This window comes from Companilactobacillus bobalius, from assembly GCF_009764355.1.
In genome coordinates, this window is sequence record NZ_LNUA01000032.1 from 57,672 (window position 1) to 173,014 (window position 115,343).

Genomic DNA, 115,343 nt, shown 5'->3' on the forward strand with positions numbered 1-115,343 from the left:
CAAAAGGCCGCTTTTTATCAAAGTGCTATGCCTAGTGAATATTCGATTGCTTCAGCCAAACAATTACATGGTAAGGAACTTTCCTTCAATAATATTAAGGATGCTGATGCTGCTTTAAGAATTGTCGCTGATTTTGACAAACCTTGTGTAGCTGCATTGAAACACATGAATCCTTGTGGTGTTGGTGTGGATGATGAATCAATTTATCAAGCATGGCGTAAGGCTTATACAGCCGATACAATGTCAATCTTTGGTGGAATTGTTGCAGTTAATCGTGAGGTAACTAAAGAAATCGCCGAAGAAATGCATAAGATTTTCTTGGAAATTGTTATTGCTCCAAGTTTTACACCTGAAGCTTTGGAAATCCTAGAATCTAAGAAAAATATTCGTTTAATGACTTTGGACTTTACTAAGTCTCAAGCTGCTGATAAATATGAATATGTTTCTGTTATGGGTGGTCTTCTAGTTCAAGAAAGAGATACCACAGTTGATAACTTAGATGAATTCCAAGTTGTAACTAAAAAAGCCCCAACTCCTGAAGAGATGAAGGCCTTACTATTTGGTCAACAAGTTGTTAAGCATGTTAAGAGTAATGCGATTGTTATTTCAACAACTGATAAGACTCTTGGTATTGGTGCTGGACAAATGAATCGTATTGGTTCAGTGAAGATTTCGATTGAACAAGAAGAACAAGCTGAGGAACACAAACCATTAATTATGGCTTCTGATGCCTTTTTCCCAATGGATGACTGTGTAAATTATGCTGCTGAACACGGCATTACAGCTATTATCCAACCAGGTGGTTCAATTAAAGATCAGGATTCAATCGATATGGCTGATAAATATGGTATTGCCATGGTCTTCACTGGTAGAAGACACTTCAAACACTAGAGAGGTTTATTAATGAAAATACTTGTTATCGGTTCTGGAGCAAGAGAAGATGCTATTTGCAAATCTTTATTAAAGAACACTCAGAATGTTGTTTTTTGTGCCCCTGGTAACGACGGAATGAAGTTATCTGGAATCAAAACCATTTCAATAGAAGAAAATGATTTTGAAAGAATGGCAAATTTCGCTCAAACCAATTTCATTGACTTTACAGTTGTAGGTCCGGAGGAACCATTAGTCAACGGAATCGTGGATTTCTTTAAACGTCAAAATCTGAAAATTTTTGGACCAAATCAGCAAGCAGCTCAAGTGGAGGGGTCTAAGACTTTCACCAAGAAATTGATGGCAGACGCCGGTATTCCAACTGCTCAATATCAGGAATTTACAAAATTAGAAGATGCTCTAAAGTATTTGAAGTCAATTCCTGACTTTCCAATTGTTATTAAGGCAGATGGATTAGCTGCTGGGAAAGGTGTCTTTATCGCTGATGATTTGATTTCAGCTACTGAAACAGTAACGGATTTATTAGCCGAACATAAATTTGATACCAAGAAAGTTGTGATTGAAGAATTTCTTGAAGGCGAAGAGTTTTCATTGATGGCTTTTGTTGATCATAAACGTTTCTATCCGATGCCATTGGCACAAGATTACAAGAAAATTCTTGACGGTGACTTGGGACCTAATACTGGTGGTATGGGAGCCGTTTGTCCAGTTCTTAATATCTCTAAAGATATTGAGAAAGAAGCCATAGAAACTGTTTTGAAACCATTTGTGACAGAACTCTATGATCAAGGTATCAAGTATACTGGAATCCTTTATGCTGGCTTGATTTTGACAAAGAAGGGTATCAAAATTATCGAGTTTAATGCTCGCTTTGGTGATCCCGAAACAGAAGTAGTTTTGCCACGCCTAGAGTCGGATTTATCTGAAATGATTTTTTCCATCTTAAATCATAAAAAGATTGAATCAATAAAATGGCAACAAAAAGGTCTAAACTTAGGTGTTTTTGCTGTCAGCAAGGGTTACCCTACAAAACCTGTATTTGGTTCATTGGGAGATAGAGACAATTTTAAGAATTGTTCATTAACAATCAATTATGCAGCTGTGAAGCGAGAGCAAAAGCAATTGTTTAGTCACGGTGGCCGTTTATATTTGATGCAGGCACAGGCTGAATCAGTTGAAGATGCTCAGAAAAAAGTTTATCAAGAACTAGAAAAAATGGATCAAACAAATATTTTTTACCGACGTGATATTGGTAAGAACTCCATTTAATAAATGAAGAGGTAGAAGTAGAATTTCATTTGAAATTTTACTTCTATCTTTTTTATTTGAACCGATATTTTAGAATTGTAGTTTTTGTGATAAATCAATGAGCAAATGGATTTAGAATGTTTTTATTGGTTATTGAAATATGGAAAAAGAGTTGCTTAGAATAGAAAGGAAAGTTATGCTTTAAGAAATTGAGAACCTTATTTTCAAGTTGATAAAAATAAGTGATTCTCTAATTTTAGAATGTTGATATAGCGGCTTTTTCTTAGTGTGCTCCCTATGTATATAGGGATGATTCTATCATGTCGATGTAAACGACCAGCACGTTGTAGTGATCCCTATAGATATAGGGAATGATTTAATGGAATTTCTATCTGTATCAAAAATAAGAGCAGTGTTTCCACGGAAATAAAAATATGGACATGAATCCACTTATATATATTTAGCTGCAGTAGTTTAAATATATAGGTGAATAATTCATGTCCATTTTTATACAATAAAACCCTGGAGTACCAGGGCTATTTTAATATATTCAATTTTTAGTATATTATATAATTACTTGTTTTTTTTCTTAGGTGGGATATATTCAAAAGATGGATCAATTTCGTCATCAATTCTATCCCAAGCTTTTTCCATATCGTCGTTGACCTGTTTAGTTTGTTTTTCGTCAAGTTTGGCTTTGAAATCAAAGTCAATTTCGGGTCCTACACCAATAGTAATTTGTTTATGTTTCATTAAACCACCAAAAGATAAAGGTCCTTGATAAACAAAGGGAACTAATGGGGCTTTTGAAAGTTTAGCAATCAGTGAGGCTCCGCCTTTTAGTTGTTCAGAGTAACGAGTTCCTGATGGAAACATGATTAAAACTTTATCTTCTTTTTTTAAGGCTTTAACTGGCGTTTTTATTACTGAGGGACCTGGATGAGCACGGTCAACAGGAAAAGCGTGTGCGTGCACAAGAATGAATCTTAAAATAGGATTCTTAAAAAGTTCTTTCTTAGCCATAAAAGTAGCTTCACGTGGAGAAATCACCAATGCAAAGAAAATTGGTTCCCACCAAGTACGATGTGGAGCTACTAAGATGAAGGGCTTGTCGGGTAGATTTTCTTTACCCACGACTTTATAACGGCCATTTAAAATGAAAACAATGCCTCTCGCTATTACACGGATAAATTTATAAAACATAGAATTATCATTCTCCCTAAAATAATCTTAACTTATTTAAAATACCATAAAGTAGGTGCAACATGTCGATTTATTCTCAAGATATTATTTCGGATAGCGGAATAATTATTAATCAAGATAAAAAACTTTATTCATTTAATCTCGATACTATTTTACTTTATAATTTTGCTAAAACTGTTAAAAAAGGAAAAATAGTCGATTTATGTTCAGGCAATGGAGCCATTGGGTTGTCATTGGCCTCTAAAACTAAAGCTCAAATATATTTGGTTGAAATCCAAAAAGAACTGGCCAATCTATCTCAAAAAAGTATTGAAGATAATAGTCTGGAAAAACAAGTACATCTTGTTAATGATGATTTGAAGAATGTTCAAAAATATATTGATCATGATACGGTCGACATGATTGTTTGCAATCCACCATATTTTAAAGTCTCAGATCAAACAGCGTTGAAAGAAAATCCAGTGTTGGCGATTGCTCGTCATGAATTGAAGGCTAATTTGGAAGATGTTTTATATGCAATTAAGGTTTTACTAAAAGAGAATTCTCATGCATATTTAGTTTATCGACCAGAGCGTTTGAGTGAACTACTTTCTTTAATGTTGCAGCAGCGATTGCAGCCAAAGCGCATACGTTTTGTCAGAACTAGTTCGCAAAAAGATGCTAATTTGGTTTTATTAGATGTTATTAAAACAGTCAAAGAAGCGTCATTAAAAGTTGAACCAGATTTAACAATTTATGATGAAAATCATCAGTTAACTAAAGAGGCTAATCAGATAATTAATGGAAACAAGTAAGTATTATGTCTATATATTGCTATGCAGTGATAAAACTTTTTACACCGGTACAAGTAATAATGTAAAAAAGAGAGTTGCAACACACAATGCTGGAAAAGGTGCTAAGTATACTAAAATTAGACGACCCGTTAAATTAATGTACACTGAAGAATTAGAAAATAAATCGCAGGCCTTAAAGCGGGAGATTGCTATCAAAAAGCTATCACGCTCCCAAAAAGAGGCATTATTAAAAAGTAATGGAATAAATTGGAACGACTACTTGATTTCGTAATAATATTCCCTTATAATATTTAGCTGTATTGAATACACACACTTAACGATTTAGTTGTTGGTGCACAGACGTGTTTCAACTAGACATGACTTAGGTGGAGGTAAAAACCAGGAGGAACTTTTTATGTCAGTTATTTCTATGAAACAACTTCTTGAAGCCGGTGTACATTTCGGTCACCAAACAAGAAGATGGAACCCTAAGATGAAGCCATTTATCTTTACACAAAGAAATGGTATTTACATCATTGATTTACAAAAAACAGTACGCATGATCGACGATGCTTACAACTATATGAAGGCCGTTGCCGGTGATGATGGTATTTTCCTATTCGTTGGTACAAAGAAACAAGCACAAGATGCTATTGCTGAAGAAGCAACACGTGCTGGCCAATACTATGTTAACCATCGTTGGTTAGGTGGTACTTTGACTAACTGGAACACAATCCAAAAACGTATCAAGAGATTAAAGGACATCAAGGCAATGTCACAAGATGGTACTTTTGATCGTCTACCTAAGAAAGAAGTTGCTTTACTTACAAAGCAACAAGCTAAGTTAGAGAAATTCCTTGGTGGTATCGAAGATATGCCAAGAATCCCTGATGTTATGTTCATTGTTGACCCTCATAAGGAAAACATTGCTGTTAACGAAGCTAAGAAACTTAACATTCCTATCGTAGCTATGGTTGATACAAATACAGATCCAGATCCTATCGATGTTATCATTCCTTCAAACGATGATGCTATCCGTGCCGTTAGATTAATTACATCTAAGATGGCAGATGCTATTGTTGAAGGTAAGCAAGGTGAAGAAGCTGTTACAGATGCAGACTTCGCTAAAGACGACAACAAAGATGAAAATTCAAATGCTGCCGATGCAAAATCTATTGAAGATTTAGCAGAAGCTAAGAACAATAACGAAGATAACAAATAATAATAAGCGTAAAATAGAGTCATCTGAGTAAGATGGCTTTATTTATACGACTGGAGGATTACTAATGGCTAAAATTACTGCTGCTCAAGTTAAAGAATTACGTGATAAGACAAGCGTTGGTATGATGGATGCTAAGAAGGCATTGGTTGCTGCTGACGGTAATATGCAAGAGGCTATCGACAAACTTCGTGAAAAGGGTGTAGCTAAAGCTGCTAAGAAGAGTGGAAACATTGCTGCTGAAGGTTTAACACATATTGAAGTTTCAGGTAACAAAGCTTCTATCATCGAAGTTAATTCAGAAACTGACTTTGTTTCATCAAACGACAAATTTATCAATCTTGTAAACGAAATTGGTAAGGCTATTGTTGCTAACGAACCAAAGACAATGGACGAAGCTTTGGCACTTAAGATTGGTGACCAAACAATTAACGACGCCATCACAGGCTTAACAGCTGTTATTGGTGAAAAGATTTCCTTGAGACGTTTCAAGGTTCTTGATAAGACAGACTCACAAGTATTCGGCTCATACCTACATAATGGTGGTTTGATCGGTGCTATCGTTACTCTTGAAGGTAGCGATGAAGATGCTGCTAAGGATGTTGCTATGCACGTTGCTGCTATCAACCCTGAATTCATGGATCGTGATCAAGTTCCTGCAGATCGTTTGGAACACGAAAAGGCTATCTTTACTGAAGAAACAAAGGCTGAAGGTAAACCTGAAAAGATTATCCCAAGAATCGTTGAAGGCCGTGTAAACAAGTTCTTGTCAGAAATTAGTTTGGCTGACCAAGAATTCGTTAAGGATTCAGACATGACTGTTCAACAATTCGTTGAATCAAAGAATTCTAAACTTGTTTCATTTGTTCGTTACGAAGTCGGTGAAGGAATCGAAAAGAAACAAGAAGACTTTGCTGAAGAAGTAAAGAACCAAATGAAGTAATTTAAAAACATTTTTTGGAAAGGTCGCTTAATTCATTTTGAATTAAACGGCTTTTTCTTTATATTTAGGGTTGTATCCACACAAAATTTATTTAAAAATAGTGTTTGGATAAATTTAGTGTAGCGAATATGTTAAAATATTTAGTAGCAAAATTAAAGGAGAGAACTTATGCCTGATATCAAGTATAAAAGAGTGATTTTAAAAGTTTCTGGAGAAGCCTTAGCCGGTGAGAAAGGCTTTGGTATTAATCCACCAGTTATCAAAACAATAGCTGAACAAATTAAGAGTGTTCATGATCTAGGAGTTCAAGTTGCCATCGTCTGTGGTGGTGGGAACATTTGGCGTGGTGAAACAGGTGCTGAAATGGGAATGGACCGTGCCCAAGCAGATTATATGGGTATGATGGCCACTGTTATGAATGGACTTGCTTTACAAGATGGTTTGGAACATATTGGTGTCCCAACACGTGTACAAACATCAATCGAAATGCGCCAGGTTGCTGAACCTTACATCAGAAGAAAGGCAATCAGACATCTAGAAAAAGGTCGTGTTGTTATCTTTGCTGGTGGTACTGGTAATCCTTACTTCTCAACAGATACTACTTCTGTACTTCGTGCCGCTGAAATTGAAGCCGACGTTATCTTAATGGCTAAGAACAACGTTGATGGTGTTTATTCAGCTGATCCTAAGAAGGATCCTAATGCTAAGAAGTATGCAGAATTAACACAACTTGATATTATTAATAAGAATCTTGGAGTTATGGATACAACTGCTTCATCATTGTCAATGGATAATGATATTCCATTGATCGTATTCAACTTGAACAAAGCTGAAAACATTAAGAAGGTTGTTCAAGGAGAAAATATCGGAACAATAATAAAGGGTGGTAATGATGACTAACAAAGCTGTTACAAAAGCACAAGAAAATATGTCAAAATCAATTGACGTTCTTAGAAAAGAATTAGCTAATATCCGTGCGGGTAAAGCTAATGCTTCTATCTTGAGTAACGTTAAGGTTTCATATTACGGTACTGATGTACCATTGAATCAAGTTGCTTCAATTAATATTCCTGAAGCACGTGTTTTGATGATCACACCTTATGACCAATCATCATTGGATGATATCGAACATGCTATCAATTCATCTGATTTAGGATTGAACCCTGCTAATGATGGTAAGGTTATCCGTTTGGTTATCCCACAGCTTACTGGTGAACGCAGACAAGAGATTGCTAAGCAAGTAGGTAAAGAGGCCGAAGAAAGCCGTATTGCTGTTAGAAACGTTCGTCGTGAAGCTATGGACGATCTTAAGAAGCAATTAAAGGCTAACGATGTAACTGAAGATGAATTCCATGATGTTGAAGATCAAGTTCAAAAGGTTACTGACAAAGCTATCGCACAAGTTGACGAATTAGCAGCAGCCAAAGAAAAAGAAATTACTGAAGGATAATAGTCTTTATGACAGAGAGTAAGAGACAGTTAGATTCAGACATATCAGTTCCTAAGCATATTGCTATCATTATGGACGGTAACGGACGTTGGGCTAAGAAAAAAGGCCAACCTCGTATTGCCGGTCATAAAGAAGGTATGAACAATGTCAAGACGATTGCTACAGCAGCTAGTCATCTTGGAGTTAAAGTTTTGAGCTTGTATGCTTTTTCTACTGAAAACTGGAGTCGACCTAGCAAAGAAGTTAACTTCTTGATGAAGTTACCGGTAGACTTCTTTGGAACTTTTATGCCAGATCTAATCAAAGAAAATATTCGAGTGTTCGTAACCGGATTTACTGATCACTTACCTGACAAAACCAGAAAAGTAGTTTTAAAAGCAGTTGAGGATACTAAGGGTAATACTGGAATGATCCTCAATTTTGCTTTTAATTATGGTGGTCGTGCTGAAATTGTTAATGCTGCTAAAAATTTGGCAATCGAAGCGGCTAGTGGTTCAATAGATCCAAGCGATATTGACGATGCTATGTTTGCAGATCATTTGCTGACTAATCATTTAAAAGAGTTAGCCGATCCTGATTTGCTAATCAGAACTAGTGGAGAAGAACGAATCTCTAACTTCATGCTCTGGCAATTAGCTTATACAGAAATGATCTTTGACGACAGTTACTGGCCCGATTTTACGGTTGATGATTTAGTCGAGGATATTAAAGAATTTGACAGAAGAGATCGTCGTTACGGATCTGTTTAGTTTGGGGGAAAATTATGAAACAACGTGTCATTACTGCCGTTATTGCACTAGCAATCTTTATTCCCATATTGCTTGCAGGTGGAGTTTGGCTAGAAGTTGCAGCCGCAGCTTTAGCCGCAGTCGGTGTTTTTGAAGTTTATATCATGCGTAAACGTATCATCGTTTCGTTTGACTTCTTAGTAACTATCTTGGGAACACTAGCTCTAGTAGTTCCTAACGGCTTTTATCGAGGATGGTTTCCAAAAAGTTTTTCAAGATTAGATTTATTCTATGTTTTTGCGGTAATTTTATTAATTATTACAGTATTAACAAAGAACAAATTTAACTTTGAGGATGCAGGTGTTTCAGTGGTTTCAATGTTGTACATTGGTACAGGATTCCACTATCTAGCAGCTGTAAGAAATTCAGATCCAGGTTTAGGATTATTGATGTATGCCTTGATTGTTGTATGGTCAACTGATATTTTTGCTTATACTTTTGGTAGAAAAATTGGTAAGCATAAATTGTGGCCTGCAATCAGTCCTAATAAGACTTGGGAAGGAACAATTGCTGGTATCATCATGGCCTTAGTTCTTTCTGGTGTTTACATGTACTTTGTACCTCAAGAGTATTCAATGACAACAATGTTGATGATTGCCTTTGTCCTATCAATCATGGGTCAAATGGGTGATTTGATTGAATCAGCTTATAAGAGATATTATAAAGTTAAAGATTCAGGAAATATTTTGCCAGGACATGGTGGAATTCTAGATAGATTCGATAGTATGTTAATCGTATTACCTTTGTTACACATATTCGGTTTAGTCTAAGCATCTCGTGGAGGTTAAAATGACCGCGATAATTACATTTATAATCGTTTTTGGAATATTAGTTATTGTTCATGAATTTGGACATTATTATGCTGCAAAAAAATCAGGAATTTTGGTTCGTGAGTTTTCTGTAGGGATGGGTCCAAAAATCGTCGCTTATCGCAAGAATCATACGACATATACCTTGAGATTATTACCTTTGGGTGGTTATGTTCGTATGGCCGGCGCTCAAGAAGATGATTCTGATATTCAACCAGGAACGATGGCATCTTTAGTATTAAATGATCAAGATAAAGTAATAAAAATAATAACTTCCAGTAAGGTTTATGATGCAAATGCGGTCCCCGTTCAAATATCTAAATCAGATTTAGTTGATGATTTGGTAATTGAAGGGTACGAAAATGGCGATGAAACTGTCGTGAAGAAATATTCAGTTGATCATGATGCAACAATTGTTGAGGAAGACGGTACTGAGGTTCAAATCGCTCCACGCGATGTTCAACTTCAGTCCGTTTCTGTTTGGAAGCGAATGATTACCAATTTCGCAGGTCCGTTCAATAATTTCGTTTTAGCAGTTTTAGCAGCTATTTTAGCTGCTTTCATGATGAATGGTGTTGCTACTAATCAATTAGGTCATATCGAAAAAAATTCAATTGCTCAAGAAGCAGGTTTGAAAGTTAACGATACGATTGTGAGTGTTAATGGCAAGAAAACTGGTTCATGGACTGCTTTATCAACTAACATTCAAAATAACCCTGGTAAGAAAGTTACTTTAAAAGTTGAATCAAATAAAAAACTTAGAACAGTTAAATTAACTCCTAAGTCCGTTAAGTCGCAAGGTCAAAGTTATGGCTTTATTGGTATTATGCCAAAGACCGATTCTAGCATTTTGGCTAAAATCAAATATGGCTTTTCATATAGTTGGGGAACGACTGTAATGGTCTTCCATGCATTAGGCAAGATGGTATCTGGTGGTTTTAATATTAATCAATTATCTGGTCCGGTGGGGATCTACTCGATGACTTCAAAAGTGGCATCACAAGGTATTATTAATATTATTCTCTTTACATCGATGCTATCGATGAACCTAGGTATTGTTAATTTAATTCCAATTCCAGCCTTAGATGGTGGGAAGATTTTATTGAATATCGTTGAAGCAATTAGAAGAAAACCTATTCCAGAACAGTATGAGACTGTTATTACACTGATTGGTGTCGGAATTTTAGTCTTGCTGATGATTGCTGTTACATGGAATGATATTCAGCGCTTCTTTATAAAATAGGGGGATAAGAACTTGAAACAATCAAAATTATATATTCCAACACTGAAGCAAACTCCTTCAGATGCTGAGGCAATAAGTCATCAGTTGATGTTGCGAGCTGGCTATATCAGACAAGTTTCTGCAGGGGTATATGCTTACTTACCATTAGCTTGGTCAGTTATCCAAAGAATTGAAAATATTGTTCGTAAAGAAATGGAAAAAATTGATGTCGTAGAAATGCGTATGCCAGCAATTTTGCCAGCAGATCTTTGGAAAGAAAGTGGTCGTTATGAAACTTATGGCGATAACTTATTCAAATTTAAGGATCGTCACGAACGTGATTTCATCTTGGGACCAACTCATGAAGAAACATTTACTAGTGTTGTAAAGGAAAGTTTGAATAGTTACAAGAAATTACCTCTTGTTTTATATCAAATGCAAATGAAGTATCGTGATGAAGATCGTCCTCGTAACGGTTTACTTCGTGGCCGTGAATTTATTATGAAAGATGCTTATTCTTTCACAGCTAACAAAGAACAACTTGATGTTATCTTCAATCAAATGGAACAAGCTTACCGTAATATCTTTGATATTTGTGGTTTAAATTATCGTGCTATTATCGGTGATGCCGGTGCCATGGGTGGTACTGATTCTAAAGAATTCTCCGCTATTGCTTCAATTGGTGAAGATACAATTGCCTATTCAGACGATAGTGATTACTCAGCTAACCTTGAAATGGCTGCAAGTAAGATGGAAGAGAACTTAGTTGAAGACAAGAAAGAAGCAGAAGTTGTTGATACACCTGATGTGCATACAATTGATGCTTTGGCAGAATTATTGAAGGTTGAATCATCAAGAATTATGAAGGCTGTTGCCTACATGGCTGATGATGAACCAGTTATGGTTATGATTCGTGGAGATTACGATGTTAATGATGTTAAGTTAAAGAACTATCTTGGTGCTGACTTCTTACGTGAAGCAACCCCTGACGAAGTTAAGGACGTCTTCGGTAGTGTACCTGGATTCATTGGACCTAAAGGTATCAATGATAAGGTTAAAGTACTTTATGATAGTTCATTAGTTGGTTTGATGAACTTCGTTGTCGGCTTTAATAAGGCTGATGTTCATATGTTCAATGCTAACTTTGAAGATATTGTTGACGAAACACCAGAATTTAGAGATTTCCGTGTTATCAAGGAAGGTGAAGTTTCACCTGATGGTCATGGTCATATCAAATTTACACGTGGTATCGAAATTGGTCATATCTTCAAATTAGGTACTAAATTCTCTAAGGCACTTGGTGCTAATTTCTTAGATGAAAATGGTAAATCTAATCCATTGATCATGGGAAGTTATGGTATTGGTATTTCTCGTCTATTGACAGCCATTATCGAACAACACAGTGATGAAAATGGTATTATTTGGCCAGTTAGTTTGGCTCCATACCAAGTACATGTTGTTCCTATCAAGTACAACAACGATGTTCAAGGTAAATTAAGTGACGAAATCGTTGAATTGCTACAAAATGAAGGATATGACGTCTTACTTGATGATCGTAAAGAACGTCCTGGCGTTAAGTTTGCTGACTCAGATCTAATTGGTATTCCTATTAGAATCACGGTTGGTAAAAAAGCTGGCGATGGAATTGTTGAACTAAAGATTAGAAGTACTGGCGAGACAATTGAAGTAAGTAAAGATGAATTAGTAAATTCAGTAAAAATATTGCTTAAGAATCAGTAATGAGGCTTAGGCCTTTTTTTATTTTTTGAAGGAAAGAATATGTCATATGTCAGATACAAAACAACTTTTTGAAATTTTAGTTAAACAAATCAAGCTAGATAGTTTATTACCATCTAATGATGCGTTTATCGATGGAAAATTAAATAAACTTGAAGTACATAAGAACAGTAAACGCTGGACATTCTTTTTTGAATTTAAACGCGTGTTACCATTCAATGATTTCATGACATTTGTTAAAGCACTAAAGGCTAGTTTTGATGGTATTGCACAGATTGATTTTGAAATCAAAACAACTGATTCAGAATTGTCTGAAAGTGATATCAAGGACTATTGGAATTATGTTTTGAATGATTGCAATGTCCAATCTCCAATGGTTTTAGATAAAATTAGTCAAACACCGCCACATGTTGAAAACGGTCAAGTCTTTTTAGATGTTTCCAATAGTTTTATGGCTGATTTTGTCGATGGCAAAGTTATTGATGGATTACAGTCTGAGTACAGTAGCCTTGGTTTTCCTGATTTTAGAATTAGAACAAATGTCGATAAGGCCAAGTATCAAGAGAAGACCGAGGCTATGAAAGCTGCTAATGCCGAGAAGACAAAGCAATTTCAAGCTAAGGCTAAAGAGGTTAGTGCTAAAAAGGCGGCGAAACCAGCAGGTAATGTTTCTAAAGTTGGTCGTAAGATTCCTGATGATCAAGAAATCACTCAAATGGTTGATATTATTGAGGAAGATCGTAATAAAGTCGTTGAGGGATATGTTTTTGACATTGATGTTCGTAAGTTGAAATCTGGTCGATCACTTTTGATTATGAAAGTTACTGACTACACATCATCCTTCAGTATCAAGAAATTTTCTAATGGTGAGGATGATGAGAATTTCTTTGCCAGTTTGGATGAAGGTTCTTGGATCAGGGTTCGTGGTAACGTTCAAGAGGATAATTTCTCTCGTGAATTAGTAATTATGGCTAATGATATCAATGTAATCAAACATGAGTTGCGTAAAGATACAGCTGAAGATGAAAATAAGCGAATTGAATTGCACGCTCACACTAACATGAGTCAAATGGATGCTATTCCTAGTGCAACTGATTTGATCAAGCGTGCTAGTGATTGGGGACAAACAGGAATTGCCATCACTGACCATCGTGCTTTGCAAGCTTTCCCAGAAGCGTATAATGCTGGTAAAAAATTTGGCGTTAAAATTGCTTACGGTGTGGAAGTTGATTTAGTCGATGAAGGTAATCCGATTGCTTACAATTTGCGAGATCAAGCATTAAATGGTTCAGAATATGTTATCTTCGATACCGAAACAACCGGTTTGTCTGCTGTCTATGATTCAATTATTGAAATTGGTGCTACTAAGATGAAAGATGGTGAAGTAATTGCCCGCTTTGATAAATTTATTAATCCGGGTCATCCTTTGTCAGAAGTAACAACTAATTTGACTAGTATCACGAATGATATGGTTAAGGATGCGCCAGATGAAACAGTAATTGTTGGAGAATTCATGGATTTCATTGGCGATGATATTTTAGTAGGTCATAATGTTACCTTTGATATGGGCTTCATGAATGCGGCCCTAACAAGAATGGGTCGTCCACGTCTAGCAATGCCTGTTATTGATACTTTGGAAATGTCGAGAACTTTGCATTCAGAGTATCGTAATCATAAGTTGGATTCTTTGGCTAAACGTTATCATATTGTTTTGGAACATCACCATAGAGCTGACTCCGATGCTGAAACAACCGGTTACTTAATGTATAAGTTGTTCGATGAATTGGAAGATAAGTTTGGAACTAGAAATGTTAACCAGTTAAACGACCACGTTGGTGGAGAAGAAGCTTATAAACAGGCTCGTCCTAGTCATGCTATTCTTTTAGCCAAGACTCAAGCTGGTTTGAAGAATATGTTTAAGATTGTTTCTTATTCAATGACACGTTACTTCTACCGAACAGCTCGTGTGCCTAGAAGACTGTTAAATAAGTATCGCGAAGGTATCATTGTTGGATCAGCCTGTGAAAACGGTGAAGTCTTTACTAGTATGATGCAAAAGGGTTATGACGATACTCGTGAATTAGCACAGTATTACGATTACTTGGAAGTTATGCCACAGACTCTGTATCAACATCTAATTGATATTAAAATTATTAAAGATGAAGATGCTTTGCAAGAAATTATCAAAAATATTGTTAAATTAGGTAAAGAATTGGACAAACCAGTTGTAGCAACAGGGGATGTTCATTATCTTGATCCACATGATAAAGTTTATCGAGATATTGTTATTAAAGCCGTGAAGAGTAATGCTTTAGCTCGTAGACCGGAATTGCCTGATGTTCAATTTAGAACTACTAATGAAATGTTTGATGAATTCGATTATATGGATCAACAAACAGAACAAGAGATCATTGTTGATAATCCAAAGAAGATTATGGACTCGATTGATGAAATTTCTCCGGTTAAGGATAAACTGTATACTCCTAAGATGGATGGAGCCGAAGATGAAATTCGTAGTTTAACGATGAACAAAGCGCATGAACTTTATGGTGATCCCTTGCCAGAGTTAGTTCAAAAGCGAATGGATCGTGAATTAAAGAGTATCATCGGAAATGGTTTCTCAGTTATTTATTTAATTGCTCAACGTTTAGTTTATAAATCTAATAAAGATGGATATTTAGTTGGTTCCCGTGGTTCCGTTGGATCTAGTTTTGTTGCCACTATGACCGGTATTACTGAAGTTAATCCTTTGCCACCGCATTATCGTTGTCCTAACTGTAAGTATTCTGAATTCTTTACTAAAGGTGAAGTTGGTTCAGGATATGACTTGCCAGACAAGGCTTGTCCAAAATGTGGTACAGATATGAAAAAAGATGGCCAGGATATTCCGTTTGAAACTTTCCTTGGTTTCAAGGGTGATAAGGTTCCTGATATTGATTTGAACTTCTCTGGTGACTACCAACCGGTAGCACATAACTATACCAAGGTATTGTTTGGGGAAGATCACGTATTTAGAGCTGGTACTATTGGTACAATTGCTGATCGTACGGCTTTTGGATATGTTAAAAATTATGAAGAGTTAACTGGTCAGAATTTCCGTAATGCTGAGGAAGAACGTCTGGCTATGGGTTCAACTGGTGTCAAGCGTACTACTGGTCAACATCCGGCTGGTATCATTGTTGTGCCAGATTATATGGATATTTTTGACTTCACGCCAATTCAGTATCCAGCGGATGATCAAACTGCTTTGTGGAAAACAACTCATTTTGATTTCCATTCTATTCATGATAATATTTTGAAACTTGATATTTTGGGACATGATGATCCCACAATGATTCGTATGCTTCAAGATTTGTCAGGAATTGATCCTAAGACCTTGCCAGTCAAAGATCCTGGGGTTATGGAGTTATTCAGAGGAACTGATTCACTAGATGTAACACCTGAACAGATTTTCTCAAAGACTGGAACTTTGGGTGTACCTGAATTCGGTACACGTTTTGTTCGTGGGATGTTGGAAAAAACGCATCCAACTACTTTTGCCGAATTACTACAAATTTCTGGATTATCACATGGTACTGATGTGTGGTTAGGTAATGCGGAAGAGTTGATTGATAAAGGTGTTGTGACTTTGAAGGAAGTTATCGGTTGTCGTGATAATATCATGATGGATTTGATTCACTATGGTATGGATTCACAGATGGCCTTCCAAATTATGGAGCATGTTCGTAAGGGACGTGGTATTCCTGATGACTGGAAACAAGCCATGAAAGATGCTGATGTGCCTGATTGGTATATTGATTCTTGTTTGAAAATTAAATATATGTTCCCTAGAGCCCATGCGACAGCTTATATTATTATGGCGTTAAGAATTGCATACTTTAAGGTTCATCATCCACTTTATTATTACTGTGCTTATTTCTCAGTTCGTGCCGATGATTTTGATTTGGTTGCGATGACAACGGGTAAAGATGCCGTTAAGGCCTCAATGAAAGCTATCAATGATAAAGGGATGGATGCTTCTACTAAAGAGAAGAATCTTTTGACAGTTTTGGAATTAGCTAATGAATGTTTGGAACGTGGTTTTACAATCAAGATGGTTGATTTGGATAAATCGGATGCCTTTGATTTTAAAATTATTGATGATAAAACTTTATTGGCTCCATTCAATGCTATTCCTGGATTGGGTGATAACGTTGCTAAACAGATTGTGGCTGCACGTGAAGAACAACCATTCCTATCTAAACAGGATTTAGGAACTCGTGGTAAAGTTTCAAAGACAGTTATTGAATATATGACAGAAAATCATGTTTTAGATGGCATGCCAGACGAAAATCAGTTATCATTGTTCTAGGTATGGTTGTTATAAGTTGCTTTAATATTAAATATATGTTAAATTAACTACTAGTTAATTACTGATTAATGAGTGAGCAGAAATGCTCACTCTTTTTATTGCCGATTACTTTGGAGGAATGTCCTTGGATACAAAAGTTGAAGAATTAAAAGCCATTTTAAAACCAATCTTGGATCAACATGATTTCTTTCTTGTTGATTTGGAGTTCGTTCATGAACGTGGAGATTGGTATTTGAGAGTTTATGCAGATAAGAAGGGCGGTATCAGCATCGATGATTGCGCGCTTATTAGTGAAGAGTACGGTGAGAAGTTGGATGAATTGAATCCAATTGAACCTGCTTACTACTTAGAGGTTTCATCTCCAGGTGCAGAGCGCCCCTTAAAGAATGATGAAAGTCTTACTGATTATGTTGACGACTATGTGCATGCTTCTCTTTATCAAAAACAAGATGGTCAAAAAGCTTTTGAGGGAACTTTATTAGAGGTAACGGATACTAAGATAACTTTGAACGTTAAAGTTAAGAATTTAAGGAAACAAGTAGAAATTAGTCGAGACAACATTGCTAAGATCAGACTTGCAATCGAATTCTAAGGAGAAAATCATGAGTAAAGAAATGGTTGAAGCACTTGATGCGCTTGAAAGCGAAAAGGGCATCAAAAAAGAATATGTTATTGAATCACTAGAAGCTGCTCTAGTAGCTGCTTATAAGAGAAATTATAATCAAGCTCAAAACGTTAATGTTGAATTTGACACTAAAAAGGGTAATATACATGTTTATGCGGTTAAAGAAGTCGTTGAAGATGTTGTAGATGATCGTTTGGAAGTTAGTCTCGAAGATGCTCAAAAGAAGAGTAGAGGTTATGAAGTTGGTGACCACGTTCAAGAAGAAGTAACACCAAAAGATTTTGGACGTATTGCGGCTCAAACTGCTAAACAAGTTATCATGCAACGTGTTCGTGAAGCTGAACGTGATATCATTTATAATGAATACAGCCAATATGAACATGAAATCATCCAAGGAACAGTTGAACGTAGTGATAATAGATACGTTTATATCAACTTTGGTAAGATTGAAGCTGTTATGTCTAAGAATGATCAAATGCCTGGCGAAACTTACAATTCACGTGATAGAATTCGTGTTTATGTAACTAAGGTTGAGAATGCTACAAAGGGACCTCAAGTCTTTGTATCAAGAACCGATCCAGGTTTGGTTAAACGACTATTTGAACAACAAGTTCCAGAAATATATGATGGAACTGTAGAAATTGTTTCAATTGCTCGTGAAGCTGGAGATAGAACTAAGATTGCTGTAAAATCTGACAATCCTGATGTTGATCCTGTTGGTACATGTGTTGGTCCTAAGGGTGCCCGTGTACAAGCAGTTGTTGATGAATTAAATGGTGAAAACATTGATGTTGTGCCATATGTTGATGATCCTGTCGACTTTATTGCTAATGCATTGAACCCTGCTGAAGTTATTGCCGTTCAATTTGATGAAAATGATAAGAAACAATGTATTGTAATTGTACCTGATTATCATTTATCATTAGCTATTGGGAAGAAAGGTCAAAATGCACGTTTAGCTGCTAAATTGACTGGTTACAAGATTGATATCAAGCCTGAATCACAAGTTGAATTTGTTGACGATAACGATCAAGATGTTGACATCAATGATGTTGAAAGTGGCAAGATCGATATTGAAAAGACTCGTGAAAATGCTGCTAATGCTGATGATGCACAGAATCCTGCTGCAAATGATTCAGAAGATGTAGATGACGAAGACGATTCAACAGACTCAGAAGAATAAGAGAGGTGATAGATTTGCCAACTCGTAAGATACCTATGCGTAAAGATATTTTAACGAATAAGATGTATCCAAAAAGAGAAATGGTAAGGATTGTTAAGGATAAGGATGGTAACATCTCTATTGATCCAACTGGAAAGAAAGCCGGCCGTGGCGCTTATGTTGGATTAGATCCTGAAGCCATTAAAAATGCAAAATCTAAAAAATCACTAGAAAAAGTATTCTCACATGCAGTACCAGAGAATTTTTATGATGAATTATTTGATTTTGTCGATCATCAAAAGGCTAGAATGGATCTTTTTGGTGATTTAGGAAAGAAACATTAATGAACTCATTTTATAATTTTTTAGGGTTAGCTGTTAGAGCTGGTAAATTTATCAGTGGAACAGAACTAACAATAAACGGCATTCGTGATGGCAAGGTAAAGCTAGTTATTATGGCTAGTGACTGTAGTCCGCGAACAATGAAAGATTTACATAATAAAGCGACTTACTATAAAGTACCAGTAATCGATACGGTAGATAGTGCTTCGTTAAAAACTGCTATTGGAAAAGACAGAAAAGTTATGGGAATAACAGATTTTGGATTTGCTAAAAGGTTAAAAGATATTATGGACAATTAACAATTAAGGAGAGTGATAGGATGGTCAAAAAGAGAATTTATACTATTGCAAAAGAAAATGGTGTTGAGAATCAAGTAATTCTTGATGCTGCCACAAAATTGGGTATGGATGTGAAGAACCATATGTCATCAGTAGATGAAAATGACGAAAAGAAAATTGTAAGTAACTTAAAGAGTGGTAAAAAACCAAGCAACACAAGTAATAATGGTAGTAGACCTGCCCCTGTTCAACACAATAATCATGCACAAAATCATGTGCAAAAATCTACAGGTGAGAAACATGAAAGTGGTAACCAAAATTCAGGTGATCACAAAACTAAGATTAAGATTACTGCTGTAAGAAGAGATGCTAATAAGGGTAAGGGTCATTTTGACCATCGCAATAATAATCACAACTCCAATGGTAATCGTCCAAACAGCAATAACCATCGCCCAAATAGTAATAATGCTAACAACAATAGTAATAACAATAATAGTACTAACAGTAACAACCGTAACGAACGCAATAATCACAACAATAATGAGAATAGAAGAAATGATAACCGTAATTCTCAATCACGTGATAATCGCAATCGTAACAACAATAACAGACGTGATCGTTCTACTACACAAGGACAAGCTCCACGTCCAAGACAAAGTGCTGGTAACAAGTATCTAGAACAATTTAAGACAAATATTCAAGATGCTAGTCGTATTCCTAGTCATCCAACTAGAAATAACAGTCACAATAACAATAATCACAACAGTAGTAGTGATAATAATCATAAGAACAATCACCGTCCTAATACTGAAAACCGTTATAGAAACAACAATAACAACCATAATAACAACAGTACTAATAGCAATAACAATAATCGCAACAGTAACAATTCCCAAAACAGAAGACCTAACAACAATAACAATGTAGCTGCTAAAGCTAAAGAAGCTCCAAAGGCAAATGTAGCAAATACTAATGTTCCAAAGCCAGAATACAAGAAGGCAAAACCAACTAATAATAATCGTGACTTTGGACACAAGCAAAATCTTGCTAACCCATTTGGTAGTCGTAGAAAGAAAAAGGAACGTAAACGTCAACAACGTCAACGTACCGAGCCTAAGAAGCCAATGCCACAAAGAAAGGAACGTCCATTACCAGAAACACTTGTTTACTCTGTTGGTATGAACGCTCAAGATATTGGTAAGTTAATCCATAGAGAACCAGCTGAAATTGTTAAGAAGTTATTCATGCTTGGTATTATGATTAACCAAAACAAGTCCTTGGATAAGGATACTATTGAATTGTTGGCCGCTGATTATGGTATTAAGGCTGAAGAAAAAGTACAAGAAGATGTTGCTGATATTGACAAGTACTTTGATGCAGAAGTTAATACAAGTGAAAATCTAGTAACACGTCCACCAGTTGTAACTATCATGGGTCACGTTGATCATGGTAAGACAACCTTGCTTGATCATTTGAGACATACACATGTTACAGCTTCCGAAGCTGGTGGTATCACACAACATATTGGTGCTTATCAAGTACGTCTTCAAGACAGATTGATCACATTCTTGGATACTCCAGGACATGCTGCCTTTACTAATATGCGTGCTCGTGGTGCTGATATTACTGATATCGTTGTTCTAGTTGTTGCAGCTGATGATGGTGTTATGCCACAGACAATTGAAGCTATTAACCATGCTAAGGCCGCAAATGACCCTATCATCGTAGCTATCAATAAGATCGATAAGCCGGGTGCTAACCCACAACATGTTACTGAAGAATTAATGAAGTATGATCTTGTTCCTGAAGATTATGGTGGGAATACTATCTTTGTTGATATTTCAGCTAAAATGGGTACAAACATTGACGAATTGCTAGAAATGATTCTACTTGAAGCTGATGTTTTGGAACTTAAGGCAAATCCTAAGCAAAAAGCCATTGGTACAGTTATTGAAGCTAAATTGGATAAAGGCCGTGGACCAGTTGCATCACTATTGGTACAACAAGGTACATTGCATGTTGGTGATCCAATTGTTGTTGGTAATACCTTTGGTCGTGTCAGAACAATGACAAACTACAATGGTAAAGAAATCGATGCTGCTAAACCTTCAGAACCAGTGGAAGTTACTGGCTTGAATGATGTTCCTGAATCAGCTGATAAGTTTGTTGTCTTCGATGATGAAAAGACAGCTCGTGCAGCCGGTGAAGAACGTGCTAGTCGTGCTCTTCAAAAGGAACGTCAAAACACTAACCCTGTTACACTTGATAACTTATTTGAGACAATGAAAGAAGGAGAACTTAAACAAGTCGACGTTATTATTAAAGCCGATGTTCAAGGTTCTGCTGAAGCCATTGCCGGAAGTTTGAAGAAGATCGAAGTTAAGGGTGTTCGTGTCAACATTATCCATTCAGCCGTAGGTGCTATTACTGAAAGTGATGTTAACCTTGCTGCTGCAAGTAATGCCATCATTATTGGATTTAATGTTCGTCCAACAGCTCAAGCTAAGGTTCAAGCTAAGGATGAAAAGGTTGATATTCGTCTACATAGAGTTATTTATAAAGCTATCGATGAAATCGAAGCTGCCATGAAGGGTATGCTAGAACCAGTTTATGAAGAAAAAGTTATTGGTAACTTAACAGTCCGCGAAACATACAATGTTTCTAAGATTGGTACAATTGCTGGTTGTTACGTAAACAGTGGTAAGATTCAACGTGATAGTGGTGTAAGACTTGTCAGAGATGGTATTGTTGTCACAGAAGGTAAACTTGCTTCACTTAAGAGATTCAAGGATGACGTTAAGGAAGTTGGTTCTGGATTCGAATGTGGTATCACAATCGAGAATTATAACGACATCAAGATTGGTGACGAAGTTGAAGCCTATGTAATGGAAGAAGTTCCAGTTAAATAGGAGATGAGAATATGGTAAAACATCGAATTGGTCGAGTTGAACAAGAGATTCAAAAAGAAGTTAACGATATTCTTTTAAAACGTGTTCGTGATCCTAGAGTTCAAGGGGTTACAGTAACTGGTGTTGAAATGACTGGTGATTTGCAACAAGCAACCATTTATTTTAGTATCTTATCTGAAAAAGCTAGTGATGTTGAAAAAACTCAAGCCGGCTTAGATAAAGCTACTGGACTAATTAGAAGAGAATTGGGTCAAAACTTAACGTTGTATAAAGTACCTGAATTGGAATTTAAGCAAGATCAATCAGTTCGCTATGGTGAAAAGATTGATAAATTGATTGCTAAATTGCATCAGGATGAAGCAAACCGTTAATACAATTTGATATAAAAAAGATAGGCAAATCCCGAAATGGATTTCCTATCTTTTTTTGTGACTTTCTTTTCATTATATAAAAATACTAGTAAAATCATTGTTAATGACAATTTAGATACGGAGATTATTATGGACGGAGTAATTCCATTAAATAAGGAAATCGGACAAACAAGTTCCGATTATGTTTATAAATTAAGAAAAGTATTGCATACTAAGAAAATTGGCCATACGGGGACCCTGGACCCATTGGTAGACGGAGTTTTGCCTATTTGTGTAGGGCAAGCTACTAAGTTAGTAAATACTCTGACAGGCTCTCCTAAGGAATATGAGGGAGAGATAACTTTAGGTAGATCAACCACAACTGAAGATCGTGAAGGCGACACGGTTGAAGAGAAGAAATTAACTGAGCCAATTTCGAGTGAAAATCTACAGAAAGTTTTCCAACAAATGACAGGGAATCTAACACAAATTCCACCAATGTTTTCGGCAGTCAAAGTTAATGGCAAAAAACTCTATGAATATGCTCGTGCTGGGCTTGAAGTCGAACGTCCGAAGAGACAGATTCATATTTATGATTTCCATATTATGGGAGATTCAATTTACGATGAAACAACAGGATATCAAACATTGAGGTTTCATGTTAAGTGTTCTAAGGGCACATATGTAAGAACATTAGCAGTTGAATTCGGTCGCATCTTAGGATATCCCGCTTTTATGTCCCAACTTACACGAGTAAAGAGTGCTGGCTTTTCAATTGGGGAGACCTTCACTTTGAGACAAATTGAAGAGATGCTTGAGAACAATGATACAAGCTTTTTAAAATCAATTGATGAGGTCCTGAGCTATGTCCCTAAGCATGAATTAACAGATGAAGAGTGGGAAGTACGTGTATCGCATGGCGGCTTCTTAGAACCGGAAATCGATTCAGATATAGAAGATCGTTTGCGAGTTCAAAGAGCAGGAGTAACCAAAGCACTTTACAAGTATGATAAAGTAAGAAATATGTGGATTCCAGATTTAATGTTATTAAATAATAAATAAAAGAGATTGAAAATGCAGATTATTAAAGTTAAACATCCGCTTCTCAAGCAGCAACGTCCAACTGAGGACACAGTTTTGATCATGGGTTTTTTTGATGGGGTACATCTTGGTCATCAAAAGGTTATCAAAACAGGGGTAGAGCTTGCTCAGAAGCATGGATTAAAATCAGTGTTATTGACCTTTGATCGTTCGCCCAGAACGGTGTATCAATACGAAAACGATTATAAATATCTTTCGACAATGGACCGAAAAGCTGAGTTAGTAGAAAAGCTTGGAGTTGATCAGCTCTATTTTGTTGAATTTGGTCAGACGTTTGCACAATTGAAACCTCAAGAGTTTGTTGATCAATATATGATTGATTTAAACGCTAAATTTGTCGTAGCTGGCTTTGATTATACGTATGGGAAGAAAGATGTTGCCAATATGCAGACCTTGCCACAGTACTCACACAATAAATTTGAAATTGTAACTGTACCAAAACAAGTTTTAGATGATCAAAAGATTGGCTCTAGTGCGATTAAGAAATTTATTTCCGAGAATAAAGTAGAAGAAGCCAATAAATTTTTAGGCTACACTTATCAGAATCAGGGAACGGTGGTTCATGGATTACAACGAGGTCGAACTTTAGGTTATCCAACAGCTAATTTGGCAACCGAGGGTAATCAGTTAATTCCTTCAATTGGGGTTTATGCCACAAGAATTAAGGTCGGCGATACTTGGTACAATTCGATGACATCTGTGGGCTATAATGTAACCTTCAAAGAGAATACTGGAGTTACAATTGAAACTAATATTTTCGATTTTGACGCTGATATTTATGGTGAGCATGTGGCACTAGAATGGGTTAAATATTTACGTGGTGAAGTTAAGTTTGATGGAGCAAAAGGTTTAGTCAAACAATTGGAATTAGATAAGATTAATTCGCTTAAAGTTTTACCAAAAAAAAAGAGAACTTGAGTAAATGACAATAGAGATGTCATCAAGAGTTCTCTTTTTTGATTTCTGAAACTTTTTAGCAAATAATTCCAAAAATTGGGCGTGCATACTTGACACTATAGGGATAGATTGTTATATTTTACATTGTTAGCACTCAGGTATGAATAGTGCTAAAAAGGAGGACGGTATAATGCTATCACAACGTCAAGATGCAATCTTGAGAGAAGTCGTGCGCATATTCACAGATACCGGCCAGCCGGTTGGTTCGAAGACATTGATGAATGAATTACCTTTTCATGTAAGTTCTGCGACAATCAGAAATGAAATGGCAGTGCTTGAAGAAGTGGGTTACCTCGAGAAAACTCATCTTTCATCAGGCAGAATTCCTTCAGCGATGGGATATCGTTATTATCTGGATCATCTGGTACAACCAACTAGTGTACCGCAAGATATAGCACAGAGAATTGACGATGACTTTGGTAAAACATATCATCAAATTGATGATATTATCGAACAATCTGCCAAGATTTTATCTCATCTAACTAGTTATACAGCAATCACATTAGGACCGGAGAGCAGTTCAGTTCTTTTAACAGGTTTTAGAATCGTTCCCTTGAATCCACATCAACTTATGGCAATCATTGTCACAAGTGATAATAATGTTGAGAATAATATTTATACAATCGATGATGATTTTGATACTTCATTAATTGAAAAGATTGTTAACATTGTAAACGATAAGTTAGTTGGACAGCCTTTGCCTAAAGTTGTTCAGATGCTTCATACCGATGTTCCAGCAATTCTTTCCGAATATATGTATTCAACTGATGGTTTGTTGGATATGATGGATCAGCTCTTTAAGAAGGCTGGTGCTGAGAAGTATTACGTTGATGGACAATTGAATTTGTTAAATTATGCTAATAATGATGATCTATCGCAAGTTCAATCGTTGTTCTCAATCATCAATCAAAGTACTGATTTAAGAAAATTGATTGATCCAAGTATTTCTGACGATGCCATTAAGGTTCGTTTAGGAAGTGAACTTGGGAGTGATGCATTGAAGAATTACAGTATTATTACTGCTAATTATGATGTTGGTCATCATGGTAAAGGTGTTATTGCTTTATTAGGGCCAACGACAATGCATTATTCACAGTTGATAGGTTTACTTGGTGAGTTCAGAGTTGAATTAGCCAAAAGATTAATTGATTATTATTCAAGGTATGATGATTCTTGAAATTTAGGAGGAAGTAATGGCAGATAAAGAAAAAGATCAAGATTTGAAGACTGCTAAAGAAGCAGCTCCCAAGACTGATAAGAAAGCTGATAAAAAATCAGCTAAAAAGGATGCTTTGGTTGATCCTAAAGATAAAGAAATCAAAGATCTTAAGGCTAAGAATGATGAGTTGTCAGACAATCTCTTAAGAACACAAGCTGAACTTCAAAATATGAACAAGCGTCATAGTAAAGAAGTTGCTAATATTCTTAAGTATGATGGTCAAAAATTGGCAACTGAGATTCTTCCCGTTATTGATAATCTTGAACGTGCCTTGGCAGTTGATGCTGACGATGATGCCAGTAAGCAACTTAAAAAAGGTATTGAAATGGTTCAACAACATATGGCTAAGGCATTGGAAGATAACCATGTGATTGTTATTGACAATGCTGGTGAGAAATTCGATCCAGCAGATAGTCAAGCTGTTCAAACTGTTCCTGCTGATGATAAGCATAAGAAGGATACAGTCGTTCAAGTTTTACAAAAGGGTTATAAATTAGAAGATCGTGTACTTCGTCCAGCAATGGTCGTTGTTGCTCAATAGTAAATAATTAAATAAGAAAATTAAAAGAGGTTAAGGTTTATGTCAAAAGTTATTGGTATTGATTTAGGTACTACAAACTCTGCTGTAGCCGTTCTTGAAGGCGGTTCTCCAAAGATTATTACAAACCCAGAAGGTGCAAGAACTACTCCTTCAGTTGTTGCTTTTAAAGACGGTGAAATCCAAGTTGGTGAAGTTGCAAAGCGTCAAGCAATCACTAACCCAGATACAGTTTCATCAATCAAGCGTCATATGGGTGAAGCAGGTTACAAGGTTACTGTAGCCGGCAAATCATATACACCACAAGAAATTTCAGCATTCATTCTACAACACATCAAGAAGTTCTCAGAAGACTACTTAGGTGAAAAAGTTACAGATGCTGTTATCACTGTTCCTGCATACTTCAATGATTCACAAAGACAAGCTACTAAAGATGCCGGTAAGATTGCTGGTTTGAACGTTCAACGTATCGTTAACGAACCAACAGCTTCAGCACTTGCTTATGGCCTAGATAATGACAAGGGTGACGAAAAAGTTCTTGTTTATGATCTTGGTGGTGGTACATTTGATGTTTCCGTTCTTCAATTAGGTGACGGTGTCTTCGAAGTACTTTCAACAAATGGTGACACACATCTTGGTGGTGATGACTTTGATCAAAAGATCATCGACTGGTTAGTTGAACAATTCAAGGCTAAGAATGGCGTTGATTTGGGACAAGACAAGATGGCTCTTCAAAGATTAAAGGATGCTGCTGAAAAAGCTAAGAAGGACTTATCAGGTGTTGCTCAAACATCAATCAGTCTTCCATTTATTTCATCAGGTGCTAATGGTCCACTTCACTTGGAAGAAACATTGACACGTGCTAAGTTTGATGAATTGACATCAGATCTTGTTGAAAGAACAAAGATTCCTGTTGACAATGCTTTGAAAGATGCAAATCTTACAAATTCAGATATTGACAAGGTTATCTTAAATGGTGGTTCAACACGTATTCCTGCTGTTCAAGATGCTGTTGCTAAATGGACTGGCAAAGCTCCAGACCACTCAATCAACCCTGATGAAGCTGTTGCTCTTGGTGCTGCTATCCAAGGTGGTGTTATCTCTGGTGATGTTAAGGATGTTGTTTTACTTGATGTTACACCTCTATCACTTGGTATCGAAACAATGGGTGGTGTCTTCACTAAGTTGATCGATAGAAATACAACTATCCCAACAAGCAAGTCACAAGTATTCTCAACTGCTGCCGATAATCAAAGTGCTGTTGATATTCACGTCCTACAAGGTGAACGTCCAATGGCTGCTGACAATAAGACTTTAGGTCGTTTCCAATTAACAGATATTCCTGCTGCACCTCGTGGTGTACCTCAAATCCAAGTTACATTCGATATTGATAAGAATGGTATCGTAAATGTTTCTGCTAAGGATATGGGAACAAACAAGGAACAAAAGATCACTATCAAGAGTTCATCAGGTTTGAGTGATGAAGAAATTGATAAGATGATGAAAGAAGCTAAGGAACACGAAGAGGAAGATAACAAACGTAAGGAAGAAGTCGATGTTAAGAATGACGTTGAACAAACATTATTTGCAACAGACAAGACTCTAAAAGACGTTAAAGGCAAAGTTTCTGACGATGAAATCAAGAAAGCCCAAGATGCTCGTGATGCTTTGAAGAAAGCTCAAGACTCAGGTGATCTTGAAGATATGAAGAAGAAACGTGACGATTTGAACAAGATTGTTCAAGATCTTTCTGTAAAACTTTATCAACAAGCTCAACAAGCACAACAACAAGCTGGTGGCGATAAAGGTGCTGCTGGTACAGGTTCAGCTGATGATAAGAAGTCAGGCGATGACAATACAGTTGATGGCGACTTCTCAGAAGTAGATCCTGATAAAGATAAGAAATAATAATTGTGATAAAGAGCAGTCGTTTAATTACTAAAACCAATTATGGTATAGTAAGAACATAACTGCTCTTTTGAGCGTTAAAAAGGAATAGGACTCAAATGTCCTGTCATGCAAAGGTGATTTAATGGCAGATAAAAATCCATATGACGTACTAGGCGTTGATAAAAACGCTTCTGATGACGATATAAGAAAAGCATTTCGTAAACTTTCAAAAAAGTATCATCCTGATTTGAATAAAGCGCCTGATGCTGAAGCAAAGTTTAAGGAAGTTAATGCCGCTTATGAAATTTTAAAGGATCCACAAAAGCGTGCTCAATATGATCAATATGGTTCTGCCGGTATGAATGGTGGCCAAGGTGGATTTGGCGGCTTCGGTGGTGCCGGTGCTGGTGATCAGTTCGGTGGCTTTGAAGATATCTTTAGCCAATTCTTTGGTGGCGGCGGTGCTGCTCGTCAAAATCCTAATGCCCCAAGACAAGGTTCCGACTTACAATATCGCATGGATTTGACTTTTGAAGAGGGTGTCTTTGGTAAAAAGACTAACATTTCCTATAATCGTGAAGAGGAATGTTCAACTTGTGGTGGTTCAGGTGCTAAACCTGGTACACATCCAGAAACATGTTCTAAATGTCATGGCTCAGGTTATGTTGAAGTAGATCGTCAAACTCCACTTGGCCGTATGCGTACAAGAGTTGTTTGTGATGTCTGCAATGGTACTGGTAAAGAAATCAAAGAAAAGTGCAACATTTGCCATGGTTCAGGTAAGGTAAATGAAAAGCATGAACTTAAGGTTACAGTTCCAGCTGGTGTTGAAGATGGACAACAAATGCGCTTAGATGGTCAAGGTGAAGCCGGAACAAACGGTGGACCTTATGGTGATTTGTATATTGTCTTTCACGTTGCTCCAAGTAAGGAGTTCAGACGTGATGGTTCGACAATTTATGCATCAGTAAATATCAGTTTCCCACAAGCTACATTAGGCGATAAGATCAAAGTTAATACAGTTCATGGTCCTGTAGAATTGAATATCCCAAGTGGTACTCAAACAGGAACAACATTCAGATTACGTGGTAAGGGTGCTCCAGTTCTAAACAGTAAGAGTATCGGTGATGAAAAGGTAACAGTTAATATCGTTACACCTCGTAAGTTGTCTAGTGAACAACGTAGTGCTTTGAAACAATTTGCTGAAGCTGGTGGCGACAAAGTTAAAGAAAAAGATAGTAACTTTTTCAACAAAGTAAGAGATGCTTTTAAAGGCGAATAAAAATAAAAAAGAAGAGGCCGTTGGTCTCTTCTTTTTTACATATAGAACATAGTAGTACAATAGTGTAAAATAGAAAGAATGATAAATTTCTGATAGAAGGGAATAATTTATGGATTTAGATCTCGATAAGTTAAAAGAAAGACAAAAAAGAATTCGTAATTTTTCTATCGTAGCGCATATCGATCATGGTAAATCAACGATTGCTGATCGAATTTTGGAAAGAACTAAGACTGTTTCAAAACGTGAGATGAAAGCCCAAATCCTAGATGATATGGATTTGGAGCGTGAACGTGGAATTACTATTAAGTTAAACGCGGTAGAACTTGAATACGAAGCAAAAGATGGTAAGACCTATATCTTCCATCTAATTGATACTCCAGGACATGTGGACTTCTCCTATGAAGTTTCACGTTCTCTAGCTGCTTGTGAGGGAGCTTTGTTGGTGGTTGATGCTGCTCAAGGTGTTGAAGCTCAAACTTTGGCTAATGCTTATTTAGCGATTGATAATGACTTGGAAATTGTACCAGTTATCAATAAGATTGACTTACCTTCAGCTGAACCTGATAAAGTTAAAGAAGAAATTGAAGAGATGATCGGTATAGACGCCGAATCGTCAATTTTGATGAGTGCTAAGACTGGTATTGGTGTCGACGAATTGCTTGAAAGAATTGTTTCTGATGTACCAGCTCCTGAAGGTGATTTGGATAAACCACTCAAAGCATTGATCTTTGATTCTGTTTATGACAGTTATCGTGGCGTTGTGTTGGATGTACGTGTTCGAGAAGGCGTTGTAAAGGTCGGAGACACGATTCAATTGATGAGTAATAAGAAGACCTTCGAAGTTACAGAAGTTGGTGTGATGTCTCCTAAAGCCGTTAAACGTGATTATTTGATGGCTGGGGATGTAGGTTATATTACTGCAAGTATTAAGACCGTTAAGGATACTCAAGTTGGTGATACAGTTACACTTGCCAATAATCCAACTGATTCACCTTTGACCGGATATCGTAAGAGTACACCAATGGTGTATGCTGGACTTTATCCTGTAGACAATGCTAAATATGAAGATTTAAAAGAAGCTTTAGATAAATTACAATTAAATGATGCTGCTTTGGAATATGAACCAGAAACATCCCAAGCTTTAGGATTTGGTTTCCGTGTTGGATTCCTAGGACTATTGCATATGGATGTTGTTCAAGAACGTTTGGAACGTGACTTTGATCTTGATTTGATTACCACATCACCATCAGTTGATTATCATGTAACAACGACTGACGGTGAGGAAATCGTAGTCGATAATCCAGCTGAGTTACCTGATGTTTCTGAGATCAAAGAAGTTCGTGAACCATTTGTTCGAGCTGAAATTATGGTTCCCGAAGACTTCGTTGGTCCCGTTATGGAACTCTGTCAACATAAGCGTGGCGAGTTCGTCACAATGGATTATTTGGATAAGTATCGGGTAAACGTAGTTTATAAGTTGCCATTGCTAGAAATTATTTTTGATTTCTTCGATGATTTGAAGTCAAATACTAAAGGTTATGCTTCACTAGATTATGATGTCGATGATTACGAACCAAGTGAATTGGTTAAAATGGATATTTTGCTTAATGGTGAACCCGTCGATGCTTTGAGCTTTATTGTTCATAAGGACTTTGCTCAAAAGCGTGGTCGTGACATCGTTGCTAAATTGAAGGAAGTTATTCCTCGTCAAATGTTTGAAATTCCTATTCAAGCTGCTATTGGTAATAAGGTAGTCGCTCGTTCCAATGTTAAGGCTTATCGTAAGGATGTTACTGCTAAACTTTATGGTGGTGATAGAACCCGTCGTGATAAGCTATTGAATAAGCAAAAGGCCGGTAAGAAGCGTATGAAGGAAGTCGGAAAAGTTTCTATTCCTCAAGAAGCCTTCATGGCTGTTTTGAACCTTAACCGAGGCAAAGAAGACGGCAAAAATTAGATAAGTGCTTATAATGTAATTAGTGTTTACATTATAAGTGCTTTTTTATTTGGAGGGATTCATATGGAAAAATTTGATACGATCATCATTGGTGCTGGCCCAGGTGGTTTAGCGGCGGCTTATGATTTGAGTGAAGCTGGTCAAAATGTAGCTTTGATTGAAAATAATCTATGGGGTGGAACTTGTCCTAACCGTGGCTGTGATCCCAAGAAAGTTCTTTTAAGTGCCGTTGAGGCCAGAGATAGAATGACTCAATTGAAGGGAAGGGGATTTGGTGATGTTCCTTATGTCAATTGGGAAGAGTTAGAGAAGTTTAAAGCAGGTTTTACTGATCCAGTGTCTGCTGGAAGTAAAAAAGGAGCCATCAATGCTGGTATTACAGCTATCGATGGCTCACCTAAATTTGTCTCAGAAAAAGAATTAAGTGTTAATGAGTCTACCTATCAGGCCGATCACTTTATTATCGCGACAGGACAACGTCCTAGTTATTTAGATATTCCTGGTAAAGAGTATCTTTTATCTAGTACCGACTTCTTGTCACTCAAACAGATGCCTAAGACAATTACAATTATCGGTGCGGGCTATATTGCTTTCGAATTGGCTACAATTGCTAATGCAACCGGAGCGGAGGTTCATGTAGTTCACCATAATGATCATCCTTTGAAAGCATTCAATGAGAAATATGCTCAAGAGTTAGTTCATCAATTGGAAGCTAAGGGCGTTAAATTCCACTTCAATGTTGATACGAAAGAAGTTGTAAAATCAGCTGGACAACTAACATTGAAGGCAGATGATTTCAGTTTGACTAGTGATTTGATTATTGGCGCCACAGGAAGAATTCCTAATATAGATATTCTCGATTTGGAAAAGGCTAATGTCAAAACAGACCGCCATGGTGTAGTTGTGAATGGAAAGTTGCAATCAAGCAATGATAAAATTTTTGCCATTGGGGATGTTGTTTCAACAAAAACTCCTAAATTGACACCAGTTGCCGGTTTTGAAGCTGGCTATGTTAGTGATGTTATTTCAGGAAAGACTACAGATGATATCAAGATTCCATTGATACCAACGGTTGTTTATGGAACGCCTAAACTAGCTCAAGTTGGTGAACAGAATGGTACTAAGGTGGTTGATCAGGATGTAACTAGCTGGTTCACATACAGCCATACCAATGAACCTAAGGCTATGATCAGAATTGTGCTGAATGATCAATCTCAAATTATTGGTGCAACGGTTCTAAGCAATGAAGCCGACAGTATGATCAATCTCTTAACAAAAGCAATTGAACAGAAGATGACTCATGCTGATGTTAAGAAAGAAATCTTAGCTTATCCAACTGCTGGTAGTGATTTGGAATATTTATTTTAAACATATGTATTGGTAAAATAATAAAATAAAAAAAGTGCAAAATATCGGAGTTCAAATTAAACCGGATTCCAATATTTTGTGCTTTTTTATGTTGTTATTAACTGATTATGTCAGATAGTTGAGAAAATAATAGTTCTATTTTCTTAGGGGAAAGGATATCTATCATGATTAATAGAATGTAGCAAGCCAATTATGAAAAGTTCGTATGAATAAACTTTTCTGTTGTGATTAAATCTAGTGTACATGAAGAATGTAAGAGTCATCAGTATAATGGTTAAGATTTCCTCGTGTGTAGAGATGGTTATAGATACGAATATAGCAATAACGGCAAATATTAAACTGACAGAAATAGAATTTGATGTGTGAAAAGGGTTGCTTAGGTAGTTAACACAGTCTACATACAGCTGATCTAATGTATCGTTATCCATGGACTTAAGATTCTTAACCATTATTTTTCTTTTTAAAGGCGTTAGTGATGAATATGTTCTTGAATATTTATTTAAGTCCAGAATTGATTTCTTAAATATCATTGTACAGAAATCACTTTTATCATAATATTGAAATTTCTTATCCGATAGCATAGATATCAGTTTTCCTCTTTGCATATATTGGTTTCTATTGAGAAAGGGTTCGATTTTCCAAAAAAATACTATTATTATTAACAGTATAATAACGAATATTATTGGTATTGGATGATGTGTGACAAAAGCAATAATATTTTTAATGATTGTATACCTCCTTTCCTATATTAATTAATAATTTTAACTACAACATTCTATAAAGGCACACATAAAGTTGTTTATCAAATCAACTGGATGGTAGATTGAGTTTAAGAACCGCCATTGGCAGTACATACTTTAAGTGGATCAGACCCGTTATTAACTGTTCTCAAAAAGTAATTAAAGTGTTCAGAATTAATTTTTATTGGTCACTTAAAAATGTCGGAATTCAAATTAGAATTCCGACATTTTTTATTAATTATTTTTCTTCATAACCATTTAGATGTTTTGACTTAAAGTTCCAAGCATCACTGATAACTTTTTCAACGTCATCATACTTAGGTTGCCACTTCAAAACTGTTCTGGCTTTTGTTGAATCAGCAATCAAAGTACTTGGATCACCGGGACGTCTTGGACCAATTTTAGCAGGGATTTCCTTACCAGTAGCTTTACGAGCTGCTTCAAGGATTTCCTTGTTTGAGAATCCGGTAGATGAGCCGAGGTTAAAGACATTGCTGTCATTACCACTACGGAGATATTCCATAGCTAGACGGTGAGCTTCGGCTAAATCTTCAACGTGGACGTAATCACGGACGTTAGTACCATCTTTAGTATCATAGTCATCACCGAAGATTGTCAATTCATCACGTTGTCCAGCAGCAACTTGCAAGACAACAGGAATCAAGTGAGTTTCAGGATTGTGATCTTCACCGATTGTACCATCAGGTTTTGCGCCACCAACATTGAAGTATCTCAAGGCAACGAATTTAATACCATAAGCTACGTCACACCAGTGCATGATTTTTTCCATGGCTAATTTACTTTCACCATATGGATTAGTAGGTACGGTAGGGTCAGTTTCCTTAATAGGAATTTGTTTAGGTTCGCCATAAGTTGCGGCAGTTGATGAGAAGACAATATGTTTAACGCCAAAATTATGCATTACTTGAAGTAATGAAATCATACCACTTGTATTGTTGTCGAAATACTTAAGAGGGTCCTTCATTGATTCAGGAACAACTGAAAAGGCCGCAAAGTGAATGACATCAGTAATATCTTCATTTTGGAATAGTTTGATCAAAAATTCTTTATCACGGACATCACCTTGATAGAATTTAGCTTTTGGATTGATAGCTTGTTGATGACCAGTCGATAAGTTATCTGCTACAATGACGTCGTAACCAAGCTCGCACAAATGGTCTACTGTATGTGAGCCAATGTATCCGGCACCACCTAAAACAAGAATGCTCATAAAATTACCTCCAGATTCATTTATAACTACATTATAGCTTATTTATAAGCTTTTAAATGTTGATATTATTGAAGTTTTTAGAAAAAGATTAAGGACTTAACTTTTTTGGACAGATGCTTTAATATTAAAACTGTATTGCATATTGTAAATTTATTGGAACGGAATGAAAAAGATGAAGAAATTCTTTTCAATTTTTGGAACTATCCTTGTTCTTTTGATAGCTCTAGCGTTGATTTTTAATCAACCAATTAAGGAATATGCTGTTAAGCAGATTTCTAATCATAACTTAAGCAGTTTGACAGCTGATAAGGTTAAAGCAAATCAAAAGAAAAAAGGACAATTTGATTTTAACAAGGTGAAGCCTATTTCCGCTGGTCAGGTAGCTAAGGCTGCTGTTAATAATGATGCCGCAGTAATCGGAAAAATGTCAGTTCCGTCAGTTAATCTTCGTTTACCAATCGTTGTTGGTTTGAGTGATAATGCTCTATCAACCGGTGGTGGTACGATGAAAGAAGACGAGAAAATGGGCAAGAACAATTATGCCTTGGCAGGTCATTATATGACTAACAAAGGTGCACTTTTCTCACCACTGGAAAATGCTCAAATAGGTGATTTAGCTTATATTACAGATATGAAACGAGTTTATACTTACAAAATTTACTATAAGAAAATTGTTCCACCAACAGCGGTTTATTTATTAGATGATGTGAAGGGGCAAAATATTTTAACTTTGATCACATGTGCTGATGGAGGCACCAATCGTTGGGCTCTACAAGGATCACTTGTTAGAAATGAACCAGCGAATAAAGCTACTTTAGCCGTCTTTTCTTAATAGTAACTTAAAAGCTTGTGAAAACAGAATTTACAAAATTAAATTGTAATGATGTTTTCAAGGCTTTTTTTTTACGTTCGAAAATTGCTATAATTAATTGACAGTAGGTGATGGATTGACATTAATAAATTGGGGAAAGCGTAAAAATCCCTCAAAACAAGAAATAGAAAAATTTGCGACAGATAAAAGGGTCGACAATATCGTAGCTCAGTTATTGATAGAAAGAGGTATAACTGACAATTTAGAGATTGAATCCTTTTTGAATAGCAATGTAGATGAACTACAGGATCCATTTGGTTTGCATGATATGGACAAGGCCCTGGAAATAATCGATGATGCTGTGCAATCACAGAAGAAAATTGCCATCTATGGTGATTATGATGCTGATGGTGTTACAAGTACTTCGATTATGAAGTTAACTTTACAAAAATTGGGGGCTAAACCTATCTTTTACATTCCAGATCGTTTTAAAGATGGTTACGGTCCTAATTTGGATCGTTACAAGGAGTTAGCTGATAAGGGAATTGATTTATTGATTACGGTCGATAATGGTGTCAGTGGTAAAGATCAGATCAAATATTTAAAAGATCAGGGAATTCAAGTTGTTGTGACTGATCACCATGATTTACCTAAAGAGTTACCGGAAGCTGATGCAATCGTTCATCCAACAATTCCCGGTGCAGAATATGTCTGCCCATACTTATCTGGTGCAGGAGTGGCTTTTAAGATAGCTGATGCCCTTTTAGGTGACGAAGCTTTGGAATTAATAGACTTAGCAGCAATTGGTACTGTGGCCGACTCAGTGGCTCTTAAAGGCGAGAATCGTGTCATTGTTTCTGAAGGCCTTAGACAGATGCGTCAGAATCATCATGTGGGCTTAAGTGCACTAATTAAAAAATGTAAAATTAAAGTTAACGATATTTCAGAAGAGGATATCGGTTTTAAAATTGCACCCCGCATCAATGCTTTAGGACGCCTGGACAATGCTTCGTCTGGTGTTGAATTGTTGACAACGGGTGATGAAAATTTTGCTAAAGAAATTGTTGACGAAACTGAAGATATCAACTCTCATCGACAAGAACTAGTTGACTCCGCTTTCAATGATGCTCAAGATCAGATTGCGGCTCAAAAAGATAATGGTGTACTGGTCTTAAAGGGTAATGGTTGGCATCAAGGTGTCTTAGGAATTGTGGCTAGTCGTGCCATGGATCAAGAAAATAAGCCAGTTTTGGCAACGCAGTTTGATGAGAATAGTGGTGTAATGAAAGGCTCTGGTCGTAGTCCTGAGGGGTTCAATTTGTTTACAGCATTGGATCAATATCGTGATTTATTCACGGCTTTTGGTGGGCATGCACAAGCCTGTGGTTTTTCAATTGAGGAAAGCCAACTGGATAAACTGACTGAATTGATACAGGCTGAACCCGCTAAACAGGACTTTGATCCACATGCACCCGTAGTTAAAAAGTATGATCTTGATTTGAAGATTGCTGATTTGAACTTTGACTTGATCAAAAAGATCAATCGTTTGGCACCATTTGGAATGGGTAACCCTAAACCAGTAATTAAGTTGACCAATGCTGAGTTAACTCAGATTCGTTCAATTGGTAAAGATGGTACGCATTTGAAGACTCAAGTGGCTGATCAGAGTCATCAAGTTGATGCAATTGGTTTTGGGATGTATCAGAAATCTCAAGAAGAGGAAACTGATGTCTGCGACGTTTATGGTGAACTAGGTATTAATGAGTGGGCTGGACGCAAGAATCTCCAATTGATGTTGGATGATTTTCAAGTCTCACCAGCTGCTCAAAAAGTGCAAGAGTTGAAAAAGGTTTATCTCGATTATCGAAATAAACGTATATCAACTGAAATAATCAACCATTTCGATGATGTGGTTTTCTTCAATGAAGCTTATTATGAAGCCGCTAAACGTTCTAAGCTACAAGTGAATATGGTTCGTTATGATGAAGATGTTTCTGGCGATAACATTTTGATTTATGATCGCCCACATAATATGGATCTGTTTAAGGAATTCATTAAGAAGAATAAGTCACAACATACAGCTTTGTTCTTCCATACGAATTTGGCTAGTGGTTATTTGAAACCTGATATGTTGAGAATGAAAGAATTATTGAAATATATTTATTCTCACCAAAATATTCAGGTAAATCAGATGGATTTAGTCGCAAAATACTTAAATTTTGAAAAAAATGACGTTGATTTTTATTTAAAAGTGTTTTTTGAGCTAAATTTTGTTAAAATGGTAAATGGCTTTGTTGAAAAAGCTGATGCTTCACAACAACGCGAATTGATTGAATCTCCGACATACTTGAAGAGATTACAACGCAATGAAGTTGAAAAAATATTAATTGAATCCAACTTTGACGATCTCTTATCTTGGATGAGTGATTATGATTGCCATTGTTAGGTTGAATGGGGAATTTTAAAAATGGATATTGATTTTAAGAAATATGTTGCTAATGTTCAAGATTTTCCAGAACCTGGTGTACTATTTCGAGATATTTCACCATTAATGGCTGATGGCAAGGCATATGCTGCAGCAACCGATAAGATTGTTGAGTATGCTAAAAGTCGTGGTGCAGAAATGATTGCAGGACCAGAAGCACGTGGCTTTATCGTGGGATGTCCGGTAGCATATAACATGGGTATTGGCTTTGCTCCTGCTCGTAAGAAGGGTAAATTGCCTCGTGAGACTGTTTCGGTCACATATGACCTAGAATACGGTCAAGGCTCATTGTACATGCAAAAGGATGCTATTAAACCCGGTCAAAAAGTTTTAGTTGTTGACGATTTAATGGCAACTGGTGGCACATTAGCTGCTACAATTAAGTTAATCGAAAAATTAGGTGGTATCGTAGTTGGAACAGCCTTCTTAATTGAGTTAACTGATTTGCACGGACGTGATAAAATAAAAGGGTATGATATGTTTACTCTTATGCAATACTAGTAAAAGGGGCCTAAAGGCCTTTATTATGGAGAGTTGGCAGAGTGGTAATGCATCGGACTCGAAATCCGACGAACCTGTTTTATAGCAGGCGCGCAGGTTCAAATCCTGTACTCTCCTTTTTTAGAATAAAAGAGAACAAAAGTTCTCAAAAATAGTTAGAGGAACACCGAATTAACGGTGTTCCTCTTTTTTTGCTTTATAAAAAATGTAAGAGAATTTAAATGTTATTTGCGCAGAATTTTGCGCAGCAGAAGATTAATTGTCCCATTTTGCGCAGGAAAAAATCAGCAAAAAAGGTGTGCGCAAAATATTGCATTAATACTAATCATTATTATTAGTTTCTTCAATGCCGTTAAATAATTTTCTAAGATCACTACTTTGCTCAAGCGATGTTGAATCGAACATATGAGTGTAATATTTTAATGTAGTAGCAGTTGTTTTATGACCGACACGTCTTGATACATATTTAAGATTAAAGCCTTGATCAAGTAGATAGGATATGTGAGTATGTCTAATTCCATGGAAATTAATTATTTTGCTTGCACCGATTTCATTTAGCAATTTTTTTAACTGCTGATTGACTGATTGAGAAGTAGGAGTTTCTTTACGTCTGCTTCTAAAAACATAATTGTAAGGATCAGTGTAATTAATTCTATTAAAGTATTCTTCCTGACCAATTTTGAGCTTTTTAAGTACATTAATGCAGTCACTACTAACATCAACATACCTAACACCAGCAGGTGTTTTAGTGGCCTTTTGATTGCGGGTATCATTTTCGATGGCTTTATTGACACGAATTACTTTTTTATTAAAATTGATATCATTCCAAGTAAGCCCCGCGCATTCCTCGTATCTCATTCCTGTTTGTGTTACTAAATATACTTCAGCTGATGATATATCATTAATAGAAGTACGCATTTTAGCAACTTCAATCAGTTTTATGTAATCATCAGGTTCAAGAAATTTTTCATCGGGGCTTTTTGATTCCTTACCGGCAACAATGGTTGTATTTCTAGTGAAGTCTGTATAGATTAATTGTTCAGCTATTGCATCTTCACACATAGATCTAAAGAAGCTATTATATTTGCTAATGGTTACTTTTGTGCGAGTTTTGCCAAACTCATTTAAAAAATGCTGATAGTCTGCTTTAGTAACATCAACTAGTCTCATGTTTGGAAAGTATTTTTTGATTACATCTATCGCAAAATAGTATCTATTAACCGTAGAATGTGATTTGCCCTTAATGCGATATAATTCTACCCATTCTTTAAAGTAGTCAGAGAAGAGCATATCTTGCTTTGCTAAGTTAGCATGATTTGATTTTTGCAATTCAATTTTCCTAGCGGCTTCCTCACATTCTGTTTTCCTGACGAAACCGCCCTTTGTTTTATTTCTATATTTGCCAGTAGTAGGATCTTTATAGGAAACACGATATTCCCATTTTCCATTGCGTTTATGAATTGTTGCCATGTTTACAAGCGCCTTTCTTATGTAAATTTATTTAATGATTTAGCCATATTTAAGCTTTTTTTGCGTTCTAAGTTGACATTTAAGGGATTACTGTAAATTTAGGGGCACATACGTTCTTTTGACGCTAAAAATAAAAAGCCAAGAAAGGCTTAATATTTTTCAAATATCTTGATTTAATGAAATAAGGTAAGTATTATTTACTTAGATTAAATATCGTTAGGAGATGAATAAAGTGAAAAAGTTGATACACGAAGTAATTAATAATTATCACAATTTATCTCGTGAAGAAGAAAAGTTTAATAAAAAAGTAAATTCTGAATTAAAAGAAATGAATAAAAACCATCAAAAATTGAAGAAGGAGAATGATAAGTGGTTTTCTAAGTTATAAGTATGCGGCGATGGGCTTAATTAGCTTATCGCCGTTATTTAATATACCTATACTTTGTAGCATAGTATCAGCAAAACTCGGCATTATACCACCGATTTTGCTTAAGTCACCACTAGCAAATTTATCCATACCACGATCATTAGTTAGTGCAGTATTTTCAACTATACCTATAATTGTGATTTTTCTATTTGATCCAGATAACATTTGTATTTGGCCTTGATTCATTCTGAAATTATTTCTTTCTAGCATAGATAAAGAGCCATCTGTTTTTATCAGGTATGTATTAGGCATTATGCTTGAAAAAATTTCACCAAGTGTTTGAATGTTTTTAAAAGCAATCTTTGTATCTTTTATGGACTCAGAGGATTGATGCGTTAATTTCATGAATATTACATAAAGCTGTGGATTTAATCCAGCAAGAATATTGAAGTCAAAGAAATCAAAGTCAGAATTTATTTTAACAAATTCACCAGCACCAGCTTTTTCTACGCTGGCAATCATCTTCTTTTCAATTAAATCATCAATTAACATATCAAGTTGATAATCGTTAAAAACGACGTTAACGAATTTTTGTTCTGATTCAGTTCTTGATTCTGAAGATGACCGACTTGCAGATAATTCAGCTTTTAGTACTGCACTAGCACCCAAATCACCATTTTTACTTTTTGAACTTTCATCAGTATTTGATGATGAATTTCCTCTTTGAATTGATTCCATTAAGCCATGATCTAATTGTGCTAATGTGGATGACATTTCTACATTGTCTAAATAGATAATCTCTTTATGTTCACTATTATCGCTCATAATATAATCCCCCTTATGAAATTTATTGTCCGTATCCATTGGAACCAGTGCTATTGCCATTCTCATCAATATACCCTTGCTCCATACCTGTCTGTAACTGTTGTTCGCCAAATGTTTTCATATTCTCTGGTGTACTTTGCAATGCTTGTAAAGTAGACATGCCGTGGTCAACTTTATAAGCAGCAGGGGACTCACCATATTTATTAACGAATCCTGTCAAAGTATTTTCATCATAAGAAATACCACTAGATTGTTGCTGTGTATTTTGATCGTTTTGAGATGTTTGCTGTTGGTTATTGGTACTTGTACCTGAAGCTTGTTGAGATTGATTAGAGGTCTGATTTTGAGCTTGTTGATTGGTGTTATTTTGTTGCGTATTAGTCTGATTATTTGCTTGTTGATTAGTTTCATCGGCATTCTTTTGATCAGTTTTTTTAGAGGACTTTTTCTTAGGGGACTTCTTCTTAGTTGAAGAAGTCTTTTTCTTTTTGTCAGTTTTCTTCTTAGAAACTAGGGTAGTCTTATCCTTTTTTTCAGCAGAAGAACTGGCTGACTTGTTATTTGAACATGCTACTAGTGAAAGAGTAGTAGCAATTAGCAGAGCAGATGTTATTATTTTTTTCAATTTATATCCCCCTATACCTTGATTAACTTTATATACCCAAAATTTGTTTCTTTTTGGCATCAAATTCACTTACATGTTCATAAGAATCTGTGTATTGTTATTTTCACCATTATCATTATTAGGACCATCTTTTTTAACTTGATCAAGATTAAATCCTTTAGAATGCTGTTGAAAAAGTGGGTCAACATAATAGCTTGTTGCTGATTTTAACAGAGAATTAGGGTATTTCTTAAATTTTTTATTACTGATTTTTAAGGAATGAGCTTTATCGATTTTATATGTGGCCATAAACTGTTTATCTTCAGTCATCTGAGCAAATCCGATACCTGGAACAGAATAATTCTTAGTAGCTTTAATAATTTTGTACTCATTTTTCATAAATGTGTTATATTCTTTGGCAGTTTTGAAATTATATCCCTTTAATCCAATGATTTTGTAGCCGTTATCAGTAGTTACTAATTTAGTAATATGCTTTGATCCAAGAATTTTCTTATTCATCGCAAGATATGTATTATCATTACTATTGGATTTAAAGTTAGAAGTATTACTTGCTGAAACAGTAGATGAACCAGTACTGATTAATACAATTCCGATTGCAGTTGCTAATAATAATTGTTTAATTTTCATAATTTCTCCTATAGCTTTTTTAAAGAGTCAATTAGTTGGGACCAAACAGATTTTTTATGTTTAGGAGGATTGGTTTTCTTTTTCCTACCGACAGACGAAGCATCACTATTTATCTTCTCGTTAAAAAGATCATCAATTTTATTCTTTTCTGTGATTAAGACCTTCTTAGTAAAGTCATCATTAGTGATTGTATGAACGTTCCTTGTCGAAATAGTCTTTTTCTTTAGACTATTAAATGTCCTTACATAAATTGAGTTGATTTTTTCAGTAGAATTTCCTTGTAAGCTAAAAAGTAATAATTTCTCAATTTCATTATTTGAAAATATATTTTCCATATTGTTAAAAATAGGTTCTATCTTTTTTAATCTTTGAATTATTTCTTGATCAGTGATACCAGTTCCTGATTGGATTTTTTGAATAGAATCAATATAGAACTCAGGAATTTCACAATAATAGCTTTTAAGATCATCTAATGAATCAACGTATTGAAATCTTTCCTGTAGATGACTATCGTCAAAGTTAGAAGTCTGACCAGAAATGCATAAGTATATTATTTGAAGATATATATTTAATTTTTCATCAGAATTATCAAGGTGTCGTCCAGTTTGTTCTTTGGAAAGTAAAACACGATATAGTTTGTGCCATTTATTTTTAGTTAGATAAATATGATAAAAATAATCGGTAAGATTATGTAATATTTCTTTTGGATCGTCTTCAGTTTCTTTTATACCTGCTATTTCGGCATTTTTAAAAGTGATTATATCGTTATCGTAATATTTTGCGATAATTGGGACTGCTGAATGTTGTTTGAGTAGATTGAAACCTGTGTCTGTAAGTCTGAACGTCTTAAAATGAATATATTCATCTATTTCTGTAGCGTCTAAATTATCTAAAATGCGAGTCACTAACTCTTTTTTTCTACCAGAAACTTTCAAATCTTTATTTTTCAAAATTGATTTCAAGTCAGGGACGAGTAATTGAGGAAGTGCAATTTGAGGATCACTTACCAATTCTACAAATCCATTCCCAATTAATTTGTCTATGATTCCATTTGGAGACATATTGAAAATTGATTGCCAAGTAAATTCGTTCAATTCATAATCATCTTTCTTACCGTTGAGTTGGTAAAGAGCGTAGATATCTGCTTTACTGATTAGTGTCATAATTTCATCTCCCATATTTGTAAAGCTAATTTTCTAAATTTGGTAGTCCATAATTCCGTCTCAAATCTGAATAAGTATCAGGTAAATGACCATTCTCTTCTATATAAAGGTTAGTAACCACAGCCATAGCAAAGGTATCTGCTTCACGCTCAGTTTTACGTTCATGAACCTTATTTGATACGTAGTAGGCTGCTAGGCCATTATGCTCAAGAACATGTCCAATTTCGTGAGCCAAAACAAAATAACGTTGATTTGAATATTTGATATTATTTGACATCATTATTACTGGTACATCAAAGAAATAGACCGTTTTTGCCAATGGTTTTGGTAATAGTTCTTTCCATTGAATATCTAAATTTAGCTTGTCCGCCCAAGTGAAAGGATCAAAGGTGCCATACCTTTGGCCGATGGTGAAGACAAGCTTATTTAAATCACTTGTTTTCCCCATTTTTCTTTGATTCCTTTGCCTTAATCTTTTTAAGTTTTTCCCAAAAAATTTGAGTCATGGCAATTTCAACTTTTTCTTTTTCCTCTTTAGTTAAGTCCTCACCATCAAAAGTCATTCCACCCTGGGAATTTTCATCAATGAAGTTTCTAAGCTCAAGAGTATCTTTTTTTGTTGCCCATTCGGGGGTCTGATTACGACCTAATAAATAATCAGTAGAGACATTAAATATATCAGCTAGTTTGTCAACTGTGGATAGAGATGGCTCTCTTGTGCCACGTTCCCAAGCACCAATTGTTTTAGAGGACACCCCAATTTTATCTGAAAGTGTCTCTTGGGTATATCCATTTTGAACACGAAGTTCTCTTAGTTTTTGACCGAACATATTGTCACCTCTTAGTATTAATGATACTACAATATGTAGTATAAAAAGAACCTACAAAAAGTAGTGTTTTCATGTTGACATACTACAAAACGTAGTTTATTATAATAACTGTAATAACTACAAAACGTAGTTAGGAGGTGATTCAATGAATAATACGAATAAGCTAAAAGAGATCCGAGAAAATAAAGATATGAAACAAATTGATCTTGCTTTAATGCTTAATGTATCACAAAGAACCATAAGTGCATGGGAAACAGGGAGACGTACGCCGTCTCCAAAATTCATGCAACAAATTGAAGATATTTTCAACGTTCCAAAAGAAGATATTTTTTTTACAGCTTTTAGCTACAAAATGTAGTGAATAATATTTACACATTAAGAGTACAAAAAAACCGATTAACACATCCATGTCTAATCGTTAACTCAAGTTTACTAATAAGCTGTTTCAGTTGTAGACAGGGTACGGAGACAAATAAACGAGAAGGGAGTGAGATTGATGAAAAAAGACACTTTCTGGGAAGTAGTGGTTCCCATAGTCGTGTCAGTTATTACTACGTTGATATTCAACTTATTATTTGAATAAAAAGGAAAAAATTTTTATAAGAATGTTGGTAATTATTGTTACAGCAATTGGTAAAGCCACACTGTTAATTAATATTTTTTTGAACTTTTCAGAGGTCCATTCAAAATAATGCTTTCCTTCAATTGTTGGGGCAATGCCAATGGAACGATGATCAAGAAGATCACTATCAGGATAGTCAACAGTTTTTACTAGTTTTCTATGGCGTAGATAATTTAAATAATAATCTTGACGTTCGACATTTAATTCCTCATAAGTCATATATTTAACGTTTGGATTTTTAAATTTCTTATTAAGAGTTTTTAGGATTCTTCTTTCTTCAGGGAGAATAAGTTCTTTGCTCAATGGATTTATCAAGAGTAATCACCACCTTTCTTATTCAAATTATAGACGTTATGTCTCAATACGAAAGGTGTTTAAAGGAGGTGATAGGGATGAAGACAATAAAAAAAAGCCACCTAATTAAAGGTGGCAAGATTGTTACTTATAAAACAGATCAATACGAATTAACTCAATTATCGCTGGGACGATATGGAGAAATTCAAATTAATTCTGTTCAGGGAATAGCGGTTCATACATACTCTCGTTGTCTGATATGTTCTGCAATTTTAGATTGGTATAAACGTAGGTTGATTTTAAAGCGCCTGAATCTTCGTGCTCCATTTCGGTATAAATAATAAAGCCATTTTGATATATGAGTATGCTCTTATCCCAACCAGCATGAAAGTCTTCTGCTTTTTGAATAACTATTTCCGTGGCAGTACTAGCATTAGGACCACCGTTTATGATCATATTACTATGAGAAAAATCATATCTATACTTCAGATTTAATTTTTTAAGATTATTTATTGGTTGTATATAAGCCATAAATTTCACCACCTTTCTTATTCAAATTATAGACGTTATGTCTGAATACGAAAGGTCCTTAAAGGAGGTGATAAGTAGTGGGAGATATAAATATAGTACGAGAAGTTTTAGAAATGCAAAATCGTCAAAACTTTAGTGATACCGATTTGGCCGCAATAGCAGGAACGTCAAAAACGACTGTTGGTAAATGGTTTAAGGGTACCCCAATCAAAGATGAATATTTGGTTAATTTATCAAATGAAATCGATGATACAAGGTTCTCGTTAGCAGTTAACTGTTATCTATTCAACTTGCCACCGGTTCTACTAAATATTTCTAATAATTATAACCAAGAAACATCATCATTGCTGATAGGCACGAAGATTGAAGATTTGAATAGTGATCGTGCAATCGAAAATGCACTCAAGGAAATAAGCAAAAGCAATCCTGATGAGAATGTAATAAAGTTTGGAATATTCAAAATGCTCAGAACAAGCTCGATTATGCAAGCATGTGCGACAGCAATGTCACATAGGTACCACATATCACTTAAACAAGTTGCATTAGGCGAAAGAGGGTGAAATAAATGCAAGAACCAGAGACTTTACCATTTGGTATTCCGGAAAAAGATGGATACGTACTGGCTTGGGTACGAAAAGATAAACTGAAGGATTTGATCAGCAAGCCTGCTGACGAGGGTATCGAATTGCTTCCTTGGGCATGTAAAATTGCTAGTTGTTCAGCCCCAACTTTAGTAAAAAAACTAGAAAGATACCGTGATGTCCTAGATATGGATAAGGGTGGGTGCGTTAGATATTCTACTGGTTCTGGTAGCCCTTGGAAGTTTTCAGCACCCGAATTCAGAAAGTTTGTATTGGAACATAAAAAGGAATTTGCAAAATCGGAGGAAATTTAAATGTTTGATCCAGAAGAATACAAGAAACAAAGAAAACTAGCTAGAACATCTTTTAAGGTTGAGCAAGTTCCAGAAAAGACATTACTACTAATTAAGCAAGGATTTTCAACGATGGAAGAATCATTTGAAACGGAAATTCCTGAAGAAATTTTGTGGGAGTGGTCGGAAGCAGGATTAAAAGCAGAGCTTAAGCGCGCCGAGCTGGGAAGATATACATACCATTTCACATTTTAAGGAGGTGTAAATAATGGGATTATTGATCGTTACTTTAGGAACCGGCTATGTTTTCGGTTATGCAGCATCTAAGGAACATGGCTTTATGAACCTATTCGACTTCGATGAAAATACGATTCAAAGCGTACAAAAGTTTTGGAAGAAATTAGATGATTGGTTCTTTGGCCCAGACGTTCCAAACAAGGTTGAGACGTACACAGACAGAACGCCTGAGGTCATAAAAAAAGACTCTCTATCTACTAAATAGAGAGTCCAAGGTTTAAATAAATATTTTATATGAAAATTATAGCACGAAAAGGGGCTTTAAACATGCATGATTCAAATTATGACACTCAATTAGCCGACGAAGACTCTGTTAATGCTGAAAAGTCACTATATGAAAGTAAGCAAGAAGAATGGTCAATTAAAGAAGATATGGCGGAGGAATACTAATGCAAGAAATGACAGCTCCAAAAGAAGAAAAAGTAATTAGCTATGAAGTCAATGGCGAAGAAATAAAACTAACTGCTAATATGGTTCAAAACTTTATAACTAAAGGAAATTCAAAGATTACACCACAAGAAACCATGATGTTTATGTCTCTATGCAGATATCAACATTTAAATCCTTTTTTAAATGAAGCATACATTATTAAATTCGGATCAGCACCAGCACAAATTATCGTTTCTAAGGAAGCTTTCATGAAACGTGCTGAATCAAATGTTAATTATGACGGCATAAAAGCTGGCTGTATTGTCCTAAGAAATAATGAGGTGAACTATACGAAAGGCGCATTTGTACTACCCACAGATCAATTGGTAGGTGGCTGGGCTGAAGTATATCGCAAGGATAGACTAACACCTACAAGAATTGAAATATCATTACATGAATTTGAGAAAACAAAAAATGGTCAACCATCTTCTACATGGGCTTCAATGCCATCAACAATGATTCGTAAAACTGCAATGGTCAACGCTTTACGTGAGGCATTTCCTCAAGACTTAGGGGCTATGTATACAGAAGATGATAAGCGTAACGAAGATATTAGTAGCCCTAAACAAGTTAATGGCACTGAATCAAACCTAGAGCCTAAAAAGAACGTTAATGAACTATTAGGATTGAAACCTAAAACCACAAAAACAAATACAGACAACAGTGTAGAGGCGATTGATGATGATGGAAACGAAAAGATTCAAAACAGTGAAACTGAGACACAAGGCCAAGACTTTAAACAAGAAAACTTACTATAATATTTCAACCGACAGATACTATCAGTCACCTACTTTTTTTAAAAAGTTTCTGTCATGTGAAGCTGAAGCATTCGCGGAACTTCAATTGAACTATAAGCCCGATTCTGATTCTACTCCATTGATCGTAGGAAATTACTTACATTCATATTTTGAGAGTAGCAAGGCTCACCAAGCTTTCATTGATCAACACAAAAGCGATATTGTAACACGTTCAGGGACGCTAAGAGCCCCCTATCAACAGGCTGAAACAATGATAGACACATTATCATCAGACAAAATGTTCAAAAAGTTATACAAGGGACGCAAAGAAGTAATTGTTAGAGGAAAGATTAATGACATTGATTGGAAAGGCAAAATTGATTGCTTAAATCTTGAACGCGGTTACTTCATTGATCTGAAAACAACGAGAGATATCAATAAAAAGTATTGGAACAACGATGAGCATTCTTGGGAATCCTTTGTAGCGGCATACAACTATCAACTTCAAATGTACGTTTATCAGCAACTAATTTATCAGCAATATGGAGTTATGTGTGTACCTTATATTGTGGCTGTCACGAAGGAAAAAGTGCCAGCTAAAGCAATTATATCTATTTCGGATGAAAGGCTACAAGAAGCGGAATATCAGATTGATGGAGTACAAGAACATATTGAAGATGTTAGAAATGGCATTGTTAAGCCCACAAGATGTGAACATTGTGATTATTGCAAGTCCACAGCAATACTAAATGACATCGTGGATATGGATGACTTAATAGAATAGGAGGAGGTGTTATATATGGCAGCTCCTTCAAAACAAGGACTAGACTATTTTCCCTTCCCGGTTGATTTTTTTGACAATGAAATTATAGGTGGAATTTCTGGAATGTTTGGAATTAAAGGCGAGATTGTAGTGGTCAAGCTGCTATGTACGGTATACCGAAAAGGATACTTTGCTGTGTGGAGTGATTTATTACAATCGAAGATTGCTAACGATGCTAGTGTAAGCAAAGATTTAGCAAATCAAGTTGTAGACCGCTTGGTTGCGTGGGGTTTCTTTAATGAAGACCTGTACAGCTCGGCTAAGGTTCTAACAAGCGTCAATATTCAACAGACATATTTAGAAGCCACAAAAAGAAGAAAAAATCGTGGGAAAATGCCTTATTTAATAAATGAAGACAATAATAATGGTTCAAATGAAGTAAATGTAAACATTAACCCTAGTTCAAAGGGGGTTAATGACGACATTAACTCACAAAGTAAAGTAAATAAAAGTAAAGTAAATAAAACTAAATCAAATAATAATCATGATGACGACAATACATTCGTTCCACTTTTCCAAATGTACCAACAGGAATTCGGAATTATGTCACCGACAGCAAAGCAGCAGCTATTTGATTCAGTCAACGACTTTACTAAAGGTGGGGCAACTGATCAACAGGCTTCTGAAATTATCCAGTATGCCATTAGCATTGCTGTTAGTTATAACAAGCGGTATTGGAATTATACAGCCAAGATACTTGATGACTGGGTTAATCATAGTTTATTTGATTTGGACAATATCAAGTCATATCAAAATAAGTCACGCAAGCCGAAAGGAAGCTACAAGAATTTCAGCCATAAGCCTAAAGAACAGGCAACTGATTGGGACAAATTGAAAGCTAAAGAACCTTCGGATGACTCGAGCAATTTACAAGATAGATTAAAGAAGTTGAGGGATGAAGAAAATGTTACAAGTTAAGCCAAAAAGTGTGATATATAGGCGTTCACAGACACCCATTTCAGATGAAAGACAGACAGTTATAGACGAAATATCCAAAGAGAGTGTGTACTTGGAAAGAGCAATTGATAATTTACAGCACCAATTTGAACACATGGATCAACTTAGAAAAAATTATTCTGATTTATTTTCAAGTCCATTTCTAATGCTGAAACTTGAGGGCTCGCTTCTTAATGCCTACAGCTTGCGGAAATGTTACGATGCTGAGCTTAGAAAGTTGGTGGCTGAAAGTGATTAGATTTGATTTGAGAGGTTTGTTAATACCAAGAAATTTAACGCTAAGGGATTTATCTGAAATGTCAGGAATCAATTATTGGACCATAGCTCATATGTCACAGAGAACGTACAAGTCAATCAAGATTACTGATATTGAGAAAATCTGTAAAGCTTTGGACGTCACGCCAAATCAATTATTCGGATATGAAAGTAAGAGGCAATTATCATGAGAGCAGCTATCGGAATAGTAATTTTATTCTTTATTTTTTCAAGATTTTTTAAAAATGGCAACAACTAAATAACAGGGAGCTAAACATTATGAAATTAGAAATTAGTACGGAAGATATGAACTTGAAACTTGATTCAACAAACGATTTAGAGTTTCAAGACTTCTTTAAGGTCTACAACTTGGTAACTCATAGCAACGATGATTTATCGGTTACTGAGGAAGACGATGAAGAACCTCAAACTGATCATGCTGATGTGATGGACACGAAAAAATCAGAAGGACCAGTTAACAAATTTGATTCGAATGTAAAAGCATCTATACGCTGTCGTAAATGTGGATTCGTTGGAGTTCACGAAGTACGAATGGGATTGAGATACACGTACTGTCCCAGTTGTCACGTTAAATTATTCCTTAGACCAGCCAATGTTGAATGGGGCGCTAAGGATGCCAGAGGTATGACATACAGGGCTGAAGATGTGTACATAGAAAAGGACCACAATTTTAGCAATAGCAACAATGATTCTACTGACAGTATTGTCTATTCAACCAAGGAAGAAAATGTTCCCGATGAATTTAGCACTATCAATGAAATTAAGGAATATCTTGATAAACATCATGTTGATCATTCCGGAATTCATATGAAAGCATTGCTACTAGATAAGCTAAAGGACGTGAAATACAGTGATAAATAGAGTTGTATTGGTTGGTCGTTTAACACGTGATCCTGAATTAAGATACACAGCTAATGGTGCAGCAGTAGCAAGTTTTACACTGGCCGTAAATAGACAATTCACTAATTCTCAAGGTGAGCGTGAAGCCGATTTTATTGATTGTGTTATTTGGAGAAAGGCAGCTGAAAACTTTGCTAATTTCACCCACAAAGGTTCACTTGTTGGAATTGATGGACGACTTCAAACACGTAACTATGAGAACCAGCAAGGACAGCGTGTCTATGTGACTGAAACTGTTGTTGATAATTTCTCATTACTTGAATCTAGAAGTGACAGAAAACCAACAGATAGCCAGCAGAATAAACCAAGTAATGGCAACGGTTTTAGCGGTAAAGGTGCAGATGGCCAACAGAAACAAAACGCAAATCAAACGTATTCGAACGCAAATCAAACGAATAGTGATCCGTTTGCTGACAACAGCAAGCCAATAGACATTTCAGATGACGATTTGCCATTCTAAACTCGATATTTGCATATTTTGCAACGGTCGGAATAAGGGGATAACTAATGAAAAATAAGTTTGTTTTCGGGTCAAAAGTAAATATACATGCACATTTGAATAAGAAGCCCATTGAATATCCTAATAGCGATAGGCAGTCGTTGGATGAGTATGTACACGGTCTTGATGAAGAGTTATTCATAGAAAAGTACAAACGTATAGAAGCCGAAGAACAAGGTATTTTAATTGGGGTCAGAAATTTAAAAGTATGGATGGTTCTAGAGTATGGGCTTGATTCATATAATCCAGAAAAAATTATTCAATCTGATTATGAATATAAGACAGTGTATTTAGTTGCAATTAGTAACCGTTGTATCAGAAAAGTTTATCCGGAGGATGTTGCAATCATTGATACTGATTAGTTCGGAAATAGCTTTAGATTAACGATGGCCATATTTTTAACGTTAGTGATTTTGGACACTTGATGGCTACCGGCAACGACTATTATTCGGATTTGAGGAGGAGAATTAATTGAGTATTAGGCCAGAAATAACAGAGAAACTAAGCAAGCTAGTTGAAAAGCGATTGAACTCTAACCATATGTATTGGAGTTCAGAAGTTAGTTTTGATAAAGGGATGCAAAATGAACGAAGAATTGATTTTGTTGGTTTTAAGCCGTACACGCCTGACATGGTTACTGATTTCAATAGTGTTGAATTAGGCAGATTTGAATGCTACGAGGTCAAGTCGTGTATGGCAGATTTTAAATCTGGCAATGGATTAACATTTTATGGAGATAAAAATTATTTAGTAACCACAAAGGAGTTTGGCCAAGAGCTGTATGAAAAAATGATAATACCTTGGCAAGTTGATCAGGTCTTAGTTCCAGATAAAAATTGGTCAAAACTTTATACACAGCGTGAAGGTACAGGAACACACAGACAGCGTGTATCTAGTGAATTCCTTTGGGAAATTGCCAAAGCACATGAATAGGAGACTTAACTATGAATTACGAAGAAATATACAGACACGAGTGTCAAATAGTATATAGACGATTCAATGGCAGCCTTGAAAGTGTTGGAAATTATTTGGGACGTCATTATATATCCACCGATTTTCATAACGCGAAACGTGAGTTACCAAACCAAGTTAAAAATAAAATTCTTAGAGATATTTCATTGGAGATCAGCAGATGATTACAGATTTAAATTGCGCCGTGTACGAAATGCGTTGTAACAAGTATCCGACTATTGAGATTGCTGATGCTCTACACATTAGTGATGAGGACGTTGAACTTGTTGATAAGGCTAATCAAGAATACGTGGCCAAGCTGGAAATGATTAGATTAGGACGATTAAGTCTTAGTGACTTTAGTTAGAGGTAGATTATGAACAAAACAACGATGAGATCTCAAATTGATTTCTTAGGTTCAATTGCTGTCAGAAGTGCTAAAACTCCAAAAGAGTGGCACGAAGCAATACAGCTATCAATACAATTGGCCGAAGAACTTGATGTGATGGATAAGAAACCCAAAATGCCACAGTTCTTCAAATTGTGGACTGACAAAAATTATGGAGACATTTGTGCACAATTGTATTTATTGGCAAAAGTCGCTTTTAGTGGTGCATTATCAGATGACAATGAGGCCACATTAAGGGAATGGATCAATCGGGACCCTTGGAGATACCAGATTTGTGTTGATGCAATAGTTAATGGATTCGAGGTAGAAAGTAATGAATGAGAAAAGAACTTTAAAGGCTTGGACTAAAGAGGAACGTGAACAATTAGAAAAATGTAAAAAATCAGGTCATTATAATGTAATTAATTTATGTTTTTTAATTAATGATGATTATGTTCGTACATGTGGGACGGGCAATATGCGATGTGAATCTCCCTTAGGAGAGAAGTATAAGAAATTGATGGATAACAAATATGATGATTCAGCTATTAACCATTTAGTCCAAGATGTGATCGATTACTTTGCCGGCACCGCCAAATTTCCAGGGCTCAAAAAGTATTATGTATTCCTTGCTAAATCTAAATATCCATTTTTAATTGAAGAAGAAAACGGAACATTTGATTGGAGCGATTATCCAGAAGAAAGATATAAATATGAGTTTACTGAAGATGAAATCAAAGCTATTGATCCACGCTACATGGCATTTGCTTTGGAGGTTTAGTCATGAAACTATATTTAGCAGCATTCGACGGCTATGAGGTGGAAAAATGAAATTAGTAAAAGAATTTATTCCTGATCAAGCAATTTGGGCTGAGACTAATGTTTTGAATAAAGGGAAATGGCAGCTTCCATATTAAAATCCTCCTTTCGGGTATAATTTGGCTGGTTAATCCCAGTCTTATGTTTCGGTAGCTCAACGGTAGAGCGTTTGGTTGTAACCAAAAGACTGTAGGTTCAAACCCTACTCGAAGCTTTGATTGTCGGAAAGCAATCATAAAATTTAAAAGAAAGAGCTTTTAATTCTTTTTTTTAATTTGTAAAACAACAACGGTAGTCAGTGGTGCAAAGGGTAACGCTGTAAAAACGGTGGTGTGTGGTTCGATTCCATGCCTGACTATAAGGTGTGACATGGTGAAACGTATACTAGTTAATGCGCTTGTGGGTTCGATTCCCACTCCCACTCACACTATATTAAGATGAAGGATTGGATTGATCGTGGATTTGGAAATATGAAAGTTGGCAATCTTGTGAGACTACATATTTCTAGTAAGGAACGGCTAGAGTTCTCTTTAGTTCACGGCTGTACAGATAATCTTTATATCAATGATCATTTGCATTATTAGGACAAAATAAAAAAGCCACCCACACAAGAAGTGAGCAGCTGATTGAACTTAGCAAATCAATTATATCACAACGTGGGGGCTGTATTAATGGGATTATTTCCAGAACTAGATGAAGATCAAACAATTAAGAACGTTAAATACTATTTTGAGCATGAGTTTCCCAGATTGAAGGCCCGTTCACATATGAATATCGCGTCGATACAGTCACCCAGTTTTGATACTGTTGGAACGTCAGGAACGACCAGAAACACGCAAGAGGACAAGATTATGGGGCAACTGTGGGCAATAGATTTGGTCAAAGCCACTTATAAAGTAGTTGATCGTATGCCTGATGGACCAGATAACCATTACTTTAAGACGATTATGAAATACTGTTTTTTGTATGGTGAAGGTAATACTTCGGCTTTGGAACAATCGAAATACGAATCATCGAGATATTTTGAATGCAAACGAATGGCTATGCTATATTTTGCTGATGCATTTAGTGACTACTACGACATGGAAGTAAATGTTATGAAGACCGAAAATAGTGGAGTTTGAGTGGATAAACTCCGTAGGACATTCGGAGTACTTCTGAGTAATATTGGTATCGTAGAAAGAATCAGATATGCGGTTACTCTACCGCTTCAAAAGGAGCAAATATAGGAAGGGCCACCTATTTAAATGGCCCACACATTTGGTTTAACTCTCAATGATCAGTGATGATAAAGCTGATCATGCTACGTGGATGTATGGCTACTGTTAAGCAAAATTTCTCCCCTGATCTTCGTTTATCACACAGCAATTGTAGACATTCCTTTAATTTATTTCGAATACTAACTTACTTTTAAGACTTAGCAATCCGGTTCGATTCCGGATATCCACGTTTTTACTAGTTTGATAGCTCAATTGGTTAGAGCAGGCTCCTTATAAGGGCAAGATATAGGTTCAAATCCTAATCAAACTATTAATTTTAGACCAGTCAATTATGGCTGGCCTTTTTATTTTGGAGGAAAAAATATGACATTTAGTGAAGCATTAGGACAATTAAAACAAGGTAAGAGAGTGGCACGTAAAAATTGGAATGGCAAAGATCAATTTGTGTTTCTAGTAAAAGGCGAAGATGTTTATGGAGCATACGCTGCTAGATTTGATGACTATGAGCATGTTGATGGATTTGAAAATAGCATAATCACTCAATTAACTTGTATCAATGCAGATACGGCAAAGATCACTGATTTATTAGCAATTAAAACAACATCTAATCAAATTCAACTAGGCTGGTTAGCCAGTCAAACAGACATGTTATCTGACGATTGGGAGGTGATCGAAAATGAGCAATGTAATTAAATTGCTTATTAATGAAGATACCGTTCAGCAAGCCATTAATCTAATTCGCGGTAGTGATGTTTGTGGAAATAACTATCTCAAAGTAGTTTTAGGGCTTAATGATGATGCTAATGACCAATTGATCAGCGTGCTAGTACATAGAAATATACTTGGCGAGATTGATGAGGACGGCAATAGAAAGGTGTTTAGCCATGAAGATGATTAAGACATCATGCGGATATATGACTCCTGTTGAGGCTAAAATAATCGGCCATATTGATAAAGAAGAACGAAAAAAGAAAAAGCATATTAATAAAAAGAAAATAATTAGAAAGTAGGTGATTACATTGGCTAAGTCAGAAATTGACAAGTGGACAACTCCAGAAGGATTAATTCAATTGGAAGGTTGGGCAAGGGACGGCTTAACTGATGAACAAATTGCCCACAATATTGGTATCTCTACTTCTACTCTTTACAATTGGAAAAACAAGAAGTTGGAGATTGTGGAGTCCCTAAAAAAGGGAAAAACCGTTGTTGATCGTGAAATTGAGAACGCCTTATTCAAGCGTGCCAAGGGTTTTACTGCCACTGAGACTCAATATAAAGTAGTCCCACTTGACGATGAGTTAATTGATGTTAGAAGACGTGACTACGAAAACAAGTGGAAGCTGAAGCATCCTGAAGCATCTAAACAAGAAATTAAAGATGCTGCTATCAAAGGTGTGAAAACTACCAGACGTATCAAACTTGGTTTAGTTGAAAAAGAGATTCCACCTGATACGACTGCTGCTATTTTTTGGTTAAAGAATCGTAAACCTGATGAATGGCGTGATAAACATGAAACTGAGTTATCTGGTGGCTTAAATGTTCATAATCCGTATGCAAATCTTACTGATGCCGAGTTGAAAAAGATTGCTCATGAACAGAAGTGAGCTAATCAGACGTGGTGCAAAGATTGAGTTAGCACGGCGCCATTTCTTTGATTTTTGTCAGTTGAGGATGCCAGGGTTCTACAAATCTAATCGAAAATACCTGATCGATTTGTGTAATGACTTGGAGGATTTTCTAACCAATGATACTCAAATATTAGTAGTCAATGAACCTCCAAGACACGGCAAGTCATTAACGGCTACTAATTTCGTTGAATGGATTCTAGGACGAGATAGTACAGAACGGATCATGACAGGCTCATATAATGAAACGCTATCAACTGTATTTTCTAAGTCTGTACGTAATACTATTCAAGAAGTCAAAGCCGATGAAGATATTCTAGTTTATAACGATATATTTCCAAACACTCATATTAAATATGGGGATGCTGCAATGAATATGTGGAGTCTTGAAGGCAATCCAGTTAATAATTATCTTGCTACATCTCCAAGTGGTACTGCTACCGGATTCGGTGCTGATCTGATTATCATTGATGATGTTATCAAGTCAGCACAAGAAGCTAATAACGCTAATCGATTGAGCGATATCTATCGTTGGTATGTCGATACAATGCTGTCACGTCTTGAAAAGGGTGGCAAAGTATTGATCATCATGACTAGATGGGCTAGTGGTGATCTTGCTGGACGTGTGTTGACTGAGATGCCTAAGGCTGGCTATAAGGTCAAGCATATCAATATGAAGGCTAAGCAGGACGATGGCTCAATGTTATGTGATGATGTTTTGTCACTAGATGAGTATAAACAGAAGATTGCTGTTATGTCTCCTGAGATTGCAGCAGCTAACTATCAGCAAGAACCAATTGACTTAAAAGGTGCTTTATATCAGAAGTTCAATACTTACACGAAACAACCTGAATTTAGTGGCATTTATGCTTATTGTGATACGGCTGATGAGGGTAGTGATTATCTTGTATCAATCGTTTATGGGATGTACAAGCAGGAACCCTATATCTTGGATGTAGTTATGACACAAGAGCCTATGGAAGTTACTGAATCCTTAGTAACTGAAAGTTATTATCGGAACAAAGTTAATCTTGCTAGAATTGAATCTAACAATGGTGGTAAAGGATTTGCCAGACAAGTTGATACCAAGTTAAAGAATGAGTATAAGACTAACCGTACTGTTATCAATTGGTTCCATAATGGTCAAAATAAAGATGCACGTATCCTATCTAACTCAAGTTGGGTAGAAGAACACGTGCATTATCCCGAGGACTGGAAGCTACGTTTCCCAGTCTTTTTTGATGCAATCAAGAAGTATCAACGTGCTGGTAAGAATCTACATGATGATGCATCCGATGCTTTGACTGGTGTTGCTGAATCAGTCATGTCAATGGAAACAGAAACATCTGCACCATCAATCAATGATCAGGCTAGTTATTTAGATAGCTTGGGGCTTTAGAGAAAGGAGAGTGATCCAATGGCAATTGAAGATAATCAAATGGCGTATTATTCAAGCTTGCCTTATCCGAATCAAAGAACAGTTCATATGCTCAGCGGGCGACGTTTCTCACTTGATTCAAACAAGCAATATAAAATGCCAGCCGAGTTGTTTGACGTTATCAAGGACGACCCTGTTAAGTTAGGCGAATTAGCAACTAAATTTATTGAGAAACATCAAGCACTACAAGTACCAAGATTACTGACTCTGTATCGCTATTACATTGGAGACAATGATATCCATTACTGGGATAGTGAGAAAGCAGATAACCGTGCTGATAATCGTATCGCAAGTGGATTTGCTCACTTCATTACGGAAATAAAAACTGGTTATAGATTTGGCAATGATATTAAATTTCAATATAACGATCAAGCTGAAACATCTGAAACTGACGAAGATAATCTCAAAGATTTAATCAATGAGTTCAATTCCAAGAATGATGAATCGTATCACGAAAAAATAATGGGTAAGAACCTGTCTATCATGGGACGTGCTTACGAGTTGGTATATGTCCGTGAAAATACCAACGAAGTTGCATTACGCCCTATTGACCCTGCAAATGCCTTTGTAGTTTATGATTCGTCAATAGAACAGCATTCTTTATTTGGAGTTTATTATTACAATGTAAATTTCAATGAACAAGATTATTGGTACACGGTTATTTATACGGATACTAATATTTTTATTTATAAGCCCACATCAAATTTTGATGGTCAATTAATATTATCTGATAATCAAGAACATAGCTTTGACGCAGTTCCATTAACCGAATATATCAATAACGATGAGCGTATGGGTGACTGGGAATATAAGCTTGATACTATTGATTCAATCGACAAGAGCAAGTCTGAAATGGCAAACTCGCAAGAAGATTTCAGCAATGCTATGTTGATGATCACAGGTGATATAGATGTTCCTAAAACTCCGTGGGTCGGCGCTGATGGGCAACCATTGACCGATAAAGACGGCAATATTATCTACAGGAAGACACCTGAAATCAATACGCGTCAAAGTAAGATTTGGTTGAAACCAGCATTGGTTAAGAATGGTATCAATGATAACAGTCAAATTGTTCAACCAACTGCCTCATATCTAACTAAAGAATTAAACTCAGACGGCTGGAAGCTTTATATCGACGCTCTTAGCATGGAGATCCACAAAGACACAAATACACCCGACACAAGCGACGCTAACTTTGCGTCAAATGCATCGGGTGTTGCTATGTCTTACAAATTATGGGGCAACGATCAGGAACGTTCTAATCAAGAGTCACTATATACACGTGGCCTGATGAGACGTTTACGATTGCTTGGAAATTATTGGCAAGCATTGGGAAGCATTAAGAATGCTGGAATGATTGAGAATATCAATCCTATCTATACTCCTAACATGCCTAAAAATAATACAGAGATTATGCAGACGGTTACTGCTTTGGTTAATACTGGTAAGGTATCAGATCAGACTATTCGTGAGCAAATTGAACCGATTACTGGCGTAAGTAATGATGCCGAACAACAGCGTATTGACGAACAAGATGAAAATGATAATAATAACAATCCGTTTAATAATGTATTTCCTAGAAAGCCTGATGAACCTCAAGATGATAATGGTGATGACACCGACAATTCTAACCATGATGAGGTAACTGATAATGAAACTGACGAAAAGCCAAGCGATTAGTATTGCTCAAAAGATTTACGGGAAACAAGATGAACGTGTTAAAGAAATCGAATCAATGTATCGTGATACTCAATCAAAAGTTATTAGTGATGTTAATGCGTTTATTGGAGCTAATAAATCATGGTCAGCTAAAGCTAATCCTGATGAAATTGCTGACTTCCTTAATAATTTGAAAGATACATTTTATAATGCTAGTTCTGATGATCAGAATCTTATCAAGATGGCATTTGGCGATAATAAATTGAAGTCTAATGGTGACATGTTGATGGCAAAAGTTACTCAAGATATTGTCAGACAGTCGATGGCACAGAAGATTCATTTAGGTGTTGCCACCGAGAATATTCCTAATGTTGTCAATGCACCAACATATGCACAGGCGAAGAACGTGATCAAGAATCATCAGCATATTGCCGAGCAAAGTAAAAACGTTGATGCAATTCTTTATAAGTCTACTAAAAATGCTGTATTAGATAGTCATGTGGATTCTGGAATGTTTTCTTCAGTTAATAAGCAAACTATGCAGACATTAAGAAAGGTTCGTGAAGTGGCTGAAAAGGCTGCTAAGAGTCCTAAGGATTCTCTAAATTGGACTAAAGACATTAAGGACATTTTGACTGGCGGAGATAATTCCTCTAATGGTCAAATGGGACGTGCAGCAGGCATGATCAGAACTGCCACTGCTCAAGCTATGAATAGAACCAGATTACAAGATTTTATATCAACAAATGTTAAAAAATATAAATATATTTCTCTTGAATCACCAACAACATGTGCTGACTGTTCTGATTTGGATGGCAACATTTACAACGTCGATGACGCTGAAGAAGGTGTTAATTTCCCTTTGATGCACCCAAATTGTCAATGCACAGTTATCGAAGTTAATGATGACGATGATTGGGATACAAGTGATCATGATGTTGCGGATGAATTAAATGATTTATAGACGACTTTAATAGTCATCTTTTTATTGCCTTCAAACGTGTGTCAGGCATTAAAGAGCCATGGATATAGTCGACGGACTCTAAATGGAAAAATAGCCGACGGGCTTAAAACGGGAGGATAACTCAATGACTGAAATTATTAATGATCCAAGCAAACAACAAGACCCAAAAAAACCCGCTGATGTAGAAGTGAAGTTTGATGATAAGCAACAAGAAAAGGTCGATCAACTTATCAGCCAAGGTAAGGCAAAGGAAAAGGCGAAAGCCGATGAAATTATCAAGGATTTGCAAGGCCAAGTAGCCAATATTCCTGACATGATTAAAGAAGCTATTTCAAAGCACGATGCTGAAGCCAAGATGACTGATAAAGAAAGAGCCGATGCTGAAACTGCTGACTTGAAGAAGAAACTTGAAGAATTACAAGCAGAAAACGAACATCGTACTTTGATTGAGTCAGCCTATAAGATTGCTGCTGATAAGGAACTACCACAATCATTTGCAAAGTTGTTTGTTGGGTCAAACGATGAAGAAACTCAACAAAACCTTGATAATGTGAAAACAATATTTGATAACGCTGTGCAAGAAGGTGTTGAGAAACGTCTCAAGGGCAAAAGTACACCTCAAACTGCCACGGGTAAAGCGACAGTGACACTTGATAAGGATTTAAAAGATATGAGCCTTGAAGAGCTTACAAAGGTTTATATGGACAATCCTGATCTAATTAAAAAAGAATATTTAAACGAATAGAAAGAAGGAAATTTAAATGCCACAATTTACTGGCTCAACATTTTTAGGACAATTGGTTATTCCTGAATTATGGGCACAATACATTACTAACGACTCTACTAAAACTAATCGTCTTTTAACATCTGGTGCGGTTACCGCCGATGATGTGATGGGCGCACATCTACAAGATCCCGGTCGATTGATGAATATTCCGGTTTTGAACGATTTAAGTGGTGAACCTCAAGACTGGAATGATACTGACGATATTACTGTTGAAGGTATCACTAGTGACGAACATAATGCCGTCAAATTTTACCAAGCCAAAGCATTTGGTGAAACAGACTTTTCTCAACAAGTATCAGGTGCAAATGTCGAAGGACGTGTCACATCTAAATTCTCAAATTACTGGCAACGACAAGATCAACGATTACTTCTTGCAATGCTCAAAAACATGTATCTATTAGATGATTTAAAAGAAAGTAAGTCATTTGGCTTTGATACCGTTCAAGACTTATCAGCCGGCAACTACTTAGCTGCTCTATCTAGAATGGGTGATGTTGCTACTCCAACACTAACAAGATTGGTAGTCAATTCAGCTACTGTATATGCAATGCGTGAACAAAACTTAATTGCCGATATTCAACCATCACAAGGTGGAACCCCATTGACAACCTACAATGGTATTCCGATCGTTGAAGATGACGATATTCCACTAGATGCAGATGGCACAACAATTATGTATGCAATGACGGACGGTGCATTGCGCTATTCAACTGCACCAGCTAGTCAAAATGCGGTTGAAGTAACACGTGACGCACTTGGAAAAGGTGGTCAATCAGCATTGATTAATCGTCGTATTGTTTCAATGCATCCGAATGGTTTAGGATATGATATTACTCAATCATATGTTGGACTAACAGTTACTACATTAGAAAATGCCACCGTGCCTTATTACAAGATAGTGACTGACCCACGTAATATCGGTGTTGTTGCGTACCAGTTCAAGATTGATCCAAAGTATGTCGTAACTAACATCAATACCAAAGCTAAGAAGGCCGCCGCAAGTTCTTCATCAAGTTCCTCATCAAGCAAGTAATGGGGTGATTTCATGAGCGAAACTCAAGATAATACTGTCATCGATGCAGTATTATCTAATATCGAAGTTATCAATGACATACAAACTGATGATCCACGTATACCAAGAATTAAAATCTATATTGAGAATGCAATTGATGAAATTAAGTTGTATCTGGATATTGATGATATTGATTCTAAGCTAACTGTCATAGTTCAAAAGGTTACTCAAAATGCAGTAACTAAAGAGAATTATGAGGGTACTAAGTCAATTACAGAAGAAGGAATGTCATTGACATTCTCTGATACTGATTTGTCACCTTACTTTGATTTACTGAACCAATACAAAGATGGGCTTGAAGAAAATGACCATCGTGGGAGTGTGATGACGTTTGATTAGACCTACTATTTATTTAATTAGAAAAATTGGTAAATCTAATAATGATATACTCAATCACACTAAACTTTTGGTAGCGACTAAATTTTATGGTGCGAGAGTTACAGAATTGAATGGAACACAGGAGCAAATTAATGTCCTTGGTAAGCAATACGATAAGTCATGGGTAATCAGATTGAATTGCCCTGAAACGGCTGACTATGTCGCTTTTGAGGGTGAATACGACGAAAAGCAACAATCTCCTAAGTATATTGTTAAACAAGTTAGACACCATAAGAGCAGAACGACATTATATGTTGTTGGAACGGAAGCGAAGCTATGAGTTGGAATAACGAGCACGTACCGATAGTCAGAATTCAAGCTAAGGATAACTTTAGTGATCCACTAATCGCTATGGCTAGATCACTAAAACAGTCTGGCAACTCCGATTTGGCAGAGCTAATACTTCAAGATAAAGCACGGCTCAAAGTCAATGTGCCTAAAGCCGTTGATAAGATTGCTAATGATGAAGTTGATGGTGCTCAAAAGCTTATCAGAGAACGTGAATATCATTCTAAGAGTGGTTATGTTGGTCACGGTAATCTATGGAAGTCAGTTGCTAAGCACACATCTAAGGATAAGACGTCATCTGATATCTACGCTAATGCTGAATCCAAAGAAGGATATGAATACATCCAAGCGTTTGAAAATGGCCTAAAGGATAGAAATTATCCGGCTCAGCATGTTATGCATGATTCTGGTATGGATCTTGATGTAGACACGTATTCTGATGAGATTATCAAAAATTCAATAAAGTAGGTGATGAGATTGATTTCACCACAAAGAGATATGGTTACATCAGCTATTAAAACTATCAACATCATAGTAGACAACATACCGATTTTTGATTCTAGAGAGAGTGATAGCAACAGTTATCCTCAAATTATTGTTTCAACTGGATCAACAGAAGATAGTCAACGTGCTAAAAATGAACAACGATCGAGTTATACATTGTATGTTGATTATTTTGATGATGTTGACAATGATCATGGCTTGATGATGGATACATGTTACATGATCAGAAATTATTTAATGTATCTAAGATTATCGAATTATAATTGCAAATCGGTTGCACATAACGAAATTGAAGTTATTGATAATTCAACTTCACAATCATTGAGGCATGTAACAATCACAATAGATTACAACATAACAGAAAAATCATTTATTTAGACATTCATTTCAAAAGTAAATGTCTATTTTTTTACCCAAAAATTGGAAAGAAGGAAATAAAATGGCTGACGATACAAAACCAGAAAACAAATTCAAAAAGGCCTTTAAAGGCCGCGATGCAGATAAAATCATCTATCTGTATAAGCGCTTTATGCATGAGCCAGTAGCTAATAAGGCACATATTTTAGGTCAACAAGGTGCTACATCAGGTACTAACACACGAGCGGTGGTAAAGAACGCCACTAAGCGTGGAACGGCTAAGGGTGTTGGCGCTATTAATCAGCAAAGAACAGTAGATGTTATTTTTGATGATCCTGCCAACAATGGAAAAGATCTCTATTGGGATCTATATGCAGCATGGGAAAAAGGTGAATTAATCGGCTTATGGCGTGTTGATTTAAATACGCTTCATGGAACAAAACCAAATCGCAAAGTTCAAGCACAATTTTCTCAATCTTATGTTCCTAACTTGCCAAATACTGAAGCACTTGGTGGAATCGTTACATCCAATCTTCAATTTGAAGTAAATGGTGTTGAACGAGCAATTAATTCTGATGAGAACGCTTTTGAATTGGACGAATCTGACTTTGAAGATGGTGTACTTGATGACTTAGATAAGTATTACAACTGGGCACATCCAAGTGACATTGGTACAGAAAATGGGAAAACAGTTGATAATACTGTCGATGATGAAACCATTACAGTTCAAGATACAACAACTGGTGAAGATGTCATGGGCCCTGGAGCTTCTAAACTGGTTAATACATCTAATTCAGGAAGTTCAAATACAAGTTCAGGTACAGGATCATCAGTATCTTCGGATACTAAGCCGACCGTTTAGTATCTAATAAAGTGCATACTCACATGCTTGAGCGGTGGTGGTCGGAATTAAATTATTAGGAGAAATTAAAATGCTAACTTTAGAGACAAAAAAAGGAATAGTCACACCTACTTTTAATTACCTTTTATACAAAAATATTGCTGGTGAAGACAAGGATAAACGTACTGACAAGTTCAATTCATTTTTAGATGGTTTATTTTCTGACAATGTAGATTCAGTGATTACTTTCTTTAAGGCTGTTGCTGGGAATTTGCTTAAAGAAGATGAGTTGGTTGATCAATTAAGTGAAGATGGTCGATTTGACGATATCCACGAAGTTACTAGCGAAATCATTAAGGGACTAATTGACGCAGGTTTTTTAAAAGCGAAAATAAGCGAGTGGATGAGATACGGAGATCGTTTGATCAAAGGTATGAAGAAGAGTTTGGAATTGAAATCGGTAAAAACCGAAGAAAAAGAAATGACTCAAATTCAAATCGATCAACTCGAAGAAAACATGAAGGAAGCAAACAAGAGAATCAAGGAAGCAAGCAAGTAAATCAATTTGATTTGGATGAGCAGATAAGTAGAGCTAGAAGAATTATCGGTATTACAAATATTGATGATTTTTGGAAGTTAACTCCCTTTGAATTTAATGATTTGTGTCGTGGAGCGTTGCTTGCTCAATATGACGATCTTGAGAATGAACGTCTTAAATCCTCAATGGTAAGACCAGTAGGTCTGATTGAAGATATTGAAACACAAAATCGATCAATTGAATCTTCACTTTTCGAGGTTAAAGATTTTGCTAACAATTTCGGCAAGGAGTCGGACGACATTCAAAGAAAACAAATCAGTGCAAAAGCGTTTCATGATCTGGTCATGGAAAGGGGGCGAGAATAGATGTCAGATATCGTAGTAAACAAAGTTATTAATTTTCTTGGTAAAGATCAGTTAACTCCGACTGCTCAGAGAGTTAAACAAGCAATGGACAACATCAAGGATAAGAACGTAAAACTCGATGTTACTGCCGATGAGCAGAAAATCGTTACCTTTGATCAGAAAATTCAAGGATTACCTAAGGATATTCAAACTCAGCTAAAAGCCATTGCCGATCACAGTGGCTTTTCTAGTTTTGAAGGCTATTTGAATACTTTACCTAAAAATATTCAAACAGAGTTAAAAACAAAGTTTGATAAACAAGCACTTGAAGCCGCTAAACGAGATTACGATTCTTTACCTAAAGAGAAGAAAACCAAGCTTGATTTCATAGCAGATCAACGGCACTATAACAGCTTCATGGACATGTTTCATAAGGTGCCAAAAGAAGCACGCACTCAATTAGACTTTGTCGCCAATCAAGGCGACTTTTCAAAAATCAAAAGTGCGATTGATGAAATGTCTAAGCCTGTTACAAAAGATATCAATGTTAATACTTCATCAGTTGATACTGCTACAAAGAAATTTAGTCATCTTAAAGAAATAATAGCTGGTACCTTTGCTGGTCAATTGATTTCTAATGGACTAATGCAGCTAACAAGTGGCTTGAAATCAGCAACTGCAGCCGGTATGGAGTACAACAAGGAACAAGATACGATGAAGACCGTTTGGACTTCACTGACAACGGAAGCACCCAGAGATGGGAAAGTTTTAGTTGATTATATTAATTCTTTGTCACAGCACTCTATTTATGCAGCTGATACGATCAACAAAATGTCTCAGTCGTTCTACCACGTTCATTCAAATGTTGCTGAAACTAAGGACTGGACTAATTCATTTATCGCCTTGGGTTCAACTCTACATATGTCAAATGATGCACTAGCTGAATCAGGTGAGCAATTTGCTAAGATTGTTGCCGGCGGTAAAGCCAGTTCAGAAGATATGGCCGTCATGATTAACCGATTCCCTATGTTTGGTGAAGCCTTGCAAAAAGCTACTGGTAAGTCCATGAAACAGCTATATGCTATGTCAGCGGCTGGTAAACTTAGTGCTACACAATTCACTGAAACTCTTGAATATCTAGGCAAGAAATATTCTGGCGGTACTCAAGAGGCTATGACATCATACATGGGGATGGGAATGTATATCCATTCAAGGTTTAGCAAATTAATGGGTGATGTTATGTCACAAACCTTCAATACTACTAAATCGGCAAGTGGTGCTATTCGTGATCTTTTATCAGATGATGCGATGCAAAAGTATTCAAAAGCTATTGGGTCAGCCACAGCCACTGTTTTAAATGGTATTGGTGACATTATTAAATATGTTGATGGTCATAAAGATACCATTATGAAAATTGGTAAAGATGTCGGTGAGATAGCTTCAATCTTTGGTAAAGCTGTTTGGAATGATATGAAGTCTATCATGACAACCATTGCTAATATGTTTGGGTTAACTGATAAAAATGCCAAGGATTCAGCCGATCCTCTGAAGACATTTGAAAGCCTATTAAGTGCTGCTGCTAAACACAAGAAGTCAATTCAAGCTATTGCTGGAGCACTAGTTGCAATTAAGGGCTTTAAAATGGCTAAGGGTGTCTTTGATCCATTATTAAAGATTGCTGGTATCGGCATTAAAGATGGTGGATTGTTGTCCAAGCTATTTGGAAATGGTAAAGCCGGAAAATCATTTGATGTAAGTAAGTTTATTGGCATTAATGATTTAAAAAAAGCTAATGGATTCGGAGAGAAGTTTAAAGCCTTAGGAAATAGTGCTGGTATGAAATTTGCCGGTGGTATTACTGCTGTAGTTGGAGCAGTTGATTTATATAAAGGAATTAAATCTAAAAATCAAGATCAAAAGTTTAGTGGAATTGGTTCTGGTATTGGTACCGCCATTGGAGGTGGAATCGGAGCGTATTTTGGGCAACCAGCTTTAGGTGCCATGATAGGACAGGCGTTGGGTAAATTAGGTGGTCTAGGAGCTAGTAACTTCTTAACAGGTTATAATGACTATTCATCTAAACATAAGCCTAAAAACATAGTACAAAAAGTTGGCTATAATTTTGCTCAAGCAAAAGAACAATGGTCTAAAAATATGACCAGTTTAAAAAAATACCATCCTGTTTTACATTTTTTAATTAAAATTCCAATTAGTGCCTTCAAAAATAAATTAGGAATAATAGCATCTGTTGGTAGAGCAGCAATAAACGGATTAGCGGATTTATGGGATATTGGGAAAGATTCTTTTATGGGACGTTTTGACAAAATAATTCCAGACGTTAAGAAAAACTTTAGTAATATGATTAAAGGAATCCAAACGGATTGGAAAAATATATGGAATCCTAAAAATATCAAAAAACCTCAAGCTACACATAAGTCGTCAAAAAGTCAAACACATAAAACCAGCATAACCTCAACTGAAATTAAAAAAGTAGCTTCTCAAAAATCAATCAGTAAAAAAGATATTGAAAATGTGAAAATGATGGCTGGTGCTGTAAAGAAATATCAAGCGGCACTAAATTCATTAAAGAGTTCTCTTAAAAGCTCTGGAATAGCCAAGGATTTAGACAAGCTAGAAACCAGTTTTAGTGGTACATACAAATCTTTAAATAAGATGACCAAGCCTTTTGGCAAAGTAGCGAAAAGTTTCAATAGTCTCTCAAAATTCAAAATTGGTAAAAATGATCCGTTCAAAACTATAAAAAATGATTTAAATAATTTTGAAAAGTACCTTAAGAAGAGTAAATTATCTAAATATATAAATGATTTAGATAAGAATATTAAGAAGTCGAAGTTATCTAAAGATTTTGACAAACTAACAAAATCCCTTTCTAAAGATACTAAAAAGTGGGACAGATTCTCTAAGCCTATTCAAAAAGTGTCCAAATCCTTTAGTTCTCTAAATTCATTTGGAAAAATGATGAAAAAAGATCCGTTTAAAGATTTTAGCAAAGATTTAAAGAACCTAAATTCTGTTTTAAAGAACAGTAAAATCGATAAATATTTAGAAAATCTCAAAAAAGAATTATCTAAGGGAAAACTTGCTGACTTATTTAGTAAGCTTGATAAATCTATTCAGGCGAATGTTAAATCATGGACTAAGTTCACTTCACCTATCAAACAAGTAACCAAGGCATTTAGCGAATTAAACAAATTTATTAAATCCTATGATAAAAGCGATCCCTTTGAACGTTTGGGTAAAAGCTTCGATAATTTGTCGAAAACATTATCTAAAAATAATCTAGGAGTTTTGTTACAGAATCAGATTAAACAAGCTAATAAAGCTACTAGTTCAATAACATTTGATAAATCATTTAAAAATGCGGTTGATAACATAATGTCCGTATTATCAACTTTCGATACTTCTTTCAAGGAAGGATGGAAAAATGCTTGGAAGGATGCTAAGTCTGATCAAAGTGATGCCCTAAAGGGAATTCAGAAAAATTTTCAATCGAAGACATCTTCAATTATTAAAGATGAAAATAGTTTCTCATCCGAATTTTTAAAAGATTGGAAGTCATGGCTTTCATCTGTTAAAAGCAAATTTAAGACTTCATTTAATTCTTTACCGGGACTAGCTAGTACCGCATTAGGAAAAGTTATAACTAACGTTAACAAAGGTATTGGTGGAATCAATTCAGTTATCACTGAATTTGGTGGCAAGTCACTTAGTTTAGCTAAGTATGCTACAGGTACTTCTGGTACTCCAAAAGGAAATTTGGCAGTGGTTGGTGAGCAAGGATACGAACTGGCTTATGACAAGAAAAATGGTATTTATCCCGTCGGATTAAAGGGTGAAGAAGTTCGCTACTTGGGTTCTGATACAGCAGTTCTTCCACATAATTTATCAGAGCAATTTATGGGAATGGTTGCTAGTCTACCGCACCATGCTTCAGGTAAGGGCGATGTAAATAAAGCCTCTGAAGATATGACAGATTATTTGTTTGAGCATTTGGACGAATTAAAAAAAGACCCAGTTCCATTTTTAAAGAAGCCTTACTTTGAAAAGGCTAGCTTTAGTGGAAATGAGTTTATTAGTCGTTTTGGAAATGCTATTTCAAATGGTTTCTTAAAGGCTATTGCAAAGCCATTTAAAAAGACTTTAGCAGATTTAGACTTTAGTGGTGCTGGTGGTGCTAGACCCGCTTCTGCATACGGTCCAATGATTAAGGCTGCCGCCGCTTACATGCACCAGAAGATAACTGATTTTAATGTAGATATGATTGAACGTATTATCGGCAATGAATCTGGCGGTAATCCACACGCTATTAATTTGACTGATAATAATGCTAAAGCCGGTACACCATCAAAAGGAATTTTGCAGTATATTGACCCAACATTTAATAATTACGCTATGCCTGGACACAAGAATATTTGGAATCCGTTAGATCAACTAATTGCACTGTTTAATGATGCTACATGGCGTTCTGATATGGGTATGGGCTATAACGGTAAGTATGGCGAATGGCGCGGTCAAGCTAGTGGTCCTTCTGGTCCAAGATTAATGGCTAACGGTGGACATGTCTTTGGCGCTACTAATGCCATTATCGGTGAAGCTGGTGACGAATTTGCAATTAATCCTGCTAAGCCATCAGCTATCCCATTAATAGGAGATTTAATGGGGAGAATGGCAGATTATCACCCAGAATTTAGAGCCTCAAATTTAACAAGCAATATCAGCGCTGACCTTGGTCAAAAACTGGATATTGTCATTAATCTACTAGGTTCTATTGAAGGTAAGAACTTTGCTCCTGAAATTAACATCGCTAGAACAAGTAGCAATATGAACAGACAAAACGCCAGAGAAACGGCTGTATATAGTTATCAACAAGGAGGTAGACAATAGTTGACTAATAAAGTATTTAAAGATGAGACACTTCAAAATCCCAAGCCTCATGCTTATGGTTTTTCAAACGGCCATGACAATCCTTCAAGATTGCCGCTTGATCCTTTTGAGTTGGCCATTAGTAATGATGGAATTGATTGGACATCTTACTACGATGATGAGGATTTATTTGGTGCTCACTTATATGACTGGGACCCAGCAATAGCTAATCCTGTTGAAAATTGGCAAAAGATGAACACTAGAGACGGTCAGCGTCTCACATCATCTAGCTTTGATAGTCGAGATATTTCAACTACTTGGGAAGTTAAGGGGGATAGTAGAGCTGAGTTTTCTATGATACTTGCTGAATTACAAAATTTCTTTTTGTCTCGTGGCGAGTTTTGGATTGTATTTGGTAATGAACCCACATTTAAATATCGAGTAAAGTTGAAGCCAATGGCGCCAACGTATTTCAATGAGAGACAGGGTACATTTGTTCTAACTTTTAACAATTACACGGGAGTACGGGAGTCAGTGGCAACTTCTTTAGAAGTATTTGATAAAAATAAAAACTTCTTTTCTTACGGCATGGGAATACCCAATAGGGATATATCCTTTGAGTCCAAAGAAAAGAAGTTTTCTATTTATAATCCAAGCTCAATGGCTATTGATCCATTGGGGCAAAGCCATTATCTAAAAATTCATATTAGGGGAAGTGGTTCGCCAACCCTGACCAATAAAAGTACCGGCGAAACATTCACTTATAACCGTGTTTTAGGTTTAAGCGATGAATTGATTTTAGACGGTGTTGACCCGTATCTAAACGGTCAACCGGACGGAATCAATAGTAATCATGGAACAATTTCACTAGTAAAAGGTGATAACGAGTTTGAAATTTCTGGCCTGTCAAACTCAGATGTCGCCTTTGAATTCTACTTCATCTATTTCTAATGCTAGCCTTTAACGGACATAAAATTTACATTCGATCATTCAACGGCCAGAAAGAAGAATGGTTGACAAGTCTTAACGAGGATACATTTCAAATAGATTATCAGATTAGTTCAACGTTTCAGTTATCTTTTACAGCGTTTTTAACTAAAGATAATGGCGTTTCATTCGACCTGCTGAAGAACGATGCTTATATCATTTTTGACGGTCAAAAGTATCAAATCAAGCAGTGTGTGTCTAAATACGTTGATGATTTTGTTACTAAAGATGTCACGGCAACACATGAAATATTTGGTATTCAAAATTTTAGGCAGTTCAAAGTTAACAAGGGAAGCCAAAGCTATTCCATTGATTCAATGATGAAATTTATCTTTGATAGTCAGTACAATTCAGGCTATTCATACCAAATTAATGGAAGCTTTCCCACTATTGATATTACGGATTGGGGTAACTGTTCTGGTTTGGACGCAATTCAAAAAGCCGTTGATTCATATGGAGCACGTTGGCTTCCAAATGGAAAAACGGTTTTAATCTATGATCAAAATTCGTATAAGATTGCTACCAACCGACAATTCATCTGGTCTCATAACACCAACGATATTGAGTTATCGGTAGATTCAACTTCAATAGTCAATGGAGCTATGCTGTATGGTGCCACAGTTGATGATTCCCACAGTTCAACAGCTGATGGAACCTCAACAAGCGATTCTATTGGCTCATCTAGCACATCGGCAGCAACTTCTACTGGCAATGCTCGGGGAACTATTTCAACTATGGAAGATGGTGGAGCACCCGTTTATAGCTCACCGGTAGGAAATAACTTTACCGGTCAAAAACTACCAAATGGTAGTAAATGGGCTATTGATAAGCAAGTATCAATTAACGGTGTTGTCTGGTATCGTGTTGCCACAAACGAATGGGTAAGTGAGAAATATTTCTCATTTGATAAATCTGGAGATGTCAAGCCAGAACAACAAGTTATCGAGCAAGTCTGGGGTCAAGGTACTATTAAGGCTGCTGACATAACCACTGGTACTGGTGACAAGGAAACTACTATCACGCCAGCTTTTGCTAAAATTTATGATTCTCCATATTCTGGTCAACATGAAATTTCTGGTCGCACACTACCTAACGGCAGTCAATGGAAGATCGATGGAACCGTATCAGATGGTTATGGCGGAAAAACTTGGTATCGTGTAGCAACTAACGAATGGGTTTGTGCTGATGATATCAACTTTGACGGTGATACAGATGTTGAGCCTAAATCAACCGAAGCAGCTACCGATGATACAGCAAAGGCAGATACGGACGAAGTAAAATACTATTTTAATCCGTTCTTTTACTACAGCTTAGCTTCACGTTCTAAGCACGGTTTAATCATCGGCGAAGATATTACTAATGACCAAATTAAAGATCCAGAACAGATGAAGAAGTATGCTGATTCAGTAATGCAAACCGAACCAGTAGTTGAATTGACTGTTAACTTGTCAGCTCAAGATGACAGTTTGAATATTGGCGATACGCTGTTTTTGAATGCTGAACCTCTCGGAATTAAAACAATGATCACACTAAATGGAATCAGTGGTAATCCGTTGACAAACAACAGCCCTATGACCGTCACACTTGATAATTCAAAACTATCCAAACGTGATATTAATTATGAAATGTCTGATAAGATTCGTCTTGCAAATCGAAACAATGTCCTACTTAATAAAGCTTTTAAAAAGCAAGAAGCCAAACTTAGTGAAGCAACTAAGTCTATAAAGAGTATGAATGACAAAATAAATAAAATTAAATTAAATAAGGAGGGAAGCTAATGGAACCAATGCAAATTGTAAATTACAGTCGATTGAATCGAATGCACATCAACAAAACGGCCGACACGGGCACAAAGATTTTCGACGATTCTGGTGGCTATGTTTTAAAAATTCTTGGAAAAGATGATGATGGTAATGTCATCGCTCAAAAATATAAGCTGCTAGATATTACTAAAGATACGCAACTATCCATTCCAGAAATTGCTTCATTGGAAGGAATTGATGGAAACGAGCTACATTTGGATAGGCTAACTCAAGAACAAATCGGCCCTTCGATGTTCCACTCAACTACTTATAATATCGAAGAAGTCGAAAATGCAATCAATACTGTATTGAAGAACCAAGCAGTTGAGGATTCAAATATCCAGCTGCTGGTTAATTTTTTCCAACAATTTACTCCGGATAAACTAAGCCAAATAAGCAATGAATTGTCTGAATCAATTTCCGAATCTTATGCCAAAAAATCGGAAGTCGATCAAAAACTCGGGGAATTAGAAACGAGAATGAAAAATATCGAAGGAAGATTTCCTAGTAATCCAAATCCAAATGGATATCGTCCACCAAATTACACTGGTGATTATGGTATTAGCGATGCTTACAGCTGGAAGAGTAAGTTACACCAAATGGATGATGAAATGGAGGATAAATAATGGAAGATAACATTTTCCCTGGATCATATGAAAATTATGATTATGATTCTGTTGATAGTGCTTTACCGACGACTCAAGCACTATTTTTTTGTACCAATTTAGCTGAGGCCTCATATCTGCCAACACAATACACTACTGATGAAAGTAACCATATTACGCCTGAAGGTTGGTCTCAACTACTATTTTTGGGACACAAATTTCAACCTGCTTACATGGTGCAAGGATTGGCAGGAAACTACCAATTTGAACTTAATTTCCTAACTCCTAATGCAGATATAGAAGATTTAAGCGGATATGTTGGTGATGGTAATGCGCTAAGAGATAAGCTAATCACTTTTGAAGGAACAGATGCAAGTGGTGCCTATATTCGTTCTGATGTTGGTTTTGAAACTTCTCAAGCTTCAGAAGGAATTATCACTTGGCAACCTGAATCAATTATTGCTCAAGCAAAAGGACACTTTAAGTCAGCTCATTTCATTATTGAAAGTGTGGATCGTGATAGAGCGATTACTACGTTAGATTTTGACTTGCAAATAATTGGAAATCAAAATGCTATGCCACACCGTTTTTCCGTCTATATTTCAGAATTTCAACGTGCTTTGCTGATGATTCATGATTTGATTGAGACTGGTAGAAAACAGCTTGCTTATTACGTCGCTTTATATGTAGCTATTGTAAAAAAGAAAATTGACGATATACAAAGCCAAATGGCCGATTTAAAGGCTCAAAATCAAACTAATGTTCAAGCCCTATCTGATTTGCAAAATCAAATCAAAGCCAGCAATCTTGTGACTGCAAGCAATGCTCAAAATTTAATTTCGCAAATGATTACAAGTGGCCAAGTTGATGTTAGCCAAACTATGAATACGTCAATCAGAAGCAAACTACAAAATATGAATAGTGAAATGGGGTCTTAATAATGGAAAACCAAGATATAGATTTGCTCGGTCAAACGGTTGGAAATATGCCTTATAAAATCGGAATCGTTGATCAAAACGGTAATTTAAAAAATCAATTTGTGGCAAATGCTTCTACCAATCGGATTGATATTCCAGAAATATTTCTAAGCGGCGGCGGTTCAACAGGTGGAAGTACAGGCGGTAACGCTGGTGGAACTACTACTGGAGGAACTACTGGTGGTGGAACTTCTTCAAGCCAAGTATCACAATTGCCATCCACTTTAAATCTGTTTAGTGGTTCAGCTGTTGGAAGTATTTTTATGATAATCAATACGATTGAAGATGCTGCAAGTGCTATATCAATAGTAGTGGCAATCGGCACTGCTCTAGTATGGGTGTTTAATCGATTGGTTATTAAACCTTTATCTGATTCTATGGATCGATTGTCTAGTGAAATTAAGGATTTTAAAAATGATTCAAAATTTGAACATGATGAATTTAGGAGACATTTTGAAGAACTAGACGATAATGTACATAAACATGATGAAGATATTGTTTCAATAAAAGAGCAAATTCATACTCTATTTAAGAGAGGTAATTCACATGAAAAATAAATTAACTATTAAAAATCAAAATAAAAATCAATTAATATCTATGGTTTCCTTACGCTTAGTATTAATCTTACTGCACATATATTTGGTGATTACACGGATGGTGATTTCAAAATTCCAGTAATTCAAGTGAATTGTAATAAATTTGCGGGTTATAGCTGGATCACTTGGATTAATTTATGATACTTCAGGAAAGGATGGTGGGCGTAAACAATACAAGCAATATCGCTGCTGAAATGCAGGCAACTGAAAAGGGCTGGACACTAATCCAAAATAGTGATCTAGCCTTTTCTATTGAAAATATGTATGAATGGACGGTCAGAGAATCTGATAATAAATTAGTTCACAAATCAACAGGCAAAACGCCTGTTGAAGCCAAAAAGCCCGATGGGACAATTGTTTCTAATGATCAATTAAATGGCAAAGGAAAGGATAAGAGTTATCAGGAAGGTAAGACGGCCATGGATAATCAAGCTGTCCAAGAGGACGCCTCCTTCATGATCAATAATCAAATCACTACATGTGGCTTTGATATCTCAATAATCCCTAGCGTACAGCTTGATGATACTTCAGTTAACTACATTTCGGGTCTTGAAAACATCAATAAGTTTTTGAAATCCGCCGAAACTATCACAGCTAAGTAGTCGATAAAAGCATGCTCCCTTGCTGGTAGTGGTGGCGGTCGGGATAATTTAAAAGGAGTAATTAAAAATGACAGAAGCATTAAAAATTGAATTCGGATGGGGAACAATGAAAGAAAGCGACATCTTTGGTTATGTTCCTATGATTATCTCTAAAGATGATTATAAATACATTACTGGAAAAGAATATCAAGCAACTAAAGAGGGCTAGCCATTCGGCTAGTCTTTTTTAGTACAAAAATCAGAAAGAAGGCGAACTAGACAACCACATTTTATGATAATCAATACGATTGAAGATGCCACAAGGGCTATATCAATAGAAGTGGCAATCGGCACTGCTCTAGTATGGGTGTTTAATCGATTGGTTATTAAACCTTTATCTGATTCTATGGATCGATTGTCTAGTGAAATTAAGGATTTTAAAAATGATTCAAAATTTGAACATGATGAATTTAGGAGACATTTTGAAGAACTAGACGATAATGTACATAAACATGATGAAATCAGGATATTAATAAAAGAAATAACAGTATCACGAATTAAGAGAGGTAATTCACATGAAAAATAAATTAACTATTAAAAATCAAAATAAAACTTGGTGGTTATCTATGGCTTCCTTAGTTTTAGTATTAATCCAACAAGTTGGCCATTTATTTGGCTGGGAAATTACTAATGATGAAATTAATCAGATTATGGCTATTGTAAATACTTTGCTGGTTATAGCTGGATCACTTGGATTAATTTATGATACTATATTACGATTGTGTTGATACGCCAGTTGCATTATATATGCGTGGAACTCGTGGGACTCCTTTAGTTTGGAGTTCGTGGATTAAACTAACAACACTAGATTCTTTGAACGGTAAAACAATTACAGGAAAAGATTCGGCTGGTAAAGATATTTCAATAAAAATTACAGGAATTAGCTAAAACTGGTTCCTTTTTTAGTACAAAAAAATTAGGAGATGAAATATATATGTATGCACCAACACCAGCACCGCACATCGGGTTTATGGAATGGTGGGTTGCTGCTGAAAAGTTGACTGAGAATCCTTGGTTCACAACATTCATTATTATTATTTTAGTTGATCTAGCTACTGGATTTTTAAAAGGATTCTTTAAGAGCTCTAATGAGCGAGTAAACTCAACTACGGGGAGACAAGGGCTTATTAAACATACTGTTATAGCCGGTATAGCAGTTATTTTTTATCCTTTAGTAGATTGTTGGGGATTAGCCAACTATGCAAACCTGTTCTTAATGTTTTTTATCGGTCAATATGGTATTTCAATTGTAGAAAATTTAGGAATTATGGGTATTCCACTTCCAAATTGGATTACAGATAATTTGGAGAAACTAAGAAATAGGAGTGATAAAAATTGAAAAATAAATTAACTTTAGATACACATTCAGCAGTTTGGTGGGTTTCCACATTGTCACTTGTAGGAGTATTGGTACAACAAGTTGGGCATCTATTTGGCTGGGAGATTACAGGAGAAGAATTAAATCAAGCTATGGGAATTGTCAATACGGTGTTAACTATAGCGGGTTCACTCGGACTAGTATATGACACGTCGAAAGATAAAACTAACGATCTTAATACCGTTCAATCTGATTTGACCGAAGTTAAAACACCAACATATTCAAAATCTACTAATCTAAGGAGAAACTAATATGACTAAATATTTTGCAGATGTGTCTAGCTTTCAACCTGATAATTTAGGCTTCTTTCAGGGGTTAGTTAATGCTGGCGTATCTGGTATTATGATCAAGACTACCCAAGGTAGTCCTGATGGAGATAACTATTTAAATCCTAAATCTACCAATCAAGCACGGAATGCTTTAGCAGCTGGAATGAATGTTGGTTTCTATCATTATTTTCTAGCTTCAAGTGTTGCCGATTCGATCAATGAAGCTAAATTCTTTGAACAATCGGTTGTTAATTTAGGCTTTGGAAAATATATTACGATTGTGTTGATACGCCAGTTGCATTATATATGCGTGGAACTCGTGGGGATCCTTTAGCTTGGAGTTCGTGGATTAAACTAACAACACTAGATTCTTTGAACGGTAAAACAATTACAGGAAAAGATTCGGCTGGTAAAGATATTTCAATAAAAATCACAGGAATTAGCTAAAAAGCTAGTTCCTTTTTTAGTACAAAAAATTAGGAGATGAAATATATATGTACGGAACACCAGTACCACTACCACACGCAGGATTCACTGATTGGCAGTTTGCTATCGAACACGTGGGAAGTAACGCTTTACTAAATACACTATTTATTTTGATTATTGCAGATGTGATTACAGGAATTGCAAAATCAATCATTACTCATTGTGTGGATAGTTCGATTGGCAAGAAAGGGTTGGCAATACACTTCACGATTATTTTACTAGTTGCGTTGCTTTATCCATGGTCAATCGCGATTAACTACCAATGGTTAGGGGATTCAGTTCTAAGTCTGTGGATATTTATGTACGCAACTTCGATTGTAGAAAATATAGGTCAAATGGGGTTGCCGCTACCACGGTTTATTAAAGACCGGCTAAATAAATTCGGTCAGGATATGGAAAACCAGGAACCAAAACAGGAAAACGATAACGAAAGAGGAGATAAATAAATGAATTTTAATATCGATAATACATACGAATTAGGAGCTAATGAAGGCTCATCTCAAGCAACAAACAGTAAATACATTGTCCTACACGAAACAACTAACATTGGTGCTAAAGCCAATGCTTCTTACTTCAAAAATAACTGGGCAAGAACTCAAACTTATGTTCAAATTGTTATGGGAGATGGAGGTAAGATTTACCGTGTAGGTGCTGATGGATACCAAGCTTGGGGAGCTGGTAGCTATGCTAATGCCAATTCACCAGTACAAATTGAATTGGCTAGAACTACTGATAAGGCAACGTTCAAGAAAGACTATGCAACTTTCGTTAACTTCGCTCGTGCTAAAGCTAAGCAATACGATATTCCGTGCGTACTAGACGCTTCAGGCAATGGAATCAAAACACACAAATGGATTTCAGAAAATATCTGGGGTTCACATACTGATCCAGTTGAAAGCTATCTAGAACCATTCTGGGGTATTACACACGAACAACTTGCTCATGATATCGCCTATGGAATTGCGGATGTGGTAGAACCTAAGAAGACGTTTACTAACATCAATAATGTTGTAACCACTCTCAAGGGCAATGTGAAGGCTTATGCTACTTACAAGCTCGATGGTTCAGCTAACGAAACCACTGACATCGCACCGGGTACAGGTTGGGTATCAGCAGGTATTGAGATGATTAATGGAGAACCACAATATTGCATTGGTGGAAATATTTACATTCCACAATCAATCACAACGTTTAAAGGTAAAGTATTGATTAATTCCGACATCCCTGTGCATGCTGTAAACCTTAAGGGTGAGGTTGTAGGTACTAGCTTAGATGGTGGTTCAGCTTGGAAGTATGCAGCAGTCGTAAATGTACCTAAAGTGGGATATTGCTACAAGATTGCCACGGATATGTATCTACCTTTGAAGTATGCTCAAGGTTCTGGATTTAAAGGATAATTTTGTTGCACAGAAATAGAAAAGTGTTCGATTTTCGAACAGTTTTTAAAAACTGTATAAAGACATATCCACGGATTGTTGATATATTATAAGCGTGCTGAGGAAAGTAAGACATTAACTTTTTTTCAATAATGGTTAACAATAAAGAAAGATTCTTATGGTTCTTCGACTTAGCTCTCACTCAATTATTGGGTGAGGGCTTTTTTTTATTTTGTAGGTATTAGAAGGTCATTTACTAAAAAGACTCTCACTCTATTTAGTCAGTTAGGGTGGGAGGCTTTTTTTATTTGAGTTCATTTATTTTTTTATCCAATAATTTTTTCATGTCTAATAGATCGTTTAAATATTCATTAGGTTTAGTGGCACCGTCTTTGGGACTTTTGGTTATAAAACTTTTTGCTCTAGCTTTATGCCTGAGATAGCCAGTTCTAATTTTATTTTTTTCGTCCCATTTACGATTTGCTTTACTACGAGCCTCTGTTAATTTTTCAGTCATATTATTTCACCACCAAATAAATTATTCCTACAATAAATAATGCTATTACTAACCATTGATACCACTTAGTAGGTTTATTAATCTCAAAAGTCATTATTGTATTTTTACCTTGATATGTTTTTTTCATGATGTTAATCTCCTTAAATGTTATAATTTAAGTACACAAAGGGTAACCCCCTTAGGGGCTTTCCTTTGTAAACTTGATGGAGAACTTTATCAATCCGAAGATGTTGACCGACAGCTCGATTGTTAGGGTTCTTTTTTGTTTCCATAATTCCATTCTTGTCATCTTTATCACCTCCCTTACAAGTACTATAATACACTGTTAACAGTGTAAAGTCAATGATATACAAAATTTAATTCAATTATTTTTATACAAAAAAATCGCTAGTCAATTAAGACTGGCGATTAAACTCTGCTCTCACTATATATTTTTGTGGCACAAATTGTGGCACAACTTTTAATTACGCATAGTTATCTATCGTAATCGTATTTGCTAGGAAGGCCTATTTTACAGGCTTTTAGGGACGTATCAAAGATTATCAAAACACTAAGTAGGTTCCCAATATGCCCAATAAAATTGAATAAAAAAGACCATTATATTGAGCTTTTTAACTATTGAGACTGTAAAGGTACCCGGTTTGGTGCCCGATACTAAAAATTCACGTAAGATGAATACTTAGTTGCAGTCTCTTTTTTTTGATTTGAAATAGCCTTCTTATATATATTGTGAATTCATAGTTTTTTTATGTTCTGTTCAGATTAGATGAGGCTAATGAAAAAACAATTATTTATAGTTAGCCTTGAAGTCTTATTTAGAAAAGAGAAAAAATATATGAATGATAAGGATTTAATTCAGCATCTTTTAGATACAATTAGTCAGCAACATAATGATTTGATGGTTGTTGTTGGGACTTTTATTGCAATTATTTCACTAGGATTGGTTATACTTGGGTATTTACAGATTAGATTCTCGAATAAACAAATAGAAAAAATGAAATCTGAATTTAAAGATGATTTTAAAATAGATGATATTAATAAGGCTAATAGTGAGGTTAAAGAAAATATATCTCAATTAAAGGAGTCTTTAAAAGAAAACAAAAAGATTGAACTCTCGTTGAAAAATCAAATTTCAATTTCTATGAATACTAATTTAGGGATGGCAGGTAAATTGTTAGTTAATATCAATAAGGATACAGATCCTGTACTTATTGGAAATAATGTTTCATCGATAAAAATAATTTTTGAAGAGTTGTCAGATAATGGGAATATAACAAGTCACTCGTTTAGAATTTTAGTCCTTGACATGAGTAAATTTTTGTTTGAATTAAATGAATATAATATTGTTTTGGATGGAGGAATAGTATTTCTTTTAGATTTTTTAATTAAGGAAATGAAGCAAGAAATGAACAATACTGATATGGGTGAATCTAATAAAAGTTCACTAGAGTATTATCTAAATTTGATTGCTAAAGGATTTGAAGACATGAATAAGAGAACTTACAAAGCTTAAATGAGCAAGTTTTAGAACAATATGGAAATGTGATGTTCTAATCATAAGTAATTAAATTTACTCTCAATAATTACTTAAGGATTCTTTAAGAAATGACCATTACAATTTAAGTATTATAAAATAGAACCGTAAGAACGAAAGCGGGTGTAACAAATGACAAGAATTGATAAATTACGCAAAAGAAGAAGATCAGAAAGAATTGATCGTAATGTGGTTATTTTAAAGTTGTGTATTGTTATAGCTGTGACTTATTTTATCTGTCAAGCAGTTGCAACAATTCATTAATTGATCAATTTTTTGGCGTGAGAGCTTCTAATTTGCTGAATCAACCAGTAACTTGCTAAACTTTAATCATATTAAAGATATGAGAGGAGTTTTATTATGAGTGTTGATAGTAAAAAAGATGCAATTAAAGGTAAAACAAATCAAGCCGTAGGCAAAGCTTCTGGTAACGACAAACAGGAATTAAAGGGTAAAGTTCAAGAAGCAGTTGGTAAAGCCAAGGATAAAGTAGATGAAGCGGTTGATAAAGTTGCTCATAAAGTAAATAAGAAGACTGATAAATAAAAGAACTACTCGTTCTATGCATAGAATTCTATACATAGAAAACGGGTAGTTTTTTTAATTACCTAAATGTTGAATGGCATAATCTGCTTCTTCAGGTGTGAAACTTTCTCCGGCAGAAGAGGTTAGTTGATCTTTAATTGCATCAGGTGACATACTCATGTCATCTTGATATGATTTAGCTTTCTTCAAGGCGTTTCTATTGTAATCTGTTTTTAAATTATCGACAGCATATTGTGCTTCTTCAGCTGTAAATTTTTCACCAGCATCGGCTGACAATTGATCATAAATTGCTTGTTTGGATAAATATTGTGTATCAGAATAATCTTTGGCCTTTTTAAGAGCGTTCTGATTAAAATCGGCTTTCAAATTATTCATTGCATATTGAGCAGCTTCTTCACTAAATCCTTCTCCAGAAGAAGAGGTTAATTGATCGTAAATTCCTGCTTTAGACATATTCATCGTTGATGAATAACTTTGTGCTTTTATTAGAGCATTTTTGTATTCTGTAGGAACAGATGGTTCATCGTTGCTCTTTTCTTCCTTACTGGTAGAAGTTTTTTCGCTAGCTAAGGAAGTGGATTTGCTTTTATTTGAAGTCTTTGTTGGTTTTAAAACTTTTTCTTCCTTTTGTCCCTTGTCAGAATTTGAGCTGGCTTTTTCCTTAGAAGATCCACCTTTGGGTATGATAATTGCTATAAAAATTACTACTATGATCCAAAACCAACCCTTTTTATAGAATGGTTTTCTATGCATCTGTCTTCTTGTACGCAAAATAATCCCCCCTAAGTAATATTTTCAATTAAAGTATATCATAATATAAGGCTTTAAATGTTAACGCTAACATTTAATGAGAGAGCTATTATTAACTTTTAATCTCCTTAAAATAGGTGTAATTAATTTCTAAATAACCACTCATAATTCCTTTTGAATGTGTTACATTATTTAATGGAGTGAAATAAATATTTTTGTGAGGTGAATCAATGGATAAGAACGAGATATTGGTAACTACAACTGAGCATATTCCAGGACATGAATACGAAATTATTGGTGAAGTTTTCGGATTGACTACTCAATCAAAGAACGTCGTTAAGAATATCGGTGCTGGATTCAAAAACGTCGTTGGTGGCGAAATTAAAGCTTACACTGAACTACTAACAGAAGCTCGTGATATTGCAATTAGTCGTTTGCGACAAAATGCAGTTGATATGGGTGCTGATGCTGTAGTCATGATGCGTTTTGATTCCGATTCTATCAGGGCTGATATGGAAACAGTTGCAGCATATGGTACCGCAGTAAAATTTAAGTAAGGTGATTTGATGGCATTAGAGTATAACAAGAGTTCTTTATCTGCATGTACCAGTATTTTGATTGGTAAGGGTGCAACTGTCGATGGTTCTACTATTATTGGTAGAAACGAGGATGCAAAAGCATCTTGGCCTAAACATTTTGTGATTCATGAACATAAAGAATTTACTGAGCAACAAAAATTTGTTTCTCAAGCCAATGATTTTCAAATGGACTTACCTAAGATTCGCAGTAAATATTCCGCTACTCCTGAATGGACCTCAAAAGAGGGACTATTCGAAGAGGATGGCTTTAATGAATACGGAGTTGGAATGAGTGCTACCGAAAGTGCTTATTCTAACCAACGTGTTTTAGGTGCAGATCCTCTTGAAATAAATGGTATTGGTGAGGAAGCTATGATTACAGTAGTTTTACCTTACATCAAGACGGCTAAAGAAGGTGTCTTGCGTTTAGGTGAAATTATTGAAAAATACGGAACTTGTGAAACTAACGGAGTCCTTTTCTCTGACAAAGATGAGGTTTGGTATTTCGAAAGTGGATCAGGTCACTATTGGGTAGCACAGCGCATTCCCGACGATAGCTACGCTGTGGTAGCCAACCAATTAGCAATTCAAGAGATTGACTTTGACGATGAAAAGAATTTCTTATATCACAAGGATATTCAAAAATTTGTTTCTGACAATCACTTGAATGCTAAACCAGATACGTTCAATTTTAGAGAAATTTTTGGAACGCATACTTTATCCGATGAGATTTATAGTACGCCACGGGTTTGGTGGGGCCAACAAGAGTTTTCTGGTAAGACGGATGAAAGTCCTGAAAGTGAAAACTTGTCTTTTATCAAAAAGGCTAATCGTTTATTGAGTGTCGATGATGCTCAAGATTACTTGGCTTCACATTTCCAAAAGACGCCTTATGATCCATTGAATGAGTCAAAGGATAACAAACGTTTCCGTCCAATTAGTTTGGCTAAAACACAAGAGTCACATGTCTTACAAGTAAGACCTAATATGGCTCCTGAAATTGCTTGTGTGCACTGGTTAGCCATGGGTGTAGCTTCACAAAGTATCTATGTTCCTTTCTATATGGGAATGACAGATACTCCTGAAGAATACAAACTTGGAGAACTACCATACGACAGTAAGTCAGCTTATTGGACCTACAAATTGGCTGGAGTTTTACTAGACAGTCATTACAAAGAACTTGGAAAAATGTTCCAAGACAAGCAAGAGGCTATCAATATCACGTTACGTAAAAAGTTGCATGATTTTGATGAGCAAGCTTCAAGCAAAGATGATGAGGAATTACCTAATTATTTAACAAAAGCTTCATTTGAAATGGCAAAACTTTCAATTGATGGTTATAAAGAGCTAATCGCTCAATTAATTACGGACTCGACTGATTTTTCACCTCTTAACTTCAAGACAGATATGAATTTGTAAAAATTTGTACATTGAAAATTAAATGAGGGGTTTTATAAAATGAATGATGGCAATTCGCCGAAAAAAACAATCACATTATTTGGATTAATAATGATGATTTTCACGGCAATCTTTGGATTCGCTAATACTACTGTTGCTTACGAGCAAATGGGATTGGCAAGTATTATTTGGTACATTTTCGCTGCACTTCTATTCTTCCTACCTGTAGGATTCATGGTAGCTGAATATGGTGCCGCCTTTAATGAAGCAAAGGGTGGAATTTATTCCTGGATCGAAGGAGCCGTTGGTGCAAAATGGGCATTCATCGGTACCTTTATGTGGTTAGCTTCATGGGAAGTTTGGCTAGTGTCAACTTCTTCAAAAGTTTGGATTCCACTTTCAACAATGTTTGCAGGACATGATGCCACACAAACATGGGGATTATTTGGATTAAGTGCTACACAAGTTATTGGTATTCTAGCTGTTCTTTGGATCGTATTTGTTACATACACAGCTTCACAAGGTATTGATAAAATTTCCAAGATTTCTAATTTTGGTGGAATTATGACAATTGCCTTACAAGTTATTTTCTTTGTTCTAAGTTTGGCAGTTTTGTTTATGTCAGGATTCCACACAGCTGAACCTATCAATGGTTTAGACACATTTATCCATTCTGCTAATCCTGCATTTGCTTCACCACTAGGGATGGTTTCCTTTATCGTTTATGCAATCTTTGCATACGGTGGTTTGGAATCCGTTGGTGGTGTTACTGATAGTATGAAGAATCCTAAGAAGGATTTCCCACGTGGTGTTTTAATTGCGGCCGTTATTATGGCTTTAGTTTACTCATTAACTATTTTCTGTTGGTCAATGAGTACTAACTGGAACGCCGTTATTGCTAAAGGTAATGTTAACTTAGGTAATATTACTTACGTTATGATGAGTAATCTTGGTTACCAATTTGGTAGTCATATTGGTTTAGGTAGTGCCGCTGCCATCGCCTTAGGTGAATGGTTAGCTAGGTTTACCGGTTTCGATATGTTTGTTCTTTACATGGGTGCTTTCTTTGTTTTGATTTATTCACCATTGAAGTCATTCATCTTGGGTACACCAAAGGATTTGTGGCCTTCAAAAGTTACAAAGCTAAATAAACATGGTATGCCTGCTTATGCAATGTGGATTCAAGCCGCTGTTGTTATCGTCCTTATCTTAATCGTTGATATGGGTGGTAAGAATGCTAAAGCACTTTATAATGTTTTGACATTGATGGCTAATGTTTCTACAACCGTTCCATACTTATTCTTAGTTGGTGCATATCCATTCTTTAATATGAATAAGAATATTGAAAAACCATATTTCTTCTATAAGAATAAAAAAGCTATGTGGACTGTGACAACAGTTGTCTTCTTAGTTTTGGCTTTTGCCATTATCTTTACATTGCTCCAACCAATTATGGAAGGCGCATATACAGATGCTCTTTGGACAATTATTGGACCAGTTGTCTTCGGTCTAGTTGGATTTACGCTTTACTATAGATATGAACATAAGTCTAAAGGTAAAGTCACTGATACAGCTGACGCAACCGATTAAAAAGTAATAGATCTTATCAATTTTGATAAGGTCTATTTTTTTTGCGTAAATTTTATAAAAAAATAAATGAAGCACTGTAATTGTTATGTTATGTCATAGGCATTTGTTAGTACAAAATGGACTTTGTTTCATTGTACTATTCCAAATAGTCTATAAATCTTGAATCATATATTAATCTTTTTGTCATTTTAAATCTCTTCAATTTTAATATATACCTATAAAAAAGTAATCAGACCAACCTGAAGAATAAAAATATCAAATACAAAGTAAAGTGACAAAATTTGTCGTAGTTACTTTGTATAATTAGTATTAGAAGATTGATATATATATATAAGGAGTTGCTAGGAGAATGGCAAAAGAATTAGATTTATTCGTTCTACTTTTGGATTCGACAAAGCCACTAACAAATTCAGAAATAATGATTGAGTTACAGAAAAGCAAAAAAACTACTGATAATAAAAAGAAAATCAAACCTGATTCGTTGATGCAAAAGATACGTAGACAAGAAATTCAATTGCAAAAAGTCATTGAAGAGTATGATTTCTTGGACGAAAGATTTGTTTTCTTAAAAGATATTAGAAAAGTAGGAGGCAAAGAACAATTAACATATAAAATCAATTATAGAGGCGATATTGAGAGTGATTTAAACGGTAATCTTTTTAATATTTCACCAGAGAATCTTCCCAATCAAAAAGAAATACTAGTTCTTACAAAATTATTAGTCGCCAACAGAGCTTTAAATAATACTGAAACTGTTGATTTATCTAATCATTTACTTAATCTTTTAGCTAATAGAGCTAAAAAGAATGTTAAAAATACCGTCTTGGAAGCTAAACTGAAAAAAAGTTTCATCAGTGAGAAAGATGGGAGGATAGATTTTATTTGGGAGTTAGAAAACAATATTTCAAATTACACCGAAATTGAATTTGATTATATCAACAAAGAATTTAATAATGATCCGATAATTACACGTGAAAAGATCATGCCAGTACATCTATTATTCAACAATTATTATTTCTTTCTACGTGGCTTTAACCTTGATAAGGAAGAATACAAAACCTATCGAATAGATTGGATTAAAGATAAAAAAGTCTCCGAATTAGGTAAAAATACAAAGTTATACAGAAGTATTATGGAGGATCATGAACAAATAAATCAAAAGAATATCCTAGCCTATGAGGGGGAACAAAAAACTATTACTTTTGAATACCATGGATATATAAATTATGTTTTAGACAAGTTTCCTAGTGCAATAGTTCTTCACAAAGATTTGAAGAAGGACAATGAATTTGATTTTCCAGTATCAGAGATTCAAATTTCGGTTAATTATTCTGACGGAGTAAAGATGTGGTTGCTAAGTGAAGCACCTATTTTAAAAATAATTGGGCCAGAGTCCGTCAAAAATGATATGAAAAATCTGCTGAAAAAATCATTGAATCTATACGATGAAGACAAAGATCTCCATTAAGGTGTATCCGCTATATGCAACTAATCCATTAAAAAGAAAAAGAGAAACACAATGGACGATAAAAAATTTCTGTGTTTACAATGTAAAGTCAGAAAATGAAAAAGTTACTAATAGCAATACATGGTTTGACACAAAAGAATTTAATGACTGTTAGTCTCTAACGGTGAAAACAACGAGACGAATGAAGTGCTTAACGATTTAAACTAGACAGTAAAAAACATCTCTTTCCACATTTAATGTGAAAAGGGATGCTTTTTATTTTAGTCATTCTTTACTAACTGTTCTTTTAATGGTTTTTCAAATTCGGTAATTTTCGCTACAAAACTGGATAAAAATTCTTCACTTGCTTTTTTCATTTCATCTGGACTCAAAGTCGACAAATCATCGATAAAGACTTTAGTACTATAGTCAGTCGTAAATTTCTTAACAATATGTTTACTCTCTGAACTAATATCATTATTAGCCCTCAATACTTTAACAAGATTTTCAGTTGCCTTATTCTCATTCGCTTTTTTTATTGAAAGTTGCAAACTAGGTGTGCTTTCAATGAGCATTTCGTAAAAATACTTTGCGCCACTCCAAGTTTTATTTTTTCCTTCAAGGTCGTCTTGTGTCATTTTATTCATATTGTCTGTCTTAAATCTAATATATGTTTTATTTGAAGCATCTTCAGTAAATTCAATTTCTGAGCTTTCATTACATGTCCCTTTAAGTATTTCAACAAATCTTTCTGTAGCACTTTTACTATAATTCTTTATAAAGTCTAATGCTTCCTTATGATTCTTTAGAAATTCTCTTGCTAATTTTTCTTTTTCATCTTCAACCATTCCTGTATTCTCCCTTGTTAATTGTAAATAATCCTCTAAGAAAAATTTGATTTTAGTATCTAATTTTTGAGTTTTTAATATTTTTTTTATGATACTTTCAACATCCCGATAAGAAAAAGCTTTCCATGATTCTATGGATGGAAGGGCACCATTTAGCGTTAAATAGACATAAACGTTTTTGGACTCCGCATATTCCTTAGTTACTATTTCTTCGTACCTTGATAATTGTTCATCATGTTCACCACTATCAATCTTGTTTTCTATAATAAGATTAAAATTACTGTTTTCACTTCTTGCCAGGATATCAATATCCTTATATTCTCTTTTTACTGTTACATCATCAAAATCATATTTCTCAATATCACCGATTGTTTTCTTTAAAGAAGGATATTTGGAAACGAGTCGCTCCATAAAGTATTTCATAAAGATTCCATGCAATTCATGTGATTCATTGGCTCTCAACAGCCAAGCCAACAAATTACTATGTTTTATCTCAAACCTTTGCATTTCTACTAAACGAAAGAAATTTCGAGAATTATCATTTTCTTTTAAAAAATCATCATATTTCTTTTCCCAATCTTGATCGAGCTTCAACAGTGATTCTTCCATTGTGTTACCTTTGACAACTTTATCCATCATATTCCCCCTACAAAATTTATATTCTTTTAATACAATTCAAGGATATATTACAATTAGTGGGCGACAAAAAAATGTCGTTTTTCCTAGTTCCTCAAAAAAATTAATCTCAATATCCAGTTTTTTCTTCACACATAAAAAGGCATCCCTCGTAGCTCATTTTAAAGGTTTGTCTTTTTAAATTATTTGCATTTTGCACCTATTGGTGTTATTTTAATTAAGTGCAAAACACACATAATATATTGAATATAAATTTAAAAATAAAGAGGTAATTAATTTATGAAAGCAGCAATCGTTACAGAAAAAGGAACTACACCAGTTTATTCAACATTCGAAGAACCAAAGTCTAAAGAGAAAAATGTACTTGTAAATGTTAAGGCATCAGCTTTAAGTAATTTAACTAAAATGAGAGCTCTAGGAAATCATTATTCAGCCGATCATGTTTATCCAAATGTAGCTGGGACAGATGGAGTAGGTGAGGTTGATGGAAAAAGAGTTTATTTCTTAGCTACTAATGCACCTTTCGGGACCTTAGCGGAACAATGAATCACTTAATAGAGGCTGATGGTGGCTCTACCGGATGGATTTGTTGATGTAATTATGTATTACTAAATTCTTGTTCTTCATCCGAATGAACATTATTTGGTTAGTCGAGCACATTCTCCTGATTGGATGCGGACACTTGATGCACAGCAAAGCTACTATCATTCGTATGCTGGTTAACGATAAAAATATCATTTAGGATCATTGCTGAAGTGAAAAACCGGAAGAAATGCAACGAAGTTGGTCAAACTAGAAGCTGATAAAGCAGTTGCATTTGATATGGACAAACCTGATAAAACTAATCAATTAACAAATGATTTGGCAGAAGTATTTAAAGATGGTGTTGACGTTGTATTGGATTATCTTTGGGGAGATAGTGCGTTGGCTATTATGACAGATATAATATTATTGCATATTTTGGGTTTCTTCCAACAAACTTATTATATTACAACTTATAGATAAAAGTACGTTTATATAAAAAATAAATAAAATAATAGATATTATACTTATAATCAGTAAAATTGTGTTAAGGAATCCTCAATGTCGGAGCTACTTTCGGCTATCAATGGTGTATTTAATTGGGCCGCAGAAGAAAAAATTGAGATGCCGGTGAATGAATTCAAACTAGAAGATATAGAACAAGCTTGGCAAGCACCTTTGAACCCTCGTGCAGTGGTGGTGATGAAATAATGGATAATCAATTAATTGAGTCATTGGTAAGTATCGTTTCATTTTTTAATCGGACTGACCGTGATCAGGCTTTTATCAAACAAGCTGGAGTCGATTTAGAAGCAGTATCATTTAACAATAATCCGACTATCGGTCGTATGCAACCAACGAATGTCTCTGATTTAGCTAATCTTTTAGGCAAAAGTCACTCTAGTGTTAGTCGACAAATCGATAAATTGGAACGAAAACAACTGGTTACCACTAAAGATGGAGAACAAGATGCTCGAGTACGTTCGATTGTTTTGTCAGAATCTGGAGAAAAATTGAAAAAGATTTTAGATCAAACCAGAGTTGAAATGATTGATTCAGCTTTAAAGGATTGGTCTGAAGACGAAAAAAGAGCCTTGTTAGATAATTTAGATCATCTAGCCAAGACTTTAAAAGAAATTAAATAAAATTTCAAAAAATAATTAGTAGAACACGTGAATTGTCATATAGTGTCATCCGCATATGCTAATCTTTCATCGTAAACAAAATGTTATGGAGGATGAGATTTTGAACAAAAAGATTAAATATATGGGGATTGCGGCTGCAACATTGTTGACTGTCGCACCAATTGCCACACCAGTTTTCAATTCTGCAACAGAGATTACTGCTAAAGCAGATACAGTAAATGACAGTGTTAAGGCAGGTACAAGTGCTACTGATACTAAGACTGATGATGTTACAGACACTAATACAAGTACAGATACAGAAAGCTCAACAAGTACTGATACAAAGGCAGATACTGATAATTCAACAAGTGTTGATACAAAGGCAAACACAGATGATTCAACCAATACTGTTGTAAATGCAACAGCTACTGCAACAACTTCTGATGAGAAAGCCACTGACAGCAAAACTACAACTTCAAATCAAACCGTATATAAAGTTGATAATGTAGATTACGATGAAGGCGGATATAATTCAGGTGTTATATCTGGTTCTTTACCAGCTATGAAAGATGGTAAAGAAATTGAAATCACTTATAGAGTCGAATTTGATGGCAATTCTAATGGAGATGTATATGGTAATAATGAAAAAGCAATAATGCCGTATTTCGAAGGCTATTCCGTAAACCAGGAATTCGTGACTTTTGGAATTCAAAGAGATCCAAACACAAATGAAGTTACTGGAATAACCCTTCCAAATGGAATTCCAGTTTACACTAAGAACGGTAAAGAGACATCAACTACGCCAGAGTCAAATGAAATTGTTGATGTTTCACCAATGTTTCCAAATAGTGAAGGACAAGAGAAACTTTCTAATTCTACTGACATAACCCCTAAACAGAAGGCCGATGGTCAAAAGTGGGAAAGTCAAATGAAGAGTAGCTTTAGACTTACTAAAGATATGTCTCTAATTACTAATGATGATGGTACTATGTTTTATATACACGGTTCAGATGGATGGCTTTATTTTGGAGCTAAGAATCTTACACCACAATCTGATGTTTTTGAATATTTTAGTTCCGATGATCATAATAAAGATGAGTTTTTCATGAATTTTAATGATAACAAGGATAGAAGTGATCTTTTCTTTGATAATGAACACTACATTGTATTTGCTACAGCAACGGCAAATGATGGTTCTGTAAAAAGAAATCTATTTCCATCTGAAGTTAATCAATTTTTGGAAGAAAAGGGTGGTAAAGGCGTAACTTTCCATTTTGGTGTTCATTATGCTGCTAATCTAGAAAATGATAATGCTTCTACGGATGATAATGAACATAATGCAAGCGGTGGCTTCGATTCGGACCGATTCTTGAAAGACAACTCAAAACAGGTAGCTTCTAAAGATGTGGTTGTATTGCCACCAGATGCTGATTCAAGCAACACAACAAATACTGGTTCAAACACGAATACAGGAAATACAGCAAATACCGGTTCAAACACTAATACAAGTACTTCAACAACTACTGATGAAAACAAGAATAACGATAAGACAACAACACCAGCTACATCATATAGCTCAGTATATACACCAACAACAGGTACTCAATTATACAACGATAATGGCACATTGATTACAAACGTTAGTCTTGGAAAGAACACGGCATGGAAGGTTGACCAGAAGAAGGTTGTTAAAGGTGTAACTTATCTACGTGTTGCCACAAACGAATGGGTTAAAGTTGACAATGGTTTGGAAATAAAATTAATCGATTCTGTTATAACAACTAATAAGCAAACAACTTTGTACAACAGCAAGGGTGAGAAGATTACTAATCGTGTATTAGGTGCTGATACTGCATGGAGAACTGACAGAACAGCTCAAATCAATGGTCAAACAATGTACCGTGTTGCTACAAATGAATGGGTTTCTGCAAGTAATGTTCAATAATTTTATTCAGAATATTTTTGATAAAACTCTGGGGAGCAAATAATCAGAATAAAAAATAATCACATTTTTAATGATTTTTAGAAATATAATCGTAGGAAACCTTGGATTGTCATATCGTGTCATGACCATGTGCTAATCTTACGTAGTAAATAAAATTGTTAGGGAGGATAAGATTTTGAATAAAAAAATTAAATATATGGGGATTACAATTGCAGCATTGTTGTTAACAGCTGGTCCAGTTATTGCACCTATCGAAACAACTAATGTACATGCAGCCACTAGCCCAGAAAGCGATTATGTAAAACCTGATGCTAGTTATACGGATAATGGTGATGGAACTTATACTTTACATGGAGTTATTCATGGAAGTATCCTAACGAGTGGGGAAAATGCTCATCCAACTGGTAATGGTTTAACCGTATCGCTTGATGGTATAAAGGTAAGTTCTACGGGTACAGTCAATCTTGCTGCACCTGAGTTTGATGGCTACAAGCCACTTTATAATGATTATGAAGTGGATCTTGAAGACAATGGGGATGTATACTTTGCTGGCCTAATGTACCAACCAACTAATGCAACAACCATCAATGAAAATAAAAAATCAGGACAGCCTTATTCAACGACAATTACTCTCACAAAACCAGCGATTACATGTGATGATACAGGATTGCCAAATTCAATTCCTGGAACAACTAAGTTTGTAACATTACCTGCCGGTTCTTCATGGAAGGTAGACCGTAAAATGTATAATTATGAAGAAACATATTATCGTGTAGGTACTAACACTTGGGTTGATAGTAGAGACGGGAACGAGGAGTCTCATTTAGGCGTTGTAACTACTAAAAATCAATCAGCTTTGTTTACAAAAGATGGTACAAAAATTGCTAACCGTGTCTTAGGCGCAAACACAGCTTGGTTAACTGATCAAACTGCAACTATTAACGGTCAAACAATGTATCGTGTCGCCACTAATGAATGGCTTGCATCAAGAGATGTTAAATAACTATTCTAAATAGAAATTAAATGTTAAAAAAAAATCCCACTTTATACAATTATTTTCGTATAAGGTGGGATTTTGACATATAGTGACACTGGCAAGTCATATACTGTTAAGTGGAATCAGATGATTCCAAATATTTCCTCCGTATTTACTTAGGAGTACGTGATAAACCCCTTTATCCGTAGCTAAACAAAAAGTCCAGAAGCGTTTGCTTCTGGGCTTTTTTTGCTGTTTTTAATTATTCTCAATTAATATTCTAGCAACGGCTCTAGCGGAAAAAGGATTTTGTCCGGTGATAAGTTGACCATCTTGGATAGCAAATTCTTTGTAGGCACGTTTCTTTTGAAAGTTCACATATTCATTGGTTCCATAAAGATGCTTGTGGAATGGCACATCTTTTCTTTTACCAGCTAAAATATTCTCAGCGGTCGTGAAGCCAGTAATTTTTTTATCGGAGATCAAGTAATTGCCGTCATCATCTTTAACGTTGAGTAAGCCAGCAATGCCGTGACAGACAGAAGTTACGAAGCCGCCTTGTTGATAAATTTTCCTAGTAATACTTTGCAATTCGGGATTGGTAGGGAATTCCCCCATAACCCAGTGTCCGCCAGTATAATAAATAGATTGATAATCTTCGGGATGAACTTCTGATGGTTTTAGCGAGTTGGTTAAAGCTCGTTGTTGAAAATCAGAACTACTGTAAATCGCCATAGTGGATTTGTCGGTATATTTGAAACTGCGAGGATCAAGAGGAACGAATGCGCCTTTGTTTGTAACGTAATCGAAATCAAATCCAGCTTTAGTCACTTCATCAACGAATTCGGTGGCTTCACCTAACCAGAGTCCGGTAGCCTGGTCAGTGCCTTTATATTCAATTGTATTTGTTAAAACAACTAGAACTTTTTTCATGATTTACTCCTTATCACGTTGTGGCATTAAAGCGGATAATCCTTGATGTTTGAGAGAGAACAGCAAAGCTCCCCAGGCATTAGTTGTATGTTGAATTTCTTTACCTTCAGCAATACGCAACATTTGTTGTTGGTAGAAACTTAAACCAATCAATGATCCTACTTTTTTATCCAATTTTTTTGAACCAGTAGTTAAATGATGTAGTTTTTTACCAATTAAATTACCCCATTTTAATTGGTTAGGCAAGTCAGGTACCATAACTAGAGGACGGGCTAATCCGATAAAGTCAGTTTCGTTATTTTGAACGGCATTCTCCATACCAGTGGATGTATTGAAACCACCTGTAACAACAATTGGAGTTGAGATAGTCTGTTTTACTTTTTGAGCATAATCGATGAAGAAAGCACCTTTACCGATTCCTTGCATCTTAGGATTTTCGTAATTACCACCAGAAATTTCAATCAAATCAATACCTAGTTGATCCATCTTTTGAATTACTTGAAGTGAATCTTCTTTAGAGAAACCATCTGAACGGAAATCGGATGAATTGATTTTTAAAGCAATAGGGAAGTCACGGCCGACTTTTTCACGAATGCCAGTATAAATTTCAGTTAAGATACGCATTTTATTTCATAACGAGCCACCATATTCACCAGCGGGATTAATCTTATTTGGTGAAAGAAATTGGTTCAAAAGATATCCGTGAGCCGCATGAATTTCGACTCCTGAGAAGCCAGCTTGTTGTGCAATTGCCGCAGCTTCGATGAACTTATTGATAATTTGTTTAATTTCTTCAATGCTTAAAGCTCTAGGTGTATTGAAAGCAAAGCCGTTAGAACCGGTCATGGGAACGGCACTAGGAGCAACTGGTTGTTTACTGATAGTCTTGGGGGATTGTTAAGCGGGATGATTTAATTGCATGAAAATTTTGGTATCATTCGTGGTTCCGGCTAGAGCCCATTTCTTTAATAAATTCAAATCTTGCTGACGATCAACAACAATATTGCCATATTCACCACGAGCATTGCGGTCGATCATAACATTTCCGGTAATAAGAAGACCAGTGCCGCCTTGAGCCCACTTTTGATAAAGGGAGATAAGTTCTTTCGTTGGTTGACAGTTTTTGTCACCTAAGGTTTCGCTTAAAGCAGCCTTAGCAAATCTGTTTTTAATAGTAGTACCATTTTTCAAAGTTAAAGGTGTAAAGATAGTTGTCATAATATTCTCCTAATAATGAGTTTAAACATTTGAACCTATTGAACAAAAAATAAATTTCATCCTACTTGGATGAAATACTATTCTCGAGTGAAACAGTTAAATCTTTGAGCAGTTGAACTGTGTCATCTAATGAAACACGGTATAAACGTTCTTTCCCGACTTTATTTACAGCGATGACACCGGCATCTAGCATTAATTTAAGATGATGGGAGACGGCCGGACGTGATAGGTTAATTTGCTCAGTGATTTGATTGACGGTTAATTCCTTATTTTTACATAGTAGCAAAATTATTTTTTGACGATTCTCATCTTGAAAGATACCAAAGATGGGCATACCTTTTCGAAAAAGGTTCATTGTTTCTTCAGCCATATTGATCTCCTTAATTTTATAGGTTTAAACGTTTAAACCTATAATAACTTTTGCAAAATAAAATGTCAACAAAAAAACAGAGCCTCAGCTCTGTTTTAGTAATTACTATTTGATAGGATGCTTGTCTGTTAGTGCTTTTGTACGAGCATCTAATTTCTTTAATTCTTCAGGATCATTGTGATACTTAATAGCGTCAACAATAATACGTGCTACTTCTTCACAATCTTCTTCGTTAAAGCCTCTTGATGTGATGGCAGGAGTACCTAAACGTAGTCCAGATGTGTACTTAGGAGGTAATGGATCATTAGGAATGGCTTCCTTGTTAGTTGTGATGTGAATTGTATCAAGAAGATTTTGAACTTCCATACCATTCATATCTGTTTCAGTTAGAACCACGTTTAGCAAGTGATTGTCTGTACCACCAGTTAGAACTGATAGGTTGTCAGCATCATTGATAACTTTGGCCATAGCTGCAGCATTTTTCACAACTTGTTCCATGTAATCCTTGAATTGAGGTTGAAGATCTTCACCGAAAGCAACGGCCTTACCAGCAATAACATGTTCTAGTGGGCCACCTTGAGTTCCTGGGAAAATAGCAGAGTTGATCTTTTTGCCTAATTCAGCTTTGGCAAGGATCATACCACCACGAGGACCTCTAAGAGTCTTGTGAGTAGTTGTTGTAACGATATCAGCAACACCAGCTGGATTTGGATGTAAACCAACAGCAACTAATCCAGCAATGTGTGCCATATCGTCCATTAGATAAGCTCCAACGGAGTCAGCAATTTCACGGAATTTGTTGAAGTCGATGATACGACTGTATGCAGAAGCACCAGCAACGATAAGTTTTGGTTTTACTTCTTCAGCGATTCTTTGAACGTCATCATAATCGATGAAACCTTCAGCGTTAACACCATATGAATGGAAGTTATACATTTTACCAGAGAAGTTAACCTTTGAGCCATGTGTCAAGTGACCACCAGCATTAAGATCCATACCTAAAACAGAGTCACCAGGTTTTAGAACTGCTTGGGGAATTTTAATTTATCAAATCGTTGGTGAAGGGACTCCAGTTCTTAATTTTTCGGCGTTGAATAATTTTTTATTCAGAGCAACAGTTGTTTATTCAATTTGATCGATATATTCACAACCTCCGTAGTAACGATGCCCTGGATAACCTTCAGCATATTTGTTTGTTAAAACTGATCCTTGCGCTTTTCTAACATTGTCAGAAACAAGGTTTTCGGAAGCAATCAACTCAATATTTCTATTTTGTCGTTCTTCTTCCTTTTTGATTAGATCGAAAACTTCTTTATCTCCTGTACTATATTGCACTACGACCATCTCCTTAATAATTATTATTAACTACACTTGTACCATCGCTATAGTTAATCTTAACACCATTCTCAACGTTAAAAATATACACATTGAAAGATACTGCTTTATCTGGTTGACCTGATGAAGTCATTGATTCAGCCATCATTTGAACGCCACGTGCAACTAATTCATCATTACGATATATCGGTTTGACCCGGTATCTGATAAAGTTGCTAGGATTTTGCTTTAGGTAGTAGGCAATATCGTTTTCGTGTTTGAGCATTTCTGGTGAATTCAGAGAGCGAGTACCGGTCATCAAGTTCTTAGGATTATTATTCTGTCCAGTTAACTGATAACCAATGAGGTGTGAACGATTATATAGCCAGCCACCCTTGATGCGCTTGTTGTGCCAACCAGTTGGATTAACATAAAGTGCTTCGCGCTTTTGGGTAGGCATTAAGCTTTTGCTTAATAGTGCATCAGCTTGAATTGCACGGTTTAGATTATCTAAATCAGCAAATTCTTGCCAGGGACCATTTGAGACATTTAGTTCGGATTTTGTAAAAGTAGGCGTATTGTTATTAACTTCTATTTCTTGGCTACCATTGTAATTCAGATTGGCCAGACTAGAACTCGAGTAAGTTTTGCTTTTCTCCACTTGCTTCGGGTTATCGCCAGTTCCAATCCCATTGTTCTGGTAGGATTCGTAAACACCTGAACCACCAACCACAATCAGTAGTAATCCTAAAGATACCAGTTTGCGGTGCAGACGTTTTTTAGGCTTGACCATGAATGTTGTAAACAACACGATGGCACCTAATAAAACAAGCAATAACATATACATAAAATCGTTCCCCTTACTATGAAGATTTTAGAAATCTCCATGTATGATTTTATCATATATTTTCAGAAATCTAGAACATTATTTCCAAAATTGCAAAAATTAATTCGGAATTACCTTGATTAATTAGAGAAATTATATTAATTCATGATAAAATTTGCTTAATAAGTATTAATGTGCAAAGTAGGGGGAGAATAATGAATTTAGATGAAAAGTTTCAATACATGGCTACTGGACAACCATATGATGATTTAGATCAATTGTTAGTTGATGCCAGAGCCAAATCAACGGAGTTAACTACTAAAATTAATAATGAAAGTAATGAAGCGAAGAAAGAAGAATTAGTCCGTCAATTGTTTGGTAAAGCAGGTAAAGCACCATTTGTTAATCCTAATTTTCGTTGTGAATTTGGACGTAACATTTTTGTCGGTGATGATTTTTATGCAAACTATGATTGTGTGATTTTGGACGGAGCCAAAGTAACGATTGGAGATAAAGTATTATTCGGACCTAAAGTTGGTTTGTATACCAGCAATCATCTGTTTGATGCTAAAGAGCGTGAGATAGGTGGATGTATTGCTAAACCAATTTCAATAGGTAATCGTACGTGGCTAGCTGCTAATGTAACGGTTCTTCCAGGAGTAACAATTGGAAATGATGTGATTATAGGTGCAGGTAGCGTTGTGACACATGATATTCCTGATAAAGTTATCGCTGCTGGCAATCCTTGTAAGGTTATTCGTCCTATTACTGATGACGATAAAACAGGATTTGTTGGTCATGATTTTATTTGATTGTAAATAAATAGCTCATTCAACCATAAAAGTTGAGTGAGCTATTTTTGTACTATTCAAAAGTTTTTTTCAAGGCGGCAATACGATCATCCAAGGGTGGGTGAGTATCGAAAAGTCCTGAGAAATGTTTCTTTTTAGTTGGATCATCGATATACAGAGAGGCACTTGCATCATCAACTCGACGCATCGGTTTTGTGCTTTCTTTTAATTTTTCCAGGGCATTGATCAATCCTTGAGGATTACGAGTCAATTCAGCGCCGGAAACATCGGCTAAGTATTCACGATTTCTGGAAATAGCCATTTGAACTAAACTAGCAATCAATGGTCCCAAAATAGCGAAGACTAAGCCGACTAGCCAAAGAACAACTCGAATGGCGCCAGAATTATTGTTATCACGATCGTCACGGTCCATAGGAATCCACCAACGATAAGCGTTACCGATAATTGAACAAATCAAAATGGTGGCTGAAGATAAAGCTACGGAAATTGTTGATACTCGAATGTCGTAATTTTTAACATGAGAGATCTCATGAGCTAAAACGCCTTCGAGTTCTTCACGGTTCATCATTTGATAAAGGCCACTGGTAACAGCCACAGCGGCATGTTGGGGATCACGTCCGGTAGCAAAAGCATTGGGACTAGGCGCTTTCATAAGTAAAATCTCATTTCCTTTCCGTTTGATTACCTTTAATCTAGCATATGGAAATGATATTGTAATTAAAGATAATGCCAGCTAAATATAACATATTGAAGATGGACTAAGTGAGATACAGTTTCAAAGCAAAGGACAAATCATCAGTGTATAGACGATAGCAATTACCAATGCAATGACGATACCTGAATAGATATTGTCAAAGAAATAAGCACCGATAAAGCTACCTAAAGCCGCTAGTAACAACAGGAATAGTAAATATTGAAGGTAGAACATACGTTTATAAAGAAAATCAGGGTCATAAGATAAAGGAAGACCTGATTAAAATTTAACCTTAGGTGCAGCTTTTTCAGCATCAGGGATTTGGAGAAAGTGGAGGTTTATTAATCCATGAAATAACCAAAGTGTTAGGATTCCAAGACTATCTCTATATTGAATCTCCAGAAGATAAATTAAGAGATTTTATTGAAGTCCATAACAAACTTTATTTTCAGTATTTGAAAGTTCTTCCATTAGTTGTGAAAATTGTTGATTAGCTTTCAAATCTGGATAACTTTCAGCTAAAGCAAAAACTTGTCTTAAAGCACCAGTCAAAGCGTTATCGGCCTCAACTTTATCTTGGAGTCTTTCGTAATTCATAACATTGTTTCTCATAGCAACAACATTTGCTAGTGTTTCCTTTTCATGTGTAGCGTAACCTTTGACAGTTTCGACCAAGTTAGGAATCAAGTCAGTACGACGTTTTAGTTGATCATTGATTTGAGAACTGAACTCACGAGCACGATTGCGATATTTTACCAAACTATTGTACATACCTGCATAGGCGACAATTATTACTAAAATAATGGCAATTATTATTATTGTTTTCATTTAAATCTCCTTCATTTCTTATTGGCTATATTCTACCATATTGCAATGATTCTAGTGAAAGTAGACATATTGAAAATTTTGACTAAAATATTATTAATTTTTTGAAAAATAATCTATACTTAACAATTAAGGAAGGTATTCAAACAGGTTTTAAGGTGAATATTATGAAAAAAATGTTTTTACCCATTTTAATGCTTTCATCTGCCTTGCTTGGTATTGCACCATCGACTGCATGTGTAGATAGTTCGGTTGATACGAATTACACCGATGAATTTGCTCAAAAAGCTAATAAGATTCTTGATCAAAAAGGTTTTTCCGGTAGTTTATTGGTTGTAAAGAATGGCAAACCGATATTTGAAACTAGTCGAGGATATTCTAATTACGGTACTAATCTTTACAACAATGATGAAACATCGTATGAAATAGATTCGATTCAGAAGAATTTAACGGCGGCAATGGACATGAAATTAGTTCAAGAAAACAAATTGAGCTTGAATGACAAATTGTCACAATTTTATCCCGAAGTTCCAGGTAGTAATAACATAACACTCAGACAGATGATGGCTATGACGTCAGGCTTAATGCTGAAGGGGGACGTCGGACCATACAGAGTCATGTCAGATTCAGAAATTATAAATGCCGATATTAAGAATACAAAATATATCGGTTTATTACACGATAAGTGGAATTATCAAGCTATTAATTTCAATCTACTTTGTGGTATTTTGGAAAAGATGACTGGTAAGACTTATCAACAATTATTCACGGAAACTTATACAGATAAGTTGAATCTTAAACATACAATTTTTGCTTATGATTATTCACCAGATGTTGTTAAAGCAATTGGCTATAACAATCCTAATCCTTTGTCGATCAAGATGGATTATCAAAATATCTTCTATACTAAGAGATACTATGAATATGATGAATTAGGTACTGGACAAGTCTTCATGAGTGTCGGTGATTTGTATAAAGCTGAAGAGTACATCATGAATGGTTCCATGTTGACAAAGAAATCACGTGATGAATTATTTGTTCCCGGAAGTATTAGTACTTATGGTGGTGGTATGTATCATGGTAAAGATGATAACTATGCTAACGGCTGGGGATATGGTTTCCAAGGAGTAGTTCACATCTCTGATGATGGGAAGACTGCAGTTATAGCTTTGGAGAATTACTCTAGAAAAGCAGCCGATGTCAAACCATTTGTTAAACAAATCTATCAAATTGCTAATGATTAGCTTGGTAGTTTAGTAATAGTGTGTTACTATAGGAAGTGCGGGTATAGCCTATTCGCACAAAACTGTTTCATACATTCCAAAGATTTCTATGGAATGGTTTCTGGTCCTACATCTTGATGTAGGGCCTTTTTTTATGCAATAAATAAATTAATTGTTTGATTGATTAAAAAGAGTTACGTTAATATTGACTTATAAAGGAGTGAATGTTGATGTACAAATTAAATGATGGACAAGTAATACCTGAAATAGGTTTTGGAACTTACAAGTTGAATGGACGTAAAGGTGTTCAAAGTATCGTTGCTGCAATTAACAATGGGTATCGAATGTTAGATACAGCCTATAATTATGAAAATGAGGGTGCTGTAGGTCGTGCTATTTCTGAAAGTGGTATTGATCGTGATAAATTAGTTGTGACTTCTAAATTACCTGGTAGATACTATGCTTATGATGATGCGATTGCTGCTTTGCAAGAATCACTTTACCGAGCACATTTAGATTATTTTGATCTTTATTTGTTACATTGGCCTAATCCTAAACGTGGGTAGTATGTTGAAGCTTGGCAAGCTTTAATTGATGCGCAAAAGTTTGGTTTGGTTAAATCGATTGGTGTATGTAATTTCTTGCCCGAACATTTGAATAAATTAAAAGAAGAGACGGGTATTCTACCAACTATTAACCAAATTGAATTGCATCCATATTTTAATCAAGCTGATATGCGTAAATTTGATGAGGATAATGGGATTGTCACAATGGATTGGAGTCCACTTGGCCGTGCCAGTTCAGTGTTGAAGAATCCTGTTTTGATTGAACTAAGTAAGAAATATAATAAGTCAGTTGGCCAAATTATTTTAAGATGGGAACATCAATTGGGAACTGTGCCAATTCCTAAGTCATCATCTCCAATTAGACAAGTAGAGAATATGAATATTTTTGATTTTGAAATATCAAATACTGATATGAATAAAATTAATTCATTGACTAAACCAGATGGGCGTAATAAAGATCAAGATCCCGCTGTTTATGAGGAATTTTAAAATGAGAGTGATATTTGAGATTATCTCAAATACCACTCTTTTTTTTATATTGTCTCATTTTTTAGAAAATAAAGAATTCAAATAATAATATTATTTTGGAATATCTATTGAATTTTAGAAATATAAGAACTATATTCTAGCTGTAAACGATTTCAACTAAGAAAGCTAATAATTCAAGAGGTGGTTCTTATGTATAGAAGTAACGGAAATTATGAAGCATTTGCTAGACCAATGAAACCAGTTGGTGTTGATGATAAGTCAGCATACATTATTGGTTCTGGATTAGCTGGTTTGGCAGCTGCGTCATTCCTCGTACGTGATGGTCAAATGAAAGGCGACAAGATTCATGTCTTAGAAGAACTCGCTCTACCTGGTGGTAGTATGGATGGTATTTGGAATGAACAAAAGGGTTATATCATCCGTGGTGGTAGAGAGATGGAACCTCATTTCGAAACACTTTGGGATTTGTTTAGATCAATTCCCTCATTGGAAAATCCTGATGCATCTGTTTTGGATGAATTTTATTGGTTGAATAAAGAAGATCCTAGTTTCTCACATGGCAGAGTTATTCAAGAGCAAGGTAAAGAATTGCCAACTGAAGGAGATTTAACTTTAACACCAAAGGCAGTTCAGGAATTACTTGATTTAGTTATGACACCTGAAAAAGATTTAGGTGACAAAAAGATCAACGAAGTCTTCTCAGAGGACTTTTTGAATTCTAACTTCTGGCTCTATTGGTCAACAATGTTTGCTTTCGAGCCTTGGGCCAGTGCTATGGAAATGAGACGTTACTTGATGCGTTTCTGTCATCATATCGATTCACTTTCAAATCTTTCATCATTGAGATTTACTAAATACAATCAATACGAATCATTAATTCAACCTTTGATTAAATTCTTGGAGAGTAAAGGTGTTCAATTTACATACAATACTCATGTAAATAATATTAAAGTTGATACATCAAATGGTTCTAAAGTGGCTAAAGAAATCGACCTTACAACTGATGACAAAGATAGCACAATCAGTTTGACAGAAAATGATTTAGTCTTTGTAACAAATGGTTCAATTACCGAGAGTACAACTTATGGTGACAAGACTCATCCAGCACCAACTGAGTATGAATTAGGTAGCAGCTGGCAATTATGGGAAAACTTAGCTAAACAAGATGAAGCTTTTGGTCATCCAGATAAGTTCTGTAAGAATATTCCTGAAGCAAACTGGACTATTTCTGGAACAATTACTTTAACTGATGATGAAGTAACACCATATATCGAAAAAATTAGTAAGAAAGATCCACATAGTGGTTCAATCGTAACCAGTGGTCCAGTAAGTATCAAAGATTCTAATTGGCTATATGGATATTCCATCAGTCGTCAAAAACACTTTAAGAGACAAAAGGATAACGAATTGGTTGTTTGGGTTTATGGACTATTCTCAGATAAACCAGGTAATTTCGTAAATAAGAAGATCACTGAATGTACTGGTGATGAATTATGTGAAGAGTGGCTCTATCATATCGGTGTTCCAACCGACAAAATTAAGGATATTGCTGAAAATCATGCAAGCACTATTCCTGCACATATGCCATATATCACTTCATACTTCATGCCAAGAAAGCTTGGAGATCGTCCACTAGTTGTTCCAGAAGGATCAAAGAACCTAGCCTTTATTGGTAACTTTGCAGAAACAGACCGTGATACAGTCTTCACAACAGAATATTCAGTTAGAACAGCTATGGAAGCTGTTTACACTTTGTTGAATGTTGATCGTGGTGTTCCTGAAGTCTTTGGTTCAGCTTATGATGTCCGTACACTGATGCGTGCTATCTACTACTTAGATGGTAAGAAGAAACTTGAAGATATTAAATTACCATTTAAGGAACGTTTGGTAGAGAAGAAAGTTATGGAGAAGATTCATGGAACTTATATTGAAGAATTATTAAAAGATGCACATCTCTTGTGATATACAGAAAACGCCTCAATTCCTAAACGAATTGAGGCGTTTTTTAGTCGAAATAAGTTTGCCAATCTTTAGAGTGATGGCATTTAAAAGCCATTTTGAAATCTTCAGGGAGATTACGTTCCAATGAGAGATTTAAATTCAAAGCTTCGTCGAGTGTGAAGTATTTGACTTCAGAAGTTTCAACGCCACTGTGAATATCGTCTTCAGTTGGAGTACATTCGAAGAACAGTTTGTAAATGTAACTGAGATTTTTCTTAGGATAATGGTTCTTTTGCATATCTTTGATAGCAATTAAACGAAGCGGTTTAGTGTGAACGCCAGCTTCTTCAAAAGTTTCCTTAGTGGCGATTTCACTGGCAGAGTAACCAATATCAGCCCAACCTCCGGGAATGGACCATTGACCAGAACTTTTTTCACGGACTAAAAGAATTTTATCGTCTTTAAAAGTAGTGGCACGAACGTCAACTTTTGGTGTGACGTAACCAGTATCCGCATCGAAAAAGATATTCAGATTCTCAGGTGTCGCATTGTGAGTTAATTGTGCTGTCAATTTCTTAGCGACATCCTCTAATTGTTGATAACGTTCTAAGTCAAAAACATCTTTACCGTAATGTTTACCTGATTGAGCAATTGCTTGAAGCTTTTCAAGTAATAATTCAATATCATCATCCATCTTTTTTATACCTTCCTTTTAAAGAAAGTATAACATTTATAAGTATTTTTTTAATTGGCCTTAGCGTAGGATCGTTCACGAATGAAATCGTTGAAAATATCGTGCTTTTTAATATTTCCTAATTTATGATATCTAGTTTGAATTTTCTCTGTGATGTGGGCCATCAAATAGATACTATCTAATAACATGAAGTGGGAATTATTCTGACGGGTAAAGTTGATACCTTTTTCGACCATTTCAATGGCCTGATCGTACTTGTTAAGTGCAAGATAGGAGAGGGCAGCAACAAAATAAACAATATTAAGATTTTCATCGTAAGTAATTTCATCGAGATCTCTTTGAGATAATTCAATCTGTCTAATAGCAGAAGTACGTAACCCTTGTTTAGCATAGACGTAGGCTAAAGTGATATTACAAATACGAGTTAAGGTAGTTTGCTTACGACTGTGACCAGCACTGGCTAGGGATAATTTTAAAAGTTCTTTAGAGCTGTCAAAATTGTGTTCTAAATGTAGATCACATACAGCTAAATAGAAATAATAGGCTTGCGTCTGTTTTCCTGTTTGAACTGATTCGATAACAGTGGGACGATTCAGATAAGTTTTTAGTAGTTGGTAGTTTCTACTATTAAAATTCTGTGCTAAAAGTAAATCGTCAAAGTTAATCGATAGTCTTTGACATAAGTTGATTAACAATTGTGTATTAGGGATGTATTTATTGTGTTCAATTTCAGAAAGGGTAGATTGAGAACAAATATTTTCAGCTGTTTCCAGTTGCGAAAGTTGTCGACGCTGACGAGTTTCTTTTAATATGTCCCCTAAGTTGTCCATATATTAACACCTACTTATTTTAATTAATAATCTATAAGTAGATGATATAAAAGTAGTGTGTATTTTCTGTTCAATTATTGTAAAGTTTTGTAAATGTGTATGTAAATTTTCAGGAAAAATTATGTTTATTAATTAAATTAGGTTGAATGGGACGTTGATTTTTATCAGGATCAACTTGGTAATTGATAATCATATTAACTGAATCTGTTGTTAAAATATTGATAATAGTATTTCTCATAATTATTAATTCATAACCACGGAAAGTCTTGTCTTCAATGGGTGCCATGATTAATTACCTCCAGTCTCTTACTCTTTAGAACAATATATTGTAAAGCCGTAAGGATTGAGTGGAGTAACAATTTGTCTTAACTAGTTTAATTGTCTATTTTTGTTATGAGAAAATAGATATCATATAACCAATGCAAATTTTTTCATGATAATGTGTTTCCTATATGAATTATTATGGTATTAAGAAATGTGATTAATAAATAAGTTAATCCAGTTATTATAGATAATTTGGATACTGTCAAATAAGTGCAGGTACCAAAAACTATTAGTTCAATAAAAATTTGTAAGATTGTAGAACCCTGTCTTGAGGAATGAGGTGCCACGAATAACCTCCATAATAAGAAAATTATTGGTAGAATTATTCCAATCAAGATATTTAATGGTAATGAATATTTTGTTAGGTCAATAGTAATGATAAGAATTGCAGTTGTTATTTCGATTAAAAATCTGATTAGGGCGTTGAATGTAAGTAAATTCATTTGATATTACCTGATTTCCTTATTGATTTATCAGGCCTTATGGAGTTTCTGTCTATAATATTATTCAGAGCATCATGTATTGTAATTTCAACAGTTTGTTTTTCTTTTAAATTAAATATCGGTTGGGAAATATATATGTTTTTTTTGTTTTTTATCTTTAAAAAAACAAGCCCCCACATAACAGTACCTTTACCATCATTTAGGAGGGTGGTTTTAAATTGAAAATAATTATGTCCATTGTTTGAGATAATTGTAGGCGTTTTATCATTGAATATAAGATTTGGCAAAGAGTTATTATATGTTTTTTTACTAGTTTGGTACGCCAAAAAAGCAATAATAATAGTTGCAAGCGAAGCGATTAATGATATTAAATTGTGATAATTATTGATGAAATTAGAAATATAACTCATATAAAAATTCTTTCTGTAATATTTAGTAATAAAAAAAGAACATCGATCAAGTCGATGTTCAAGTGCCGTGCAAGCTCATATATTTCTTCGTGACTCACTCATGGCTCCAGTTTGTCGTAAATAAGTGATAATCAATGAAGAACTAAAAATTAAAATGTTGTTTTAACAAGGTTTTGACAACCTATAACAACTTGTAAAATTCATTATCACCCGTATGGGAATCGAACCCATAACTCCTCCTTGAGAGGGAGGCGTCTTAAACCATTTGACCAACGGGCAATTAAACAACAATCATTATTTTACCTATAAAGTAGGGATGGTGTCAATAATAATTGTTAATTATTTTTATCTTTCGTCTTAATTATCAATATATAGATCAACATTCCAATCAAGACGATAGTGTAAATGGCACTGGCAAAGCCGGCATATTCCATAATAATCCAACCAGTAATTCTGGCACTGGCCATCAGTAACTTTTCCTAATTTTTTAATAAATCCTTTTATTGGAGCAATAGTTGTAAGTTTGATTATTTTCATTGTTGATTGTTTCTCATAGTAAGATAACCCCTGAAATAGCTAAACCACTGAAGATGGCAAGAAAATTGTTGAGAAAGTGAACGGTGATATCAGCTTTAATATTCTTAGTTCGATAATAAACACCTGCTAGAACGATACCTAGCAATACTTTTGAAAGGGCATAGATCCAATCAGTTCCAGTTCCAAAAGGTGCGTGGACGTAACCGAAGAAGATACCACTCAACAAAACGGATATTAATGGACTATTAACGAAGAACCAATTCATAAAAATACCACGGAAAATTATTTCTTCTAAAATTGGTGCAACAATTACACTAAAGATGACCAGAATAGCTATATTATTTTTACCAATCAATTGTAAAGCTTCGACATTAGCATTACTACTCTTCATAAAAGGAACAGTAGCAAAATTAATGAAGCCGATTAAAACAGTCGCAATTAGGATAATTAACCAAGTTTTTTTAGTGAATTTTTGGGTAGGAAACTTTTGTGCACGTTTAAACACAAAAATAATTATGATAGCAGCGACAATTAGCAATATAATAGTTATAATTGGTGCAATTTTCAAATAAGATTGATAACTTGATCCAAGTTGCTTTTTGGTCAATGTCAGAATACTTAATGGGAGTTGCTCTAATAAAAATAGAGCCAAGAAGGCTATAATATGAAATATAGTTTTTATAGGTTGATAATTATTTTTAGAATTATTCATTAAAAAGCCACCTTATTTAGGATAATTATTAGAATTATTTGAGAATTAGTGCTTTAATACTATAATGCTATGTGAGTTTTTTAAAGGGAGTGAATAAATGTTCAAGATTGCTCGAGGAAGGATCAACGTTTGGCAAGTGCTTGCGGCGGTCATTTTTATGATTTTCCAAGTTATTGCAACGTTATATATCCCTAATCTAACATCAGACATTGTTAATAAGGGTGTTATTACTGGTGATACTGACTTCATCGTCAGCGCTGGTATGAAAATGATCGTCGTATCATTTATAACCGTTATAGCAGCGTTTGGTAATGTCTTGATGGCGTCACAAGCGTCACAAGGATTAGGTCGAAAGTTAAGATCCGATTTATTCAGAAAAATATTATACTTTACACACGATGAATTCGACAAATTTGAGACTTCATCTTTGACGACTAGAACTACTAATGATGTTGTCCAAATTCAGAACGTAATGATCATGATGTTAAGAATGATGATCATGGCACCAATTATGTTGATTGGTGCAAGTTTCATGGCTTATCAAAAGAACGCTGAAATGACGAAGATCTTTTTGATCTGGGTAATGTAGATGTAAAACATAATGAAACACTGAATCATGAAAACGGTGCCTGCTATTAAATAAATAATCATTTTTATCATCTTCTCAATTTTGGTTTTCCTTGATTTTTTGTCAGTTATAGGAGTTATTCGTGCCTTCAGACAAGTTAAATTTGAACAAGATAGATTTAACGACGCTAACGAAGATTACACTAACAATGCGGTTAAAGTATTCAGTATCGTAGCATTGATGTTCCCAATCGTTTCTTTGATCATGAGTGGTACTAATGTTGGTATCACTTGGTTAGGTGCTCATTACATTGCTAACCAATCAATGGAAATTGGTAATATGATTGCCTTCATGACTTATGCTATGCAAATTTTAATGAGTTTTATGATCTTATCAATGGTCTTCGTATTTGTTCCTCGTGCTTCAGCTTCAGCTGCTCGTATTCAAGAAGTGTTTGAAACAGAAAGTAAAATTGATGTTGTGGCTAAACCGGCTAAGCTTAAAGACGAGCCAGCTCTTAGCTTCAATGATGTTAACTTTAGATATAATGGGGCTGAAAGATTAGCTCTATCTAATTTGAACTTTAACATGACTAAGGGACAAACTCTAGCTATTATCGGTGGTACTGGTTCAGGTAAAAGTACTTTGATCAACTTGATTCCTCGATTCTACGATGCTGAAACAGGTGTTGTAAGTATCAATGGAACGGATGTCAAAGCATTGAGTACTGAAGATATCAATAGTAAAGTTTCAATGGTTCCTCAAAAGGCTTACTTATTTAAGGGAACTGTTCGTGACAATATGCTATATGGTAAACCTGATGCTACTGATGACGAAATTTGGCATGCTCTAGAAGTTGCTCAAGCTGCTGATTTCGTTAGAGAATTGGATGACAAATTGGATTCTGAAGTTGAACAAGGTGGGGAAAACTTCTCTGGTGGTCAAAAACAACGTTTGGCTATCGCTAGAGCCTTGGTCAAAGAGGCTTCGATCTATGTCTTTGATGATTCATTCTCAGCACTTGATTTCAAGACTGACTTGAACTTAAGAACTGCCTTGAGAAATGATGAAAAAATTAGTCAGAGTGTTGTTGTTATCGTCGGTCAACGTATCTCAACAGTCGCTGATGCTGATCAAATTGTTGTCTTGGATGATGGTAAGATGGTCGGATTGGGAACTCACGCTGAATTAAAAGAAAATAATAAGACTTATCAAGAAATTATCGAGTCTCAAATAAAGGAGGGTAAGTAATGGCTGATAAAAATAATCAATCCCCTTCAGTAGGACATGGTCCAGGACGTGGCCCGGCAATTGTTGTTAAACCTAAGAATTTCTGGAAAACAACAGGCCGTCTGGCTAAGTATATGTCCAGTTACATAATCGGAATAATCTTTGTTTTGATTTTGGCGATTGCTTCAGCTGTCTTCCAGGTTAAGACTCCTAAGATTTTAGGTGAGGCCACAACTGAAATTTATAAAGGTTTGATGACGGGTGTTGCCCAACAAAAAGCTGGTATAAAAATCAATGGTCTACCAATCGATTTTAGTAAGATCGAACATATTATTTTAATTGTTATCTTGATGTATTTGGCTTCAGCTGTTTTCAACTTTATTCAACAATTTGTTATGACTCGTATTTCACAACGAACTGTTTATAAGTTAAGACGTGATTTGAAGTCAAAGATGGCACGTTTGCCAATCGTTTATTACGATTCTCATTCTAATGGTGATATTATGTCACGTGCTATCAATGATATGGATAACATTGCCGGAACCTTGCAACAAAGTTTGACTCAGTTGGTAACTAGTACCGTAACTTTCATTGGTGTTATTTGGATGATGCTCACAATTAGTTGGCAAATGACCTTGATTGCTTTAGCAACAGTTCCTTTAAGTTTAATTGTTGTAGGTATTATTGCTCCACAATCACAAAAATTCTTCAAACGCCAACAAGCTTCTCTAGGTCTCTTGAACAACCAAGTTGAAGAAAACTATGCTGGTCATGTTGTCGTTAAGAGTTTTAATCATGAAGATGAATCAATCGATAAGTTTGAAAAAGAGAATACTAAACTCTATAAGGCTTCTTGGAAGGCTCAAATGATTTCTGGTATTGTTATGCCTTTGATGACTTTCATTAATAACTTGGGTTATGTCCTAGTAGCTATCTATGGTGGTATTCAAGTTGCTAATGGTAATGTCTCATTAGGTAATATTCAGGCCTTCTTGCAATACATGAATCAATTCTCACAACCAATTTCACAATTGGCTAACTTAACTAACACGATTCAAGCTACTGTTGCTTCAGCCGAACGTGTTTTTGAAATTTTGGATGAACCCGAAATGGAAAATGATAAGGTTGATGTACCAGATGTTGAAACTGACAACAAAGTAACACTTGATCATGTGAAATTCGGTTATGAGAACAAACCAATCCTTTTGGAAGACTACAACTTAGATGTCAAACCAGGCCAGATGATAGCTATTGTTGGACCAACTGGTGCTGGTAAAACAACTATCATTAATTTATTAGAACGTTTTTACGATGTTAAGGGCGGTTCTATTAAGTTAGATGGTAAAGATATCCGTAATATGACTCGTGAACAAGTTAGAAGTCATTATGCAATGGTTCTTCAGGATACTTGGCTCTTTACCGGTTCCATCTATGATAATTTGAAATACAGTCGTGAAGATGCCACTAAAGATGAAATCATTGAAGCTGCTAAAGCAGCCCATGTTGACAACTTTGTCCGTCAATTACCAAAGGGTTACGATACAGTCTTGAATGAGGAAGCTTCAAATATTTCTCAAGGACAAAGACAATTGATTACTATTGCTCGTGCCTTTGTAGCTAACCCCGAGATTTTGATTTTGGATGAAGCAACAAGTTCAGTTGATACTAGAACTGAGTTACATATTCAACATGCGATGGAACGTTTGTTGAAGAACAGAACAAGTTTCGTTGTAGCTCACAGACTTTCAACAATTCAAAATGCCGATAAAATTATCGTGATGAATCATGGTTCAATCGTTGAAACAGGTAACCACGATGAGCTTATGGCTAAGAACGGCTTCTATGCAGATCTTTATAATTCACAATTCGCTGGAAATGTCGCTTTGTAAAAAAGATAGATATATAATTGGAACGTGTTTATAGCACGTTCTTTTTTATACTTTTTATTATGAGAGGCAGGATTTTATGGCAAGTTTTGAAGAGACGAAAGCACAAATTATTGATTTAGTGAATAAGCAAGTTGTTCCAGGAGTTAGTTTTGGCTTCATAAACTCGTCACAGACGCAGAAATATACTTATGGCAATAAGTCATGGGTGCCAGAGATAACACCTCTCAAAGGCGACGAATTGCACGATTTAGCGTCATTAACTAAGGTAATGGGAACTGTACCATTAGTTTTGAAGATGTTAGATGATAAATTGATTGATTTGCATGATCCTGTCAGCAAATATTTACCAGAGTTTAAGGATAATCGGGTAGAACTGCTTCATCTGATTACACACACTTCTGGTATTAAAGGCTTTATCCCTGATCGAGATGCTTTAAACTGTGATCAACTAATTCAAGCATTATTAGCCTTGCCAGTTACTGATACTTTTAATAAAAAAGTTGTTTACACGGATACTGGCTTGATTTTTCTCGGATTGATTGCAGAGAAGTTTTATAAAATGCCAGTCCAAGATGCCATTATGAAATATATTATTGAGCCGGAAGGATTAAAGGACGCTACTTTTGAACCTGATCCAGCTCGTTGTGTACCAACTTATCCAGTTGATGGCAAGATGCTTTATGGAATTCCTAATGATCCTAAGGCTCGTCAATTAGGCAAGCATTGTGGATCAGCTGGTATGTTTGCAACTTTGAATGATGTTATGCAATTTGCCGGTGATATGTTGAAACCAGATAAAGAATTTTTATATCATAATTACACTGAATTAAATCCTGGACGTTCATTAGGTTGGGATGTGAAACCAGATGGCTCAGGACACGTTCTTTTCCATACAGGTTATACGGGTGAATTTTTGGCAGTTGATTATCAACATCAGAATGCAATGGTCGTAATGACTAATCGAGTTCATCCTAGTCAATATAACCAAATATTTTTGAGACGTCGTGAAACAATTTTGGAATCATTTTTGAACGAGAGTAAATAAAAAGCAATCCTCAAAATTTAATTTGTTTGAGGATTGCTTTTTTGATTATCTAAAATTATTTTTGTTTGATGTATCCTTGATCACCTAGAACCTTACGTAGTCCTAACATAGCTGTGTAGGTTGCGAGAACATAGATTTTCTTAGTTGGTATCTTAGGAATTTGTTTAACAAAATCTTCGATTTCAACTGTTTCAATATTCTTGTCCATGTTGAGACCAGCAATTTTGAAACGATAAGTTACATCTTTGACACGTTTACCACCAGTAATAACTAATGGCAACTTATCATAATCAAAGTCTTCAAAGTTAGCGTCCCAAATCCAACTAGTATCAATACCGTCAGCGTAGTTGGCGTTTAATAGAAAGGCCAATGAGTAAGGTTCCTGATCACTTAGTACGGTTTCAATAACTTGATTCAAACCAACGGGATTCTTAACTAGAATGATATTAACGTCTTTGTCATCAACGGTAATAGTTTCTTGACGACCGAAAACTTTTTCATCATAGGCAAAGGCCTTACGAATTTGCTCGACACCAATTCCCATTTCTGAAGCAATAGCATAAGCAGCTAGAGCATTATAGACATTGTATTTACCACCGATATTCATGGTAAATTTGTTACCGTCAATTTCAAATTCAGTTTTGTTAGGAAGTAGTGTTGAGATATCAGTTACTTGATACTTCAGTTGTCCACGTTTGAAATTACAGTTAGGGCAGAAGTAACTACCTAAATTAGCGTAAGAAATCATATGATAGTGCATGATATGATTACATCTAGGGCAGAGGACACCATCAGTATTAGTAGGTGCTTTGAAGTCCTCGTTCTCATGTCCTTTGTCAGAGAAACCGTAATTGATAACTTTGTTAGGCAATTCTTTAGAAGCAAAGATAGCAGCGTCACCGTTGGCAATAATCGTGGCATCTGGTGCTAATTTGATACCGTCGAGAATTTTTTGATAAGTAGTGTAAATTTCACCGTAACGATCCATTTGATCACGGAAAATATTAGTTAAAACAAAGTACTTAGGTTTAATATATTTACAAATGATAGGAACGTTGGCTTCATCAACTTCTAGAACAGCCAAAGGTTTCTTGCTTTTTTTGTGATGAGTAACAAAACTAGTTACAATACCTTGAATCATGTTGGAACCGGTTGGATTTGTTAAGACATCATCGTACTTTTGAATCAACATTTTATTGATTAAAGATGTTGTCAAAGTTTTGCCGTTGGTACCAGTTACGACGATCAATTCGTAATCCTTACCAAGACTCTTTAAAATATCAGGATCAATAATGAAGCTACACAAAAGGTTGAATTCAACAACGCCATTGAAAAATTTG

Annotated in this window: 127 protein-coding genes, 5 tRNA genes and 5 pseudogenes (2 of these 137 cut by a window edge); 106 read left to right on the top strand and 31 right to left on the bottom strand. The window is 35.4% G+C overall.

The window, feature by feature from the left end; genetic code table 11:
- Both purH and purD read left to right on the top strand, forming a co-directional pair.
- Positions 1–891, top strand: partial view of a bifunctional phosphoribosylaminoimidazolecarboxamide formyltransferase/IMP cyclohydrolase gene (gene purH / locus ATN92_RS07255; RefSeq protein WP_056950496.1) — the 3' portion only. The gene continues 651 nt to the left of window position 1, outside the view; the window shows 891 of its 1,542 coding nt (coding positions 652–1,542); its start codon lies off the left edge, out of view; the stop codon is at positions 889–891.
- Between the two features lie 12 nt (positions 892–903).
- Positions 904–2,160 (top strand): phosphoribosylamine--glycine ligase, encoded by a 1,257-nt coding sequence (gene purD / locus ATN92_RS07260; RefSeq protein ID WP_056950492.1) that lies wholly within the window; start codon positions 904–906, stop codon positions 2,158–2,160.
- 552 nt (positions 2,161–2,712) lie between these two features.
- Here purD and ATN92_RS07265 read toward each other — a convergent pair.
- On the bottom strand, positions 2,713–3,342 hold the full coding sequence (locus ATN92_RS07265) for a lysophospholipid acyltransferase family protein (protein ID WP_056950490.1): 630 nt from the start codon (positions 3,340–3,342) through the stop codon (positions 2,713–2,715).
- 62 nt (positions 3,343–3,404) lie between these two features.
- Here ATN92_RS07265 and ATN92_RS07270 point away from each other — a divergent pair, with 62 nt between their 5' ends.
- From ATN92_RS07270 to ATN92_RS07390, 25 genes are all read left to right on the top strand, one after another.
- Positions 3,405–4,136, top strand: a complete 732-nt coding sequence (locus ATN92_RS07270) for a tRNA1(Val) (adenine(37)-N6)-methyltransferase (protein WP_056950487.1) — start codon at positions 3,405–3,407, stop codon at positions 4,134–4,136.
- Entirely contained in the window at positions 4,123–4,407 is a 285-nt protein-coding gene (locus ATN92_RS07275; protein WP_056950484.1) for a GIY-YIG nuclease family protein, read from the top strand. Before ATN92_RS07270 ends, ATN92_RS07275 begins: the two co-directional genes overlap by 14 nt.
- Positions 4,408–4,530: 123 nt before the next feature.
- Positions 4,531–5,337 carry a 30S ribosomal protein S2 gene (rpsB, locus tag ATN92_RS07280; RefSeq protein WP_056950482.1) on the top strand — a complete coding sequence of 269 codons (807 nt, stop codon included), beginning with the start codon at positions 4,531–4,533 and terminating at the stop codon, positions 5,335–5,337.
- Between the two features lie 64 nt (positions 5,338–5,401).
- Entirely contained in the window at positions 5,402–6,277 is an 876-nt protein-coding gene (gene tsf, locus ATN92_RS07285; RefSeq protein ID WP_056950479.1) for a translation elongation factor Ts, read from the top strand.
- A 168-nt stretch (positions 6,278–6,445) separates the two neighbouring features.
- Positions 6,446–7,177 (top strand): UMP kinase, encoded by a 732-nt coding sequence (gene pyrH / locus ATN92_RS07290; RefSeq protein ID WP_025085178.1) that lies wholly within the window; start codon positions 6,446–6,448, stop codon positions 7,175–7,177.
- Positions 7,170–7,727, top strand: coding sequence for a ribosome recycling factor (gene frr, locus ATN92_RS07295; RefSeq protein WP_025085179.1), 558 nt, complete (start codon positions 7,170–7,172; stop codon positions 7,725–7,727). Before pyrH ends, frr begins: the two co-directional genes overlap by 8 nt.
- Positions 7,728–7,735: 8 nt before the next feature.
- Positions 7,736–8,476, top strand: a complete 741-nt coding sequence (gene uppS / locus ATN92_RS07300) for an undecaprenyl pyrophosphate synthase (protein ID WP_056950476.1) — start codon at positions 7,736–7,738, stop codon at positions 8,474–8,476.
- Positions 8,477–8,490: 14 nt separating this feature from the next.
- Positions 8,491–9,285: a phosphatidate cytidylyltransferase gene (locus tag ATN92_RS07305; RefSeq protein ID WP_025085181.1), complete on the top strand. Its 795-nt coding sequence runs from the start codon at positions 8,491–8,493 to the stop codon at positions 9,283–9,285.
- A gap of 19 nt (positions 9,286–9,304) precedes the next feature.
- A complete protein-coding gene (gene rseP / locus ATN92_RS07310) occupies positions 9,305–10,567 on the top strand; it encodes an RIP metalloprotease RseP (RefSeq protein ID WP_056950473.1) in 1,263 nt (420 codons plus the stop codon).
- 12 nt (positions 10,568–10,579) lie between these two features.
- A complete protein-coding gene (locus ATN92_RS07315; protein ID WP_056950470.1) occupies positions 10,580–12,286 on the top strand; it encodes a proline--tRNA ligase in 1,707 nt (568 codons plus the stop codon).
- A gap of 46 nt (positions 12,287–12,332) precedes the next feature.
- Positions 12,333–16,634, top strand: a complete 4,302-nt coding sequence (locus ATN92_RS07320; RefSeq protein WP_056950467.1) for a PolC-type DNA polymerase III — start codon at positions 12,333–12,335, stop codon at positions 16,632–16,634.
- A 118-nt stretch (positions 16,635–16,752) separates the two neighbouring features.
- Complete coding sequence (rimP, locus tag ATN92_RS07325) at positions 16,753–17,226, top strand: ribosome maturation factor RimP (protein WP_056950526.1); 474 nt, start codon at positions 16,753–16,755, stop codon at positions 17,224–17,226.
- Positions 17,227–17,236: 10 nt separating this feature from the next.
- Complete coding sequence (gene nusA, locus ATN92_RS07330) at positions 17,237–18,442, top strand: transcription termination factor NusA (protein WP_056950464.1); 1,206 nt, start codon at positions 17,237–17,239, stop codon at positions 18,440–18,442.
- A gap of 14 nt (positions 18,443–18,456) precedes the next feature.
- Positions 18,457–18,765 carry an RNase P modulator RnpM gene (gene rnpM / locus ATN92_RS07335; RefSeq protein WP_025085185.1) on the top strand — a complete coding sequence of 103 codons (309 nt, stop codon included), beginning with the start codon at positions 18,457–18,459 and terminating at the stop codon, positions 18,763–18,765.
- The gene (locus ATN92_RS07340; protein ID WP_054641930.1) at positions 18,765–19,061 is read left to right on the top strand and encodes a L7Ae/L30e/S12e/Gadd45 family ribosomal protein; all 297 of its coding nucleotides are present in this window, start codon (positions 18,765–18,767) and stop codon (positions 19,059–19,061) included. The genes rnpM and ATN92_RS07340 overlap by 1 nt, the downstream gene beginning before the upstream one ends.
- 20 nt (positions 19,062–19,081) lie before the next feature.
- Positions 19,082–21,949: a translation initiation factor IF-2 gene (gene infB, locus ATN92_RS07345; RefSeq protein ID WP_056950461.1), complete on the top strand. Its 2,868-nt coding sequence runs from the start codon at positions 19,082–19,084 to the stop codon at positions 21,947–21,949.
- A gap of 11 nt (positions 21,950–21,960) precedes the next feature.
- Positions 21,961–22,320, top strand: coding sequence for a 30S ribosome-binding factor RbfA (rbfA, locus tag ATN92_RS07350; protein WP_056950458.1), 360 nt, complete (start codon positions 21,961–21,963; stop codon positions 22,318–22,320).
- Between the two features lie 129 nt (positions 22,321–22,449).
- Positions 22,450–23,361 (top strand): tRNA pseudouridine(55) synthase TruB, encoded by a 912-nt coding sequence (gene truB, locus ATN92_RS07355; protein WP_056950455.1) that lies wholly within the window; start codon positions 22,450–22,452, stop codon positions 23,359–23,361.
- Between the two features lie 12 nt (positions 23,362–23,373).
- Positions 23,374–24,318: a riboflavin biosynthesis protein RibF gene (gene ribF, locus ATN92_RS07360; RefSeq protein WP_056950452.1), complete on the top strand. Its 945-nt coding sequence runs from the start codon at positions 23,374–23,376 to the stop codon at positions 24,316–24,318.
- A gap of 169 nt (positions 24,319–24,487) precedes the next feature.
- Positions 24,488–25,534, top strand: a complete 1,047-nt coding sequence (gene hrcA / locus ATN92_RS07365; protein WP_056950449.1) for a heat-inducible transcriptional repressor HrcA — start codon at positions 24,488–24,490, stop codon at positions 25,532–25,534.
- 16 nt (positions 25,535–25,550) lie between these two features.
- A complete protein-coding gene (gene grpE / locus ATN92_RS07370; RefSeq protein ID WP_056950446.1) occupies positions 25,551–26,117 on the top strand; it encodes a nucleotide exchange factor GrpE in 567 nt (188 codons plus the stop codon).
- Between the two features lie 39 nt (positions 26,118–26,156).
- A complete protein-coding gene (gene dnaK, locus ATN92_RS07375) occupies positions 26,157–28,022 on the top strand; it encodes a molecular chaperone DnaK (protein WP_056950443.1) in 1,866 nt (621 codons plus the stop codon).
- A 124-nt stretch (positions 28,023–28,146) separates the two neighbouring features.
- The gene (dnaJ, locus tag ATN92_RS07380; protein WP_025085193.1) at positions 28,147–29,286 is read left to right on the top strand and encodes a molecular chaperone DnaJ; all 1,140 of its coding nucleotides are present in this window, start codon (positions 28,147–28,149) and stop codon (positions 29,284–29,286) included.
- A gap of 109 nt (positions 29,287–29,395) precedes the next feature.
- Positions 29,396–31,243: a translation elongation factor 4 gene (gene lepA / locus ATN92_RS07385; RefSeq protein ID WP_054641925.1), complete on the top strand. Its 1,848-nt coding sequence runs from the start codon at positions 29,396–29,398 to the stop codon at positions 31,241–31,243.
- Between the two features lie 63 nt (positions 31,244–31,306).
- The gene (locus ATN92_RS07390; RefSeq protein ID WP_056950440.1) at positions 31,307–32,611 is read left to right on the top strand and encodes a dihydrolipoyl dehydrogenase family protein; all 1,305 of its coding nucleotides are present in this window, start codon (positions 31,307–31,309) and stop codon (positions 32,609–32,611) included.
- A gap of 978 nt (positions 32,612–33,589) precedes the next feature.
- Here ATN92_RS07390 and galE read toward each other — a convergent pair.
- Positions 33,590–34,582: a UDP-glucose 4-epimerase GalE gene (gene galE / locus ATN92_RS07395; protein ID WP_056950437.1), complete on the bottom strand. Its 993-nt coding sequence runs from the start codon at positions 34,580–34,582 to the stop codon at positions 33,590–33,592.
- Between the two features lie 172 nt (positions 34,583–34,754).
- On the opposite strand from galE, the gene ATN92_RS07400 reads away from it, so the two are divergent.
- From ATN92_RS07400 to ATN92_RS07415, 4 genes are all read left to right on the top strand, one after another.
- A complete protein-coding gene (locus ATN92_RS07400) occupies positions 34,755–35,414 on the top strand; it encodes a class A sortase (protein ID WP_082604463.1) in 660 nt (219 codons plus the stop codon).
- Positions 35,415–35,529: 115 nt separating this feature from the next.
- Positions 35,530–37,839 carry a single-stranded-DNA-specific exonuclease RecJ gene (recJ, locus tag ATN92_RS07405; protein WP_056950432.1) on the top strand — a complete coding sequence of 770 codons (2,310 nt, stop codon included), beginning with the start codon at positions 35,530–35,532 and terminating at the stop codon, positions 37,837–37,839.
- Positions 37,840–37,860: 21 nt separating this feature from the next.
- Entirely contained in the window at positions 37,861–38,379 is a 519-nt protein-coding gene (locus ATN92_RS07410; RefSeq protein ID WP_025085743.1) for an adenine phosphoribosyltransferase, read from the top strand.
- Positions 38,380–38,406: 27 nt separating this feature from the next.
- Positions 38,407–38,496: transfer RNA gene (locus tag ATN92_RS07415), tRNA-Ser, on the top strand.
- 204 nt (positions 38,497–38,700) lie between these two features.
- On the opposite strand, the gene ATN92_RS07420 is transcribed toward ATN92_RS07415, so the two are convergent.
- The gene (locus ATN92_RS07420; protein ID WP_056950430.1) at positions 38,701–39,849 is read right to left on the bottom strand and encodes a site-specific integrase; all 1,149 of its coding nucleotides are present in this window, start codon (positions 39,847–39,849) and stop codon (positions 38,701–38,703) included.
- Between the two features lie 232 nt (positions 39,850–40,081).
- Between ATN92_RS07420 and ATN92_RS07425 the strand changes: the two genes are divergently transcribed.
- Entirely contained in the window at positions 40,082–40,237 is a 156-nt protein-coding gene (locus ATN92_RS07425; RefSeq protein WP_156638739.1) for a hypothetical protein, read from the top strand.
- Here ATN92_RS07425 and ATN92_RS07430 read toward each other — a convergent pair.
- The 6 genes from ATN92_RS07430 to ATN92_RS07455 all read right to left on the bottom strand — a co-directional run bounded on the left by ATN92_RS07430 (position 40,232) and on the right by ATN92_RS07455 (position 44,286).
- Positions 40,232–41,041, bottom strand: a complete 810-nt coding sequence (locus ATN92_RS07430; RefSeq protein WP_025084972.1) for a DUF6414 family protein — start codon at positions 41,039–41,041, stop codon at positions 40,232–40,234. The genes ATN92_RS07425 and ATN92_RS07430 overlap by 6 nt on opposite strands.
- A gap of 22 nt (positions 41,042–41,063) precedes the next feature.
- Positions 41,064–41,666, bottom strand: coding sequence for a hypothetical protein (locus ATN92_RS07435; protein ID WP_056950427.1), 603 nt, complete (start codon positions 41,664–41,666; stop codon positions 41,064–41,066).
- 69 nt (positions 41,667–41,735) lie between these two features.
- Positions 41,736–42,293 carry a hypothetical protein gene (locus ATN92_RS07440; RefSeq protein WP_056950423.1) on the bottom strand — a complete coding sequence of 186 codons (558 nt, stop codon included), beginning with the start codon at positions 42,291–42,293 and terminating at the stop codon, positions 41,736–41,738.
- Positions 42,294–42,301: 8 nt separating this feature from the next.
- On the bottom strand, positions 42,302–43,456 hold the full coding sequence (locus ATN92_RS07445) for an SAP domain-containing protein (RefSeq protein WP_056950421.1): 1,155 nt from the start codon (positions 43,454–43,456) through the stop codon (positions 42,302–42,304).
- 25 nt (positions 43,457–43,481) lie between these two features.
- A complete protein-coding gene (locus ATN92_RS07450; protein ID WP_056950418.1) occupies positions 43,482–43,904 on the bottom strand; it encodes an ImmA/IrrE family metallo-endopeptidase in 423 nt (140 codons plus the stop codon).
- Positions 43,888–44,286, bottom strand: coding sequence for a helix-turn-helix domain-containing protein (locus tag ATN92_RS07455; protein ID WP_056950415.1), 399 nt, complete (start codon positions 44,284–44,286; stop codon positions 43,888–43,890). The genes ATN92_RS07450 and ATN92_RS07455 overlap by 17 nt, the downstream gene beginning before the upstream one ends.
- 145 nt (positions 44,287–44,431) lie before the next feature.
- Between ATN92_RS07455 and ATN92_RS07460 the strand changes: the two genes are divergently transcribed.
- The gene (locus ATN92_RS07460; protein WP_056950412.1) at positions 44,432–44,644 is read left to right on the top strand and encodes a helix-turn-helix transcriptional regulator; all 213 of its coding nucleotides are present in this window, start codon (positions 44,432–44,434) and stop codon (positions 44,642–44,644) included.
- Between the two features lie 213 nt (positions 44,645–44,857).
- On the opposite strand, the gene ATN92_RS07465 is transcribed toward ATN92_RS07460, so the two are convergent.
- Both ATN92_RS07465 and ATN92_RS07470 read right to left on the bottom strand, forming a co-directional pair.
- The gene (locus tag ATN92_RS07465; RefSeq protein WP_056950409.1) at positions 44,858–45,223 is read right to left on the bottom strand and encodes a hypothetical protein; all 366 of its coding nucleotides are present in this window, start codon (positions 45,221–45,223) and stop codon (positions 44,858–44,860) included.
- A gap of 189 nt (positions 45,224–45,412) precedes the next feature.
- A complete protein-coding gene (locus ATN92_RS07470; protein ID WP_056950405.1) occupies positions 45,413–45,733 on the bottom strand; it encodes a hypothetical protein in 321 nt (106 codons plus the stop codon).
- 113 nt (positions 45,734–45,846) lie between these two features.
- Here ATN92_RS07470 and ATN92_RS07475 point away from each other — a divergent pair, with 113 nt between their 5' ends.
- From ATN92_RS07475 to ATN92_RS07725, 52 genes are all read left to right on the top strand, one after another.
- Complete coding sequence (locus tag ATN92_RS07475) at positions 45,847–46,293, top strand: hypothetical protein (RefSeq protein WP_158106631.1); 447 nt, start codon at positions 45,847–45,849, stop codon at positions 46,291–46,293.
- A gap of 5 nt (positions 46,294–46,298) precedes the next feature.
- Positions 46,299–46,628: a DUF771 domain-containing protein gene (locus ATN92_RS07480; protein WP_025084982.1), complete on the top strand. Its 330-nt coding sequence runs from the start codon at positions 46,299–46,301 to the stop codon at positions 46,626–46,628.
- Positions 46,629–46,862 carry a hypothetical protein gene (locus tag ATN92_RS07485; RefSeq protein WP_025084983.1) on the top strand — a complete coding sequence of 78 codons (234 nt, stop codon included), beginning with the start codon at positions 46,629–46,631 and terminating at the stop codon, positions 46,860–46,862.
- Between the two features lie 13 nt (positions 46,863–46,875).
- A complete protein-coding gene (locus tag ATN92_RS07490; RefSeq protein ID WP_056950402.1) occupies positions 46,876–47,109 on the top strand; it encodes a hypothetical protein in 234 nt (77 codons plus the stop codon).
- Positions 47,110–47,171: 62 nt separating this feature from the next.
- Positions 47,172–47,294: a hypothetical protein gene (locus ATN92_RS19030; protein WP_256970568.1), complete on the top strand. Its 123-nt coding sequence runs from the start codon at positions 47,172–47,174 to the stop codon at positions 47,292–47,294.
- A complete protein-coding gene (gene bet, locus ATN92_RS07495; RefSeq protein ID WP_056950398.1) occupies positions 47,294–48,091 on the top strand; it encodes a phage recombination protein Bet in 798 nt (265 codons plus the stop codon). Before ATN92_RS19030 ends, bet begins: the two co-directional genes overlap by 1 nt.
- Positions 48,012–48,854, top strand: a complete 843-nt coding sequence (locus ATN92_RS07500) for a PD-(D/E)XK nuclease-like domain-containing protein (protein ID WP_056950395.1) — start codon at positions 48,012–48,014, stop codon at positions 48,852–48,854. The genes bet and ATN92_RS07500 overlap by 80 nt, the downstream gene beginning before the upstream one ends.
- 15 nt (positions 48,855–48,869) lie before the next feature.
- Positions 48,870–49,811, top strand: a complete 942-nt coding sequence (locus tag ATN92_RS07505; protein WP_056950393.1) for a Lin1244/Lin1753 domain-containing protein — start codon at positions 48,870–48,872, stop codon at positions 49,809–49,811.
- Entirely contained in the window at positions 49,789–50,088 is a 300-nt protein-coding gene (locus tag ATN92_RS07510; RefSeq protein WP_056950390.1) for a hypothetical protein, read from the top strand. Before ATN92_RS07505 ends, ATN92_RS07510 begins: the two co-directional genes overlap by 23 nt.
- On the top strand, positions 50,081–50,296 hold the full coding sequence (locus ATN92_RS07515) for a helix-turn-helix domain-containing protein (RefSeq protein ID WP_158106632.1): 216 nt from the start codon (positions 50,081–50,083) through the stop codon (positions 50,294–50,296). Before ATN92_RS07510 ends, ATN92_RS07515 begins: the two co-directional genes overlap by 8 nt.
- Before the next feature lie 88 nt (positions 50,297–50,384).
- Positions 50,385–50,987 (top strand): hypothetical protein, encoded by a 603-nt coding sequence (locus ATN92_RS07520; protein WP_056950387.1) that lies wholly within the window; start codon positions 50,385–50,387, stop codon positions 50,985–50,987.
- Positions 50,977–51,486 carry a single-stranded DNA-binding protein gene (ssb, locus tag ATN92_RS07525; protein WP_056950384.1) on the top strand — a complete coding sequence of 170 codons (510 nt, stop codon included), beginning with the start codon at positions 50,977–50,979 and terminating at the stop codon, positions 51,484–51,486. The genes ATN92_RS07520 and ssb overlap by 11 nt, the downstream gene beginning before the upstream one ends.
- Before the next feature lie 47 nt (positions 51,487–51,533).
- Positions 51,534–51,887 (top strand): hypothetical protein, encoded by a 354-nt coding sequence (locus ATN92_RS07530; protein WP_056950381.1) that lies wholly within the window; start codon positions 51,534–51,536, stop codon positions 51,885–51,887.
- Between the two features lie 109 nt (positions 51,888–51,996).
- The gene (locus ATN92_RS07535; RefSeq protein WP_056950379.1) at positions 51,997–52,458 is read left to right on the top strand and encodes a hypothetical protein; all 462 of its coding nucleotides are present in this window, start codon (positions 51,997–51,999) and stop codon (positions 52,456–52,458) included.
- A 232-nt stretch (positions 52,459–52,690) separates the two neighbouring features.
- The gene (locus ATN92_RS07540) at positions 52,691–52,843 is read left to right on the top strand and encodes a hypothetical protein (protein ID WP_156638738.1); all 153 of its coding nucleotides are present in this window, start codon (positions 52,691–52,693) and stop codon (positions 52,841–52,843) included.
- Between the two features lie 9 nt (positions 52,844–52,852).
- Positions 52,853–53,206: a hypothetical protein gene (locus ATN92_RS07545; protein ID WP_056950371.1), complete on the top strand. Its 354-nt coding sequence runs from the start codon at positions 52,853–52,855 to the stop codon at positions 53,204–53,206.
- Positions 53,199–53,645, top strand: a complete 447-nt coding sequence (locus ATN92_RS07550) for a hypothetical protein (protein WP_056950368.1) — start codon at positions 53,199–53,201, stop codon at positions 53,643–53,645. Before ATN92_RS07545 ends, ATN92_RS07550 begins: the two co-directional genes overlap by 8 nt.
- Before the next feature lie 181 nt (positions 53,646–53,826).
- Positions 53,827–53,897, top strand: a tRNA-OTHER gene (locus ATN92_RS07555).
- 78 nt (positions 53,898–53,975) lie between these two features.
- A tRNA-OTHER gene (locus ATN92_RS07560) sits at positions 53,976–54,042 on the top strand.
- A gap of 312 nt (positions 54,043–54,354) precedes the next feature.
- Positions 54,355–54,807 (top strand): ArpU family phage packaging/lysis transcriptional regulator, encoded by a 453-nt coding sequence (locus ATN92_RS07565; RefSeq protein WP_056950529.1) that lies wholly within the window; start codon positions 54,355–54,357, stop codon positions 54,805–54,807.
- Positions 54,808–55,140: 333 nt separating this feature from the next.
- A tRNA-Ile gene (locus ATN92_RS07570) sits at positions 55,141–55,213 on the top strand.
- Between the two features lie 53 nt (positions 55,214–55,266).
- Positions 55,267–55,596 carry a DUF2829 domain-containing protein gene (locus ATN92_RS07575; RefSeq protein WP_056950532.1) on the top strand — a complete coding sequence of 110 codons (330 nt, stop codon included), beginning with the start codon at positions 55,267–55,269 and terminating at the stop codon, positions 55,594–55,596.
- Positions 55,580–55,801 carry a hypothetical protein gene (locus ATN92_RS07580; protein WP_056950534.1) on the top strand — a complete coding sequence of 74 codons (222 nt, stop codon included), beginning with the start codon at positions 55,580–55,582 and terminating at the stop codon, positions 55,799–55,801. Before ATN92_RS07575 ends, ATN92_RS07580 begins: the two co-directional genes overlap by 17 nt.
- Before the next feature lie 121 nt (positions 55,802–55,922).
- Positions 55,923–56,507, top strand: a complete 585-nt coding sequence (locus ATN92_RS07585) for a hypothetical protein (RefSeq protein ID WP_056950537.1) — start codon at positions 55,923–55,925, stop codon at positions 56,505–56,507.
- Complete coding sequence (gene terL, locus ATN92_RS07590; RefSeq protein WP_056950540.1) at positions 56,494–57,927, top strand: phage terminase large subunit; 1,434 nt, start codon at positions 56,494–56,496, stop codon at positions 57,925–57,927. Before ATN92_RS07585 ends, terL begins: the two co-directional genes overlap by 14 nt.
- An 18-nt stretch (positions 57,928–57,945) precedes the next feature.
- Positions 57,946–59,646 carry a phage portal protein gene (locus ATN92_RS07595; protein WP_056950542.1) on the top strand — a complete coding sequence of 567 codons (1,701 nt, stop codon included), beginning with the start codon at positions 57,946–57,948 and terminating at the stop codon, positions 59,644–59,646.
- A complete protein-coding gene (locus tag ATN92_RS07600) occupies positions 59,618–60,589 on the top strand; it encodes a minor capsid protein (protein WP_056950547.1) in 972 nt (323 codons plus the stop codon). The genes ATN92_RS07595 and ATN92_RS07600 overlap by 29 nt, the downstream gene beginning before the upstream one ends.
- A 124-nt stretch (positions 60,590–60,713) precedes the next feature.
- Positions 60,714–61,334 carry a DUF4355 domain-containing protein gene (locus tag ATN92_RS07605; RefSeq protein ID WP_056950550.1) on the top strand — a complete coding sequence of 207 codons (621 nt, stop codon included), beginning with the start codon at positions 60,714–60,716 and terminating at the stop codon, positions 61,332–61,334.
- A 16-nt stretch (positions 61,335–61,350) separates the two neighbouring features.
- Positions 61,351–62,409, top strand: a complete 1,059-nt coding sequence (locus ATN92_RS07610) for a hypothetical protein (protein ID WP_082604465.1) — start codon at positions 61,351–61,353, stop codon at positions 62,407–62,409.
- 12 nt (positions 62,410–62,421) lie between these two features.
- On the top strand, positions 62,422–62,787 hold the full coding sequence (locus ATN92_RS07615) for a phage head-tail connector protein (protein ID WP_056950553.1): 366 nt from the start codon (positions 62,422–62,424) through the stop codon (positions 62,785–62,787).
- On the top strand, positions 62,780–63,106 hold the full coding sequence (locus ATN92_RS07620; RefSeq protein WP_056950556.1) for a hypothetical protein: 327 nt from the start codon (positions 62,780–62,782) through the stop codon (positions 63,104–63,106). Before ATN92_RS07615 ends, ATN92_RS07620 begins: the two co-directional genes overlap by 8 nt.
- A complete protein-coding gene (locus ATN92_RS07625; RefSeq protein WP_056950559.1) occupies positions 63,103–63,582 on the top strand; it encodes a hypothetical protein in 480 nt (159 codons plus the stop codon). Before ATN92_RS07620 ends, ATN92_RS07625 begins: the two co-directional genes overlap by 4 nt.
- Positions 63,583–63,591: 9 nt before the next feature.
- Positions 63,592–63,996, top strand: coding sequence for a hypothetical protein (locus ATN92_RS07630; protein ID WP_056950562.1), 405 nt, complete (start codon positions 63,592–63,594; stop codon positions 63,994–63,996).
- A 61-nt stretch (positions 63,997–64,057) separates the two neighbouring features.
- Positions 64,058–64,837 (top strand): hypothetical protein, encoded by a 780-nt coding sequence (locus ATN92_RS07635; protein WP_158106633.1) that lies wholly within the window; start codon positions 64,058–64,060, stop codon positions 64,835–64,837.
- 70 nt (positions 64,838–64,907) lie between these two features.
- Positions 64,908–65,375: a hypothetical protein gene (locus ATN92_RS07640; protein ID WP_056950572.1), complete on the top strand. Its 468-nt coding sequence runs from the start codon at positions 64,908–64,910 to the stop codon at positions 65,373–65,375.
- Between the two features lie 11 nt (positions 65,376–65,386).
- Positions 65,387–65,719 carry a hypothetical protein gene (locus tag ATN92_RS07645; RefSeq protein WP_056950574.1) on the top strand — a complete coding sequence of 111 codons (333 nt, stop codon included), beginning with the start codon at positions 65,387–65,389 and terminating at the stop codon, positions 65,717–65,719.
- A complete protein-coding gene (locus tag ATN92_RS07650; protein ID WP_056950577.1) occupies positions 65,720–70,603 on the top strand; it encodes a tape measure protein in 4,884 nt (1,627 codons plus the stop codon).
- Positions 70,604–71,533: a phage tail domain-containing protein gene (locus ATN92_RS07655; protein ID WP_158106634.1), complete on the top strand. Its 930-nt coding sequence runs from the start codon at positions 70,604–70,606 to the stop codon at positions 71,531–71,533.
- Positions 71,533–73,347, top strand: coding sequence for a phage tail protein (locus tag ATN92_RS07660; protein WP_056950582.1), 1,815 nt, complete (start codon positions 71,533–71,535; stop codon positions 73,345–73,347). The genes ATN92_RS07655 and ATN92_RS07660 overlap by 1 nt, the downstream gene beginning before the upstream one ends.
- Positions 73,347–73,997: a hypothetical protein gene (locus tag ATN92_RS07665; protein ID WP_056950585.1), complete on the top strand. Its 651-nt coding sequence runs from the start codon at positions 73,347–73,349 to the stop codon at positions 73,995–73,997. The genes ATN92_RS07660 and ATN92_RS07665 overlap by 1 nt, the downstream gene beginning before the upstream one ends.
- A complete protein-coding gene (locus ATN92_RS07670; RefSeq protein WP_056950588.1) occupies positions 73,997–74,914 on the top strand; it encodes a hypothetical protein in 918 nt (305 codons plus the stop codon). Before ATN92_RS07665 ends, ATN92_RS07670 begins: the two co-directional genes overlap by 1 nt.
- Positions 74,915–74,916: 2 nt before the next feature.
- Positions 74,917–75,510, top strand: coding sequence for a hypothetical protein (locus ATN92_RS07675; RefSeq protein ID WP_158106636.1), 594 nt, complete (start codon positions 74,917–74,919; stop codon positions 75,508–75,510).
- A 197-nt stretch (positions 75,511–75,707) separates the two neighbouring features.
- A complete protein-coding gene (locus tag ATN92_RS07680; protein WP_234032539.1) occupies positions 75,708–76,151 on the top strand; it encodes a hypothetical protein in 444 nt (147 codons plus the stop codon).
- Between the two features lie 67 nt (positions 76,152–76,218).
- Complete coding sequence (locus ATN92_RS07685) at positions 76,219–76,359, top strand: XkdX family protein (protein WP_082604512.1); 141 nt, start codon at positions 76,219–76,221, stop codon at positions 76,357–76,359.
- Positions 76,360–76,422: 63 nt separating this feature from the next.
- Positions 76,423–76,716 (top strand): hypothetical protein, encoded by a 294-nt coding sequence (locus ATN92_RS07690; RefSeq protein WP_158106638.1) that lies wholly within the window; start codon positions 76,423–76,425, stop codon positions 76,714–76,716.
- Positions 76,706–76,918: a phage holin gene (locus tag ATN92_RS07695; RefSeq protein WP_158106639.1), complete on the top strand. Its 213-nt coding sequence runs from the start codon at positions 76,706–76,708 to the stop codon at positions 76,916–76,918. Before ATN92_RS07690 ends, ATN92_RS07695 begins: the two co-directional genes overlap by 11 nt.
- Positions 76,893–77,078: a hypothetical protein gene (locus tag ATN92_RS07700; protein WP_158106640.1), complete on the top strand. Its 186-nt coding sequence runs from the start codon at positions 76,893–76,895 to the stop codon at positions 77,076–77,078. Before ATN92_RS07695 ends, ATN92_RS07700 begins: the two co-directional genes overlap by 26 nt.
- A 46-nt stretch (positions 77,079–77,124) precedes the next feature.
- Positions 77,125–77,529 carry a phage holin family protein gene (locus ATN92_RS07705; protein ID WP_056952953.1) on the top strand — a complete coding sequence of 135 codons (405 nt, stop codon included), beginning with the start codon at positions 77,125–77,127 and terminating at the stop codon, positions 77,527–77,529.
- A complete protein-coding gene (locus ATN92_RS07710; protein ID WP_056952951.1) occupies positions 77,526–77,819 on the top strand; it encodes a phage holin in 294 nt (97 codons plus the stop codon). Before ATN92_RS07705 ends, ATN92_RS07710 begins: the two co-directional genes overlap by 4 nt.
- Position 77,820: 1 nt before the next feature.
- Positions 77,821–78,171 (top strand): GH25 family lysozyme, encoded by a 351-nt coding sequence (locus ATN92_RS07715; protein WP_158106641.1) that lies wholly within the window; start codon positions 77,821–77,823, stop codon positions 78,169–78,171.
- A 160-nt stretch (positions 78,172–78,331) separates the two neighbouring features.
- A complete protein-coding gene (locus tag ATN92_RS07720) occupies positions 78,332–78,769 on the top strand; it encodes a phage holin family protein (protein ID WP_056951926.1) in 438 nt (145 codons plus the stop codon).
- Complete coding sequence (locus tag ATN92_RS07725) at positions 78,770–79,720, top strand: peptidoglycan recognition protein family protein (protein ID WP_056951929.1); 951 nt, start codon at positions 78,770–78,772, stop codon at positions 79,718–79,720. It abuts the gene before it with no gap.
- A gap of 283 nt (positions 79,721–80,003) precedes the next feature.
- Here ATN92_RS07725 and ATN92_RS07730 read toward each other — a convergent pair whose 3' ends face one another.
- Positions 80,004–80,216, bottom strand: coding sequence for a hypothetical protein (locus ATN92_RS07730; RefSeq protein ID WP_056951931.1), 213 nt, complete (start codon positions 80,214–80,216; stop codon positions 80,004–80,006).
- A gap of 1 nt (position 80,217) precedes the next feature.
- On the bottom strand, positions 80,218–80,343 hold the full coding sequence (locus ATN92_RS19035) for a hypothetical protein (protein ID WP_256970548.1): 126 nt from the start codon (positions 80,341–80,343) through the stop codon (positions 80,218–80,220).
- Between the two features lie 648 nt (positions 80,344–80,991).
- Between ATN92_RS19035 and ATN92_RS07735 the strand changes: the two genes are divergently transcribed.
- The 3 genes from ATN92_RS07735 to ATN92_RS07740 all read left to right on the top strand — a co-directional run bounded on the left by ATN92_RS07735 (position 80,992) and on the right by ATN92_RS07740 (position 82,296).
- The gene (locus ATN92_RS07735) at positions 80,992–81,729 is read left to right on the top strand and encodes a hypothetical protein (protein WP_056951933.1); all 738 of its coding nucleotides are present in this window, start codon (positions 80,992–80,994) and stop codon (positions 81,727–81,729) included.
- A 153-nt stretch (positions 81,730–81,882) separates the two neighbouring features.
- The gene (locus tag ATN92_RS19040; protein ID WP_256970547.1) at positions 81,883–82,014 is read left to right on the top strand and encodes a hypothetical protein; all 132 of its coding nucleotides are present in this window, start codon (positions 81,883–81,885) and stop codon (positions 82,012–82,014) included.
- Positions 82,015–82,110: 96 nt separating this feature from the next.
- The gene (locus ATN92_RS07740; RefSeq protein ID WP_056951935.1) at positions 82,111–82,296 is read left to right on the top strand and encodes a CsbD family protein; all 186 of its coding nucleotides are present in this window, start codon (positions 82,111–82,113) and stop codon (positions 82,294–82,296) included.
- Between the two features lie 54 nt (positions 82,297–82,350).
- Here the strand turns inward: ATN92_RS07740 and ATN92_RS07745 are convergent, their stop codons facing one another.
- Positions 82,351–83,049 (bottom strand): Ltp family lipoprotein, encoded by a 699-nt coding sequence (locus ATN92_RS07745; RefSeq protein WP_056952962.1) that lies wholly within the window; start codon positions 83,047–83,049, stop codon positions 82,351–82,353.
- A 227-nt stretch (positions 83,050–83,276) separates the two neighbouring features.
- Between ATN92_RS07745 and ATN92_RS07750 the strand changes: the two genes are divergently transcribed.
- From ATN92_RS07750 to ATN92_RS07765, 4 genes are all read left to right on the top strand, one after another.
- Entirely contained in the window at positions 83,277–83,603 is a 327-nt protein-coding gene (locus ATN92_RS07750; protein ID WP_056951937.1) for a heavy metal-binding domain-containing protein, read from the top strand.
- Positions 83,604–83,612: 9 nt separating this feature from the next.
- Complete coding sequence (locus ATN92_RS07755) at positions 83,613–85,043, top strand: C69 family dipeptidase (RefSeq protein WP_056951939.1); 1,431 nt, start codon at positions 83,613–83,615, stop codon at positions 85,041–85,043.
- A gap of 39 nt (positions 85,044–85,082) precedes the next feature.
- Positions 85,083–86,612: a glutamate/gamma-aminobutyrate family transporter YjeM gene (gene yjeM, locus ATN92_RS07760; protein ID WP_056951941.1), complete on the top strand. Its 1,530-nt coding sequence runs from the start codon at positions 85,083–85,085 to the stop codon at positions 86,610–86,612.
- Positions 86,613–86,961: 349 nt separating this feature from the next.
- Positions 86,962–88,080 carry a helix-turn-helix transcriptional regulator gene (locus tag ATN92_RS07765; protein WP_056951943.1) on the top strand — a complete coding sequence of 373 codons (1,119 nt, stop codon included), beginning with the start codon at positions 86,962–86,964 and terminating at the stop codon, positions 88,078–88,080.
- Between the two features lie 260 nt (positions 88,081–88,340).
- Here ATN92_RS07765 and ATN92_RS07770 read toward each other — a convergent pair whose 3' ends face one another.
- Positions 88,341–89,543, bottom strand: coding sequence for a PDDEXK-like family protein (locus ATN92_RS07770; protein WP_056951945.1), 1,203 nt, complete (start codon positions 89,541–89,543; stop codon positions 88,341–88,343).
- A gap of 279 nt (positions 89,544–89,822) precedes the next feature.
- Between ATN92_RS07770 and ATN92_RS07775 the strand changes: the two genes are divergently transcribed.
- The 6 genes from ATN92_RS07775 to ATN92_RS07800 all read left to right on the top strand — a co-directional run bounded on the left by ATN92_RS07775 (position 89,823) and on the right by ATN92_RS07800 (position 94,137).
- The gene (locus ATN92_RS07775) at positions 89,823–90,089 is read left to right on the top strand and encodes a hypothetical protein (protein ID WP_158106642.1); all 267 of its coding nucleotides are present in this window, start codon (positions 89,823–89,825) and stop codon (positions 90,087–90,089) included.
- A 237-nt stretch (positions 90,090–90,326) separates the two neighbouring features.
- A complete protein-coding gene (locus ATN92_RS07780; protein ID WP_158106643.1) occupies positions 90,327–90,548 on the top strand; it encodes a hypothetical protein in 222 nt (73 codons plus the stop codon).
- A gap of 78 nt (positions 90,549–90,626) precedes the next feature.
- Positions 90,627–90,776 (top strand): hypothetical protein, encoded by a 150-nt coding sequence (locus ATN92_RS07785; RefSeq protein WP_158106644.1) that lies wholly within the window; start codon positions 90,627–90,629, stop codon positions 90,774–90,776.
- The gene (locus ATN92_RS07790; protein WP_158106645.1) at positions 90,776–91,210 is read left to right on the top strand and encodes a MarR family winged helix-turn-helix transcriptional regulator; all 435 of its coding nucleotides are present in this window, start codon (positions 90,776–90,778) and stop codon (positions 91,208–91,210) included. Before ATN92_RS07785 ends, ATN92_RS07790 begins: the two co-directional genes overlap by 1 nt.
- Before the next feature lie 100 nt (positions 91,211–91,310).
- Complete coding sequence (locus ATN92_RS07795) at positions 91,311–93,134, top strand: SLAP domain-containing protein (protein WP_056951951.1); 1,824 nt, start codon at positions 91,311–91,313, stop codon at positions 93,132–93,134.
- A 175-nt stretch (positions 93,135–93,309) separates the two neighbouring features.
- Positions 93,310–94,137 carry an SLAP domain-containing protein gene (locus ATN92_RS07800; RefSeq protein ID WP_056951953.1) on the top strand — a complete coding sequence of 276 codons (828 nt, stop codon included), beginning with the start codon at positions 93,310–93,312 and terminating at the stop codon, positions 94,135–94,137.
- A gap of 231 nt (positions 94,138–94,368) precedes the next feature.
- On the opposite strand, the gene ATN92_RS07805 is transcribed toward ATN92_RS07800, so the two are convergent.
- From ATN92_RS07805 to ATN92_RS07825, 5 genes and pseudogenes are all read right to left on the bottom strand, one after another.
- Positions 94,369–95,043 carry a type 1 glutamine amidotransferase domain-containing protein gene (locus tag ATN92_RS07805; RefSeq protein ID WP_158106646.1) on the bottom strand — a complete coding sequence of 225 codons (675 nt, stop codon included), beginning with the start codon at positions 95,041–95,043 and terminating at the stop codon, positions 94,369–94,371.
- A 3-nt stretch (positions 95,044–95,046) separates the two neighbouring features.
- Positions 95,047–96,261, bottom strand: a pseudogene (locus ATN92_RS07810) (NADH:flavin oxidoreductase/NADH oxidase family protein).
- A 61-nt stretch (positions 96,262–96,322) separates the two neighbouring features.
- Positions 96,323–96,631: an ArsR/SmtB family transcription factor gene (locus ATN92_RS07815; RefSeq protein WP_025084815.1), complete on the bottom strand. Its 309-nt coding sequence runs from the start codon at positions 96,629–96,631 to the stop codon at positions 96,323–96,325.
- Between the two features lie 105 nt (positions 96,632–96,736).
- Positions 96,737–97,975, bottom strand: a pseudogene (glyA, locus tag ATN92_RS07820) (serine hydroxymethyltransferase).
- 4 nt (positions 97,976–97,979) lie between these two features.
- A complete protein-coding gene (locus tag ATN92_RS07825) occupies positions 97,980–98,792 on the bottom strand; it encodes a DNA/RNA non-specific endonuclease (protein ID WP_056951960.1) in 813 nt (270 codons plus the stop codon).
- A 194-nt stretch (positions 98,793–98,986) separates the two neighbouring features.
- On the opposite strand from ATN92_RS07825, the gene ATN92_RS07830 reads away from it, so the two are divergent.
- A complete protein-coding gene (locus ATN92_RS07830; RefSeq protein ID WP_056951962.1) occupies positions 98,987–99,583 on the top strand; it encodes a sugar O-acetyltransferase in 597 nt (198 codons plus the stop codon).
- Between the two features lie 52 nt (positions 99,584–99,635).
- Here the strand turns inward: ATN92_RS07830 and ATN92_RS07835 are convergent, their stop codons facing one another.
- Both ATN92_RS07835 and ATN92_RS07840 read right to left on the bottom strand, forming a co-directional pair.
- Positions 99,636–100,316, bottom strand: coding sequence for a M48 family metalloprotease (locus ATN92_RS07835; RefSeq protein ID WP_325063711.1), 681 nt, complete (start codon positions 100,314–100,316; stop codon positions 99,636–99,638).
- Between the two features lie 240 nt (positions 100,317–100,556).
- Positions 100,557–101,105: pseudogene (locus ATN92_RS07840) on the bottom strand (LemA family protein).
- Positions 101,106–101,269: 164 nt separating this feature from the next.
- On the opposite strand from ATN92_RS07840, the gene ATN92_RS07845 reads away from it, so the two are divergent.
- The 3 genes and pseudogenes from ATN92_RS07845 (at position 101,270) to ATN92_RS07855 (ending at position 105,342) form a co-directional block, all read left to right on the top strand.
- A complete protein-coding gene (locus ATN92_RS07845; RefSeq protein ID WP_158106647.1) occupies positions 101,270–102,346 on the top strand; it encodes a serine hydrolase domain-containing protein in 1,077 nt (358 codons plus the stop codon).
- Positions 102,347–102,549: 203 nt separating this feature from the next.
- Positions 102,550–103,380, top strand: a pseudogene (locus tag ATN92_RS07850) (aldo/keto reductase).
- Between the two features lie 189 nt (positions 103,381–103,569).
- Positions 103,570–105,342: an oleate hydratase gene (locus ATN92_RS07855; RefSeq protein ID WP_056951970.1), complete on the top strand. Its 1,773-nt coding sequence runs from the start codon at positions 103,570–103,572 to the stop codon at positions 105,340–105,342.
- A 43-nt stretch (positions 105,343–105,385) separates the two neighbouring features.
- Here ATN92_RS07855 and ATN92_RS07860 read toward each other — a convergent pair whose 3' ends face one another.
- The 8 genes from ATN92_RS07860 to ATN92_RS07890 form a co-directional block, all read right to left on the bottom strand.
- Positions 105,386–106,024, bottom strand: a complete 639-nt coding sequence (locus ATN92_RS07860) for an NUDIX hydrolase N-terminal domain-containing protein (RefSeq protein WP_411762965.1) — start codon at positions 106,022–106,024, stop codon at positions 105,386–105,388.
- 41 nt (positions 106,025–106,065) lie between these two features.
- Entirely contained in the window at positions 106,066–106,845 is a 780-nt protein-coding gene (locus ATN92_RS07865; RefSeq protein ID WP_056951974.1) for a helix-turn-helix domain-containing protein, read from the bottom strand.
- A 109-nt stretch (positions 106,846–106,954) separates the two neighbouring features.
- The gene (locus tag ATN92_RS07870) at positions 106,955–107,131 is read right to left on the bottom strand and encodes a hypothetical protein (protein WP_156638747.1); all 177 of its coding nucleotides are present in this window, start codon (positions 107,129–107,131) and stop codon (positions 106,955–106,957) included.
- Between the two features lie 145 nt (positions 107,132–107,276).
- Positions 107,277–107,612 carry a DUF2568 domain-containing protein gene (locus tag ATN92_RS19500; RefSeq protein WP_082604515.1) on the bottom strand — a complete coding sequence of 112 codons (336 nt, stop codon included), beginning with the start codon at positions 107,610–107,612 and terminating at the stop codon, positions 107,277–107,279.
- On the bottom strand, positions 107,609–108,022 hold the full coding sequence (locus ATN92_RS07880; RefSeq protein ID WP_056951976.1) for a hypothetical protein: 414 nt from the start codon (positions 108,020–108,022) through the stop codon (positions 107,609–107,611). The genes ATN92_RS19500 and ATN92_RS07880 overlap by 4 nt, the downstream gene beginning before the upstream one ends.
- Before the next feature lie 206 nt (positions 108,023–108,228).
- A tRNA-Glu gene (locus ATN92_RS07885) sits at positions 108,229–108,301 on the bottom strand.
- Positions 108,302–108,357: 56 nt separating this feature from the next.
- Positions 108,358–108,489: a hypothetical protein gene (locus ATN92_RS19045; RefSeq protein ID WP_267901940.1), complete on the bottom strand. Its 132-nt coding sequence runs from the start codon at positions 108,487–108,489 to the stop codon at positions 108,358–108,360.
- Between the two features lie 83 nt (positions 108,490–108,572).
- Entirely contained in the window at positions 108,573–109,271 is a 699-nt protein-coding gene (locus tag ATN92_RS07890; protein WP_056951978.1) for a CPBP family intramembrane glutamic endopeptidase, read from the bottom strand.
- 157 nt (positions 109,272–109,428) lie between these two features.
- Here ATN92_RS07890 and ATN92_RS19505 point away from each other — a divergent pair.
- The 4 genes and pseudogenes from ATN92_RS19505 to ATN92_RS07905 all read left to right on the top strand — a co-directional run.
- Positions 109,429–110,160: pseudogene (locus tag ATN92_RS19505) on the top strand (ABC transporter permease); the annotation flags it as partial.
- 75 nt (positions 110,161–110,235) lie between these two features.
- Positions 110,236–111,090, top strand: a complete 855-nt coding sequence (locus ATN92_RS19510) for an ABC transporter ATP-binding protein (protein ID WP_411762966.1) — start codon at positions 110,236–110,238, stop codon at positions 111,088–111,090.
- A complete protein-coding gene (locus tag ATN92_RS07900; RefSeq protein WP_056951982.1) occupies positions 111,090–112,958 on the top strand; it encodes an ABC transporter ATP-binding protein in 1,869 nt (622 codons plus the stop codon). The genes ATN92_RS19510 and ATN92_RS07900 overlap by 1 nt, the downstream gene beginning before the upstream one ends.
- Before the next feature lie 76 nt (positions 112,959–113,034).
- Entirely contained in the window at positions 113,035–114,003 is a 969-nt protein-coding gene (locus ATN92_RS07905) for a serine hydrolase domain-containing protein (protein WP_056951983.1), read from the top strand.
- A 55-nt stretch (positions 114,004–114,058) separates the two neighbouring features.
- Here ATN92_RS07905 and ATN92_RS07910 read toward each other — a convergent pair whose 3' ends face one another.
- Positions 114,059–115,343, bottom strand: the 3' portion of a protein-coding gene (locus ATN92_RS07910; protein WP_158106648.1) for a Mur ligase family protein. 59 nt of this gene lie beyond the right edge of the window; 1,285 of the gene's 1,344 nt are visible here — the last part of the coding sequence; the start codon falls outside the window, past its right edge — the gene reads right to left on this strand; its stop codon occupies positions 114,059–114,061.

Bases quoted from the DNA above. Each gene is read 5' to 3' on its own strand.
- purD (WP_056950492.1), top strand. From the start codon at position 904: ATGAAAATACTTGTTATCGGTTCTGGAGCAAGAGAAGATGCTATTTGC.
- ATN92_RS07265 (WP_056950490.1), bottom strand. From the start codon at position 3,342: ATGTTTTATAAATTTATCCGTGTAATAGCGAGAGGCATTGTTTTCATT.
- ATN92_RS07270 (WP_056950487.1), top strand. From the start codon at position 3,405: ATGTCGATTTATTCTCAAGATATTATTTCGGATAGCGGAATAATTATT.
- ATN92_RS07275 (WP_056950484.1), top strand. From the start codon at position 4,123: ATGGAAACAAGTAAGTATTATGTCTATATATTGCTATGCAGTGATAAA.
- rpsB (WP_056950482.1), top strand. From the start codon at position 4,531: ATGTCAGTTATTTCTATGAAACAACTTCTTGAAGCCGGTGTACATTTC.
- tsf (WP_056950479.1), top strand. From the start codon at position 5,402: ATGGCTAAAATTACTGCTGCTCAAGTTAAAGAATTACGTGATAAGACA.
- pyrH (WP_025085178.1), top strand. From the start codon at position 6,446: ATGCCTGATATCAAGTATAAAAGAGTGATTTTAAAAGTTTCTGGAGAA.
- frr (WP_025085179.1), top strand. From the start codon at position 7,170: ATGACTAACAAAGCTGTTACAAAAGCACAAGAAAATATGTCAAAATCA.
- uppS (WP_056950476.1), top strand. From the start codon at position 7,736: ATGACAGAGAGTAAGAGACAGTTAGATTCAGACATATCAGTTCCTAAG.
- ATN92_RS07305 (WP_025085181.1), top strand. From the start codon at position 8,491: ATGAAACAACGTGTCATTACTGCCGTTATTGCACTAGCAATCTTTATT.
- rseP (WP_056950473.1), top strand. From the start codon at position 9,305: ATGACCGCGATAATTACATTTATAATCGTTTTTGGAATATTAGTTATT.
- ATN92_RS07320 (WP_056950467.1), top strand. From the start codon at position 12,333: ATGTCAGATACAAAACAACTTTTTGAAATTTTAGTTAAACAAATCAAG.
- rimP (WP_056950526.1), top strand. From the start codon at position 16,753: ATGTCCTTGGATACAAAAGTTGAAGAATTAAAAGCCATTTTAAAACCA.
- nusA (WP_056950464.1), top strand. From the start codon at position 17,237: ATGAGTAAAGAAATGGTTGAAGCACTTGATGCGCTTGAAAGCGAAAAG.
- ATN92_RS07340 (WP_054641930.1), top strand. From the start codon at position 18,765: ATGAACTCATTTTATAATTTTTTAGGGTTAGCTGTTAGAGCTGGTAAA.
- infB (WP_056950461.1), top strand. From the start codon at position 19,082: ATGGTCAAAAAGAGAATTTATACTATTGCAAAAGAAAATGGTGTTGAG.
- rbfA (WP_056950458.1), top strand. From the start codon at position 21,961: ATGGTAAAACATCGAATTGGTCGAGTTGAACAAGAGATTCAAAAAGAA.
- truB (WP_056950455.1), top strand. From the start codon at position 22,450: ATGGACGGAGTAATTCCATTAAATAAGGAAATCGGACAAACAAGTTCC.
- ribF (WP_056950452.1), top strand. From the start codon at position 23,374: ATGCAGATTATTAAAGTTAAACATCCGCTTCTCAAGCAGCAACGTCCA.
- hrcA (WP_056950449.1), top strand. From the start codon at position 24,488: ATGCTATCACAACGTCAAGATGCAATCTTGAGAGAAGTCGTGCGCATA.
- grpE (WP_056950446.1), top strand. From the start codon at position 25,551: ATGGCAGATAAAGAAAAAGATCAAGATTTGAAGACTGCTAAAGAAGCA.
- dnaK (WP_056950443.1), top strand. From the start codon at position 26,157: ATGTCAAAAGTTATTGGTATTGATTTAGGTACTACAAACTCTGCTGTA.
- dnaJ (WP_025085193.1), top strand. From the start codon at position 28,147: ATGGCAGATAAAAATCCATATGACGTACTAGGCGTTGATAAAAACGCT.
- lepA (WP_054641925.1), top strand. From the start codon at position 29,396: ATGGATTTAGATCTCGATAAGTTAAAAGAAAGACAAAAAAGAATTCGT.
- ATN92_RS07390 (WP_056950440.1), top strand. From the start codon at position 31,307: ATGGAAAAATTTGATACGATCATCATTGGTGCTGGCCCAGGTGGTTTA.
- galE (WP_056950437.1), bottom strand. From the start codon at position 34,582: ATGAGCATTCTTGTTTTAGGTGGTGCCGGATACATTGGCTCACATACA.
- ATN92_RS07400 (WP_082604463.1), top strand. From the start codon at position 34,755: ATGAAGAAATTCTTTTCAATTTTTGGAACTATCCTTGTTCTTTTGATA.
- ATN92_RS07410 (WP_025085743.1), top strand. From the start codon at position 37,861: ATGGATATTGATTTTAAGAAATATGTTGCTAATGTTCAAGATTTTCCA.
- ATN92_RS07420 (WP_056950430.1), bottom strand. From the start codon at position 39,849: ATGGCAACAATTCATAAACGCAATGGAAAATGGGAATATCGTGTTTCC.
- ATN92_RS07430 (WP_025084972.1), bottom strand. From the start codon at position 41,041: ATGAGCGATAATAGTGAACATAAAGAGATTATCTATTTAGACAATGTA.
- ATN92_RS07440 (WP_056950423.1), bottom strand. From the start codon at position 42,293: ATGAAAATTAAACAATTATTATTAGCAACTGCAATCGGAATTGTATTA.
- ATN92_RS07445 (WP_056950421.1), bottom strand. From the start codon at position 43,456: ATGACACTAATCAGTAAAGCAGATATCTACGCTCTTTACCAACTCAAC.
- ATN92_RS07450 (WP_056950418.1), bottom strand. From the start codon at position 43,904: ATGGGGAAAACAAGTGATTTAAATAAGCTTGTCTTCACCATCGGCCAA.
- ATN92_RS07455 (WP_056950415.1), bottom strand. From the start codon at position 44,286: ATGTTCGGTCAAAAACTAAGAGAACTTCGTGTTCAAAATGGATATACC.
- ATN92_RS07460 (WP_056950412.1), top strand. From the start codon at position 44,432: ATGAATAATACGAATAAGCTAAAAGAGATCCGAGAAAATAAAGATATG.
- ATN92_RS07470 (WP_056950405.1), bottom strand. From the start codon at position 45,733: ATGGCTTATATACAACCAATAAATAATCTTAAAAAATTAAATCTGAAG.
- ATN92_RS07475 (WP_158106631.1), top strand. From the start codon at position 45,847: ATGCAAAATCGTCAAAACTTTAGTGATACCGATTTGGCCGCAATAGCA.
- ATN92_RS07480 (WP_025084982.1), top strand. From the start codon at position 46,299: ATGCAAGAACCAGAGACTTTACCATTTGGTATTCCGGAAAAAGATGGA.
- ATN92_RS07485 (WP_025084983.1), top strand. From the start codon at position 46,629: ATGTTTGATCCAGAAGAATACAAGAAACAAAGAAAACTAGCTAGAACA.
- ATN92_RS07490 (WP_056950402.1), top strand. From the start codon at position 46,876: ATGGGATTATTGATCGTTACTTTAGGAACCGGCTATGTTTTCGGTTAT.
- ATN92_RS19030 (WP_256970568.1), top strand. From the start codon at position 47,172: ATGCATGATTCAAATTATGACACTCAATTAGCCGACGAAGACTCTGTT.
- bet (WP_056950398.1), top strand. From the start codon at position 47,294: ATGCAAGAAATGACAGCTCCAAAAGAAGAAAAAGTAATTAGCTATGAA.
- ATN92_RS07500 (WP_056950395.1), top strand. From the start codon at position 48,012: ATGATGATGGAAACGAAAAGATTCAAAACAGTGAAACTGAGACACAAG.
- ATN92_RS07505 (WP_056950393.1), top strand. From the start codon at position 48,870: ATGGCAGCTCCTTCAAAACAAGGACTAGACTATTTTCCCTTCCCGGTT.
- ATN92_RS07510 (WP_056950390.1), top strand. From the start codon at position 49,789: ATGAAGAAAATGTTACAAGTTAAGCCAAAAAGTGTGATATATAGGCGT.
- ATN92_RS07520 (WP_056950387.1), top strand. From the start codon at position 50,385: ATGAAATTAGAAATTAGTACGGAAGATATGAACTTGAAACTTGATTCA.
- ATN92_RS07530 (WP_056950381.1), top strand. From the start codon at position 51,534: ATGAAAAATAAGTTTGTTTTCGGGTCAAAAGTAAATATACATGCACAT.
- ATN92_RS07540 (WP_156638738.1), top strand. From the start codon at position 52,691: ATGCGTTGTAACAAGTATCCGACTATTGAGATTGCTGATGCTCTACAC.
- ATN92_RS07545 (WP_056950371.1), top strand. From the start codon at position 52,853: ATGAACAAAACAACGATGAGATCTCAAATTGATTTCTTAGGTTCAATT.
- ATN92_RS07550 (WP_056950368.1), top strand. From the start codon at position 53,199: ATGAATGAGAAAAGAACTTTAAAGGCTTGGACTAAAGAGGAACGTGAA.
- ATN92_RS07565 (WP_056950529.1), top strand. From the start codon at position 54,355: ATGGGATTATTTCCAGAACTAGATGAAGATCAAACAATTAAGAACGTT.
- ATN92_RS07575 (WP_056950532.1), top strand. From the start codon at position 55,267: ATGACATTTAGTGAAGCATTAGGACAATTAAAACAAGGTAAGAGAGTG.
- ATN92_RS07580 (WP_056950534.1), top strand. From the start codon at position 55,580: ATGAGCAATGTAATTAAATTGCTTATTAATGAAGATACCGTTCAGCAA.
- terL (WP_056950540.1), top strand. From the start codon at position 56,494: ATGAACAGAAGTGAGCTAATCAGACGTGGTGCAAAGATTGAGTTAGCA.
- ATN92_RS07595 (WP_056950542.1), top strand. From the start codon at position 57,946: ATGGCAATTGAAGATAATCAAATGGCGTATTATTCAAGCTTGCCTTAT.
- ATN92_RS07600 (WP_056950547.1), top strand. From the start codon at position 59,618: ATGAAACTGACGAAAAGCCAAGCGATTAGTATTGCTCAAAAGATTTAC.
- ATN92_RS07605 (WP_056950550.1), top strand. From the start codon at position 60,714: ATGACTGAAATTATTAATGATCCAAGCAAACAACAAGACCCAAAAAAA.
- ATN92_RS07610 (WP_082604465.1), top strand. From the start codon at position 61,351: ATGCCACAATTTACTGGCTCAACATTTTTAGGACAATTGGTTATTCCT.
- ATN92_RS07615 (WP_056950553.1), top strand. From the start codon at position 62,422: ATGAGCGAAACTCAAGATAATACTGTCATCGATGCAGTATTATCTAAT.
- ATN92_RS07625 (WP_056950559.1), top strand. From the start codon at position 63,103: ATGAGTTGGAATAACGAGCACGTACCGATAGTCAGAATTCAAGCTAAG.
- ATN92_RS07635 (WP_158106633.1), top strand. From the start codon at position 64,058: ATGGCTGACGATACAAAACCAGAAAACAAATTCAAAAAGGCCTTTAAA.
- ATN92_RS07640 (WP_056950572.1), top strand. From the start codon at position 64,908: ATGCTAACTTTAGAGACAAAAAAAGGAATAGTCACACCTACTTTTAAT.
- ATN92_RS07650 (WP_056950577.1), top strand. From the start codon at position 65,720: ATGTCAGATATCGTAGTAAACAAAGTTATTAATTTTCTTGGTAAAGAT.
- ATN92_RS07660 (WP_056950582.1), top strand. From the start codon at position 71,533: ATGCTAGCCTTTAACGGACATAAAATTTACATTCGATCATTCAACGGC.
- ATN92_RS07665 (WP_056950585.1), top strand. From the start codon at position 73,347: ATGGAACCAATGCAAATTGTAAATTACAGTCGATTGAATCGAATGCAC.
- ATN92_RS07670 (WP_056950588.1), top strand. From the start codon at position 73,997: ATGGAAGATAACATTTTCCCTGGATCATATGAAAATTATGATTATGAT.
- ATN92_RS07675 (WP_158106636.1), top strand. From the start codon at position 74,917: ATGGAAAACCAAGATATAGATTTGCTCGGTCAAACGGTTGGAAATATG.
- ATN92_RS07685 (WP_082604512.1), top strand. From the start codon at position 76,219: ATGACAGAAGCATTAAAAATTGAATTCGGATGGGGAACAATGAAAGAA.
- ATN92_RS07690 (WP_158106638.1), top strand. From the start codon at position 76,423: ATGATAATCAATACGATTGAAGATGCCACAAGGGCTATATCAATAGAA.
- ATN92_RS07695 (WP_158106639.1), top strand. From the start codon at position 76,706: ATGAAAAATAAATTAACTATTAAAAATCAAAATAAAACTTGGTGGTTA.
- ATN92_RS07700 (WP_158106640.1), top strand. From the start codon at position 76,893: ATGATACTATATTACGATTGTGTTGATACGCCAGTTGCATTATATATG.
- ATN92_RS07705 (WP_056952953.1), top strand. From the start codon at position 77,125: ATGTATGCACCAACACCAGCACCGCACATCGGGTTTATGGAATGGTGG.
- ATN92_RS07715 (WP_158106641.1), top strand. From the start codon at position 77,821: ATGACTAAATATTTTGCAGATGTGTCTAGCTTTCAACCTGATAATTTA.
- ATN92_RS07720 (WP_056951926.1), top strand. From the start codon at position 78,332: ATGTACGGAACACCAGTACCACTACCACACGCAGGATTCACTGATTGG.
- ATN92_RS07725 (WP_056951929.1), top strand. From the start codon at position 78,770: ATGAATTTTAATATCGATAATACATACGAATTAGGAGCTAATGAAGGC.
- ATN92_RS07730 (WP_056951931.1), bottom strand. From the start codon at position 80,216: ATGACTGAAAAATTAACAGAGGCTCGTAGTAAAGCAAATCGTAAATGG.
- ATN92_RS19035 (WP_256970548.1), bottom strand. From the start codon at position 80,343: ATGAAAAAAACATATCAAGGTAAAAATACAATAATGACTTTTGAGATT.
- ATN92_RS07735 (WP_056951933.1), top strand. From the start codon at position 80,992: ATGAAAAAACAATTATTTATAGTTAGCCTTGAAGTCTTATTTAGAAAA.
- ATN92_RS19040 (WP_256970547.1), top strand. From the start codon at position 81,883: ATGACAAGAATTGATAAATTACGCAAAAGAAGAAGATCAGAAAGAATT.
- ATN92_RS07740 (WP_056951935.1), top strand. From the start codon at position 82,111: ATGAGTGTTGATAGTAAAAAAGATGCAATTAAAGGTAAAACAAATCAA.
- ATN92_RS07745 (WP_056952962.1), bottom strand. From the start codon at position 83,049: ATGCATAGAAAACCATTCTATAAAAAGGGTTGGTTTTGGATCATAGTA.
- ATN92_RS07750 (WP_056951937.1), top strand. From the start codon at position 83,277: ATGGATAAGAACGAGATATTGGTAACTACAACTGAGCATATTCCAGGA.
- ATN92_RS07755 (WP_056951939.1), top strand. From the start codon at position 83,613: ATGGCATTAGAGTATAACAAGAGTTCTTTATCTGCATGTACCAGTATT.
- yjeM (WP_056951941.1), top strand. From the start codon at position 85,083: ATGAATGATGGCAATTCGCCGAAAAAAACAATCACATTATTTGGATTA.
- ATN92_RS07765 (WP_056951943.1), top strand. From the start codon at position 86,962: ATGGCAAAAGAATTAGATTTATTCGTTCTACTTTTGGATTCGACAAAG.
- ATN92_RS07770 (WP_056951945.1), bottom strand. From the start codon at position 89,543: ATGGATAAAGTTGTCAAAGGTAACACAATGGAAGAATCACTGTTGAAG.
- ATN92_RS07775 (WP_158106642.1), top strand. From the start codon at position 89,823: ATGAAAGCAGCAATCGTTACAGAAAAAGGAACTACACCAGTTTATTCA.
- ATN92_RS07785 (WP_158106644.1), top strand. From the start codon at position 90,627: ATGTCGGAGCTACTTTCGGCTATCAATGGTGTATTTAATTGGGCCGCA.
- ATN92_RS07790 (WP_158106645.1), top strand. From the start codon at position 90,776: ATGGATAATCAATTAATTGAGTCATTGGTAAGTATCGTTTCATTTTTT.
- ATN92_RS07805 (WP_158106646.1), bottom strand. From the start codon at position 95,043: ATGAAAAAAGTTCTAGTTGTTTTAACAAATACAATTGAATATAAAGGC.
- ATN92_RS07815 (WP_025084815.1), bottom strand. From the start codon at position 96,631: ATGGCTGAAGAAACAATGAACCTTTTTCGAAAAGGTATGCCCATCTTT.
- ATN92_RS07825 (WP_056951960.1), bottom strand. From the start codon at position 98,792: ATGTATATGTTATTGCTTGTTTTATTAGGTGCCATCGTGTTGTTTACA.
- ATN92_RS07830 (WP_056951962.1), top strand. From the start codon at position 98,987: ATGAATTTAGATGAAAAGTTTCAATACATGGCTACTGGACAACCATAT.
- ATN92_RS07845 (WP_158106647.1), top strand. From the start codon at position 101,270: ATGAAAAAAATGTTTTTACCCATTTTAATGCTTTCATCTGCCTTGCTT.
- ATN92_RS07855 (WP_056951970.1), top strand. From the start codon at position 103,570: ATGTATAGAAGTAACGGAAATTATGAAGCATTTGCTAGACCAATGAAA.
- ATN92_RS07865 (WP_056951974.1), bottom strand. From the start codon at position 106,845: ATGGACAACTTAGGGGACATATTAAAAGAAACTCGTCAGCGTCGACAA.
- ATN92_RS07870 (WP_156638747.1), bottom strand. From the start codon at position 107,131: ATGGCACCCATTGAAGACAAGACTTTCCGTGGTTATGAATTAATAATT.
- ATN92_RS19500 (WP_082604515.1), bottom strand. From the start codon at position 107,612: ATGAATTTACTTACATTCAACGCCCTAATCAGATTTTTAATCGAAATA.
- ATN92_RS07880 (WP_056951976.1), bottom strand. From the start codon at position 108,022: ATGAGTTATATTTCTAATTTCATCAATAATTATCACAATTTAATATCA.
- ATN92_RS19045 (WP_267901940.1), bottom strand. From the start codon at position 108,489: ATGGCCAGTGCCAGAATTACTGGTTGGATTATTATGGAATATGCCGGC.
- ATN92_RS07890 (WP_056951978.1), bottom strand. From the start codon at position 109,271: ATGAATAATTCTAAAAATAATTATCAACCTATAAAAACTATATTTCAT.
- ATN92_RS19510 (WP_411762966.1), top strand. From the start codon at position 110,236: ATGGTCTTCGTATTTGTTCCTCGTGCTTCAGCTTCAGCTGCTCGTATT.
- ATN92_RS07900 (WP_056951982.1), top strand. From the start codon at position 111,090: ATGGCTGATAAAAATAATCAATCCCCTTCAGTAGGACATGGTCCAGGA.
- ATN92_RS07905 (WP_056951983.1), top strand. From the start codon at position 113,035: ATGGCAAGTTTTGAAGAGACGAAAGCACAAATTATTGATTTAGTGAAT.